This is a genomic window from Sphingobium sp. (genome assembly GCA_035196065.1).
GTDB lineage: Bacteria > Pseudomonadota > Alphaproteobacteria > Sphingomonadales > Sphingomonadaceae > Sphingorhabdus_B > Sphingorhabdus_B rara.
Map to the genome: position 1 here is coordinate 731,569 of CP136575.1, position 115,343 is coordinate 846,911.

Annotated in this window: 95 protein-coding genes and 1 pseudogene (2 of these 96 only partly in view); 40 read left to right on the forward strand and 56 right to left on the reverse strand. The window is 56.3% G+C overall.

Annotated elements, in window-relative coordinates; all coding sequences use genetic code 11:
• Window positions 1–115 (forward strand): IS3 family transposase gene (locus RSE16_03525; GenBank protein ID WRH76548.1); it begins 1,036 nt to the left of the window's first position. Within the gene, window positions 1–115 belong to an annotated coding region that runs on past the window's edge; the region does not span the whole gene.
• A gap of 125 nt (window positions 116–240) precedes the next feature.
• Here RSE16_03525 and asnB (RSE16_03530) read toward each other — a convergent pair.
• The 14 genes from asnB (RSE16_03530) to RSE16_03595 all read right to left on the reverse strand — a co-directional run bounded on the left by asnB (RSE16_03530) (window position 241) and on the right by RSE16_03595 (window position 15,522).
• Complete coding sequence (gene asnB, locus RSE16_03530; protein ID WRH76549.1) at window positions 241–2,085, reverse strand: asparagine synthase (glutamine-hydrolyzing); 1,845 nt, start codon at window positions 2,083–2,085, stop codon at window positions 241–243.
• An 85-nt stretch (window positions 2,086–2,170) separates the two neighbouring features.
• Window positions 2,171–2,962: a glycosyltransferase family 4 protein gene (locus tag RSE16_03535; protein ID WRH77290.1), complete on the reverse strand. Its 792-nt coding sequence runs from the start codon at window positions 2,960–2,962 to the stop codon at window positions 2,171–2,173.
• A 280-nt stretch (window positions 2,963–3,242) separates the two neighbouring features.
• The gene (locus RSE16_03540) at window positions 3,243–3,695 is read right to left on the reverse strand and encodes a DapH/DapD/GlmU-related protein (GenBank protein WRH76550.1); all 453 of its coding nucleotides are present in this window, start codon (window positions 3,693–3,695) and stop codon (window positions 3,243–3,245) included.
• Complete coding sequence (locus tag RSE16_03545; GenBank protein ID WRH76551.1) at window positions 3,692–4,912, reverse strand: glycosyltransferase; 1,221 nt, start codon at window positions 4,910–4,912, stop codon at window positions 3,692–3,694. Before RSE16_03545 ends, RSE16_03540 begins: the two co-directional genes overlap by 4 nt.
• Window positions 4,896–6,332 (reverse strand): O-antigen ligase family protein, encoded by a 1,437-nt coding sequence (locus RSE16_03550; protein ID WRH76552.1) that lies wholly within the window; start codon window positions 6,330–6,332, stop codon window positions 4,896–4,898. Before RSE16_03550 ends, RSE16_03545 begins: the two co-directional genes overlap by 17 nt.
• A complete protein-coding gene (locus RSE16_03555; protein ID WRH76553.1) occupies window positions 6,322–7,317 on the reverse strand; it encodes a glycosyltransferase family 4 protein in 996 nt (331 codons plus the stop codon). The genes RSE16_03550 and RSE16_03555 overlap by 11 nt, the downstream gene beginning before the upstream one ends.
• The gene (locus RSE16_03560) at window positions 7,314–7,907 is read right to left on the reverse strand and encodes an acyltransferase (GenBank protein ID WRH76554.1); all 594 of its coding nucleotides are present in this window, start codon (window positions 7,905–7,907) and stop codon (window positions 7,314–7,316) included. The genes RSE16_03555 and RSE16_03560 overlap by 4 nt, the downstream gene beginning before the upstream one ends.
• A gap of 190 nt (window positions 7,908–8,097) precedes the next feature.
• Entirely contained in the window at window positions 8,098–8,808 is a 711-nt protein-coding gene (locus tag RSE16_03565) for a hypothetical protein (GenBank protein WRH76555.1), read from the reverse strand.
• A gap of 106 nt (window positions 8,809–8,914) precedes the next feature.
• Entirely contained in the window at window positions 8,915–9,538 is a 624-nt protein-coding gene (locus tag RSE16_03570) for an oligosaccharide flippase family protein (GenBank protein ID WRH76556.1), read from the reverse strand.
• A gap of 277 nt (window positions 9,539–9,815) precedes the next feature.
• Complete coding sequence (locus RSE16_03575; protein ID WRH76557.1) at window positions 9,816–11,366, reverse strand: alginate lyase family protein; 1,551 nt, start codon at window positions 11,364–11,366, stop codon at window positions 9,816–9,818.
• Between the two features lie 74 nt (window positions 11,367–11,440).
• Window positions 11,441–12,169, reverse strand: a complete 729-nt coding sequence (locus RSE16_03580; protein ID WRH76558.1) for a class I SAM-dependent methyltransferase — start codon at window positions 12,167–12,169, stop codon at window positions 11,441–11,443.
• Between the two features lie 164 nt (window positions 12,170–12,333).
• The gene (gene wecC / locus RSE16_03585; protein WRH76559.1) at window positions 12,334–13,617 is read right to left on the reverse strand and encodes a UDP-N-acetyl-D-mannosamine dehydrogenase; all 1,284 of its coding nucleotides are present in this window, start codon (window positions 13,615–13,617) and stop codon (window positions 12,334–12,336) included.
• Window positions 13,618–14,769: a UDP-N-acetylglucosamine 2-epimerase (non-hydrolyzing) gene (gene wecB, locus RSE16_03590; protein ID WRH76560.1), complete on the reverse strand. Its 1,152-nt coding sequence runs from the start codon at window positions 14,767–14,769 to the stop codon at window positions 13,618–13,620. It lies immediately after the preceding gene.
• Window positions 14,770–15,156: 387 nt separating this feature from the next.
• Window positions 15,157–15,522: a MarR family EPS-associated transcriptional regulator gene (locus tag RSE16_03595; GenBank protein ID WRH76561.1), complete on the reverse strand. Its 366-nt coding sequence runs from the start codon at window positions 15,520–15,522 to the stop codon at window positions 15,157–15,159.
• A 324-nt stretch (window positions 15,523–15,846) separates the two neighbouring features.
• On the opposite strand from RSE16_03595, the gene RSE16_03600 reads away from it, so the two are divergent.
• Window positions 15,847–16,392, forward strand: coding sequence for a transcriptional activator RfaH (locus RSE16_03600; GenBank protein ID WRH76562.1), 546 nt, complete (start codon window positions 15,847–15,849; stop codon window positions 16,390–16,392).
• A gap of 76 nt (window positions 16,393–16,468) precedes the next feature.
• On the opposite strand, the gene RSE16_03605 is transcribed toward RSE16_03600, so the two are convergent.
• Genes RSE16_03605 through RSE16_03615 form a run of 3 tightly spaced genes read right to left on the reverse strand, consistent with a single transcriptional unit; the run spans window position 16,469 to window position 20,028 of the window.
• A complete protein-coding gene (locus tag RSE16_03605; protein WRH76563.1) occupies window positions 16,469–17,488 on the reverse strand; it encodes a GDP-mannose 4,6-dehydratase in 1,020 nt (339 codons plus the stop codon).
• Between the two features lie 19 nt (window positions 17,489–17,507).
• Window positions 17,508–18,758, reverse strand: coding sequence for a hypothetical protein (locus RSE16_03610; protein ID WRH76564.1), 1,251 nt, complete (start codon window positions 18,756–18,758; stop codon window positions 17,508–17,510).
• A 1-nt stretch (window position 18,759) separates the two neighbouring features.
• The gene (locus RSE16_03615) at window positions 18,760–20,028 is read right to left on the reverse strand and encodes an O-antigen ligase family protein (GenBank protein WRH76565.1); all 1,269 of its coding nucleotides are present in this window, start codon (window positions 20,026–20,028) and stop codon (window positions 18,760–18,762) included.
• 374 nt (window positions 20,029–20,402) lie between these two features.
• Between RSE16_03615 and RSE16_03620 the strand changes: the two genes are divergently transcribed.
• Genes RSE16_03620 through RSE16_03630 form a run of 3 tightly spaced genes read left to right on the forward strand, consistent with a single transcriptional unit; the run spans window position 20,403 to window position 23,860 of the window.
• A complete protein-coding gene (locus RSE16_03620; protein WRH76566.1) occupies window positions 20,403–22,607 on the forward strand; it encodes a polysaccharide biosynthesis tyrosine autokinase in 2,205 nt (734 codons plus the stop codon).
• Window positions 22,608–22,619: 12 nt separating this feature from the next.
• A complete protein-coding gene (locus RSE16_03625) occupies window positions 22,620–23,213 on the forward strand; it encodes a sugar transferase (protein WRH76567.1) in 594 nt (197 codons plus the stop codon).
• Window positions 23,210–23,860, forward strand: a complete 651-nt coding sequence (locus tag RSE16_03630; protein ID WRH76568.1) for an acetyltransferase — start codon at window positions 23,210–23,212, stop codon at window positions 23,858–23,860. The genes RSE16_03625 and RSE16_03630 overlap by 4 nt, the downstream gene beginning before the upstream one ends.
• A gap of 9 nt (window positions 23,861–23,869) precedes the next feature.
• Here RSE16_03630 and RSE16_03635 read toward each other — a convergent pair whose 3' ends face one another.
• The gene (locus tag RSE16_03635) at window positions 23,870–25,048 is read right to left on the reverse strand and encodes a DegT/DnrJ/EryC1/StrS aminotransferase family protein (protein WRH76569.1); all 1,179 of its coding nucleotides are present in this window, start codon (window positions 25,046–25,048) and stop codon (window positions 23,870–23,872) included.
• A 79-nt stretch (window positions 25,049–25,127) separates the two neighbouring features.
• Between RSE16_03635 and RSE16_03640 the strand changes: the two genes are divergently transcribed.
• From RSE16_03640 to asnB (RSE16_03660), 5 genes are read left to right on the forward strand one after another with little or no spacing between them, the layout of a single operon-like run.
• Window positions 25,128–26,234: a glycosyltransferase family 4 protein gene (locus RSE16_03640; GenBank protein ID WRH76570.1), complete on the forward strand. Its 1,107-nt coding sequence runs from the start codon at window positions 25,128–25,130 to the stop codon at window positions 26,232–26,234.
• 57 nt (window positions 26,235–26,291) lie between these two features.
• Window positions 26,292–27,587, forward strand: a complete 1,296-nt coding sequence (locus tag RSE16_03645) for a nucleotide sugar dehydrogenase (GenBank protein ID WRH76571.1) — start codon at window positions 26,292–26,294, stop codon at window positions 27,585–27,587.
• Between the two features lie 42 nt (window positions 27,588–27,629).
• Window positions 27,630–28,853, forward strand: a complete 1,224-nt coding sequence (locus RSE16_03650) for an O-antigen ligase family protein (protein ID WRH76572.1) — start codon at window positions 27,630–27,632, stop codon at window positions 28,851–28,853.
• Window positions 28,850–30,151, forward strand: coding sequence for an oligosaccharide flippase family protein (locus tag RSE16_03655; GenBank protein ID WRH76573.1), 1,302 nt, complete (start codon window positions 28,850–28,852; stop codon window positions 30,149–30,151). Before RSE16_03650 ends, RSE16_03655 begins: the two co-directional genes overlap by 4 nt.
• Before the next feature lie 31 nt (window positions 30,152–30,182).
• A complete protein-coding gene (gene asnB / locus RSE16_03660) occupies window positions 30,183–32,135 on the forward strand; it encodes an asparagine synthase (glutamine-hydrolyzing) (GenBank protein WRH76574.1) in 1,953 nt (650 codons plus the stop codon).
• 44 nt (window positions 32,136–32,179) lie between these two features.
• Here asnB (RSE16_03660) and RSE16_03665 read toward each other — a convergent pair whose 3' ends face one another.
• Entirely contained in the window at window positions 32,180–32,974 is a 795-nt protein-coding gene (locus RSE16_03665) for a class I SAM-dependent methyltransferase (protein WRH76575.1), read from the reverse strand.
• Between the two features lie 402 nt (window positions 32,975–33,376).
• Here RSE16_03665 and RSE16_03670 point away from each other — a divergent pair, with 402 nt between their 5' ends.
• Window positions 33,377–35,206 (forward strand): nucleoside-diphosphate sugar epimerase/dehydratase, encoded by a 1,830-nt coding sequence (locus RSE16_03670; GenBank protein WRH76576.1) that lies wholly within the window; start codon window positions 33,377–33,379, stop codon window positions 35,204–35,206.
• Window positions 35,207–35,221: 15 nt separating this feature from the next.
• Here RSE16_03670 and RSE16_03675 read toward each other — a convergent pair whose 3' ends face one another.
• The 13 genes and pseudogenes from RSE16_03675 to RSE16_03735 form a co-directional block, all read right to left on the reverse strand.
• A complete protein-coding gene (locus tag RSE16_03675) occupies window positions 35,222–36,172 on the reverse strand; it encodes an MraY family glycosyltransferase (protein ID WRH76577.1) in 951 nt (316 codons plus the stop codon).
• A gap of 417 nt (window positions 36,173–36,589) precedes the next feature.
• The gene (locus RSE16_03680; protein WRH76578.1) at window positions 36,590–37,822 is read right to left on the reverse strand and encodes a polysaccharide biosynthesis tyrosine autokinase; all 1,233 of its coding nucleotides are present in this window, start codon (window positions 37,820–37,822) and stop codon (window positions 36,590–36,592) included.
• Complete coding sequence (locus RSE16_03685) at window positions 37,729–38,271, reverse strand: hypothetical protein (protein WRH76579.1); 543 nt, start codon at window positions 38,269–38,271, stop codon at window positions 37,729–37,731. Before RSE16_03685 ends, RSE16_03680 begins: the two co-directional genes overlap by 94 nt.
• A gap of 179 nt (window positions 38,272–38,450) precedes the next feature.
• Window positions 38,451–38,804 carry a Wzz/FepE/Etk N-terminal domain-containing protein gene (locus tag RSE16_03690; GenBank protein ID WRH76580.1) on the reverse strand — a complete coding sequence of 118 codons (354 nt, stop codon included), beginning with the start codon at window positions 38,802–38,804 and terminating at the stop codon, window positions 38,451–38,453.
• Between the two features lie 318 nt (window positions 38,805–39,122).
• Window positions 39,123–39,953 (reverse strand): tyrosine-type recombinase/integrase, encoded by an 831-nt coding sequence (locus RSE16_03695; protein WRH76581.1) that lies wholly within the window; start codon window positions 39,951–39,953, stop codon window positions 39,123–39,125.
• A 58-nt stretch (window positions 39,954–40,011) separates the two neighbouring features.
• Window positions 40,012–40,614 carry an ADP-ribosylglycohydrolase family protein gene (locus RSE16_03700; protein ID WRH76582.1) on the reverse strand — a complete coding sequence of 201 codons (603 nt, stop codon included), beginning with the start codon at window positions 40,612–40,614 and terminating at the stop codon, window positions 40,012–40,014.
• Window positions 40,499–41,443, reverse strand: a complete 945-nt coding sequence (locus tag RSE16_03705; GenBank protein WRH76583.1) for an ADP-ribosylglycohydrolase family protein — start codon at window positions 41,441–41,443, stop codon at window positions 40,499–40,501. Before RSE16_03705 ends, RSE16_03700 begins: the two co-directional genes overlap by 116 nt.
• A complete protein-coding gene (locus tag RSE16_03710) occupies window positions 41,440–41,724 on the reverse strand; it encodes a hypothetical protein (protein WRH76584.1) in 285 nt (94 codons plus the stop codon). Before RSE16_03710 ends, RSE16_03705 begins: the two co-directional genes overlap by 4 nt.
• A 29-nt stretch (window positions 41,725–41,753) precedes the next feature.
• Window positions 41,754–42,047: a hypothetical protein gene (locus RSE16_03715; protein WRH76585.1), complete on the reverse strand. Its 294-nt coding sequence runs from the start codon at window positions 42,045–42,047 to the stop codon at window positions 41,754–41,756.
• Window positions 42,048–43,322: 1,275 nt separating this feature from the next.
• Window positions 43,323–43,649, reverse strand: a pseudogene (locus RSE16_03720) (transposase).
• Window positions 43,650–43,723: 74 nt separating this feature from the next.
• Complete coding sequence (locus RSE16_03725) at window positions 43,724–52,390, reverse strand: putative Ig domain-containing protein (GenBank protein ID WRH76586.1); 8,667 nt, start codon at window positions 52,388–52,390, stop codon at window positions 43,724–43,726.
• Window positions 52,391–53,176: 786 nt separating this feature from the next.
• Window positions 53,177–54,871 (reverse strand): class I adenylate-forming enzyme family protein, encoded by a 1,695-nt coding sequence (locus RSE16_03730; GenBank protein WRH76587.1) that lies wholly within the window; start codon window positions 54,869–54,871, stop codon window positions 53,177–53,179.
• Between the two features lie 88 nt (window positions 54,872–54,959).
• Window positions 54,960–55,124, reverse strand: coding sequence for a DUF1674 domain-containing protein (locus tag RSE16_03735; GenBank protein ID WRH76588.1), 165 nt, complete (start codon window positions 55,122–55,124; stop codon window positions 54,960–54,962).
• A gap of 75 nt (window positions 55,125–55,199) precedes the next feature.
• Here RSE16_03735 and htpX point away from each other — a divergent pair, with 75 nt between their 5' ends.
• The 6 genes from htpX to purH all read left to right on the forward strand — a co-directional run bounded on the left by htpX (window position 55,200) and on the right by purH (window position 62,065).
• Window positions 55,200–56,072, forward strand: coding sequence for a zinc metalloprotease HtpX (htpX, locus tag RSE16_03740; protein WRH76589.1), 873 nt, complete (start codon window positions 55,200–55,202; stop codon window positions 56,070–56,072).
• Between the two features lie 111 nt (window positions 56,073–56,183).
• Window positions 56,184–57,458 (forward strand): RsmB/NOP family class I SAM-dependent RNA methyltransferase, encoded by a 1,275-nt coding sequence (locus RSE16_03745; GenBank protein ID WRH76590.1) that lies wholly within the window; start codon window positions 56,184–56,186, stop codon window positions 57,456–57,458.
• Window positions 57,459–57,471: 13 nt separating this feature from the next.
• Window positions 57,472–58,002, forward strand: a complete 531-nt coding sequence (locus RSE16_03750) for a GNAT family N-acetyltransferase (protein ID WRH76591.1) — start codon at window positions 57,472–57,474, stop codon at window positions 58,000–58,002.
• Window positions 58,003–58,073: 71 nt separating this feature from the next.
• Window positions 58,074–58,745 carry a ribulose-phosphate 3-epimerase gene (rpe, locus tag RSE16_03755; protein ID WRH76592.1) on the forward strand — a complete coding sequence of 224 codons (672 nt, stop codon included), beginning with the start codon at window positions 58,074–58,076 and terminating at the stop codon, window positions 58,743–58,745.
• Window positions 58,745–60,469, forward strand: coding sequence for a heparinase II/III family protein (locus RSE16_03760; GenBank protein WRH76593.1), 1,725 nt, complete (start codon window positions 58,745–58,747; stop codon window positions 60,467–60,469). The genes rpe and RSE16_03760 overlap by 1 nt, the downstream gene beginning before the upstream one ends.
• 6 nt (window positions 60,470–60,475) lie before the next feature.
• Window positions 60,476–62,065, forward strand: coding sequence for a bifunctional phosphoribosylaminoimidazolecarboxamide formyltransferase/IMP cyclohydrolase (purH, locus tag RSE16_03765; protein WRH76594.1), 1,590 nt, complete (start codon window positions 60,476–60,478; stop codon window positions 62,063–62,065).
• Window positions 62,066–62,139: 74 nt separating this feature from the next.
• Here purH and RSE16_03770 read toward each other — a convergent pair whose 3' ends face one another.
• Window positions 62,140–63,633, reverse strand: a complete 1,494-nt coding sequence (locus RSE16_03770; GenBank protein ID WRH76595.1) for a DEAD/DEAH box helicase — start codon at window positions 63,631–63,633, stop codon at window positions 62,140–62,142.
• A gap of 364 nt (window positions 63,634–63,997) precedes the next feature.
• Here RSE16_03770 and RSE16_03775 point away from each other — a divergent pair, with 364 nt between their 5' ends.
• The 4 genes from RSE16_03775 to RSE16_03790 are packed head-to-tail and all read left to right on the forward strand — an operon-like array spanning window position 63,998 to window position 69,147.
• A complete protein-coding gene (locus RSE16_03775; GenBank protein ID WRH76596.1) occupies window positions 63,998–65,578 on the forward strand; it encodes an NAD(P)/FAD-dependent oxidoreductase in 1,581 nt (526 codons plus the stop codon).
• A 6-nt stretch (window positions 65,579–65,584) separates the two neighbouring features.
• Window positions 65,585–65,995 carry a GtrA family protein gene (locus RSE16_03780; GenBank protein ID WRH76597.1) on the forward strand — a complete coding sequence of 137 codons (411 nt, stop codon included), beginning with the start codon at window positions 65,585–65,587 and terminating at the stop codon, window positions 65,993–65,995.
• The gene (locus RSE16_03785) at window positions 65,992–67,374 is read left to right on the forward strand and encodes a sulfatase-like hydrolase/transferase (GenBank protein ID WRH76598.1); all 1,383 of its coding nucleotides are present in this window, start codon (window positions 65,992–65,994) and stop codon (window positions 67,372–67,374) included. The genes RSE16_03780 and RSE16_03785 overlap by 4 nt, the downstream gene beginning before the upstream one ends.
• A gap of 3 nt (window positions 67,375–67,377) precedes the next feature.
• Window positions 67,378–69,147, forward strand: coding sequence for a hypothetical protein (locus RSE16_03790; protein WRH76599.1), 1,770 nt, complete (start codon window positions 67,378–67,380; stop codon window positions 69,145–69,147).
• Window positions 69,148–69,151: 4 nt separating this feature from the next.
• Here the strand turns inward: RSE16_03790 and RSE16_03795 are convergent, their stop codons facing one another.
• Genes RSE16_03795 through thrC form a run of 4 tightly spaced genes read right to left on the reverse strand, consistent with a single transcriptional unit; the run spans window position 69,152 to window position 72,566 of the window.
• Complete coding sequence (locus tag RSE16_03795) at window positions 69,152–69,901, reverse strand: SDR family oxidoreductase (GenBank protein ID WRH76600.1); 750 nt, start codon at window positions 69,899–69,901, stop codon at window positions 69,152–69,154.
• Window positions 69,898–70,284: a dihydroneopterin aldolase gene (locus RSE16_03800; protein WRH76601.1), complete on the reverse strand. Its 387-nt coding sequence runs from the start codon at window positions 70,282–70,284 to the stop codon at window positions 69,898–69,900. The genes RSE16_03795 and RSE16_03800 overlap by 4 nt, the downstream gene beginning before the upstream one ends.
• Before the next feature lies 1 nt (window position 70,285).
• The gene (locus RSE16_03805) at window positions 70,286–71,200 is read right to left on the reverse strand and encodes a class I SAM-dependent methyltransferase (protein ID WRH76602.1); all 915 of its coding nucleotides are present in this window, start codon (window positions 71,198–71,200) and stop codon (window positions 70,286–70,288) included.
• Window positions 71,172–72,566, reverse strand: a complete 1,395-nt coding sequence (gene thrC, locus RSE16_03810) for a threonine synthase (protein ID WRH76603.1) — start codon at window positions 72,564–72,566, stop codon at window positions 71,172–71,174. The genes RSE16_03805 and thrC overlap by 29 nt, the downstream gene beginning before the upstream one ends.
• Window positions 72,567–72,653: 87 nt before the next feature.
• On the opposite strand from thrC, the gene RSE16_03815 reads away from it, so the two are divergent.
• The 6 genes from RSE16_03815 to RSE16_03840 all read left to right on the forward strand — a co-directional run bounded on the left by RSE16_03815 (window position 72,654) and on the right by RSE16_03840 (window position 82,554).
• Window positions 72,654–74,705, forward strand: coding sequence for a S9 family peptidase (locus RSE16_03815; protein ID WRH76604.1), 2,052 nt, complete (start codon window positions 72,654–72,656; stop codon window positions 74,703–74,705).
• A gap of 98 nt (window positions 74,706–74,803) precedes the next feature.
• A complete protein-coding gene (locus RSE16_03820; protein WRH76605.1) occupies window positions 74,804–77,491 on the forward strand; it encodes a valine--tRNA ligase in 2,688 nt (895 codons plus the stop codon).
• Between the two features lie 38 nt (window positions 77,492–77,529).
• Window positions 77,530–78,903, forward strand: a complete 1,374-nt coding sequence (locus RSE16_03825; protein ID WRH76606.1) for an MATE family efflux transporter — start codon at window positions 77,530–77,532, stop codon at window positions 78,901–78,903.
• Window positions 78,904–78,997: 94 nt separating this feature from the next.
• Window positions 78,998–79,912 carry a sulfite exporter TauE/SafE family protein gene (locus RSE16_03830; GenBank protein ID WRH76607.1) on the forward strand — a complete coding sequence of 305 codons (915 nt, stop codon included), beginning with the start codon at window positions 78,998–79,000 and terminating at the stop codon, window positions 79,910–79,912.
• The gene (locus RSE16_03835) at window positions 79,909–80,682 is read left to right on the forward strand and encodes a TIGR02186 family protein (GenBank protein ID WRH76608.1); all 774 of its coding nucleotides are present in this window, start codon (window positions 79,909–79,911) and stop codon (window positions 80,680–80,682) included. The genes RSE16_03830 and RSE16_03835 overlap by 4 nt, the downstream gene beginning before the upstream one ends.
• 87 nt (window positions 80,683–80,769) lie before the next feature.
• Window positions 80,770–82,554, forward strand: coding sequence for a DUF87 domain-containing protein (locus tag RSE16_03840; GenBank protein ID WRH76609.1), 1,785 nt, complete (start codon window positions 80,770–80,772; stop codon window positions 82,552–82,554).
• Between the two features lie 2 nt (window positions 82,555–82,556).
• Here the strand turns inward: RSE16_03840 and RSE16_03845 are convergent, their stop codons facing one another.
• Window positions 82,557–83,495, reverse strand: a complete 939-nt coding sequence (locus tag RSE16_03845; GenBank protein WRH76610.1) for a right-handed parallel beta-helix repeat-containing protein — start codon at window positions 83,493–83,495, stop codon at window positions 82,557–82,559.
• A 244-nt stretch (window positions 83,496–83,739) separates the two neighbouring features.
• Between RSE16_03845 and RSE16_03850 the strand changes: the two genes are divergently transcribed.
• Window positions 83,740–84,942 (forward strand): cation:proton antiporter, encoded by a 1,203-nt coding sequence (locus tag RSE16_03850; GenBank protein WRH77291.1) that lies wholly within the window; start codon window positions 83,740–83,742, stop codon window positions 84,940–84,942.
• Here the strand turns inward: RSE16_03850 and RSE16_03855 are convergent.
• Both RSE16_03855 and RSE16_03860 read right to left on the reverse strand, forming a co-directional pair.
• Window positions 84,939–85,400 carry a DUF2721 domain-containing protein gene (locus RSE16_03855; GenBank protein ID WRH76611.1) on the reverse strand — a complete coding sequence of 154 codons (462 nt, stop codon included), beginning with the start codon at window positions 85,398–85,400 and terminating at the stop codon, window positions 84,939–84,941. The genes RSE16_03850 and RSE16_03855 overlap by 4 nt on opposite strands.
• Entirely contained in the window at window positions 85,400–86,965 is a 1,566-nt protein-coding gene (locus RSE16_03860) for a class I adenylate-forming enzyme family protein (GenBank protein WRH76612.1), read from the reverse strand. Before RSE16_03860 ends, RSE16_03855 begins: the two co-directional genes overlap by 1 nt.
• A gap of 172 nt (window positions 86,966–87,137) precedes the next feature.
• Here RSE16_03860 and gyrB point away from each other — a divergent pair, with 172 nt between their 5' ends.
• Window positions 87,138–89,678, forward strand: coding sequence for a DNA topoisomerase (ATP-hydrolyzing) subunit B (gyrB, locus tag RSE16_03865; protein ID WRH76613.1), 2,541 nt, complete (start codon window positions 87,138–87,140; stop codon window positions 89,676–89,678).
• Here the strand turns inward: gyrB and RSE16_03870 are convergent.
• Together RSE16_03870 and RSE16_03875 are read right to left on the reverse strand one after the other, a co-directional pair.
• Window positions 89,675–90,106, reverse strand: a complete 432-nt coding sequence (locus RSE16_03870) for a hypothetical protein (protein ID WRH76614.1) — start codon at window positions 90,104–90,106, stop codon at window positions 89,675–89,677. The genes gyrB and RSE16_03870 overlap by 4 nt on opposite strands.
• Before the next feature lie 43 nt (window positions 90,107–90,149).
• Window positions 90,150–90,893: a folate-binding protein gene (locus RSE16_03875; GenBank protein ID WRH76615.1), complete on the reverse strand. Its 744-nt coding sequence runs from the start codon at window positions 90,891–90,893 to the stop codon at window positions 90,150–90,152.
• Between the two features lie 38 nt (window positions 90,894–90,931).
• Here RSE16_03875 and pyrC point away from each other — a divergent pair, with 38 nt between their 5' ends.
• Window positions 90,932–91,969 carry a dihydroorotase gene (pyrC, locus tag RSE16_03880; protein ID WRH76616.1) on the forward strand — a complete coding sequence of 346 codons (1,038 nt, stop codon included), beginning with the start codon at window positions 90,932–90,934 and terminating at the stop codon, window positions 91,967–91,969.
• Here pyrC and rarD read toward each other — a convergent pair.
• The 7 genes from rarD to RSE16_03915 all read right to left on the reverse strand — a co-directional run bounded on the left by rarD (window position 91,966) and on the right by RSE16_03915 (window position 99,639).
• The gene (gene rarD / locus RSE16_03885; protein ID WRH77292.1) at window positions 91,966–92,937 is read right to left on the reverse strand and encodes an EamA family transporter RarD; all 972 of its coding nucleotides are present in this window, start codon (window positions 92,935–92,937) and stop codon (window positions 91,966–91,968) included. The genes pyrC and rarD overlap by 4 nt on opposite strands.
• On the reverse strand, window positions 92,877–93,098 hold the full coding sequence (locus tag RSE16_03890; protein WRH76617.1) for a hypothetical protein: 222 nt from the start codon (window positions 93,096–93,098) through the stop codon (window positions 92,877–92,879). The genes rarD and RSE16_03890 overlap by 61 nt, the downstream gene beginning before the upstream one ends.
• Window positions 93,099–93,148: 50 nt before the next feature.
• Entirely contained in the window at window positions 93,149–94,444 is a 1,296-nt protein-coding gene (locus RSE16_03895; protein ID WRH76618.1) for a cytochrome P450, read from the reverse strand.
• A gap of 12 nt (window positions 94,445–94,456) precedes the next feature.
• Window positions 94,457–95,992 (reverse strand): acyl-CoA synthetase, encoded by a 1,536-nt coding sequence (locus RSE16_03900; GenBank protein ID WRH76619.1) that lies wholly within the window; start codon window positions 95,990–95,992, stop codon window positions 94,457–94,459.
• Window positions 95,993–95,998: 6 nt separating this feature from the next.
• On the reverse strand, window positions 95,999–96,757 hold the full coding sequence (locus RSE16_03905) for a crotonase/enoyl-CoA hydratase family protein (protein WRH76620.1): 759 nt from the start codon (window positions 96,755–96,757) through the stop codon (window positions 95,999–96,001).
• A gap of 24 nt (window positions 96,758–96,781) precedes the next feature.
• Window positions 96,782–97,993 (reverse strand): acyl-CoA dehydrogenase family protein, encoded by a 1,212-nt coding sequence (locus RSE16_03910; GenBank protein WRH76621.1) that lies wholly within the window; start codon window positions 97,991–97,993, stop codon window positions 96,782–96,784.
• Window positions 97,994–98,067: 74 nt separating this feature from the next.
• Window positions 98,068–99,639: a helicase HerA-like domain-containing protein gene (locus RSE16_03915; protein WRH76622.1), complete on the reverse strand. Its 1,572-nt coding sequence runs from the start codon at window positions 99,637–99,639 to the stop codon at window positions 98,068–98,070.
• A gap of 214 nt (window positions 99,640–99,853) precedes the next feature.
• Between RSE16_03915 and bla the strand changes: the two genes are divergently transcribed.
• Window positions 99,854–100,951, forward strand: coding sequence for a class A beta-lactamase (bla, locus tag RSE16_03920; protein WRH76623.1), 1,098 nt, complete (start codon window positions 99,854–99,856; stop codon window positions 100,949–100,951).
• Here the strand turns inward: bla and RSE16_03925 are convergent.
• Together RSE16_03925 and RSE16_03930 are read right to left on the reverse strand one after the other, a co-directional pair.
• Entirely contained in the window at window positions 100,942–101,160 is a 219-nt protein-coding gene (locus RSE16_03925) for a hypothetical protein (protein ID WRH76624.1), read from the reverse strand. The two genes, bla and RSE16_03925, sit on opposite strands and share 10 nt — an antisense overlap.
• A gap of 97 nt (window positions 101,161–101,257) precedes the next feature.
• The gene (locus tag RSE16_03930; GenBank protein ID WRH76625.1) at window positions 101,258–101,548 is read right to left on the reverse strand and encodes a hypothetical protein; all 291 of its coding nucleotides are present in this window, start codon (window positions 101,546–101,548) and stop codon (window positions 101,258–101,260) included.
• Window positions 101,549–101,781: 233 nt separating this feature from the next.
• Here RSE16_03930 and RSE16_03935 point away from each other — a divergent pair, with 233 nt between their 5' ends.
• The 4 genes from RSE16_03935 to metH all read left to right on the forward strand — a co-directional run bounded on the left by RSE16_03935 (window position 101,782) and on the right by metH (window position 107,506).
• Entirely contained in the window at window positions 101,782–102,765 is a 984-nt protein-coding gene (locus RSE16_03935; GenBank protein WRH76626.1) for a metalloregulator ArsR/SmtB family transcription factor, read from the forward strand.
• Window positions 102,762–103,703, forward strand: coding sequence for a methylenetetrahydrofolate reductase (gene metF, locus RSE16_03940; protein ID WRH76627.1), 942 nt, complete (start codon window positions 102,762–102,764; stop codon window positions 103,701–103,703). Before RSE16_03935 ends, metF begins: the two co-directional genes overlap by 4 nt.
• Window positions 103,700–104,746 (forward strand): homocysteine S-methyltransferase family protein, encoded by a 1,047-nt coding sequence (locus RSE16_03945; protein ID WRH76628.1) that lies wholly within the window; start codon window positions 103,700–103,702, stop codon window positions 104,744–104,746. Before metF ends, RSE16_03945 begins: the two co-directional genes overlap by 4 nt.
• Window positions 104,747–104,866: 120 nt before the next feature.
• Window positions 104,867–107,506, forward strand: a complete 2,640-nt coding sequence (gene metH / locus RSE16_03950) for a methionine synthase (protein ID WRH76629.1) — start codon at window positions 104,867–104,869, stop codon at window positions 107,504–107,506.
• Window positions 107,507–107,555: 49 nt separating this feature from the next.
• Here the strand turns inward: metH and coaD are convergent, their stop codons facing one another.
• Genes coaD through RSE16_03965 form a run of 3 tightly spaced genes read right to left on the reverse strand, consistent with a single transcriptional unit; the run spans window position 107,556 to window position 109,234 of the window.
• On the reverse strand, window positions 107,556–108,065 hold the full coding sequence (gene coaD / locus RSE16_03955; protein ID WRH76630.1) for a pantetheine-phosphate adenylyltransferase: 510 nt from the start codon (window positions 108,063–108,065) through the stop codon (window positions 107,556–107,558).
• Window positions 108,066–108,087: 22 nt separating this feature from the next.
• Window positions 108,088–109,005, reverse strand: a complete 918-nt coding sequence (locus tag RSE16_03960; protein ID WRH76631.1) for a polyprenyl synthetase family protein — start codon at window positions 109,003–109,005, stop codon at window positions 108,088–108,090.
• Window positions 108,995–109,234, reverse strand: coding sequence for an exodeoxyribonuclease VII small subunit (locus RSE16_03965; protein WRH76632.1), 240 nt, complete (start codon window positions 109,232–109,234; stop codon window positions 108,995–108,997). The genes RSE16_03960 and RSE16_03965 overlap by 11 nt, the downstream gene beginning before the upstream one ends.
• Before the next feature lie 110 nt (window positions 109,235–109,344).
• On the opposite strand from RSE16_03965, the gene RSE16_03970 reads away from it, so the two are divergent.
• Together RSE16_03970 and purL are read left to right on the forward strand one after the other, a co-directional pair.
• The gene (locus tag RSE16_03970; GenBank protein WRH76633.1) at window positions 109,345–109,779 is read left to right on the forward strand and encodes a hypothetical protein; all 435 of its coding nucleotides are present in this window, start codon (window positions 109,345–109,347) and stop codon (window positions 109,777–109,779) included.
• 182 nt (window positions 109,780–109,961) lie between these two features.
• The gene (gene purL, locus RSE16_03975) at window positions 109,962–112,220 is read left to right on the forward strand and encodes a phosphoribosylformylglycinamidine synthase subunit PurL (GenBank protein WRH76634.1); all 2,259 of its coding nucleotides are present in this window, start codon (window positions 109,962–109,964) and stop codon (window positions 112,218–112,220) included.
• Window positions 112,221–112,224: 4 nt separating this feature from the next.
• Here purL and RSE16_03980 read toward each other — a convergent pair whose 3' ends face one another.
• Window positions 112,225–113,010, reverse strand: a complete 786-nt coding sequence (locus RSE16_03980; GenBank protein WRH76635.1) for a Coq4 family protein — start codon at window positions 113,008–113,010, stop codon at window positions 112,225–112,227.
• Window positions 113,011–113,158: 148 nt separating this feature from the next.
• Between RSE16_03980 and RSE16_03985 the strand changes: the two genes are divergently transcribed.
• From RSE16_03985 to bfr, 3 genes are all read left to right on the forward strand, one after another.
• Entirely contained in the window at window positions 113,159–114,397 is a 1,239-nt protein-coding gene (locus RSE16_03985; GenBank protein ID WRH76636.1) for a DUF418 domain-containing protein, read from the forward strand.
• A 56-nt stretch (window positions 114,398–114,453) separates the two neighbouring features.
• Window positions 114,454–114,624, forward strand: a complete 171-nt coding sequence (locus RSE16_03990) for a (2Fe-2S)-binding protein (GenBank protein ID WRH76637.1) — start codon at window positions 114,454–114,456, stop codon at window positions 114,622–114,624.
• 112 nt (window positions 114,625–114,736) lie between these two features.
• The gene (bfr, locus tag RSE16_03995; protein WRH76638.1) at window positions 114,737–115,216 is read left to right on the forward strand and encodes a bacterioferritin; all 480 of its coding nucleotides are present in this window, start codon (window positions 114,737–114,739) and stop codon (window positions 115,214–115,216) included.
• Between the two features lie 82 nt (window positions 115,217–115,298).
• Here the strand turns inward: bfr and RSE16_04000 are convergent, their stop codons facing one another.
• Window positions 115,299–115,343, reverse strand: the final stretch of a protein-coding gene (locus RSE16_04000; GenBank protein WRH76639.1) for an Hpt domain-containing protein. 387 nt of this gene lie beyond the right edge of the window; the window shows 45 of its 432 coding nt (coding positions 388–432); its start codon lies beyond the right edge, outside the window; it ends in the stop codon at window positions 115,299–115,301.

Here is a 115,343-nt window from a genome sequence, read left to right on the forward strand (position 1 = left end):
ACTGGGCGGGAAGACTCCCGCCGAGATCGCCGGCCAACGTGTCTGGGGGCATGCCCCCAGACACGTTGGCATCACATCAAACATCCATGATGAAGGAACGGGACTCTACCTCTGACTGGTAACAAGTAGGGGAGCACGTCAGGTTGTTCAAGGATTTTGATGCGAGAAATTTCGCATTCTAACCGAACTAAAAGACGAATATGTAAATCAATCCAATTGGTAAATTAAATTTTAATGAAATTACATGCTGAAATCGCGATCGTTCATTCGATGGTCGCACCAAAAAGCAAAGTAAATAAGCTGCCAAATTCTATATGTATTATTTCTTTTGCCTTTAAAATGTTCTATAATGATGCGCTCAACTGAATTTTTTTCAATAAAATTGTAGGTATTAAGGCTATCAAATATTTCCAGTGCTTTTGCCTGACCTAAACTTTTGATCATGCCGTCCAATGGGGGATTGAAACCCCTTTTAGCTCGCCGAAAATGGTGCCCGACCCCTTCGTCATGTAAGAACTTTCTCAACGGCATTTTCCCATCTAGGCCGTGGATTAAATTTTGATCATCCAGACTGTTTGCAAAACGGCTGGCCGCCTCCGAGACGAACGGTACGCGTAGTTCGACACTTTGGGACATGCTAGCCCGATCAGCCACAGTGAGATTGTGGGCCAAATAACCTGTTTGATCCAAAAAGAGTGCTCGGCGAAGTGAGGAACACGTATCAAATTGACTTAAGTGGCTATTAACTCTTTCATAAAAAAAGCGAATATCGTCGGATGTTCCGACCATCTCCGCAACTTCTGCTTCAGAGAAGTAGCCCACCAAGCTGGTATAACCGCGTACGAAATCTCCTGAGCGAACAAACTCAAGAAAACGGTGAACTCGTTTATCTCCAGGACGGAAATATGTTGCTACTTTGGCGACCAATTCACTGATAGGTTTAGTTCGACTGATGAGCGACCACTGCCGGGCTAAAGTGTACCTAGGGTAGCCGCCAAACATCTCATCGGCTCCCATGCCACTTAGCATCACCTTAAACCCTGCCTCGCGTGCAATGCCCGCAAGGGAAGCAGTAGAAATATAAGTATAATCGGAAATAAGTTCTTCATTTCCGATGGCACATTGTTGAAATGAAGCTAAAATAGTGTCTACACTATTGCCTGAATTTGGAAATTTGTAAGACTCCAGTTGTAATTTTTTTTCACGACAAAAAGCCTCAGCAACTGCCAAGTCAGCTTCGTAACCCTTTCCGTAATCTACAAAAAAGCATTTGATTCCCTCTGCCTTTGCGGCGAGTGCAATCACGCTCGAGTCTATTCCTCCGCTGTAGAAAATGCCAACCGGAACGTCAGCATTGGCCTCCAATTTAACCTGCGCCAGCACGTCAGACCAAGTCGGCTGCTTACTTTCATTTAAATGATAACGCCTGTAGATGATTTTCCGCTCGGGAAGCCTAATCTCGATTGTCGAACCAGGCATCACCTTTGCGACGCCGAGCACACCGGTCCGAGGTTCGTAGAGAAAGCCGTTAAGAAAAAACTCGCTAAACGCACTTCGATCAGGCTGAAGCCGTCTTCCTAACGCAGCCTCGACCCCCCGAATTTCAGACGATAGGACGATTTGATCGTCATGTTCATAAATGTAAAGTGGCTTAATTCCGAATCTATCTCGCCCGGCTAGAATTTGGCCTTCTTGAACGTTAATGTAAACAAAAGCGAACATACCATTAACGCGAGATAAGAATTCTTGACCAAAGATCCTAATTCCTTCAAGCAAAACTTCTGTGTCAGAGTTTGTTTTGAATTTTGATCCATAATTAATCAAATCAATTTTTAATGATTTCCAGTTATATATTTCTCCATTGTAAATTAAAACGTGCGAACCGCATTTACTTATAAATGGCTGATTTGCGTGATGATTTAAATCTATTATACTAAGTCGCCTATGCAAAGCATCAATATACCATTCATTAATCTTGTTATGGTATACTCCTGTCGCATCTGGACCTCGATGCCAAATTTTTTTTGAAATCTGTGCGGAATGAAATTTCGGAAACTTACTGATTTGAACAACGAAACCGCACATATTTTTGTCAACTCCAGAGTAATGTTGTTAAGTGAGTAAATTCACTGTTCTATTCTGTAATATCGGTGAGAATTAGTACGGATAATCAATAGTAATTTGGCGAAGCCGAGAGGTTTCTGCAAAGGCGCAAAAATACACGAGCCCACACATGACCGTCGAACCGGTTTGCAGTCGCCACGCAATCTTTGGCCAACGCTTCAGGTTCATCAATCAAAGCCTGCCGGAGCAACCCAATTGATTCGGTTAAAGATGAAGCAGAGCCCGGGTCCGAAAGCATCCAACAGCGTACATTTAAAAGTTCCGGTATAGCTCTCCAGCGGGTTGAAATTACCGGCACTCCAACGCTGAGCGCTTCGATGATCACGCCGGGGTACCCCTCTCCACGATAGAAAGTTGGCAGAAGCAGTGCGTCAAAGTTGCTGATTGTCTTAGTTACCTGACTACTATCCAGCAACCCACTATACTTCACGTTAGGCGGCAGTTCACGAGGGAGTTCACATTCGAGCGGTCCGAATATAACAAGAGACGCTGTCTTTCCAAGAGATGCAACGGCTTCGATGGCCTGAAACACTCCTTTAGTCTCTGTTACGCGACCGATGTATACCAAATTAAGACTACATCTATTGAGGCGTGGCCTCAGGTTAGCAGCATCGCCCTCTGAGAACGCTACCCGCGTGTTGGGGTACCATACGCACCGTCTGACCCCCCTCTGCTCGAAGAACCTTTTTAGCGAGCGTGTCTCTACTAACAGTAGGGGGCAGAGACGAACTAGTTGCAAACATACACGCCCCTTTATCGCGCCGTCAGAAAACCATATATCTGAGTCCCCGCCAAATAAACGAAGCAGCCAAGGGGTTTTGTAGAATACCCCCATCATCAAAAGTAGAGGCAACAAAACAAGAGCACCACGCGGTGATAGATGTACAGTCACAACGTCGTTTCTACGAAACGCGTTAGCAATATGCACGCAGTCGCGAAATAGATTTCTAACAACTTGAAACGGCCCGCCACTACCTCCCGCTAACTCCACCCGGTCGATATTTAAACCGGGGAAGGATCTGAGAATCTCTTCCAACTGCTTCAATAAAAGCGTTGTACCGCCCTCGGGCGGCGGAAACGATCCGATGATACCTATGTGCACGTTGATGGCCTAATGTTTAATCAATATGAAGGTAATGAAAATAGTCCACTCCGGCGCGCTTGATTTTTGCCGGGGCGCCAGCGACCATCGTCCCGCTCGGAACATCATCAAGTACAACCGAGTTTGCGCCAATAACTGAATTCGACCCAATGATAATCGGACCTAGCACAACGGCACCTGCGCCGATATAGACGTTGGACCCGATCTTCGGAACACCTGTAATCGTTGCCTTGCCTCCTATAGTTACGTTTTGATCAATGTGAACGTTATCGCCGATTTCCGTGTCACCGTGAATGACTATACCCAAGCCACCATATCCCAAAACCAAACCAGTTCCATGCTTCACGCTGCTCGGAAACCAACAGCAAAAAATCAGTCGGATCGAATAATCAAAAAAAAGCGACAATTTGGTCGCCTTTCGAGCCAGAAACCATGCTCCTAAGCAATGGAGAAGCATGATTATTTTCACGATAAATCTCCCGAGTGAGGAATAACTTTCAAAGTTTTAAGTCCGAATGTTCCAATATAATCATCAACATATCGACTTCGATCAAAGTATTTTTCTGCCAATTTTCTAGCCTGAACTTTGCTATTATCCTTTTTCGCTATTCTGCAAAAACGATGCAATGCATCATAATCTCTGCCAATTTCCGTAAGAGGATAGCCGGCAAGATGGTTTTCAGAAAAAACCATGCTTAGGTCGCCAACGCAAGGACTGAATATCACGGGGAGGCCACAAGCAAGATATTCCCCAACTTTAATTGGGCTCGCTGCACGATTTAGCTCAACGTCATGGCGAAGTACTACTGAAACGTCTGCTGCCGACAAAAATGCGGGGACCTTCGCGAAATCGGCGCTAACAACCTTGACCTTAACCTCGTCGATACCTGAGTCCTTTAACTTTGACGATACAATGTCTAAGTCACGAGATATTATGAGAAATCTAAAATTTTCATCTTTTTCAGATAACTTAACGAACAGGTTGATAGTATCATCAATCCGCTGCCAATGCGCCAGTCCTCCTGAGTAACAAACTACGATATGCTCATCTCTAAATTCAAATTTCTTTCGCAAGAATGTTCTGTCGGCTACAGAAAAATGGAACATATCGAGATCAGGACATGAAGGAACAACCGCTATGTCGCTGCGCCTACTGCGTAATCTAATGAAACGTTCAAGATATAATGAAACCGTCAACAATTTATCTGTTCGTCGTAAACTGAAATCTTCAAATAAAACTAGCAACTGTGATTTAAATTTATTTCCTTTGACTTCGGCACTGACGATCGATCTTACATCGAAAACAATAGTCGCGCCTAGTGGGCGGAATATTATTATTGCAGCGAAAGCGGAGAAAACAGATCGCACATATACGTGTGTGGCGTCGATTGAGCTAATGAATTCACGAGCCCGTAGGGCGCCCCATAAGCAACGGATAACCATTCCTATCGCACCCATGTGTCGCAGTATGGGCTTCATGAGCAATATTTTATCGCCTCTAGCTTGGCAATCTTGCGCGTTGTTTAGGCCGGCGTTGGCTGAGCAACCGACGATTGCAGTTGTGGCGCCCAATGCATCAAGCGTCTCCGATAACGACACTATCTGCGATTGAACGACCGGATGCCGTAAATCTAGCCACTCCGGTATGAAAAAAGCGACGGTTGTCCTTTCAAGCGGACTGTACATGCGATCTTTCCTGTTGTTGAGATAACAATTGCGTCTGATTTGCGTGTATCAACAATAGTACTAATGCAAACCATAAGAACTTCACGTCATGTATTGTGATTGTTGCTGCAATTAGAAGCGTTGATACAAATCCCAATGATAGATCCAAGAGGAAACCTCGTTCGCTGGAAACACTCGAGCGGACAGCCACATGGAGGGCTCTTTGAATTGTGAATAAAGGCACAGCAAGCCACAGAATAAGGCCAACAATGCCAGTTTCAGCAAGAATTTGGATATATGTGTTGTGTGCAGCCCATCCAACATGAACGAAGTATGAGGTCAAACCGTTTCCAAAAAACGGGGCGTTGCTCCACTCGTCCACCGCAAGGCCCCATAAGTTATAACGCTCGCCAGTAGTGCCGGACGTGTCGTTTAGCATGCTCGCCAATCGTTCTTGAAATGGGGGATAAAGAGAATAAGTTATCAGCGCTCCAATCGCCGCCACAACGCTGAAGCCGCCAAAAACCTTGCCACCCCTAGCAGCATGGTAAAATAATAGTGCAGTTGCCGCCAACATTCCCGACCGACTATATGAGCCGGCAATTTGAACGATGATCGCTGCGGAGCAAAGGAGCCATCCTAATCTCCGTTCAGGTTGCGACCTCGCGAGTGCGAGTGCAATAGCCAACCCGATTGTCAAAAGCGCACTAGCATAATTTGGCTCGTCACCTGGCCAAATGAGACGCGGCACAAGGCTGCCCGCTGAAAAAATGGCGACCCGTTGTTCGATTGCTACATCGCTAGCAGTTACCGCGTCTGCCATCAGTCCGTACAGAAAGGTGTCAGGGCCGAGCGTGACATGTGTGAATTTAACGAAAAGGGCGCTGCCAGCAGCCATCGCCCAGACCTCCATTAATGTCTTGGCGGTGCCTGATCGCGCAACAAGCACCGTTCCCGCCAGGCAAAGCAAAACAGCCTGCCAATAAAATGTAACATATTTAAAAAAATATGTTGAATCTTCGAGCCAGAAAAAAGTTAAAAGCGCATATAATGAAAATAAAATTGCTGAAATTACGGATGGATATCGGAAGTTTTTTATGAAATTTAATTTTGTTATCTCAATAAATATTCTCGGCAATAAAGCCGCGGCCGCCCATGAAAAAGCTCCACCAGGTATGAGTAGTGATGCGCTCGGTGAATGCATTATAATTATTAAAAGAGCAATTCCTGCTTTCGCACTTAAATAATTAATATAAAAAACTATGGAAATAAATATGTATATTATTGTATTTGGTAATTGAGTTATTGAAGATATGAATATTAATATCCATGCAGAAATCAGAAAATACGTTTCTCTCCATTTCCATGGCGCACTTTTTTGACTAAAATACAAGATTTTTTCTTTATTATCAGGAGATTTTACGTACTGTTTATTGAGCATAGCAGGCCAAGATGCGTTTTGCGACCGTTTGCCATATCAAGCTCTGATTGCAGCCGTATCGTTCCATCGTACACGCTGAGATCGCATAAGCTAGAGCTCTCCAGTTGTTTGGGGGGAAGCGTCCAGCGAGACCAGCCTGACAACTTGGATGTACGGGCACTGTTTCGGACACTAGAACGGGAAGGCCCGCTGCATTGGCTTCCAGTAGGACTAATGGCATAACCTCGCGAAAACTCGGTAACAACATCAAAGATGCTGCTGCATAGGCTGAGTATAGGAGCTCGTCATCATGGCCGACGTATCCCAAGAATGTGACCCTATCACCACCTTCCGTTCTGCAGCGTTCGTAATAAGCCATGTGCTCTGGGTGCGGCCTACCAATGAGTACCAAATCCCGACCAGATTCTTTACAAGCCTGAATAGATGCAAGTTGATTTTTATTCGGCTCGATGGATCCAACCTGCAAAATGAACTTTTCTTTTTTATATCGCTCACGAAAGAAATCAGGACTCGCCTTAAGAAAATTTTCCGACACACCATTAGGGATTATAGTGGTTGAACATGGGTTTACGTCGAAAAATTCGATTAGGGAATGCTGCTCTTGCTCAGTGAGGCATATTATTTTGTCAGCTAAGGACAAGAGATATGCCGACGCAGAAATATTTTTGTAAAAACCAGGAACGAAAGAGCTAAGCTTTACCTTTGCGCCGAAGAATTTGTCGGTTTGAGAGGTTATATTGAACACTGGAGATACAATCACCTGCACTCCATTGCGAGCGTAGTGCCGTGCATATGCCAAACCGCTCGGGTCTAAGGAAAATACATGACAAGTATCCAAATTACGTGGATCATAGTAATGCCAAGGGTTATAAAAATTGACGTTCACACCAAGGGACGTGAGGGCTGAGGCAGTTTCCCGGATTTGAATATGAAGTCCACCTTCATTCAGCCCGACATGCGGATATGTTACAAAGAGAATGTTCATTTTATCGTTTGCTTATCTATATTCACGCACCGCGTGCGTACCAGCCTACCAGGGTTACCTACAAAGATCGCATTTTTTGGTACATCTTTGGTAACAACAGTACCAGCGCCAATTATCGCTCCAGTTCCTACACGCACCCCTGATAGGATTATTACTCCAGCACCAATCCAAACATTATCTTCAATGTATATTTTTTTATAATCCCCCATGCCTTGTTGGTTCATAGGTTTATTAATGTCTATGAAGATATGATCTCTACCGTAGATAATAACACGCGGTCCCATCATAACGTCGCACCCTATTTCTATTTCTGCTCTGATCCAAGCATCGACGCCGATTCCGCTCCTACTTCCAATTGAAATTCCATCGCCAAAACCGAAGTCTGCACCTTTCTCAACATTGACGTCGGCGCCACAAGAACGGAAGAGGCGCTTGGCGGCCGCGAAGCGAAGTTGGCGAGCCACGCCTCCTCCTGGATAGCCACTGATCGGTAGACGCTTAGCCAGTGAGTAATAAAATAAAAATGCAAACCACTTGGTTCCCTTTACGACCAATTTCTTCGATTTTCTTAATAAAAGTGACATGCTCATAATTGTTGAATCTTTTTAGAATTTATTGGCCAAATCCGGTATTCACTGAGGGTATGAGTTTCAGTTTTGTTGAGTTCTGATCGAGCTTGATTGGCGTTGATGTTTGATATTGGGGGTGCCTGTCTATTCGGGCGCCGCCTTTTAGGTGTTGCCACAGCTTAAAGCAGTATTCTGTCATCAAAACCATATATTATCGACGCACCAGGCTTCGTAAAGTTGTGGCGAATGCCAGTACTATACAAACGGTCAAAACGCTTAAAACTACGATCCTAAAAGACAGCGCGGGCGCCCAAATGGTCATTGCGAAACAAAGTGTGAAGAGGACGCCACACGCAGAAATGCCTAAGATCATTGGATTTTTCATGTCAACCTCCATGTAGAGCTTTAATGCCGTCCCAGAAAGGCCGGCTCCCAGAATGGCTGTCGCCAGCATTGCTGCTGCTGCGCCTTTGGCACCTAAGCAAGGAACAAGGAAATATGCTCCAGCAATCATTACAAAAATTTGCGCTGCAGCAAAATATAGCACTATCCTACCGTGCCCCCGGGCAATCAATGCGGTGGCCATAAGTAGGTTCGCTCCTGAGGGCACGAGCCATATAGACAACAGCCAGGATACATCCGTTGAACCATCTAACTTCCCAGCGTACAATAATATATTTATCTCGGGGCCAAGAATTATGAGACTGGAAGAGATCAGAAATGACATGGTTAGAAGAGAGTAATATGCAATTTTGAATGACCTAATATCGAAATCTTCTTCAACAAATTTCCTTTGCAGTATTGGCCTAATGGGATCTAATATTCTCAATGAAACGGATGGTATTTGTAACGCGAGATTAAATATAGCAAGATGAGAAACATTTCCACCAAATGAAAGAAGGGATACATCTACAATTTTCATCTGCATTAAAGATAGAAGAGAGGTTGCATAAATGCTAGCATAACGAATAAATATCCGTTTTAAATTTTTTATACCATCGATAAAGAAAAATGCAGTAATATTTATTTTATATGAAAAATAAATAATTCCAAATCCCAGTAATTCTACTTATGGGCCATGATAAACAAATAAGTTCTAGCTTATAATTACTAAAAAGTGCCAAAATTGATAAAATTAACCGTTGAATTTCGGCGTTCATTAAAATTTTTGCGGAGTCGGCAGCTTTTCCATCTGCGATTTTGATGATGGTACCATTTTGAAATAGGATATTTAAAGCTATACAAGGTATGGACAATAGGAAAGCGTTGCGCGTGGGAGTAGCCATGCTCTGCGAAAAAAATCCGATTAGCAAAACGATACCCATGATCGCTACAAGTGCCTGAGCAACTCCTTGCCCGAGATAATAGGTTTGGAGTTGCCCGCTCTCAGGCGGATACACATGCGGCGCTTCTTGGATGATAGATGAGCGAAGTCCGCAGTCTACCAAAACAGAAACTATCTGAGTTATAAGCAAAACTTGAAAGTAGGTTCCGAGCTCTTCAAGAGACAAGAACCGCGCGGCACAAAATATTATTATAGTTGATATTAAAACATTTACGACAGCAGATGTCGCATTGCTTAAATATTTATTTGCAACAATTTTTCGTAAATTTATCAAGATAGATGCAGACCATTCAATAAAAGATGGCAATAATTCGACAAAATTGAATTTTATTTGTATTAAATTTCGTTGTGTCTAGAATGTAGGGTATGAATTTTATAAAATCAAAAATTTGTTCGACTAGCGAATTGAGTTCGCGTTCAAGTGTAGTGCGAGTGAGTTACTCGTTCTTCGTGCAGCACAAAGCGAGGTTCAACTAGTTTAATTCGGTTTTCTGATTCCAAAATCATGCCGATACAGTGCTGAACAAGTTTCACAACCGCATCGCCTTTGGCGCCGTGTAGGATAAGGATCGCCATGCATGCGATTATTTACTTTCTACGCTCAGGCTAGCGCGACCGGCATGTATGGGAAGGACGAGGCAGTAATTTGGGATGCTGACGCCGAATTCTGGATGCCACGTTGAGCCTTCAAGACGAAGCGGCTCACTGCAGCTTAGCAGTCGCAGTTGCTGCCCGCCGGGTACCTCGAGCAAAACGCAATCCTCAGTTATCGAAGTAACAATGACCGAGGGGTGCAAATGGAACCGGGCCTCACACTGTGCCTTCGAACTGATAGTATCTATGATGAGCAAGCGGGACTTTTTCAGTTCGAAATGACGAGTGACAAGTGGTCGTCCCGGCAGGTGCCGGTATCCGTTATGTGCCGCTTGCGCAAACTGAGCCCCGCTCCCGTCTACACCGACGGTGACTGCTAGCGGTTTGGCGCGTCGGCCAACTCGAAACCCAGACCACACTTCAGACGAATTGTGTCCTTCTATGATTACCGTGTTATGAGCTGCTGTTCCCCGCTGTCGGAGTCGTTCTGGTCCGGTACCGTATTCGGATATACCCGAATTCACAAAGATGCGGTGTCCGGCCCAAGACAGTTCGAAACTCAGTGTATCGGCATGGGCATGACCGGGGAGATAGTCGGGTCCAATCTGCGCAAGATCGGCCAGTAGGGTAAATTTGCCGACTTCCATTCTGACGTACCCGCTGCTTTCCAGATGCGTCAGCGCGGGCACAATCTCTTTTGTCTTTATATCAAGACGGCGAGCGTAGCCTGAGAGTTCTGTATTGCTGGGGGCGATGCCGAACGCTGTATCATTGAAAAAGGCGAGGTAGCCGTCGGGATGGCTCATCACCTGCAGCCATCGCAGCATCAATGGAACGTGCGTAAGCCAACTTGTTACGAGATCTTTTCGCCCGAAAGCTTTAGCTATGTTGATGAGGTCAAGCATATCTTCGAGGGCTAAGGCGTGATACATTGGACTTAGCTCAAATTGTCCGCCATCTGGCCCTATTTGTTCGGAGATCTCGCGCTTCAGGACGTTCAGGCCGCACTCGAGCCAACTTTGCGCTTCTTTTCCTGAGAAATATAAGCCTGCGAAGATGAGTGCTTTAGCGTTGGAGAAGAGGTGATTGCCGAGAAGGTGCCATTCCAGCCTGCGAGCCAACCAGCGGGTTTGAACGGCAAGACTGGCGATTGCTTCTTCAGGCAAGGCGTTGCCGGCTAACGCCCATTTGATCCAGTTCACGATCCGCAGTGATGTCGGATATGGTTCCCATCCGGAGCCTTGGCCGGGCAAGTTCGCACTGATCCACTTGCGCATTAGCACTTTGTGCCAACCAAGTCGCTCTTCGGATGCCTCGGCATTCAAGTCGTCGAAATAGTGCTGATTGTAGCGCCATAGCTTGGCCTTTGCCGGATTGTCCCACCCCAGCTCGGCAAGACTGCCCGCTTCATTAAGGAACCAGAAACATTGCGGTGCTATAAGGCTGGGTGCGCGTCGGGCTGGAACCTGCCAACTCCCGCACTGCTTCCGCAATTTCGGCGCTGTTGAAAGGTCTGGCTGCGGTCGAGCCAGCCAGAACAACGGTCGCCCATAAATCTGCACAGGACGTAGATGCCTCACCGTGCGCCATAGACGGGCCGCGTCGCGCAGTCGTTTCATGGGGTTTCGGAAGTAGGCTTCTGAAGATCCGCAATCAGCAGGATACGGAATTGGGCCAGTCCAGAAAAGCAGTTGACTAGGCGCTCGTAAGCTATGCCGAAAAGATAGCTCATTGCGGTGATCCGCAAATACTCCGGTCGACTTTCGATTAATTCCACCCTTCGAACAACAAATCCGCTACGATTAGCCAATTCCTGCACATCGTGCGGCGTGTTTGCTCTATATACGGTCGGAAAGGTGTCGACTTCGTCCCGTCCACGTAGTCGGTTAATGAACTGGTGGAAGCGGTGAGGCGTCATCCTTGCGATCAGTGGCATATAGTGCCAGCGGTTTGGGGTTTTGAAAAGCAGACGGCCGCCGGGCTTGAGGACGCGCGCGGCTTCTTTCAAGACCAGTTCCGGCTGCTCGAGATGTTCGAACACATTGTCAGAAAAGATTAGGTCGAAGCTGTTATCAGGATAGGGAATGGAATTAGCATCGCAAACCTGTCCCTCGTCGAGATAAGGATTATCGATCACTCTAGGGTCGAGGTCGATCCCGCAGATGCGTCTGGCTTTACCGCGGAAGTTCATGACAGCAATAATGCCTGCCCCGGCGCCGAGATCGAGAACGTTGTCATTGGCCCTTAGGACGGCATGGATACGTTCCGCAAATATTTGGTCATCCCAATTACCGTTCACGGCCGGATAAAAATGGCTGTCCATTCTGGCGATCATTTTACTCATCGGACTGGGCTTCCTGCTTCGTTCGAAAGACGTTAAATCTCGAATATCTAATTCTGACTAATCTGTGGGTTAGAATTAGCGTGGCCACAAAATTCGCAAATGCTCCGAATTGTGTTCTTGCTTCGGTACGAGAGCTACCGCCCCGATATCCCAAGGAGACGCGATTATGATTCAATATTAGATGACCACACACCTCTAGCGTCCACAATTAGCCCCGCAGGTGCAGGTACGGATTTGAATGATTGATGATCTACAAGCATTACATGAATATCAGCCTTTGCAGCATCTGCAAAAGAAACCAATCGAGCTTTGCTAAGTCCGGACGGCAGCGTCTTGATATTTGGCTCGATAATTAAGATCGCGCCAGGAATGGTAGAGGTCAGATCGCGCGCGATTTCCAGAGCAGGACTTTCGCGTAAATCGTCTATGTCTGGCTTGAAGGCCAGGCCATAGATCGCTAGCGTCACATCATATGCTGAGCGTGCGGGGTTGCTCATCAAGACAGCGCCGATCGCTCTCGTGACCTTTTCAATCACCCATTTGGGCTTGGCGTCGTTCACCTCTCGTGCAGTGCGAATGAGCCGTGCGTGTTCAGGCGCCGATGACACAATGAACCAGGGATCAACTGCGATGCAGTGGCCGCCAACGCCCGGGCCGGGCTGTAGAATGTTAACACGCGGATGGCGGTTTGCCAGCGAGATAAGCTCCCAGACGTTGATATCCAATGTGTCGCAAATCAGTGACAGCTCGTTAGCGAAAGCGATATTGACGTCGCGAAAACTATTTTCCGTAAGTTTAGCCATTTCGGCGACCTGTGGATTGGCTGCAATTATGCAATCGCCGCTCACGAACATCTTGTAGAGTAAAGCAGCTTCTCGTGAACAGCGACGGGTTATGCCGCCGATTATACGGTCGTTTGTGATTAACTCCTGCATCACTTTGCCGGGCAGAACACGTTCCGGGCAATGCGCAATTCGAATGTCTGATCCCTCACCAACCTTCTGTGGGAAGGACAGATCAGGTCGAGCCTCGGCGAGCCAGTCGGCCATCGCAAGAGTTGCGCCAACCGGAGACGTTGATTCGAGAACTACCAGATCGCCTGATCTGAGAACGGGCGCGATGGCTCGCGATGCGGCTTCGATGTAGCTCAGATCTGGCTCGTGATTCTCGCCTTTGAACGGTGTTGGCACCGCAATCAGGAACGCGTCAGCCGCCTCGGGTATGGTCGTGGCGCGCAGGTAACCTTGTGAGACCGCGGATTGCACGACGATATCGAGGTCTGGTTCAATGATGTGGATCTCGCCGCGATTGATCGTTTCGACAATGCTACGGTTTACGTCGACGCCGATCACTTCGATCTTTCGGGACGCGAACATCGCCGCGGTCGGCAAACCAATATAGCCGAGCCCGATGACTGAAATCCTACGGACAGATAGTTGATTTTCCATTTAAGTTCCAGGGCAGTTGAGATTGTCTGTGTTTGCTTGAATGCTCGCTATGATACGCTTGGCGGCAAAGCCGTCACCGTAAGGATTGTGCGCAAAGCTCATCGCGTCGTAAACCGCTTGATCATCAAGCAAGCTATTTACAGAAGAGACGATCAAATCTTCATTAGTTCCAACGAGGCGCACCGTTCCTGCATCTAATGCTTCGGGGCGCTCCGTGGTGTCACGCATAACCAAAACTGGCTTTCCAAGTGTAGGCGCTTCTTCTTGGACGCCCCCGGAATCAGTTAAAATCAGAGTTGAACGGTACATGAGATATACGAACGGAAGGTAATCTTGCGGTTCGATCAAGCGCACGTTGGAAAGCCCTGAAAGTAGCGCTTCAACTGGCCCTTTCACATTTGGATTAAGATGGACAGGGTAAATGATTTCTACATCAGTCCGCTTAGCTATACGTCGCAATGCGCCACAGATCCGCTCGAAGCCACCGCCAAAGCTTTCGCGACGATGACCAGTGACAAGTATCATTCTTCGTGAAGGATCAAGTGGTAGTCTTGCATCCAGATTCTGTGCTAGGATTAAGTCGCTCTCAATTCGTGCGACGACTTCCTTAAGCGCGTCGATCACCGTGTTACCGGTGACATGGATATAATCAGAGGGGACATTTTCGGCGATTAAGTTTTGACGTGAGCGCTCTGTTGGCGCGAAATGAAGCCGCGTGATTGCACCTGCAACCTTCCGATTCACCTCCTCTGGCCAAGGAGATAGGATATTTCCGGTGCGGAGGCCGGCTTCGACGTGGCCAACTGGAATGCGTTGATAATAGGCAGCAAGTGATGCAGCTAATGCTGTTGTTGTATCCCCGTGGACTAATATGAGGTCAGGGCGATAGTCTTCAAGAACGGGCTTAAGCCCATAGAGCACATTAGCCGTAAGATCCGTCAGGTCTTGCCCCGGCTTCATGAGGTCAAGATCATAGTTCGGAATAATCTGAAAGAGTTCAAGAACCTGATCGAGCATCTCTCGATGCTGCGCTGTTACGCACACACGGGAGTCGATTTGATCGGCGGCAGCAAGCGCCTTCACTACTGGCGCCATTTTGATTGCCTCGGGTCTTGTTCCGAATACCGATAAGACACGAAATGAAGTAACCATGATTATTTATTCCAAGATATCAAAAATAAGTAAGGGTAAGACATCGGTTCAATGCAACTTAGCCGCGAGCGCCATATGCCTCAAAAACTAATTGTACGTCTGGCATATTCGTCTGGTTGGTTATGCAATTGTGAACATCATCGACGGCGATTTAGAGGGGTCTCATCAGCCTGGCGCTTTCATCCAGTGTTTTTTTGCGTTCAAGCTGGCGCAGCAGTTTTAAGGTATTCGTCTCTCTCTATCCTAATTTGCATTAGCTGTTTCTATGGATAGTTTTGGGTGCTGAAGGCCCCAAGATTTTTTTGGCCAACACATGCCCTAACGGCCGAACTCTTAAGAATGAATATTGCGGTAGGCCATTTATCTTGCCAGTTGGTTTGCAACGCTTCAGTCGCGGGGAAAGTTGCGCAAATCTACCAAAAGCTCGCTGCGCAGCTGTTCCAAGTCAGCACGGATAGCCTCGTATTGAGTTGCCTTGCGTTCAATAAAACGCGCTGCAAGTCTAGCCCGATGTGCAATGCCGTTCGGCGTCAGGACATAGACGTAGCCGAGTTTGCTTTTTGACGCTTTGAAGTTAGCGAGCTTGATGTGTCCCTTGTCTATCAGCGCTTTGACGCAAAAGTTAACTGCACCAAGGCTCACGCCCACCTCTTCGGCGATCTTGCGCTGTGATAGGTCAGGTTGACTTTCCAGGAGGCGCAGGACCTTGAAATGCAAGTCTTCGCGTTGCTGTACAATCTTGTCACTAGCCATAGGATACCACCAAGGGGTTTGGGAAAAAGCTACCGCACGGCAAGTGGCGATCCACTTGCCTTGAATTGAAAAGTCTGCGATCGAACCCAGGCTCGTCGTTCACACTTGAACGTATATTGAGTCCTTGGAGATTTGAAAAGGCCTCTCCGATCTCGGTTGAACATAATTTGCTTCGCTTCGTTTCCGTCCGGTTCCTTTGCGGCGTTTTCTATCAAAATAGATCATATTCCAAAGCTGCAGGTCATTTTCATGCTAATTTTGATATTCTTTTTTATAACTAATCTCAATTGACTCTGCCGACTTTGATAATAATGACACTTGGCAATGTACGAAAAGGTTGCCGAAGCCTCCCAAGCCGCTTTAGATTTTAAGCATCCTTGGTTTGTAGCGCAAATTAAGCCAAATTCCGAGACTATCGCCAAGCGCAATTTGCTGCAGCAAGGTATTAATATATTTATGCCTTTTGAGGAATTGACCGTCCGAAAGGCGAGCAAACTGATCAATACGGGTAAGACGTTGTTCCCGGGTTACCTCTTTGTCAGCTTTGACCCCGAAATCATTAGGTGGAGAACGGTCAACAGTACGATAGGCGTTAGTCGATTGGTCGGCTTAGCCGAGGATAAACCTGCCCAAGTTCCTCTAGATTTGATTGCCGGTTTGATGCGACGCTGCGATCCATTCGGTAAGCTGCTACCGCCACTTTATCTGCATGGGGGTGATCTTGTGCGGGTGACGAATGGCCCATTTGCAGAATTCATTGGCACTGTGGAGCATTCCGGGTCCAATGAACGGATCTGGATACTCCTTGATATACTTGGCAAAAATACCCGGGTTGCTATTAGGTCTGAAGATTTAAGTCTCGCCGGTTAGTCAATGTAAATCCTTGAGATTTTTGCATTTGATGGGCTCCAGATAAGTGGCCGTCATAAATCGGCAGGGACGCTGATCAGCAGTTATAATATTCGCGATACCATTCGACGAACTTCGCAACACCATCTCTAAATGGCGTTTGGGGTTTGTAGCCGGTAAGGTTTTGCAGCAACGATGCATCGGCCCAGGTCGCGGGGACATCGCCTTGCTGCATGGGCATATAGTTGCGGATTGCCTTGGTCCCGATCTCGTCTTCAATCGCCTCGATGAAATCGAGCAAGCGCACTTTATCGGAATTGCCTATATTCACGACGCGAAAGGGGGCTGCCGGGCTAAGGCTGTCCCCGCTGGGCAGCTCCTCGGATCTCTCCGGACGTTGCGGAACGGCATCAATCAGGCCGGCAATGCCGCGCACTAAGTCCTCTACGTATGTAAAGTCGCGCCACATATCGCCATTATTGTAGATATCGATTGGCGTGCCTTCGATAATCCCTTTGGTGAACTTGAATAGTGCCATGTCCGGCCGACCCCATGGGCCGTACACCGTGAAGAAGCGAAACATTGTCACCGGCAGAGCGTAGATGTTGGCGTAGCTGTGGCCCATTGCCTCATTTGCGAGCTTCGTCGCGGCGTAAAAGGTGAGTGGTGTGGCAACCCGCTCGGTTTCAGTGAAAGGCATCTCGGTATTGGCGCCATATACGCTTGACGTCGAAGCCATCAGCAAATGCTGGACTTTGGCCTTTCTTGCTGCCTCCATCACGTTGAAAGTACCGACAATATTCGCATCGAGATAAGCGCGAGGGTTGTCGATGCTGTAGCGCACACCGGCTTGCGCCGCGAGATGCACAATTGCATCAGGTTCAAACGCGGCGATTGCATCGCTCACCCGTTCCTCATCCTCGAGCATGGCTTCAGTTGCAGCAAAACCCTCATGCTGGTTGAGCATGGCATGCCGACGCTGCTTGAGGCGTACGTCATAATAGTCTGTCATGCCATCATAGCCGGCGACTTGATGACCCTGCGACAATAGCAGTTGGGACAGATGATATCCGATAAACCCGGCGCTGCCGGTAATGAAGATGCGTTTTTGGGTCATGTACTTCTCTTGATGGCGGTTATTGTCTGGCAGCGACTAGCGCAACCGAAGCAACGGTCGCCTCGAGGCCGGTTTGCCCATTGCCGCCCGATGCGATTAAATCGAGATACTGGACTGGGCAGGACACAGGGACTGACAATTCGCTGCTGGTTGACCGTGCGCTATTCTGGACTGACCAGATCGCGCCCAAGCTGGGGACGGATGGGCAGCGCAATTGCCATTTGATGAATCCACTTACACCTTGATTGACCATGCTCAATTGGGCCCTGAAATCATAACGTCCAGGTTTCAGATAGAGGAGCTTGCTCGCGACGGTTCGGGTCGTCGCGGAGTTTGCGAATAAGGACAGCATCACCTGTCGGTCGCCGCTTGTGCGAGAAAAGGCACCGCCAACATCGGGATCATCCGACACGGTCCAGCCCATAGCGCCCAAGCTATCGTCGATATCGCTAGCATCAAATGCTGTACTTGTCAGTCGAACCGCGCGCGCGCCGGGGAGTTGAAGGTACAGTCTGCGCGCTTGGTCAAAAAAGCCTTCATTCACGAGACGCCCCAGCAACCCCAGTTCCTGATTCTTGGCGGTTTCGGGATCTGTTAGGCCTCCCGTCTCCACGATCAAATCAACCAAGGCAGGGAGATTCTGGCTATTGGAATTGGCGAAGAACAGAAAACTTGCTCCCCAGCCATTTCCGGCCCGAATATAGGGTTTGAGGTTGGTGCGTATATCTTTGTCGTCAATCGCGGATAACAGTCTGGGATAGAGAATGGACTGTGTGTCCGGCTTGGTCCGTAATGCAATGTCATAATGAACCAAGGTTTGCGGGATATTCCCTGTGCGAGCGGCAGCTTCGATCAGCCACAATTGTGCGCCCGGCTCGCGACGCGACAGCTTGGCTGCCATCCGAACATATTTTTCAGCCATGACGCTGTCGCCTTTGGTCTCAGCGACATAGCCCAAAACACGCAAAGCCTTCGCATTGATTGCTTGATTGGCAAGGGCTTCACGGGCAAGTTTCGTCACCTCGGGCGGCGGCGCCTTAGGGCTCGCGAAGAACATTTGGTCAGCGCGCGACGCGAGCGCGACGCTGTCACTGGCAACAAAGCTGAGCGCTGCGGCTGGAGCCTTGATGCGGGTAACACCGGATATTGCAAGAGCAAGCGCAAGCCATGTGCCTACCAACCCTGCAATTACGCAGATCAGCAACCTGGCCACGCCAACGGCCTTGATGCGGCTCAGCCAGTTGGTTGTTTTCTTTTTGCTCCGTGCCATCTTAACTCTCACGTCCGCCAAAAGTCTGATCAGTAACGCTGCGCCGCGCTGGTTCGGCAAGCCACAACAAACACAACGCCAACACCGCCATCATCGTAGGCGTCCGAAGCGGATAATCAGAGAGACTGGCAATAGCTATGATGCCGATCATTACAGACGCTGCGCGCGCCAACAGCACCGAACGTCGTGAACCATCCATCTGCCTCCACACGGCATAGGCTCTCAAAGCCAAAAACAATGCGCCTGCCCCAACCATCAGGAGACCTGGCACGCCGAATGTGAGTGCAGTTTCGAGAAGGTCATTATGTGCCCTATTGGCATATACTGCGATCAAAATGCTATCCGGCTCGGCAATCTGGAAGGCCTCTACAAAGGAACCGGAGCCGGAACCCCATGGGAAATATTTCCAGAAAAGACCGAGCGATACTTTCCAATAGTCTGCCCGACTGACATCCGACGCTTCTTCAAACAGACGGTCGATCGCGACCGCACGTGAAAAGAATACGGTCAGGAAGCCAACTGACAAGACGGCGAGCGCGATCAGGATCGGCGCCGCGCCGATGCGGCGCGTCTTGTCTCCGCGCCGGACCTTGCGGCTTTCCACCGGCTTTCGATAAAGCAATGTCGCCGCGATCAAGCCAATAGCTGCTCCTACAAGTCCCGAACGTGACCCTGTAACCAATATCAGAGGCACAGCCACAATGGCGATTGCGGCTGCCATAAGTATGCGGCTCTTTATTTGGTCGTCTGTGCCGGTGGCGGTCGACGCATGGACGGCCAGCATTGGAAACAAACAGGCAAGCAGCGTTGCTGCATGGTTGCGGTTGGCAAACAGCCCCACTGCCGACCCATTATTGGTGATCCGGTAAAAATACAGCGGACCTTCGGGGTCGCTGATAACCTGCAGCAATCCGATGAAACCAGACAGGGCAGCCAATGCAATCAGCAGAGGCAACAGGCGAAGCAGATCATGCCGATTGAGTTGGATGGCCATAAGTATGACGGCCAATGGCGTGGCGAGTGAAAGGAGGGCGTGCCACCCATTGGCAGGGGCAATACTCAGGGGACGCCAAACGTCGCCAAGCCCAATTAGAGCGTCGACCTGAACCAAATCTTCACGGCCCGGTAGCGCTTGCCATATTGCTGGTGGCAATGGAATGACATGAAGCAGGGCCAATAGCGCCGCGCCTGCAAAGCCCCACAATATCCATGAGCGACCGGCAAAATGCTCGGGGCGCAACGTTACGCAGGCGACTGCGCAGGCAATCACGGACAAGGGCCGCAAAATGATCAGCGATTGGACGTCAATGCGTGACGCACCACCAGTGGCAAAGACAAGACACAGAAACGCGGCCAGTATCCAAAACTGGGGCGCTGGCCTGCCGTCCGAATGTCCTGTGTTTGACAAATTGTTACCTCAAGCGGCTATAGTATTTGTATTTTTCTTGAGCAGACGCAGTAAGTTTAACGTGACTGCTTGGCAAGCATGACTATCAGCGGCTGCCCATATAGCAGTACATCGAAAAAGGGTGGAACTGAAAGAGGCTTTCGGCTAGCCCGCAGACAAATTCGGGTGGCTTCACGGCCTGCCAAGCTATGTTGGTCGCGAACACAAGCACTTAAGTTATCGAGACAAGGACGGAAATGCTTCAAACCACGCCCCCGGCACTAGCGATAAGTCAGCCGGTGCCCGCGAAAGGCAATGTGCCAACAGACCGGCAGGCTGGCCTCGCGCCGCCGATCCTGCTGCAATATTGGCAAGTTGTCGTGCGGTGGAAATGGTTGATCGCCGGTATCGTTGCCGCTGCTTTTGCGCTTGGTCTTGTCCTGACACTTTTGGCGACGCCGCAATATACTGCGACGTCCCGGATCGAAATCAGCCGCGACCAGAAAAAGGTCACATCGATTGAAGGCTTGGAATCCCAGGATGCCGGCCGCGATCTCGAATTCTACCAGACGCAATATTCGCTGTTGCAGGCGCGTTCGCTTGCCGAGCGCGTTTCACGGCAGTTGCGACTTGCCAGCAACGATGCTTTTTTTGAAGCACATGGCGTGAGCCCTGATGACAATGCACTTTTTGGGAACCAATCCGGACAGCCCTTAAGTCAGGGTGATCGACAGAAGCGAGAAAAGCTTGCGGTGGACCTGTTGATGGAGAATGTGGCGATTGCTCCCATTCGTGGATCAGCGCTCGTAGACATCAGCTACACCAGTGCGTCGCCTGCGCTCTCGGCGCAGATTTCTAACACTTGGACTGAACAGTTTATCGTTCAAAGTATGGACCGCCGTTTTGCTTCGACAGCAGACGCGCGCAAATTCCTTGAAGGGCGCCTTGCTGACCTGCGGGCAAGGCTTGAGACGTCTGAACGCGATCTTGTGAACTATGCCGAAACAAAAGGCATTTTGGCACTGGGCAAAAGTAAGAGCATTGACGGCAGGACTGAAGTCGAACGGACTTTGGTCTCTAGCGACCTTGAAGCATTGAACAGTGCTTTGGCGGAAGCAACAGCCGCGCGCATCGCCGCTGAAAGCAAGGCAAAACAGCGTAACAGTGGGGCCAATGTCGAATCGCTCAACAATGTTGCCATCGCACAGCTTCGTCAGAAGCGTGCAGAAGTGGCTGCAGAATATGCCAAGCTGCTTGTGCAGTTTGAGCCAGATTATCCTGCAGCGAAAGCACTGGCCGAGCAGATGCGCGCTTTGGATAGCAGCATCACGCGTGAAGAGAGCCGCGTTCTTGCCAGCCGCTCATCAGAATATCGGGAAGCTCTGCAGCGCGAGGCGGATTTGCGGAGTCAGGTCAATGATCTGAAGAACCAGATGAACCGCCAGCAGCGCGACAGCATTCAGTATAACATCTATCAGCGTGAAGCTGACACCAACCGCGAACTTTATGATGGTCTGCTGCAGCGGTATAAGGAGATCGGCGTTGCGGGTGTGGGCGCCAATAATGTGGCAATTGTCGATACCGCCAAGGTACCCGATAATCCGTCCTCTCCCAATTTGCCATTGAACCTTCTGCTCTCGCTCGTTCTTGGACTTGGCATTGCAGCGGTCGCCACCTTTGCGCTGGACCAGATTGACGAAGGGCTTCGAGATCCGACGCAAATCAGCCGTGTATTGCAGGTGCCGCTGTTGGGCAGCATCCCCGATACGGAAGAAGAGAATGCACTCGATCTGCTGAGAGATCCAAAATCGATACTCTCCGAAGCCTATCTGAGTGTGCGGTCAAACCTCGCATTTTCCACCGACCACGGCGTACCCCGCTCTCTAATGGTAACGAGTACGCGTCCTGCAGAGGGCAAGAGTACATCGAGCCTTGCCATTGCGACGGTATTGGGGCGGACCGGGAAGAGAGTGCTCCTGCTCGATGCCGATATGCGTTCGCCTTCGATGCACCAGTTTACTGGGCAGGCGAACACTATGGGGCTGAGCAATTTCCTCGCCGGAGAGAATGATTGGCGCCAATTGATTTTGGACACCGGCGTTAAGGGTCTTAGCCTGATGCCTGCAGGGCCGACGCCTCCCAGTGCCGCCGAATTGCTTAGCAGCGACCGCATGTTGATGTTGGTTAGGCAACTGATGGAAAACTTTGACCATATCGTGATCGACTCGCCGCCCATTTTGGGCCTTGCCGATGCGCCGCTTCTGGCTCGGGCTGTCGAAGGTTGCATCTTTGTAGCTGAGGCCGAGGGTGTTGCCGTACGCGGCATCAAGGCGTCCTTGGGTCGCCTCCAGTCCGTCCATGCCCATATTTTTGGCCTCGTGCTCACGAAGCTCCGGCAGCGCCAGGCCGGCTATGGTTATGGCTATGGCTATGGCTATGGCTATGGCGCAGACAAGGGCTGAGCTGGTAAGTATATGAAACGACTGGTCGACGTGCTGGTAAGCGGAGCGCTGCTTATCGGATGCGCGCCATTTCTGGTTGTTCTTGCGCTGCTTGTCCGGTCACGGCTCGGATCGCCGGTGCTCTTCATTCAGGAACGGCCCGGCAAAGCGGGCCAACCGTTCCGGATGATGAAATTTCGGACAATGACCGACGCTCGCGACCCGTCTGGGGCCCTACTGTCAGATGCCGAGCGTCTGACGCCATTTGGCCGCTGGCTGCGATCGAGCAGCCTCGATGAGTTGCCCGAATTGTGGAATGTGCTTCGAGGTGACATGAGCCTTGTGGGTCCGCGCCCCCTGCTTATGTCCTATCTTCCGCTCTATAATGACCATCAGCGACGCCGGCACGAGGTGCGGCCCGGAATTACCGGGTGGGCCCAAGTGAATGGGCGCAACAGCCTGTCATGGGAACAGAAATTTGACCTCGACGTCTGGTACGTAGATCATGCCAGTCTTCGCCTGGACTTTCACATTTTATTCAAGACAATCACGCAGGTTCTGAAACGGGATGGCGTAAATGCGGCCGAAGATGTCACAATGCCGCCTTTCGAAGGGAACACGCAATGAAAGAGCTCGTTGGAATTTACGGTGCAAGCGGCTTTGGCAGGGAGGTTCTGCCTACCATTCGCTCATGTATGGATACCAGTCTTGTCGACATAGTTTTCATCGATGATGCCAGCGATACCAATCAAAACTATGGCACCTACGACATCTTGTCTTGGGACGATTTCCTCGCCAGACCAGCAAAACGGCGATCCGTCTCGATAGCGATCGCGAACTCGGCGGTCAGGCAGGCGCTCACGGAGCGCTGCCAACAAGCCGGCGTGTCTCTTTTGACGGTTTCCGCCGATAATGTCGTCATGGGTGACAACGTGAATTTAGGTGAAGGTGCAATCTTGCAGCCATTTGTCATGCTCACTGCTGACGTTCAGATAGGCGCGAGTTTCCACGCAAATATTTACAGTTATGTGGCTCATGACTGCGTTATCGGCGACTTTGTTACTTTCGCTCCAAGCGTAAAGTGCAACGGCAACGTCCGAATTGAGGACCACGCATATATCGGAACCGGGGCGATTTTGAAGCAAGGCACACCAGAAAAGCCTCTGATAATCGGCGCAGGGGCGGTAATTGGCATGGGGGCGGTGGTCACCAAGGACGTCCCGCCCGGCGCGACAGTTGTCGGCAACCCTGCCAAGCCTTTGCTCAAAGGCTGAGCAGCGGTCTTAGCGGCAAGCCTCGCTCACCACCGCCGAAAGCACGCTGCACACCCGATTGATGTCCTCATCGCTTTGGTTTGGGTGGGTAAGAAACATAAGGCTTGTTTCGCCCAATTCCCGGGCAACGGGAAGCCGCTCGGTCGGGCGCCAAGGCGTTCCATCAAATGCCTTTTCAAGATAGACTTCCGAACAGCTGCCATGAAAGACCGGAATATCACGTGCCGTGCATTCGGCAACGATACGGTCTCTGCTCCATCCATCCTTGAGGCCATCCGTGCGGACATAGCCATATTGCCGGTAATAGGCATGTTTGAAGCGCGCTTCGGGCTCCGGGACGCGCACCGCATGGGCAAAAGGTGCCAGCGCTGCGGCTATGCGTTTTGCAATAAATGTTCGACGTTCGGTCCACTCAGTCATGCGGCGCAGTTGAATGCGTCCGATGGCAGCCTGAAATTCCAATATGCGCCAGTTGGTACCGAAACTCTCATGAACCCAGCGGAAGCCGGGCGCATGCTGCCGATTGTAAACGGCATCCCAATCTTTCCCATGATCTTTGAATGACCACATTTTTGACCAAGCATCAGCGTCCGAAGTGGTGACCATGCCGCCCTCGCCGCCAGTGGACATGATCTTGTCCTGGCAGAATGACCAGGCGCCCACATCGCCTATCGTGCCGACGCTTCGCCCGTTGATTTGTGCGCCATGTGCCTGCGCACAATCTTCGATGATCTTGATGTCTTTGCCGGCGGTCAGCGCCAATATCTCATCAAGATCTGCCGGCCAGCCGGCCAAATGCACTGGGACAATGCATCGCGTTCGGTCTGTAAGCACAGCAGATATTGTGTCGGCGGAAATGTTGCCGCTTTCATAGTCTACATCGGCGAAGACGGGTGTCGCCCCTGCATTCACAACCGCGGATACCGACGCAATAAATGTTCGGGGCGTAACAATAACCTCGTCGCCCGGCCCGATACCGCAGGCTTTCAATGCGAGATCCAGCGCCACTGTCCCGTTGGCAAGCGCAATAGCATGGGGCACCCCAGTCCAGGCGGCGAATTCCTTTTCGAATTCCCGGCCTTCCTGCCCCGTCCAATAATTGACGCGATTGGAAAGCAGAACATCGCGGATGTATTCGGCCTCTTCATTCGAGTAGCAGGGCCAGGGCGCTAAAGATGTATTGAGCATGGTCGGGGATATAGACCAATTATAGACCGCGCCAAGAGACATTGCTACGGGGCCAAGCGAACACGCAAAAGGACCTCTTGTGCCAAAAATCCTGATCAACGCCTCACTGGCCTTGTCTTTGCACAACTTCAGAGGGCCTTTGATCCGCGATCTTTTGGCCGATGGGTTCGAAGTACATGTTTCCGCCCCGGCGTTCCGGCCCCTCGACCGCAGTCTCGTGGAGGCGCTTGGTGCCCAGGTTCATGAATTGCCCTTATCGAGATCGGGCCTCGGGATATTCGGCGACCTCAAATATCTGCTGTCCATGGTTCGACTGGTGTCCAAACTTCAGCCAGATCACATCTTGAATTATACCATCAAGCCAAACATCTGGGGCAGCCTTGCGGCACGTTTGGCAGGGGTTCCCGCAGCGTCAATGATCACGGGCCTGGGCTTTGCATTCGCGCGCCCCAAGGGGCATTTGCAGGCGTTGGTTCAGTTCATTGCCCGCTCGCTTTATCGCTTGGCGCTGGTTCGGAACAGGGTGGTCTTTTTTCAGAACCCGGATGATTTGGCCGATTTTCGCAAAGCCGGAATTTTGCCTGCTTCAGCCCGGATATGCATGATCAACGGGTCCGGTGTTGACCTTGATCATTATGGCCCACAGCCATTACCGGACACGCCCATATTCCTTATGATTGCGCGCCTACTTGGCGCCAAGGGGATCAGGGAATTTGCCTCTGCCTGCGCAAAGGTGCGTTCCGCATATCCGGAGGCGCGTTTCATCCTCGTCGGTCCAAGTGATGAAGGACCTGATGGCATTTCGGTCGAGGACGTCAAATCTCTATGTTCAGGTACGATCGATTATTGGGGTTCCCTCGAAGATGTGCGGCCCGCAATCGCGGAGGCGAGCGTCTATGTGCTGCCCAGTTATCGTGAGGGGACGCCTCGTTCGTCTCTCGAAGCGATGGCAATGGGGAGGCCCGTGATCACAACCGACGCGCCGGGCTGCCGCGCGACCGTGGTCGACGGCGAGAATGGATTTCTGGTACCCGTTGCTGACGCAGGCGCATTAGCACTGGCAATGGAAAAGCTGGCCGTCGATGCAGAACTGCGCCGCAGCATGGGGGCTAAATCACTGGAAATTGCTCAGACCCGTTTCAATGTAAAAATTGTCAATGATGCGATAATCAGCGAATTAAGATAACCATTTCTCCTTCCAATCGTTTAGAGCAGCCCTCTCTTCCATAGAAAGCCATTGTTGATGTCTGTTACGCCCCAACAGGAAAAAATTGTCGTAGTAGGTTTGGGTTATGTCGGATTGCCGGTGGCAGTCGCTTTGGCGCGCGTATATGACAATGTCATCGGCTTCGATATTTCCGCGTCGCGCGTGGCAGCCCTAGCGGATGGGCATGATTGGACCGGTGAAGTTGCTGATGCCGACCTGCAGCGTTCGACCATCCGGTTTAGCGACAGTCCGGAAATCCTTTCCGGTGCGAGTTTCATCATTGTTACCGTGCCGACGCCTATCGATGGGATGCGTAAACCTGACCTCGGCCCTGTCGAAGGGGCGTGCAATATGATCGCGCCTCATCTGCAAAAAAATGCCGTGGTTGTGTTTGAATCAACCGTTTACCCCGGCGTTACCGAAGACATTTGCGGCCCTCTGCTCGAAGCGGGTTCGGGGCTGAAAGCCGGAACGGATTTCTTCCTGGGCTACAGTCCGGAACGTATCAATCCGGGCGACAAGGTGCGTCGTCTGGAAACCATCGTGAAAATTGTAGCGGCTGACACGCCGTCAACCATGGATCGGGTGCGCTCGGTATATGGTTCGATTGTCGAAGCTGGACTTCATGAAGCACCCAGCATCAAAGTTGCCGAAGCGGCCAAAGTCATCGAAAATGCCCAGCGCGACATCAACATCGCCTTCATGAACGAAGTCGCCCGCATATTCTCGCTAGAAGGCATTTCGGTTTGGGACGTACTCGAGGCAGCGGGGACCAAATGGAACTTCCTGCCTTTCGCTCCGGGGCTGGTTGGGGGGCACTGCATCGGTGTCGATCCCTATTATTTGTCGTATCGTGCCGAGATGCTCGGCCATGATCCGCAGGTCATTCTGGCAGGCCGCAAGATTAATGACGAGATGGGGCAATGGATTGCGGACAGTATGCATGATCAATTGGGCGGCCGCTCGAGCAGCGTGCTGGTGCTGGGACTGACCTTCAAGGAGGATGTCCCCGATCTTCGCAATAGCAAAGTATATGATGTCATTCAGCGTCTGCAGTGGCTCGGGCACAAGGTAACCGTCCACGATCCCATGGCTGACGCTGCAGAAGCGATGCACGAATATGGCGTGGTTCTGGAAAAAGACGCGCTGAAGGGTACGTATGACGTGGTGTTCGCTGCGGTACCTCATCAGTCATATCGGGACATGGCCGCTGCTGAGGTAGAAGCGTTGCTGCAGCCCGAAGGCCTTTTGTTCGACCTTAAGCGGGCGTGGCCAGCATTCGCCCGATCGGAAGTTGCCTTGTCCGAGCGCCGGCGATACCGCACATTGTGACCGGCGCTGATGCTTTGACCGCGATGATGAAAGTGTAAGGCAGTGATACTTGCTTTTTTGCTCGGTGCCTTCTTAGTTTTGGCGCAGATGACGCAATTGCGGGGTGACGAGCCAATTGGTATCCTCGACCTTTTGCTCGTTGCTGGCGCACTTGCTGCCGCGGGTTCGAACTTCATCAAGCCCAAGTCACTGGCTGACGAACCTTTGGGTGGAGGCGAAGATTCTTCACTAAAAATCTATTTTCGTAGTCCCGTCTTCATCTACGCGATCTGGTCAATCTTGGCGATTGGGGCGTCAACCGTCATCAACAGTCAAAGCGGGCTGTATCCGTTAGCATCGTTTTTCGTTCCGGCCGCTCCCTTTATAGCCACGTCCTTGGTAACAATCTGTCTGGTCATTGTAGTGGAGGGAGATGAGGGGGACTCGTTGCTGGCGGGCTTTGCCTTTGCGTCGCTCTTTCTAGGAATTATCTACACCTTCGGCGCGCTCACATCTAACGCTGCGATGATGTATGAAGACCGCTTCAGCGGCTTATCTGCCAACCCGAACCAGGTGGCGTTGCAGGCTCTGGCGACTTTGGTCGCGCTGGCAATGGTCATCATGCACACGCGCTCCAATATCACTTTCTATATCGCGGCAGCGGCCACTCCATTCACCCTCGCTTATGGTTTGGCCTCAAAGAGCGATGCCTTCATGATATGCTTGCCAGTTGCGACCGCGGTTTTTGGTCTCATCGTGCTCAAGCGTTACCAGATCAAATTATGGCTTGTTATCGTTGCTGGGACGTTTTTGTCGCTGGCCTTCCTCTTAAGTCTGGCCGCCGCCTTTCCGCATATCTTCGGAGGCGTGGGTGGGCTCATCGAAAGCCAGTTGCAGCAAGGCGGGCAGGATACGGACCGAACACTTTTGTGGCGCCATGGCTGGATGGCGTGGCAGCACAGTCCGCTATTTGGCAACGGGCCGGGGGCGTGGTCGGGGCTGGGTGCGCCCTTCCAAGGCTTCGAAGCCCACAACTCATTGATTGATTGGCTCAGCATTTCCGGCCTTTTTGGTTTTGTCCCAATCGCTCTGATCATCGTCCAACTATTTAGGAAATATGATGATGTGCGATTGATCCGGGCCTTAGGTATCGTAGCCCTGGCGATATTCACGGCATTCCACTTCGTATTTCGCCTCCCCATTTTCTGGTTCACGGTTTTGTTGCTTCTCATGCCCTATTATGTGCAATGGCAGCGGGTCGTTGAGAATGATGCGCCCCAGCAATGACGCTTTTGGGCAGGTTTAGCAGCAGTATTTTAGAGCCTCTGCGGCGATTTGGCGGACTTTACTCGTCGCTGATTTTTTGCGTTGGCCTCTTCGCGACTTTTGCTGGGCAGTTGATTCTGGGCAAAGTCCTCAGCCCTCAAGATTTCGGGACTTATATCCTGATTTACTCGGTAGCCGCCATTTTGTCTGCCGTGGGCGCTGCGGGGCTTGATGTATCTGCCGTTCGCTTTGTGTCGGTCGCGCACGCCAAAAATGACGACACCAAGCTGCGCAGTTTCATCCTTTACGCCATTCGATTGACTGCCTTGCCCAGCATTGCCGCGGCTCTGGGTGGGGCATTATATCTTTATTTCGTCGATGCCGTCTCCGGCACCATCCTGCTTCTGTCGATCGGCATCATTCTGACCTGGGGTGCAACACGGAGCCTGTCGGGGATATTGCGCGGAATGGGCGGGCTCTCGCTGGCAATTGGCCTTGATCGTGTGGCGCGCGATCTTGCCGTTTTTCTGGCGGCGCTGGCCATGCTTTTCTTGGCGTGGTCGGCAACATTGATCGAAGCCCTCACGGCGCTGTTCATTGGTGGGCTGGCAGGGTTCCTTGTCGGCGGCACAGTGCTGTTGCGGAAATTCAGTGCCCTGCGCAGCGAGCCGTCGACGGGAACGACGCCCGCGCAAGCGAAGGAGTGGCGAAACGCTTCCCTTGGCTTGATGACCTATAACCTTACCGAGCTGCTTTCCTCCCGGTTCGACATCATTTTCTTGTCGATTTTCCTTCCCAAGGATGAAATCGGTGCGCTTGGAATATTGCTCATTCTGATGAACATATGCGCCATCCCGTCCGTGTTCATCGGCATCTTCATCATGCCCAAGCTTGCCGTATTGGCGAGCGCGAAGGATCATCGCGGCCTGCGGCAGATATGTCTGTTTTCAACGGCGGCATCTGTTGGTTTTGGTGCGCTGATCTCGCTTGTGCTGATCGCCCTCAAGGATCCCATGCTCGACTTTATCGGTGTGGGGCTGACGCGCTATGTTTCGATGGACATCCTCGTAGCGGCGCTCGTCATCCGATGCCTGTCAATGGTTGGTACATTCCCGGCTGCCTATCTCACAATGACGGGAGGGCATCGAAAACTCCTGATTGTGAATTTTTCTAGCGTGGCCATGCGAACCATATTCTATCTGCTGCTTTTCACCCAAATGAGTGCAGCAATGGGCATATTGGCTTTTGTAGGCGCGGCGCTTCTTGTGTCGTTGGTCAATTTTGCGCTGATACGGCGCGAAGTGTTGAGTGCGACTTGAAACAGTTCTGATCAATAGGTTCTGAAAAACTATGTGCGGTATTGCTGGATTTTGGCGGCCATCAGGGCTTGGTCCCTCCGACAAAGACATTCTGACGTCGATGACGGATCGCATCATTCGCCGTGGGCCCGATGCGTCGGGAGCCTGGTTCGACCAGGAAAAAGGGGTCGCCTTTGGCCATCGCCGCCTTTCAATCATCGACCTTTCTGAAGCCGGTGCGCAGCCAATGGCCTCTGCCAATGGGCGTTTCATCATCACCTATAATGGCGAGATTTATAATTTTGAGGATATCCGGCAGCAACTGAGAGTGGAGGGTCATCACTTCGAATGGCGCGGCCATTCGGATACGGAGGTCATCCTTGCCGGGATTATGAGTTGGGGTGTTGAGCGCACATTGAAGGCGCTCAATGGAATGTTTGCGTTCGCACTTTGGGATCGACAGACCGGGCAGCTGACCATCGCCCGTGACCGGATGGGAGAAAAGCCGCTCTATTATGGTTGGACCGGTCACGGACCGCATCGCGCGCTCTTGTTTGCCTCAGATCTCGCGGCACTGCGGGCCTATCCCGAATTTGAACCGGAGACCGCACCGGAAAGCGTCGGCTTGTTGCTGCGCTATGGGCATATTCCGGACCCGCATTGCATCTACCGAAATATCAGCAAGTTGCGGCCCGGGGCGGCCATGACCTTTGATGCGGAGGGACGCGAACAGTTTAGCGCCTATTGGGATACGATTGACGAATATGTTTCCGCACAGGCCAATCCTTTCGCGGGTTCGCCGGAGGATGCGGTTGACGAACTTGAGCGACTGCTGACGCAGGCAGTCCAGCGCCAATCCGTGGCGGATGTGCCTTTGGGCACCTTTTTGTCAGGTGGGGTCGATTCATCGGCCGTCACAGCCCTGCTGCAGGCGTCCTCAAGCAGTCCGATCAAAACCTTCTCAATCGGCTTCACCGTTAAGGAATATGACGAGTCCCCGCATGCGAGAGCTGTGGCTGAGCATTTAGGGACAGATCATCATGAGATGATTGTTTCACCGTCCGAAGCGCAAGCCGTTATCCCGTCACTGCCCTCCTATTATAGCGAACCCTTTGCCGATTCCTCTCAGGTTCCCACTTATCTTGTGTCGAAAATGGCACGGGAAGTGGTGACGGTTGCCCTTTCGGGAGATGCCGGTGACGAAATGTTCGCAGGCTATAATCGCCACATTCATGCCCACAAAACATGGCCAGCGATTTCCCGGATTCCGCGTCCAGTCAGGCTGGCATCTAAATATATGATCGAGGCCATATCGCCTAATGGATGGGATCAGGTTGATCGCAGATTGCTCGGCGGCAAAATGTCGGGGCTGGGCGAAAAACTCCATAAAACCGCGAACATTCTGGCCTCGCGCGATGGGGATTCCGTGTATCAAGGATTGCTCAGCATCAACCAGAATGTGGCCGAGCTTGCAGTGGGCTCAGTCGAATATGACGGCTTTGAGGGCCGCGATATTGCGCGTCTTGCGAAGCTATCTTTGACGGACCAGATGATGGCCAAGGACTGCATTCATTATCTGCCGGGTGACATCCTAACCAAAGTCGACCGAGCCGCGATGGCCGTTTCGCTCGAAACGCGGGTGCCGATGCTCGATGTCGACGTCATGCGATTTGCATGGAGCCTGCCCGTCGACATTAAGCTGGCTCACGGCGTTACAAAATGGCCATTGCGGGAAGTCTTGTACCGGCATGTACCTAGAAAGCTGATTGAGCGGCCCAAACATGGTTTTGGCATCCCGATCCATGTGTGGCTGCGCGGCCCCCTACGTGAATGGGCCGAAGACCTGTTAAGCTTCCCTGAAAACGGGCAGTATTTCAATATGAAGCAAGTCAACAAGATCTGGAATGACCATTTGTCGGGAAGAAGAAACTTCCAACATAAAATTTGGCCAATTTTGATGTTTGCCGCTTGGGAAAAATCAAACTTAAGCAATGCAAATCAATAAGTTGATTTTTGTGGTCTTCTGACCTCTGCCGCAGTTTGGGATCGTCAGCGCGTTTTCTTGAGTATGAATGCCCGCGTTGATGCAATCTTATGGTGGCCCGATGTCCAGATTGCTGGCGATATCAATTGCGCTGCCAGCAGACTTGCATGCACGCCGTCGGCCACACGAGCCGACAAACGATTTTGTTCAGCTGGAGCCATGCGCACAAGCGGAACGCCGAAGTGAAATATTTTCTGAGTTTCAAAACCGCTGGCGATCGCGGCCCGATCTAGCGCCTCATCCGAGTGAAAAATATGCGCAGAAAAATTGCCCGGCGCATGGAGCTTCCATAACCGCGCTCCAGCGGCAGCCATGTTAGGCATGCTGTAAACCAGATGTCCTCCGGGTTTTAACAGACGTGCCGAGATATCGAAAATTAAACCTGGATCCTCAAAATGCTCCATGAGGCCCCAGTGAGTTACAATATCGAACGTTTCATCCAATTCTTCTAAATCAAACATATCTCCGAAAATCGTATTTATTTCTACATTTTCTCGAGAAAACAATTGCTTGGATATTTCTATCCCCACCTCGCTGTTGTCGACAATGGTGACGTCGCATTGAGCAAATTTAGCTAAATCGATCGCAAAACGAGAGCTGGCTCCACCTAACTCTACCAACCGCGCAGTGGCAAATAGGCCAGGAGCATGCCGGTTCAAGACGCGCAGGAAGGCGCCTTTCTCACCAAAATCCGCCGATCGTAGTTTGCTCGCAATTCCGCCATATGCAGACCGCTGGTTCCATTGCGCATCCCAAAATTCTACGTTTGTGTGGGCACCATTATCCTTTTGAATGCTCAATTTGCATCTCCAAATATTTGGATTACCTATTGATATTAGGGGGACCTGCCTTCGCAGTTAACTTCAATAAAGGGGTAATCATCAATTTTCATGAGAACTTTGGAAAATGTAATTTGGAGTTCTTCTAAATAAAAATGAATCTCTATGCAAACTTTACAGTTAAGTTTGTATTAAAGGTCTTCAATTGAGAAATTTTACATTAATTTGAATATATTTACATTTATCATAATTTAATTTGTATTTAGTGATTTTCTTTTTTACAAATCCGCTTGTAAAACGCGAAGCGTCGATAGGTTGTACTAATCGGAGCGCTCGGCTACATGCCGTGCCGTTATGCTGACAGATGTCGCCTTCGGAGATCGATTGATCGCCCTTCCGCGCCCGGCCAAGCGTGCGCTAGCCATGAGCGTTGATATCCTGCTCTGCATCGCCACCGTTGCGCTGGCGTACCGATTACGGCTTGATGACTGGGTTTTTCCTCAAGGAAACCAATGGCTATCCTATGCAGTGGCAATCCTGCTGGCTTTGCCTATTTTCGTACGCTTTGGCCTTTACCGGGCTATATTCCGATACGTGGGCTGGCATGCGCTGAGCAGTGTCGCTTGGGCGTGCATCCTATATGGGGTCGGATATGCCCTGATCTTCAGTGTTTTAGGACTTTTCCTCGTTCCTCGCACGACTGGGGTCTTGCAGCCGATCTTGTTGTTTTTGGCGATTGGGGCGTCACGCGCCTTTGCCCGCCTTTGGCTTGGCGACGGTTATCACACAATATTGAAAGGCGGGAATCGCCGGCGGGTTCTGGTTTATGGAGCTGGCTCTGCAGGGCGGCAGTTGGAGGCAGGTCTATCCAGCAGTGCCGAACTGGGCGTGGTTGGATTTCTTGACGACGACAGGAGCATGTGGGGCAGCAATCTGAATGGCAAAACCATTTACCCACCTGAAGAACTGCCCGACCTAATCGAGAGCCTCGAGGTAAGTGACGTTCTCTTGGCGATCCCTTCGGCGACGCGGCAACATAGGCAGGAGATTGTTGACCGCTTGCGTGGTCAAAAGGTCACTGTCCGAACTCTGCCCGGCATAGCTGAACTGGCTGATGGGAAGGTCACGATTAGCGACCTTCGTCCCCTGCAGATTGAAGATCTATTGGGCCGTGATCCGGTGCCGCCCGATCCAGCGCTGATCAGCAAATCGATCACAGGCCAAAGAATCCTTGTAACTGGCGCAGGTGGGTCGATTGGCAGCGAACTTTGCCGCCAGATTGTTCGGCAAAAACCCGCACAGCTCATATTGTTCGAGCATGGCGAGTATAATCTTTACGCGATCGAACAGGAATTGACTGCGCTCGCTCGCTCTCACGAAATTGACGTTGATATCATACCCTGGCTGGCATCGGTCGCCGATGCTGTCCGCGTGGCGGATGCATTCGCACGCTATAAGCCAGACACGGTCTTTCATGCCGCAGCCTATAAGCATGTCCCCTTGGTGGAGGCCAATCCGACCGAGGGCGCGCGCAACAATGTCTTTGGAACAAGAACCGTTGCGCAGCAGGCAATTAAACATGGCACCACCAATTTTGTTCTTGTGAGCACGGATAAGGCAGTGCGCCCAACCAATGTAATGGGTGCCACCAAACGCCTCGCTGAAATGGTTTTGCAGTCGTTGGCGAAGTCCAACCCTTCCACCTGTTTCTCGATGGTGCGGTTCGGAAATGTGTTGGGCTCAAGTGGATCGGTTGTGCCCTTGTTCCGGCGACAGATAGCAGCGGGTGGGCCTATTACCCTGACCCATAAGGACGTCACGCGTTACTTTATGACGATCCCAGAGGCTGCACAGCTTGTCATTCAGGCCGGTGCAATGGCGGAAGGCGGCGATGTATTTGTGCTCGACATGGGCGAGCCTATTCGCATTTATGATCTCGCGGTTCGCATGATTGAGCTTAGCGGGCTGAGTGTAAAATCTCAGGATGGCCACGCCGGTGATGTCGCGATCAGGGTGACAGGATTGCGGCCCGGCGAAAAGCTCTATGAAGAATTGTTGATAGGCAATTCGCCTTCAACAACGTCGCACCCATTGATCATGAAAGCGCATGAGCCAACGCCGCCATGTGCAGAGTTGGAGCTTGCCTTGCAGCAATTAGATGAGGCGATTGAGGGCAATTCGGCGGCGCGTGCTATTGAGATACTCTCTGGAATTATTCCCGAATTCCAGCATGCACCTCACGCCCAAGCGTGAGCCTGCCGATCAAATTTATAGGAAGTTGAGATATACAGTTGCAGGCGCGAGCGCCACGAACCAGTAAACAAATAGTCCTCTCGGCCAGCCAAATCGATCCTGAAGATGGTGATGGAGATGGTCGCGATCCGCCGCCATGGGAGATTGGCCTCGACGCATACGCTTCCATGACAATCGGAAGGCATCCAAAACCGGAACGGCGAACAATATCATGATTTCATCGGCAGATATTGCACGCGTGCTATGCTCGCCAGGTCTGTTGTAAATTGCGATGGTGAGAAGCGCCAAGGCGGTTGCAAGGCCATAGGCGCCGCCATCCCCTAAAAAGAGTTTGCCATCCTTATTGAAAGCCAGAAGCACGGCCAAAGTGGCAACGAGCAGGCCTATATAGGGAATGAGCGTGATTGGCGCGCGCGGCGTTATGAGGAACAGCCAGCCCAGACAGAGACCGATAACGAGCGCGTTTTTGCCGTCCGCCATATTCACTGCATTAACGAGGCCAACACAGCACAGTACAGTGAACAAGATTGCGACCGTTTTGGGACCTAAGCCGATCATCAAATTTGGATATTCGAAATCCAGCACACGGACATTGAATGCCGGATCGGCATAGGCGGCCAGCGCAAATATCGACGCTGAAGCAAATAGTCTTGTCCGCGGCGATATTGAGTGCCGGTCGTCCAATATACCAACCAAGGCCATGCCTGCCACGCTTAACGTCCAGATGATCCCAGGCCTTGAGAAGACGCCGCCATTAACCTGGCTGGCAAGGGCTAAGGAAATAGGCAGAAAGACAATGAGTAGAGCGAGGCCGCCTAATAAGGGCGTCGCGCGTTGATGCAATTTGCGAGCATTGGGCATGTCCATGAGGCGCAGCGCATGCCCGATCCGCTCACCATTTACGGAAAGTCCATAAGTGAGACCTGCAGTGAGCAATATATATAAAATATAGACCTGAATTTGCATGCGACCAACTGCAGGAGACGTTTTTTCATATGTGCAATGGTTTATAAAAATCAACTATGATTATCATGATATAGCCATAAATTTTAAGCAAAGTCGCTACTCGTAATTGGCCGGCTATATTTGGGACTGGATCTCACTTTATTCAGCGATTATCCATTTCCTCTTCTTTATTCGGGTCATTGATATGCCGCAATTGCGACACTGGCTATGCCAATGGCCATCGACCCAGAAACTGCTTCGCTTTAGTGGCTGATGTTCGCCTCTGCGGCAGAAGAATGTTCTGCCATAATATTTAGCTATTCCCTTCACCATCGACCGGAAGAGGCGATGGATGATGCCCTTTTTATGCCTGCTGGCCATTGCGGCTCTCCCTAGCTTCGCCGAGGGGTATTAGCCTTTAGGCCGAGAAAGCGCAATTCAAGCTGCGTCTCGCTCATCGCTATTGTCTTTGCGATTGGAGCCATAGCTGTATCCATCGCCATAACCATAACCATAGCCATAACCGTAACCATAGCCATAGGAATAGCCATAATGCTGACGCGTCAGGTCGATCTTGGTGACAATTACCCCGAAGAGGACGCCTCCAAGCATTTGGATCCGCTGTATCGCTGAGCGGATGCCGCGTACGGGTGCACGACCAGGCTCGATGACGTAAATTGAGCCTTCGACCGCCCGGCCAATCAATGGGGCGTCGGCAAGGCCAAGCACCGGCGGCGCGTCAAAGATCACATGATCAAATTCTGTGCACAGCATTGCAATCACTTCTGCCAAACGATCACTGCTCAGCAATTCAGAGGGGCTTGGCGGCAATGGACCGGTCGGCATCACGCTCAGTCCCTTGAGCGATGTCTTGGTCAGGCAGGCCTGCACATCATCATCACCAGTCAGCAAATTGCTGAAGCCCCGCACATTGGGTACTTCCATGAGATGGTGCACCGACGGAGAGCGAAGATCTGCGTCGACCAACAGCACAGATTTGCCGGTTCGCCCAATGATGGTCGCCAAGGCGGCCGCAGTTGTTGATTTACCCTCACTTGGCTGCGTTGAAACCACGGCCAGCGAGCTTGGCAATCCATGTGTCGTAGAAAATGCCAAGGCCGATCGTATGGAAAAATAGGATTCTGATATTCGCGATTTTACGTCCGCAAGTTCGTCCATCGGATCGCCACCCGTCAGAGGAACATTGCCCAAGAGCGGCAGTTTCAGAAGGTGCCAAACATCAGCAGGGCTGCGAATGCCTTCGTCGATTTGTTCCAAGGCCAACACGGCTGCCAAAGCTAGGCCAATGCCGATAAGTAAGGCAATGCCAAGGTTCACCGACAATTTGGGGGCAGAAGGCGATGTTGAGGGTTCTGCTTGATCAACAACGGCAATGTTGCTTGCACCTACGGATCCTGCAACACCAATTTCCTTATAGCGCTGCAACAGTGCATCATAAAGCTCGCGGTTGGTGTCCGCCTCGCGCTGATAAATGTTAAACTGAATGGTATCGCGCCGTTGACGGTCGAGATCCTGCTTCATCGCATTAAATTGTGCGGCCACCTGGCGTTCACGGCTCAACGCTTCCTGATAGGCCTGAGACTGATTGGCGCGAAGACGTCGTTCCTCGCGTGTGATCGCGCGGCCCAAAGCATTGTATTGGTCCTGCAATGCTTTGCTGCCGGATATTCGGGTTCAAAATATGCGAGCGTTTTGGCAAGCTCGGCTTCAACTTCGCCCTGACGCTGGCGCAGGCTCGAAATTGTCGGGCTGTCGATCACTTCGCTAGAATTGTTGCTGCCCGATCCTGTGCGGCTTTCAACAGCGATGCGTTGATTGGTCGCCTCGATCAGCGCCTGATTGAGCGCTTCCACCTTAGCCGACGCCAAGGTGCGCTGTGTCTGGGTTTTCCCGTCGGCGTCGCGGGTTATGTCAAGCGCGACGATATCTTTGTTGGATGCATAAAGCGTCGCATTCCGTTCCGACTCTTCAAGCCTTACGCGCAAGAATTCCAAACGGCGTTCCAGAAATTGCCGCGCATCGGCAGTGGATGCGAACTCGCGGTCCATATTGGAAGCAATAAATTCGCGTACCCAAGCATTGGCAATTTTTGCGCTCATCGCCGGCGAACGGCTTGTGTAAACCACATCCACCAAGCGAGAATTTCGAATTGGCGCGATCTCGATATTTGTCCGAAGAAGTCCAACTGCTTGGCGCTTTCGATCGGCCGCCTTTTCCGATGGCTTCACGCCATGGTTTTCAAAAAAACTATCATCATTCGCAAGCTTAAGCGATTTCTCTACGCGCTGCGCCAGAGAAACGCTTCCAATAATTTATACTGGGTTGCGTAAAATTCGAGGTCGCGCCCAGCCTCTGCAGCCTCCACGCCCTCGACTTTTGTGACATTTTTTTGCTGCCGGCTAATTTCGACCTGCGCGCGCGATGTGTAAAGCGGCGCTGAAATCAAAGTGACGACTAAGCCTATAACCAAGCTTGCCAAAATGATGGAAAACAGCACCCACCGCCATCTGCGGGCGGTTTGCCAATATTGTAAAAGGATGGGCGGAAGCAGCCGCTCATTATCTTCTTCAAGATTATTCTTGTTAAAAAATAATTCTACATCATTCTGATTATCAATAGAATTATTCGACACAATATTTCCGTTTCCTATCGAATTTGGATGCAAGCTGCGTTGCGATCGCCGATCTTCGGCTTTTCCAGATTTCGAATATAGATTTAAGACATCCTACCTATTTAGAATAGCTGGAGGCGCTACCGCAAGAGCCTTTGTAGGTTAATTTAACTCAATGACGAATTTACATTTTCCTTGTTTTTATCAGCAGCATTGAAAGATCATGGGTTCGTGTCCCCTTCAGGTAGGCACTTCCCACACTTATGCTCCGCAAATTCGAGATAGCGGGCCAGCACTTCCAATGACTTCCAGCCGCCTGCGCGCATGATCGCCGCGGTATCATGGCCGTTGCGTAAGAGATCCTGAGCCCGCGCCGACGCGCAGCGAGTGGGCGCTGAATGCTTCTGCTTCGACTGCCTCCAGCCCGCATTCGCGTGCACTATGCTTGATGATGAGCTTGACGCTGTCTGCGCTCAAGGCCCGGTTAATGGCTCTATTCTGGTAGATCCCACAAAAGAGCGGTTCGATATAGGGCCCGCGCCAGTCGAGCCATTCAGCGACCAGATCGCGGCTGCGTTTCGAAGTGAATGCGAGGCGCCCCATACCAAAGGGGTCATTCTTGCTCCGGCGAATGATCAGGCGCAATGTGCCGTCATGACGTTCCTCAATATCATCGGTCATCAGCGCCACCAGCTCTGAGCGGCGCGCCAATATGTCATAGCCCAGGGAGATGAGCGCCCGATTGCGCAACCCCCATGGCGTATCGGGCTGCACCTCCAGAAATTTTGTAAGATATTCCTGGGTCAGCCCCTTGGCCTGTTGGGGCCGGCAATGTTTGGCGCGCATGATCCGCCGTATCGACAGGTGCACATCTTCATCGCGGCTTGGATCAGGAAGGCGCAGCAGCTGATGGCAGCGGCTGATTGCATAAAGCCGCCGCCTTACCGACGCCACCGCCAGATAGGGGGCGATGTCTTCCAGATAGGCGCAGACGGTAGACGGTGATGCGGGCAACATGGCCACATTTTTAGCGGCGCACCATTTTTCAAAATCGCCGACATCGATATAATAGGCCTTGATCGTTGAAGGCGCATAAGCGCCTTCAAGACGCTTAAACTCAGCCCGCCAATCCGGGGTTGTTGTATATTCCTGTAAAACTTGAACTATCATGTGACTGAGAAAGCTATCTCGCCTTAGCTTACCGCAAATAGCCGGTCTGCCGCAGCGGTCAGCCGTTCGCGCCAGGCAAGTTTCTGGAGCAAGCCGCCGGTATTGCGTCTGCGCCTTCAATCGCGCCCGCCAATTGGCCGGCAATTGCAGCCGTCGTGTCAGCATCATCGCCAAGATTGGCAGCGCTCAATATGGCCTGGCGATAATTGCCGCTGCGCCCAACAGACCATAATGCCGCTTCCAGGCTGTGCGCCACATAGCCCGATGCAGCGATTTCGCTCCGCGCCTTGCCGCGCCAAGCGCCGCCAAGGATTTTGGTAATCACCGCATCGCCCTTGATCTTGCGGCCGCCCAACAGCTCATGACGCGGCACGCCCGCAATCGCATCGCTGAGCAATTCGGCATATTCGACACAAGCCTCGATCGCCTGAGGTGCGCCATGGGTTGTTCGGCTTTGCTGTGCCGCTGCATGCCGCAAGGATGGCCGGTCACGCCAATAGCGGATCGCAATGGGCGCCAGCCGCATCAGACTGCCATTGCCGGCGCTATCCGGAGCCGTTGATCCGGCCAATGGGTTGCCGCTCGCCTTCCAACGGCTCAACGCTGCGCGCGTTGTAATCCCAATATCGAAGCAGCGCCCCCGTGCAGCTATAGCTTCCATTTTCATGCCAATCGACAAAGCGCGCCATGAGATCGGCCTCATCTAGGCCGCCCTGCTCATGGAGGCTGTCAGCAAGCGCGAGCGCCATCGCGCTATCATCCGTCCATTGTCCAGCCTCAAGCCTGAACGGACCGCCGCCGACCATATCGCTTAAAAAGGGTGCGCTATCCCGACGTGAAAATTCAAGCGTGGTGCCAAGGGCATCACCCACAGCTAGACCTAAGAGCGCACCGCGCGCCCGGTCGGCACAGGCCGCTTCGCTTTGATCGGGGCTGGAAAAGCCTAATGCGCTAAGGCCAGTAACATATGCCTCTTGAGCACGGGTTTCGATGGCGCCGGGCCGCGCCTGCCTAACGCGGGCAATGGCGCTCGGCGCAGGCTCACCCAGTTCGACCAGCAATGCTGCCGCGATCATTCCGGCACGGCCAAGCCCGCCCTTGCAATGGACCAGCACAGAAAAGCCTGCATGCAGCATGTGTCTTAGCTCTGCACTGGCGCGCTGCCATTGCGCCTCAAATTGCGCATCGGGCACCGAGACATCGGTGATGGGCAGATGATACCAATGCATATTGCGCTGGGTAACCGCCTCGCCCAGATGCGGCACGTGAAGGGCCTGCATTTCATGAGGCTCGATAAGGCTCACCACGGCGCTCGCGCCCCAATGTTGGATGGCTGCTAAATCACTGTCGAGATCACGCGCCCAGCCGCCGGTCATGGCGGCTGGCTGATATTTGCCAGGGCAGAAGGTGATACCGATCCGGCCAAGCCCATCGGGCAGCTGGATATTGGCGATTTGTAATGGATGGCTTTGACTGGTGCGCAAATTCATGGAGCTTCATTGCCTTGCGCATCGCGGCGCAGTTCAAAAAGTTCAGCAGGCCTGTGCTGGCGGCCGGTCGTGACGATCCCCGTTGCAAAAAGAGAGCTGCCATCAGCCCATTTTTGCGCAAGCATCTTCTTGCGGAAGAAAGCCTTGTTGAGCTTGCGGCCAAGGATCACCTCATGCACGCATTGGAGCTCATATAGAGTGAAGCGTTTGGGCAGCAGACCGAAAGCGAGCGTTGACCAATCGAGCTTGCCGCGCAAGCGATCGACCGCGAGCCGGATCATCTGCTCATGATCAAAGCCGATCCGCCCCTTTATATTGCCATGATAGAGGGTGCAGGAGCCGGCATCTTTATGATCAGCCTCACCATCATCAGCCCCACCATCATAAGCAACACGTAAGAGCGCGAGCCCTTCATCGCTGCCGGCGCTTCCTCAAGTTTGGCAAAAGGCACCAGCGCAAAATAGGCAACGCTAACCACCCAACCGCGCGGATCGCGCTTTGGATCGCTGAAGCTATAAAGCTGCTCGACCGGCAAATTCACAAGATGCGCTTTGTCCTGCAGCACCCGCTTGGCGGTATCATCGAGCGTTTCTGCCGGATGCACAAAGCCACCAGCAAGGTCAGATGCCCCTTAAAGGGTTCGCTGCCGCGCTCGAGCATCAAAATCTGCAAGGCATCCTCTTCGATCGTCATGAGGATGAGGTCGACCGTGAGATTGGGGCGCGGAAAATCAGATAAATCGCTGTGCAAAGGGGACGAGTCTTGGAACATTTGCATTTGATATATTCTAAAAGGATATATGTCAAAGCATTATAACTAAGCCTGCATATATGCCTGTCTGCGCACATCTTCTCAAAAAGTGCGGAAGACGCATGGTCAAACAGGTACAAAGGTCCATTTTGGAGGGGTATTTTGGGCGATTTTACCCCCTTTTTTCCTCCAAAATGGGACCATTTGAGGCCAAAATAGCCCCTTCAGACCCCCAAAATCGGGTCAAATGGGTGCAATTGGGGGTAAAGCGTGTGCGCAATGCCCTTTTCTCCCCTCACTACGGCCATAAAGGCGGGCACGGATTGGCTGCCGTAAAAACCTGTTCCTAGCCATGTTCAAGGGCCAGAAAATTCATATATTTCCGATACCTAATGGTTCTGTATGGATAGCAGGGGGGCAGGGCTTTTCACCGCTATGCCAATTAGGTGCCCGCTCTTCGATCACGTGAGGGGGCTGAGTCCCTTTTTAATAGACGGGAAGCTATCTCATGCGCGAACCGCAAAGCCGCTTGGAACATGTGCTGCGGCGCTACCTTGCGCTGCCGTAGGCAGGACAAAACCAACGCAAAACTGCCGAAATCCTAAAGCCTGGCGCGATTCTGGTCTATGGCGTGCAGGACAATAGCCTTCTAGCTACAAGGCAGCTTCAACGCTGCCCCCTCTTATAGTCGCTTAGTACTACCCCACGCCCCGAGGGGAAAGGGCTGCAGCCCTATCCAACAATAGGGCAGGCTTTGTCTGCCGTTGCGCTTATCCTTGCTAGCGCTGGCTCTGTGGCCTTCGATCTTCATGATGGCGTGCAGCCGGCTCGATCCCCCTAGCGCCGCCATGCTACCAACCAGGCAGCGCCGATGGCGCGCCCGCTTGCCAAGAGCGCAAAAATCTCGCTGCGACACACAAGAAAACTCCCTGCAAAGCGCGCAAAAAATTCCCTGCAATTCCCTGCAATCGCAGCAGGGAATTTAGGCACGGTTAGTGGGCCAGGGAGAGCGCAAAATCGGCGGAAATGCGTGCAAATTCCCGATAATATGGGCGGTTCTACGCGACGCAAACGACGGATAAGTCGGGCCGTCCTACGCGACGCAAACGACGGATAAGTCGGGTGAGTCCTTTTTTAGCAGGCTTGCTGCCGTCCGGCGCGCCGTTAGATGGGTGGCGTCGATCATCAGCCTGTCTGGCTTGCTACCCTTGGCTGCTAGCTCGGCAAAGATCCGGTTGAACACGCCCAGACGGCTCCAGCGGATGAACCGGCTTTAGATCGTCTTGTGAGGTCCATAGGCGGATGGCGCATCTCGCCAGCGCAGTCCGTTCCTAATCACAAAGATCATGTCGCTCATGATCCCGCGGTCATCAACCTGCGGAATGCCCTGCAACAACAGGAAATACGGTTCAATCCGGCGCATTTGCGCAGGGTTCCGCATTAATGGAACATCCATCGGCAGCGCCTCTCTGGCGCTGCTGATGGATCAACGCATCGTTACTCTCGCAAGCAATTCAATAGGGCCTGAGCCTAGATTAAGGGTATGGCGAAATCCGATTGCGGAATATTGCCCCAGCCAAATGGAGCGTCAATATAACCATATGAGACGCCGATTTTTTCATCATCATTGTCTGGTTCAGCAACGGATACACCCTCTTTCATATCACCGCCACCTTTCATATCACCGCCACTGGTGTCGGCGCTGTTTACGATAGGTAATACTTCGTTCAACAAGCTACTTATATCATTCTCCGCTCCGAATATAAAATCATCGACATCAATAGAATTGGAGCCAAAAATTTTCATAGTAGCTTCGCCCACAAGCAATTTTATTGCTCCTCCCTCGTTCACAATTTTAGCTTTTTCGTTGAAGTTCGCAGCAGTGACTCCAAAGCCTTGTAGGTCAATCAGATCTGTCCCGGACTGGAAATCCAATACACTATCCCCAGCACCAAATTTGAAGGTATCCTTCCCCTTGCCACCGGTTAGGGTGTCTGCGCCGGCGCCACCATCAAGATAGTCATTGCCGTTTCCGCCAAGCAATGTGTCATTGCCCTGACCACCCCATAGTTTATCATGACCCTTTCCGCCGTCGAGTTTGTCGTTTCCAAGCATACCGAAAAGACTGTCGTTGCCCTTTTTGCCAAATAATTGGTCATCAGTGGAAGTGCCTGTAAGCGTGTCAGCACGTTTCGTTCCGGCCGTATTAACTTTAGGGTCAATGGAAACTTCTGATGAGGTCGGTGGCAGCGTCGGTTGAGTAGGCGGCACTGGCACGTCAACAACGGGCGGCGGCGTCGGTTGAGTAGGCGGCACTGGCACGTCAACAACGGGCGGCGGCGTCGGTTGAGTAGGCGGCACTGGCACGTTAACAACGGGCGGCGGCGTCGGTTGAGCAGGCGGTACTGGCACGTCAACAACAGGCGGCGGCGGTTCAGCAGGCGGCACTGGCACGTCAACTACCGGTGCGTTGTTGACCGCATTGACGGTGAGAACGAAACTATCCGATACGCTTGTGCTCCCATCTGAGGCTGTGACGGCCAGACTATAATCGGCGGTAAAGTTGAACGGCGGCATGCCCGAGAAGGTGCGGGTTGCTGCATTAAAGTTCAGCCATGTCGGCAGCGGGTCACCATTGGCCAGCGTTGCTGTGTAGGTAAGCGTATCGCCATCGACATCCGTGAACGTGCCTGCCGGAACCGTATAGCTCCAGGCTGTGTTCTCAGCACTGACCTGATCGGCAATCACGGCAGAGACGATGGGCGCGTCATTGACGTTGGCGATCGCCGCAGTCGGCTCGCTGGTGAACACGGTCGTTCCGTTCAGCGCATCGGTGGTTGTTGCCACCACACGCAGGGACTGGCCGACCTGGCTCTGATCCGATGCAATCTGATAGGTTGCAGCCGTCGCGCCCGAGAGGTCGGTCCAGTTGCTGCCGTCAGATGAGATCTGCCACTGATAGCTGGTCGTAACCGCGCCATCCGCATCGGTTGCCACAAGGTCCGCACTGACGGTGCCGCCTTCTTCAGCCGTGCCGGTGACGGCAAGCGTGCCGGTTGCTTCGTCTTCGACGTTGGCGATCGCCGCAGTCGGCTCGCTGGTGAACACGGTCGTTCCGTTCAGCGCATCGGTGGTTGTTGCCACCACACGCAGGGACTGGCCGACCTGGCTCTGATCCGATGCAATCTGATAGGTTGCAGCCGTCGCGCCCGAGAGGTCGGTCCAGTTGCTGCCGTCAGATGAGATCTGCCACTGATAGCTGGTCGTAACCGCGCCATCCGCATCGGTTGCCACAAGGTCCGCACTGACGGTGCCGCCTTCTTCAGCCGTGCCGGTGACGGCAAGCGTGCCGGTTGCTTCGTCTTCGACGTTGGCGATCGCCGCAGTCGGCTCGCTGGTGAACACGGTCGTTCCGTTCAGCGCATCGGTGGTTGTTGCCACCACACGCAGGGACTGGCCGACCTGGCTCTGATCCGATGCAATCTGATAGGTTGCAGCCGTCGCGCCCGAGAGGTCGGTCCAGTTGCTGCCGTCAGATGAGATCTGCCACTGATAGCTGGTCGTAACCGCGCCATCCGCATCGGTTGCCACAAGGTCCGCACTGACGGTGCCGCCTTCTTCAGCCGTGCCGGTGACGGCAAGCGTGCCGGTTGCTTCGTCTTCGACGTTGGCGATCGCCGCAGTCGGCTCGCTGGTGAACACGGTCGTTCCGTTCAGCGCATCGGTGGTTGTTGCCACCACACGCAGGGACTGGCCGACCTGGCTCTGATCCGATGCAATCTGATAGGTTGCAGCCGTCGCGCCCGAGAGGTCGGTCCAGTTGCTGCCGTCAGATGAGATCTGCCACTGATAGCTGGTCGTAACCGCGCCATCCGCATCGGTTGCCACAAGGTCCGCACTGACGGTGCCGCCTTCTTCAGCCGTGCCGGTGACGGCAAGCGTGCCGGTTGCTTCGTCTTCGACGTTGGCGATCGCCGCAGTCGGCTCGCTGGTGAACACGGTCGTTCCGTTCAGCGCATCGGTGGTTGTTGCCACCACACGCAGGGACTGGCCGACCTGGCTCTGATCCGATGCAATCTGATAGGTTGCAGCCGTCGCGCCCGAGAGGTCGGTCCAGTTGCTGCCGTCAGATGAGATCTGCCACTGATAGCTGGTCGTAACCGCGCCATCCGCATCGGTTGCCACAAGGTCCGCACTGACGGTGCCGCCTTCTTCAGCCGTGCCGGTGACGGCAAGCGTGCCGGTTGCTTCGTCTTCGACGTTGGCGATCGCCGCAGTCGGCTCGCTGGTGAACACGGTCGTTCCGTTCAGCGCATCGGTGGTTGTTGCCACCACACGCAGGGACTGGCCGACCTGGCTCTGATCCGATGCAATCTGATAGGTTGCAGCCGTCGCGCCCGAGAGGTCGGTCCAGTTGCTGCCGTCAGATGAGATCTGCCACTGATAGCTGGTCGTAACCGCGCCATCCGCATCGGTTGCCACAAGGTCCGCACTGACGGTGCCGCCTTCTTCAGCCGTGCCGGTGACGGCAAGCGTGCCGGTTGCTTCGTCTTCGACGTTGGCGATCGCCGCAGTCGGCTCGCTGGTGAACACGGTCGTTCCGTTCAGCGCATCGGTGGTTGTTGCCACCACACGCAGGGACTGGCCGACCTGGCTCTGATCCGATGCAATCTGATAGGTTGCAGCCGTCGCGCCCGAGAGGTCGGTCCAGTTGCTGCCGTCAGATGAGATCTGCCACTGATAGCTGGTCGTAACCGCGCCATCCGCATCGGTTGCCACAAGGTCCGCACTGACGGTGCCGCCTTCTTCAGCCGTGCCGGTGACGGCAAGCGTGCCGGTTGCTTCGTCTTCGACGTTGGCGATCGCCGCAGTCGGCTCGCTGGTGAACACGGTCGTTCCGTTCAGCGCATCGGTGGTTGTTGCCACCACACGCAGGGACTGGCCGACCTGGCTCTGATCCGATGCAATCTGATAGGTTGCAGCCGTCGCGCCCGAGAGGTCGGTCCAGTTGCTGCCGTCAGATGAGATCTGCCACTGATAGCTGGTCGTAACCGCGCCATCCGCATCGGTTGCCACAAGGTCCGCACTGACGGTGCCGCCTTCTTCAGCCGTGCCGGTGACGGCAAGCGTGCCGGTTGCTTCGTCTTCGACGTTGGCGATCGCCGCAGTCGGCTCGCTGGTGAACACGGTCGTTCCGTTCAGCGCATCGGTGGTTGTTGCCACCACACGCAGGGACTGGCCGACCTGGCTCTGATCCGATGCAATCTGATAGGTTGCAGCCGTCGCGCCCGAGAGGTCGGTCCAGTTGCTGCCGTCAGATGAGATCTGCCACTGATAGCTGGTCGTAACCGCGCCATCCGCATCGGTTGCCACAAGGTCCGCACTGACGGTGCCGCCTTCTTCAGCCGTGCCGGTGACGGCAAGCGTGCCGGTTGCTTCGTCTTCGACGTTGGCGATCGCCGCAGTCGGCTCGCTGGTGAACACGGTCGTTCCGTTCAGCGCATCGGTGGTTGTTGCCACCACACGCAGGGACTGGCCGACCTGGCTCTGATCCGATGCAATCTGATAGGTTGCAGCCGTCGCGCCCGAGAGGTCGGTCCAGTTGCTGCCGTCAGATGAGATCTGCCACTGATAGCTGGTCGTAACCGCGCCATCCGCATCGGTTGCCACAAGGTCCGCACTGACGGTGCCGCCTTCTTCAGCCGTGCCGGTGACGGCAAGCGTGCCGGTTGCTTCGTCTTCGACGTTGGCGATCGCCGCAGTCGGCTCGCTGGTGAACACGGTCGTTCCGTTCAGCGCATCGGTGGTTGTTGCCACCACACGCAGGGACTGGCCGACCTGGCTCTGATCCGATGCAATCTGATAGGTTGCAGCCGTCGCGCCCGAGAGGTCGGTCCAGTTGCTGCCGTCAGATGAGATCTGCCACTGATAGCTGGTCGTAACCGCGCCATCCGCATCGGTTGCCACAAGGTCCGCACTGACGGTGCCGCCTTCTTCAGCCGTGCCGGTGACGGCAAGCGTGCCGGTTGCTTCGTCTTCGACGTTGGCGATCGCCGCAGTCGGCTCGCTGGTGAACACGGTCGTTCCGTTCAGCGCATCGGTGGTTGTTGCCACCACACGCAGGGACTGGCCGACCTGGCTCTGATCCGATGCAATCTGATAGGTTGCAGCCGTCGCGCCCGAGAGGTCGGTCCAGTTGCTGCCGTCAGATGAGATCTGCCACTGATAGCTGGTCGTAACCGCGCCATCCGCATCGGTTGCCACAAGGTCCGCACTGACGGTGCCGCCTTCTTCAGCCGTGCCGGTGACGGCAAGCGTGCCGGTTGCTTCGTCTTCGACGTTGGCGATCGCCGCAGTCGGCTCGCTGGTGAACACGGTCGTTCCGTTCAGCGCATCGGTGGTTGTTGCCACCACACGCAGGGACTGGCCGACCTGGCTCTGATCCGATGCAATCTGATAGGTTGCAGCCGTCGCGCCCGAGAGGTCGGTCCAGTTGCTGCCGTCAGATGAGATCTGCCACTGATAGCTGGTCGTAACCGCGCCATCCGCATCGGTTGCCACAAGGTCCGCACTGACGGTGCCGCCTTCTTCAGCCGTGCCGGTGACGGCAAGCGTGCCGGTTGCTTCGTCTTCGACGTTGGCGATCGCCGCAGTCGGCTCGCTGGTGAACACGGTCGTTCCGTTCAGCGCATCGGTGGTTGTTGCCACCACACGCAGGGACTGGCCGACCTGGCTCTGATCCGATGCAATCTGATAGGTTGCAGCCGTCGCGCCCGAGAGGTCGGTCCAGTTGCTGCCGTCAGATGAGATCTGCCACTGATAGCTGGTCGTAACCGCGCCATCCGCATCGGTTGCCACAAGGTCCGCACTGACGGTGCCGCCTTCTTCAGCCGTGCCGGTGACGGCAAGCGTGCCGGTTGCTTCGTCTTCGACGTTGGCGATCGCCGCAGTCGGCTCGCTGGTGAACACGGTCGTTCCGTTCAGCGCATCGGTGGTTGTTGCCACCACACGCAGGGACTGGCCGACCTGGCTCTGATCCGATGCAATCTGATAGGTTGCAGCCGTCGCGCCCGAGAGGTCGGTCCAGTTGCTGCCGTCAGATGAGATCTGCCACTGATAGCTGGTCGTAACCGCGCCATCCGCATCGGTTGCCACAAGGTCCGCACTGACGGTGCCGCCTTCTTCAGCCGTGCCGGTGACGGCAAGCGTGCCGGTTGCTTCGTCTTCGACGTTGGCGATCGCCGCAGTCGGCTCGCTGGTGAACACGGTCGTTCCGTTCAGCGCATCGGTGGTTGTTGCCACCACACGCAGGGACTGGCCGACCTGGCTCTGATCCGATGCAATCTGATAGGTTGCAGCCGTCGCGCCCGAGAGGTCGGTCCAGTTGCTGCCGTCAGATGAGATCTGCCACTGATAGCTGGTCGTAACCGCGCCATCCGCATCGGTTGCCACAAGGTCCGCACTGACGGTGCCGCCTTCTTCAGCCGTGCCGGTGACGGCAAGCGTGCCGGTTGCTTCGTCTTCGACGTTGGCGATCGCCGCAGTCGGCTCGCTGGTGAACACGGTCGTTCCGTTCAGCGCATCGGTGGTTGTTGCCACCACACGCAGGGACTGGCCGACCTGGCTCTGATCCGATGCAATCTGATAGGTTGCAGCCGTCGCGCCCGAGAGGTCGGTCCAGTTGCTGCCGTCAGATGAGATCTGCCACTGATAGCTGGTCGTAACCGCGCCATCCGCATCGGTTGCCACAAGGTCCGCACTGACGGTGCCGCCTTCTTCAGCCGTGCCGGTGACGGCAAGCGTGCCGGTTGCTTCGTCTTCGACGTTGGCGATCGCCGCAGTCGGCTCGCTGGTGAACACGGTCGTTCCGTTCAGCGCATCGGTGGTTGTTGCCACCACACGCAGGGACTGGCCGACCTGGCTCTGATCCGATGCAATCTGATAGGTTGCAGCCGTCGCGCCCGAGAGGTCGGTCCAGTTGCTGCCGTCAGATGAGATCTGCCACTGATAGCTGGTCGTAACCGCGCCATCCGCATCGGTTGCCACAAGGTCCGCACTGACGGTGCCGCCTTCTTCAGCCGTGCCGGTGACGGCAAGCGTGCCGGTTGCTTCGTCTTCGACGTTGGCGATCGCCGCAGTCGGCTCGCTGGTGAACACGGTCGTTCCGTTCAGCGCATCGGTGGTTGTTGCCACCACACGCAGGGACTGGCCGACCTGGCTCTGATCCGATGCAATCTGATAGGTTGCAGCCGTCGCGCCCGAGAGGTCGGTCCAGTTGCTGCCGTCAGATGAGATCTGCCACTGATAGCTGGTCGTAACCGCGCCATCCGCATCGGTTGCCACAAGGTCCGCACTGACGGTGCCGCCTTCTTCAGCCGTGCCGGTGACGGCAAGCGTGCCGGTTGCTTCGTCTTCGACCGGGTTCACGGTGAGAACGAATGTATCCGATACACTTGTGCTGCCATCTGAGGCTGTGACGGTGAGGCTGATATTACCGTTGAAATCCTGAGACGGTGTTCCGCTAAAGGTACGGGTTGCCGCAACAAAGCTGAGCCAAGCCGGCAGCGGGTCGCCATTGGCGAGCGTTGCCGTGTAGGTAAATGTGTCGGCATCGACATCGCTGAAGGCATCGGCAGCAACCTTATAGATCCAGGCTGTATCTTCATTGACGCTTGGTTGAAGAACGAAGCTTGCCAAGGTAAGCGCGGAACTATCAGTGTTGGCAAGCATCATCGATTCAGTACCGATAGTGATCCGTGCGCCGCCATTAACTGCAGTAATCGAAACTGATGTAGCAAAATTCTCGGCCGTTACGCCCAGAAGACTGAGGTCAATCAGGTCTTCTCCGATGCTGAAGTCGGTAATCGTGTCGCCATGGCCAAAGGCAAATATGTCGTTCCCAGAACCACCGGTAAGGCTATCGTTTCCTAAATTACCATCGAGATAGTCATTGTCAGAACCGCCTGAAAGCGTGTCGTTGCCCTCGCCGCCCTCTAACAGATCACTACCCGATCCACCAAAAAGTCGATCGTCACCCTGCAGACCTGCGAGGTAATCATCACCAGATCCGCCGGCTATGGTGTCATCACCTGCGCCACCAAGGAGATCGTCAAGAGCACCGCTTCCCCGGATGGCCTGGTCCACGATCTCATTTGCAACCGGAGACGTTGGCGGGCCTCCAATTGGAGCGTTTGCATCGATCTGCAGGCCGAAACTGGCCGCGGTCAAAGCCGAACCATCGATGTTTAAAAGAATCATCGATTCATCACCGATGGTGATGCGTGCGCCACCGCTAACTGTAGTGATCGAAACTAATGCAGCAAAATTCTCGGCCGTTACGCCCAGAAGACTGATGTCAATCAGGTCTTCCCCGATGTTGAAGTCGGTAACGGTGTCACCATGGCCAAAGACAAATATGTCGTTGCCAGAGCCGCCGGTCAGGCTATCGTTTCCGACATCCCCCAAGAGAAGATCGTTACCAGAGCCGCCTGAAAGTGCGTCGTCCCCATCGCCGCCCTCCAAAACGTCGTTGCCAGATTCACCAAAAAGTTGATCGTTACCCTGCAGACCTGCGATGTAATCATCGCCAGATCCGCCAGCTACGGTGTCATCACCTTCGCCACCAAAGATTTCGTCAAAGGAACTGGTTCCCTGGATAGATTGGTCAACTATCTCATCTGCAACCGGGGGCGCAGGCACGTCAACTATTGGAGCGTTTGCATCGATCTGGAGGCCGAAATTTGCCACAGACAAAGCCGAATGATCGATGTTTAAAAGAATCATCGATTCACCATTGATGGTGATGCGTGCGCCACCGTTAACTGCAGTGATCGAAACTGATGCAGTAAAAGTGTCGGCCGTTACGCCCAAAAGACTGATGTCAATCAGGTCTTCTCCGATGTTGAAGTCGGTAACGGTGTCGCCATTGCCAAAGACAAATATGTCGTTGCCAGAGCCGCCGGTCAGGCTATCGTTTCCGCCATTCCCCAAGAGCACATCATTACCAGAGCCGCCTGAAAGCACGTCGTCCCCATCGGCGCCCTCCAAAACGTCGTTGCCCGCTTCACCAAAAAGTCGATCGTCCCCCTGCAGGCCGGTGATGTAATCATCTCCAGATCCGCCAGCTAGGCTGTCGTCGCCTTCACCTCCTGACAACTCGTCGGCGGCGGCGCCACCATTGAGAACTTCATCGGTCAATACGGTCGGATTTTGACTTTTTAGCCTAAGGTTAATCATGGTGCCGGAGTCCTTTAACTGAACGCAAACGCGAAGCTGCGTTTAAATTCCGGTTAACAATGCTCGCGAGTTGGTTAATTTTTCCTTTCCCAAAAAATCCATTACAGCCAATCTGAATATTAAAACTCCAAACCCAATGCTGATCAGGAAAAAACTCCAAAATGCCTTGGGTATTACGGTCATATTCGTAGTATTTTTTGCTCACTCGCTTTCGGAGGTACGGTGAACACAATCAATAATGCGGATTAACAAAGCCGGGTAAATACATGTGCCAAAATTTCAGAGCGTCGGCCTGATCCGATTTGATAAGGGCGCGCGCTACACAACGGCCCCAAGATGCAGGGACATTTCTTATCTAAAAGGAATGATCAGTTTGGTCCCAAGCCTATGAGGCTTTGAGCGCAGTACTCCGCTTGCAACTGATCCATAAGCAAAATAGCGGTTTGTGATACCATGCCGCATCGCGCTGCGGTGTGGACAGGCACTTTCTACCCTCTTCCCCTAACCTGCCGCCAGCAGCATGGATGATCTGTTGGCGGGGCAACGAACGGATGTGCAATTGGCAAAGCGCCAAAAAACGCGCAAGGTACAGCCTTGAAGCTTGCCGCCGGAGACTAACATGTCGCAGATTGCGGTGCTACAGCCTCGCGGTTGGAAATTGGATTAGAGCTGGCGCAGTCGCTCCAGCACCTCTCCTGATGCACAAGCGTGCTGTCATACAATCCTGAACCGCCCAGACAATAGGGGCTACCCCGCCGACCCCACATCCAGCCTATCGCGCAGTTCTCGCTTCAAAAACTTGCCGCTCGCATTGCGCGGCAAAGGTTCTTCGAGGATCCACATATAGCGCGGTAGCTTATGCCGGGCCGTGTGCTTGGCCATCTCGGCGCGGATCTCATCGGGCAGTGCGGTCTCGCCAGGCTTCAGATAGACCGCAGCCGCCACCTCCTCGCCCAGCCGTTCGTCGGGCACGCCAAACACGCTGCATTCGGCAACCGCAGGATGGCGGTAGAGGACCGCCTCAACTTCGGCGCAATAAACATTCTCGCCACCGCGCAACACCATGTCCTTCTTGCGGTCGACAATATAGATGAAGCCATCCTCATCCATCCGCGCAATGTCGCCTGTATGCAGCCAGCCATCAGTGATCGTCTCAGCTGTCGCATCTGCCCGGTTGATATAGCCCTTGATCACCTGCGCGCCGCGTACCCATAATTCACCAAGCTCACCCAAAGGTACCTCATCGCCGGCATCATCAACGCATTTTGCTTCAAAGACCGGCATGGCCGGGCCAGCACTGTCGGGCCGGTCGACAAAAAAGTCGCCGCCCAGCGCGGTGATGATCCCGCAAGTCTCGGTCATGCCATAGCCTGTGGTTGGCCGCGCGCTCGGGATTGCATGGTCGATCTTCGCCACCTGGTCGGGTGGCACCTGCGCGCCGCCGCCCGATATCGCCAGCAAAGTCGATGTGTCATATTTGTCAAAATCAGGATGGGTAATGAGCTCGCGCGCCATCACTGGCACGCCGCTCAAACCTGTCACCCGCTCCCGCTCAATCACCTTCAACGCCTCGCCCGGCTCCCAGCGGTACATAAGTACAATCGCCCCACCCGGTGCCGTTGCGCCATAGGCCGCACAATTATTGGCGGTCACATGGAATAGCGGCGTCGTAATCAGCGTGATCGGGATCGGCGGAACCGCAGGCGGTGCCTCGCCGGTCGCCGCCTGTAACGACAGTGCCGAAGAAGCCGTCGAATACATCATGCTGAACAGGTTGGCGACGCAGCCGCGATGAGTGAGCTGTGCGCCCTTGGGAAAGCCGGTCGTCCCCGAGGTGTAGAAGATGCAGGCATCACTATCGGGATCGACCGTAACGGCCGGCATATCCCCGCCCTGCGCGATTACATCAGCCCAAGACGTAACATCCGCACCCGCATCGCCGGTGCGCACACCCACCAGCTTGATGCCGTCTGCCATGGCCGGTTTCTCGCGCAAACGGGCCAAGCGCTCGCTATCAAGGAAGAGCGCCTTGGGCTCTGCATCCTTCAAGGCATAGGCCATTTCTTCTGGCGTCCACCAGGCGTTCATGCCCACAGCAGCAATGCCGGTCGACACACAGGCCCAATAGATCAGCATCCATTCGGGATAGTTGCGCATCGCAATGGCGACGCGGTCGCCGGGTTGCACGCCCTGCGCCGCAAGCCAGGCGGCGACTGCGTTTACTTGGAGATGCGATTGCGCATAGCTCAGCCGCTCATCTTCATAGATGATGTAAGGGCGGTCGGCATAAGCCGCAGTCGAGAGCCACAATTCGCGAATGCTGGGCGGCTGGTTTTTATAGGTCCGGATCGGAACGCCGCGCACTTGGGTCTCGACAATCTCGAACGGACCGCCCGGACCAATCAATTCTTCGCGCACCGCGCGCAGCTCGGCATAATACATTGTCTCTCCTCTTCGAAAAGGAGCAATAATGGGCGCTATTAGAAGCGCAAGCGCTGTTTAACCGCTCGATTGAATTTGGCGGCGCAGTTTAGAAATCGACCGCAATGCCCTTCAACTCCCAGTCGCCATAGCGCACAGGATCCGGGCGCTCCGCATCTGGGAGAGGTACGTGCGCAACCTCTTTGGGCTCTGGCACGGGCGGGCTTTCCGACAAATAAGCGGGCGGTTTCACATGTAGCGGGCGCTGGCCCATGGCTTTGTTCCTTACGCTATTCTTGAAAGCGTCATTGCTGGAGGCCACATTGGGGCTCGAACGAAGGATATCAAGATGAATATGCTCAAGACGACAATGTTGCTGGCAGCGCTCACCGCCCTGTTTATGGCTTTGGGCTATACGCTGGGTGGATCTGGCGGCGCGATAATGTCGCTGCTGGTTGCGGCGGGCATGAACCTGTTCACTTATTGGAACGCCGACAAAATCGTCCTCAAAATGCACAATGCGCGTCAGGTTGATGCGAGCAGTGAACCGAATTTCTACGGCATGGTCGCCAATCTTGCACGCCGTGCGAACATGCCTGTGCCGCGCGTTTACATCATCGACAGCCCGCATCCCAATGCCTTTGCCACTGGGCGCAATCCGGAAAATGCAGCCGTCGCCGCAACCACGGGCCTGTTGTCGATGCTCGGCCGCGAAGAGGTGGAAGGCGTGATGGCGCACGAACTGGCGCATGTGAAAAACCGCGACACGCTGATCATGACGATGGTGGCAACGATTGCCGGTGCGCTCTCCATGCTCGCCAATTTCGGGCTATTCTTCCGGGGCAATGACCGCAATGGGCTCGCCGCGCTACTTGCCGTTTTCATCGCGCCCTTTGCAGCGATGATCGTCCAACTCGCGATCAGCCGCACCCGCGAATATGGTGCGGATCGCACAGGCGCAGAAATCAGCGGCAACCCGCTGGCGCTGGCATCTGCGCTGTCCAAGATTTCGCGGGCAGCGCAGACCATCCCCAATCCGGTAAGCGCGCGCAACCCTTCGGCAGCACAGCTTTACATCGTGCCGACCCATGTCTCGGAAATGTTCTCGACCCATCCGGCGACCGAAAACCGTATCGCTGAACTGCAACTGCTTGCCGAGCAGATGGGTGCCAGCCAGGTTGCAAAGACGCCGCGGCGCAGCGCGCTCGATCCGCTTGGGTGAAGGCCAAGCGAAAGCTGCTTCCCATGCCGTTCCCGCAAAAGCGGGGGGCCATGGCTTTGACGGCCCACAGCAGCGGGTGACTTTGCCTGCCAGTCGGCCTAAGGCGCGGCAATGAACACCCGTCCGACGACCGCTACCGGCCTTGCCGCCCGCCGCACTGCATTGCGCATGCTCGATGCCGCATTGCGTACCGGCCAGCCACTGGATCAGGCGGCGAGTGGATTTGCCAAGGGCCTGCTGCCCGCCGACCGGGCGCTGGCGATCGCGATCGCGCAGGAGGTGCTGCGCTGGCTTCCCGATCTTGATCTTTTGATCGACAGCCAGACAAGGCTGCCGCTTGCCGATGATGCCAAGGCGCGAATGGTATTGCGTATGGCGGTCGTGCAGATCTTGCGTCTGGGCACCCCGCCGCACGCCGCGATTGCAACCGCGCTGCCGCTATTGGAAGGTGGGCCGCGGCGACTGGTCCATGGCGTACTTGGATCGCTCTGGCGGCTGCAGCCCAGCCTGCCAGACATGCCGACGCTGCTGCCGCTTGTGGCTGCACGGTGGGACAAGGCGTGGGGCAAGCCGGTTGTTGCCGCGGCGCGCCATGCGCTTGCCGAACCGCCGGCGCTCGATCTTGTGATTTCTGATCCGGCGATGACGGCTGAATGGGCCGAAAAGCTGGAGGGACAAAGCCTTGCGCCGGGCCATGTCCGGCTTGCACGCGGGGTTGCGGTGGAGAGCCTGCCGGGATTTGCCGAAGGGGCCTGGTGGGTGCAGGATCTGGCGGCCAGCCTGCCGGTACGGCTCTTGGGGCAGGGCAATCATCGCGAAGCACTTGACCTATGTGCAGCACCCGGGGGCAAGACAATGCAGCTTGCAAGCCAGGGCTGGGATGTAACCGCGCTCGACAAATCGGCCAAACGGATGGAGCGGCTTTCCGCCAATCTGGAACGCACCGGGTTCAGCGCCAAATCCAACATTGGTGATCTGCTTTCATGGGAACCGGGCAAGCAATTTGATGCCGTGCTGCTTGATGCCCCCTGTACCGCGACCGGCACCTTCCGCCGCCATCCCGATGTGCTGCACCGCATCGGGCCGCGCCAGATCGCCGAACTCGCTGAACTGCAAGCCGCAATGCTCGACCGCGCAGCTTCATGGGTAAAGCCGGGCGGGACGCTGGTCTATGCGACCTGTTCGCTAGAACCTGAAGAGGGTGAGGCGCAGGCCGATGGCTTCCTTGCGCGGCATGGTGATTTTACCAAGGCCCCTATTGACCCTGCCTTGCTACCCAGCGGCATTGATCCTGCCGACGGCTATGTGCGGACATTGCCGGGCATGCTTGCCGAACAGGGCGGACTTGATGGATTTTTCATCGCCTGCCTGCAGCGCAAAGGTTAAGGCCACACGCGTTATGCAGACAGTTGCGCCCACCCTTACCACCGAAAGGCTGATCATCGAGCCGCTGTCGATGCGCCACTGGGAGGGCTATGCGGCTGCCTGGGGCGATCCGCGCATGACCCAGTTTATCAGCCCGGAACCGCGCAGCCGGCAGGAAAGCTGGATCAAATTTGTGCAAGGCGCAGGGTTTTGGTCGCTATTCGGCTATGGCTATTGGGCCTTTTGCGACCGTGCGACTGGTGCTTTTCTGGGCAATGGCGGGCTGGCACAGATGGAGCGCGGCATTGCCGGTCTGACAGGCTTTCCCGAAGCCGGCTGGGCCTTCAGCCATCAAGCATGGGGCAAGGGCTATGCAACCGAGGCGATGGCCGCGGTGCTGCAATGGGCCGATGCGACACTGCCCGACCGTGAAATCCGCTGCATCATCGATATCGAAAATCATGCCTCGGTGCGCGTCGGCGAGAAGCTGGGGTTCGGTCAGATCGAAGCCCTTAACGGCACGACCGGCATGCTTGGGCTGTTTTCCCGACAAGCTGGTGGATAAATCAGTGGATTAGCTGTGCGTAACCGGGTGCTCGCCTTGCCCCTGCAGGCCAGTGCCGCTAAGCGGCAGGCATGAGCTCTCCCGTCCGTATCGCCCCCTCGATCCTCTCCGCCGATTTTGCCCGTCTTGGCGAAGAAGTACGCGCCATTGATGAGGCCGGCTGTGACTGGATCCATGTTGATGTGATGGATGGGCATTTCGTTCCCAACATCACCATCGGCCCGGCAGTGGTAAAGGCGCTTCGTCCGCACAGCGCGAAACCCTTTGACGTCCATCTGATGATCTCGCCGGTTGACCAATATGTGAAGGATTTTGCTGACGCTGGCGCCGACATCATCTCCTTCCATCCGGAGGCCGGCCCCCATCCGCACCGCACGGTGCAACTGATCAAGTCACTCGGCAAGCAAGCAGGCATCGTCCTTAACCCGCACACGCCGGCGAAAATGCTCGATTATCTGATCGAGGATATCGACCTTGTACTGGTGATGAGCGTGAACCCCGGTTTTGGCGGACAGAGCTTCATTTACAGCCAGCTGCGCAAGATCGAGGCGATCCGCAAAATGATCGACAAGACCGGCAAGGATATCCGGCTTGAGGTGGATGGCGGGATCACGACCGAAACCGCGCCACTCGCCATAGCAGCAGGGGCCGATACTCTGGTTGCGGGCACCGCGACCTTTAAGGGCGGTCCTTCTGCCTATGCCGCCAACATCGCTGCCCTGAGGGCCGGGCCCACTAACTGATGGCAGACGCCGACCGCCCTGACGATATCGCAGGCGGCAAAGGTCTCGTGCTGCGCCCCGTCGGGCGTGCGCAAAATCTCGCCGCCAGGGTGTCGCTGATGCTCTATCAGCTGAGTTGGCGCACGCCGCTTCACAAGATGCGGATCACCGGCAAGCTGCCGATGAAATTGCTGGCGGTGCCCGACGATCCGCTTGCTGGGGACCATGCCCGTGGCACCGCAATTCGCATCGGCAAATTTCTGTTTCAGGATATGGAGCAGGCGGTTGCGACGATCGACTATGACAATCTGTCACTGCCGCCGGCCTTTGCCGACTATATCCACCGCTTTGATTGGCTGCGGGATCTGGCCTGTGCAGCCAATCGCGGTGAAGGTGCGCCCATTGCTGCCGAGATTGCCGAGCGCTGGCTGACGGCCAATGGCGAAAAGCCGCGCATGCCTGCCTGGCGGATCGATAATTGCGCCTGGCGCTTTCTGAATATGGCGAGCCATGCGCCGCTTTTGCTTTCGAACAGCGAAATCATCTACCGTTCGAAGATCCTCAGCCATTTTGCCCGCAGTGCGCGCCATCTGGATCAGTCGGCGATCCGGGCAACCAGCCCTTTTGATCGTGTCTGCGGCTGGGTCGGCGTGCTTGCCGCCTCGCTCCTGCTGCCAGAGGGCAAGGCGCGTCGTGCCATGGGCGAACATGGCCTTGAAGCCGCTCTGGCCGATCTGGTTTTCCCCGATGGCGGGGTGCTGTCGCGTTCGCCGCAGCAGTTGATGGAATTGATCGCACTGCTGTCGATGCTGCGCCAATGCTATGCCGCACGGCAGGAACAAGCCCCCGCCTGCATCAGCGAAACATTGGCGCGCAATATTCCGGCACTGCTTGGCCTGACCCATTCCGACGGCGGTTTGGGTGCATGGCAGGGCACGGGCCATATCGATGCCGAACGGATCGAGGCGCTGGTCGCGGCGAGCGGCGTGCGCGCCCGTCCGCTGCGCCAAGCGCTTGACTGGGGCTATCAACGGGTCAGCGCGGGGCAGGCTGTGCTGCTTGTTGATGCAGGCCCGCCGCCACATGCGAAACAGGCGCTGGTCGGCTGCGCCTCGACGCTGGCTTTCGAGTTCAGCTTTGCCAAGCAGCGGATCATCATCAATTGCGGCGGGGCTGGCCTTGTTGGCGCGAACATTCCGGCGGCCCTAGCACGCGGCTTGCGAACCACTGCTGCCCATTCGACACTCTGTGTGGACGACAGCAACTCGACCGCGCTTCTTGCCAAGGGGCAATTGGGTGCAGGCGTGGTTGAGGTTGGCCTTGAACGGCGCGATATTGACCGGGCGACCCGGATTGAGGCCAATCATGATGGCTATGCCCGCGTCTATGGCTTCGTTCATAACCGCGTGCTGATCCAGCGTTCGGATGGCATGGAATTGCGCGGCGAAGACACGCTGCTGCCGCATGCCAAATATAAGTCGCGCGAAGAAGTTGACGCGCATTTGCGCTTCCATCTCGGCCCCGATATCGAATTGCTGCTGGCCGACGACCGGCGCAGCGTGGTGATGCGGCTGATCGATGGCAGCAGTTGGAGTTTCATCACGACCCTCGGTACGATCGAGGTCGACGACAGCATATGGGTGGATGAACTGGGCCGGCCACACCCGACCCGCCAGCTTGTGATCGGTGTGACCGCGCCCAAGGGCGGCATGACCATCGGCTGGGCATTGCGTTTCATAGGATAAGGTAAAATGAGCGAAGTGAAGATCAAACGGGCACTGTTGTCAGTGTCGGACAAGGCCGGATTGGTCGAACTGGGCCATGCGCTGGCCAAGCGGAATGTCGAACTGGTGTCGACCGGCGGTACGGCCAAGACGCTGCGTGAAGCGGGGCTGAAGGTCATGGATATCAGCGACCTTACCGGCTTTCCCGAAATGATGGACGGCCGCGTCAAGACCCTGCACCCCAAGGTGCATGGCGGCTTGCTGGCAGTGCGCGACAATGCGGAACATGCCGCCGCGATGAAGGACCATGGTATTGGCGCGATCGACCTGGTCGTCGTCAACCTCTATCCCTTCGCGCAGACGGTCGCCAAGGGTTCAAGCCGTGACGAGATCATCGAGAATATCGACATTGGCGGGCCGTCAATGGTGCGCAGCGCGGCCAAGAACCATGCCTTTGTGACCATCCTGACCGATCCAGCCGATTATGACGAACTGATCGCCGAGATGGAGGAATCGGGCGGGGCCACCAGCTATGATTTCCGCCGCAAATGTGCCGCCAAGGCCTATGCCGCGACGGCAGCCTATGACGGCATGATCAGCCAATGGTTCGCCTTTGCTGACCAAGGGCAGACCTTCCCAGACATGCTGGCGGTGAATGGCTATCGCTCCTCCGAACTGCGCTATGGCGAAAACCCGCATCAGAAAGCGGCGCTCTATCTTCCCGTCGGCCCGCATGGCTCGGGGATCGCCCAGGCCGAACAGGTGCAGGGCAAGGAACTGAGCTACAACAATTATAATGATGCCGATGCCGCGCTCGAACTGGTCAGCGAATTCCGTGATGGGCCGCCGACGGTAGTGATCGTCAAACATGCCAATCCCTGCGGTGTTGCCAGTGCCGACACGTTGATCGACGCCTATCGCATGGCGCTGGAATGCGACAGCGTGTCCGCCTTTGGCGGCATCGTTGCGGTCAACCGGCCACTGGATGGCGCCACCGCCGAAGCGATCACCGAAATTTTCACCGAAGTCGTTGCCGCACCCGCAGCCGACGATGCAGCGAAAGCCGTGTTTGCAAAGAAGAAGAATTTGCGCCTGCTGCTGACCGGAGACCTGCCCGATCCAAAGCGCGGCGGATTGGCGATCAAGCCGATTACCGGTGGGCTTCTGGTCCAGTCACGCGACAATGGCTTTGTGCCTGACAGCGATTTCAAAGTGGTAACGAAGCGCGCGCCAAGTGCGCAGGAACTGGCCGATTGCCGCTTTGCTTGGACGGTTGCCAAGCATGTGAAATCAAATGCGATCGTTTATGCAAAGGATGGCGCAACGGCAGGGATTGGCGCTGGCCAGATGAACCGCCGCGACAGTGCACGCATCGCCGCAATCAAGGCGCGCGAGGCGGCTGAAACCTATGGCTGGGATGCGCCGCGCACGCTGGGCTCGGCGGTTGCGTCCGACGCCTTCTTCCCCTTTGCCGATGGCTTGTTGGCTGCGGTTGAGGCTGGGGCGACGGCGGTCATCCAGCCGGGTGGATCGATGCGCGACGATGAAGTCATCGCTGCCGCTGACGAGGCAGGGTTGGCGATGGTCTTCACCGGGATGCGCCATTTCCGGCATTGAGGTAAATGAATATCATAGTGCCGAGCCCGTCGAAACGGCCCGGCACTGTGGTCTTCTAATATGCGATGCGCGTTTTACCGCGCGCGTTTTACCGCAGTTTTGAACTTGCCGAGACCCGCTGGCTTGGGGCCATAGTTGCGCGGGCGTTCGCCATCACGGCCTTGTCCACCGCCGCTGATCGGCGGACCGCCGCGCTTGTGGCCCGGGCGGTTGTCGGCGCGCGGGGCACGGTTGTCGTCGCGCGGTGCAGAGACCGTGAGTTCGTCGCGGCCATAGCCGTCGCGGCTCATCAACTGGCTTTCGCGCTGCGGACGGGGTTTGCGCGCACCGGGGCGGCCTTGGCCCTGGCGCTCACCGCCGGGACGCCCGCCATGGCGGCGCGGTTCTTCCTCGCGCTTGGCGACTACCGGCTTGGGCATTTCGGCAACCATCTGGCGGAAACCTTCAGGCAGACCGATCTGCGTCAAACGGATTTTGGTCAGCCGTTCAATATCCTTCAGATAGCCACGTTCGTCATCGGAGACAAAGCTAACTGCGATGCCATCTGCACCTGCACGCGCGGTGCGGCCGATGCGATGGACATATTGGTCGGGCACATTGGGCAGTTCATAATTGAAGACATGGCTGACGCCGGGCACATCAATACCGCGTGCGGCGATATCGGTCGCGACCAGCACTTTCAGATGCCCGCTGCGGAAACCCTGCATTGCGGCGGTGCGCTGACCCTGGCTTTTATTGCCATGGATCGCGGCGGCCTTGATGCCGGCCCCTGCCAGATGGCGGACGACACGGTCCGCGCCATGCTTGGTGCGGGTGAAAACCAGCGCGCGGTCGATGCTCTCATCCTTGAGACGATGGTTCAAAAGCGCCTGCTTTTCGCCCTGATTGACGAACACGACATGCTGATCGACGCGCTCCGCCGTCGTCGCGGCAGGCGTTACCGAAACACGTACAGGGTTGTTCAGGAAACGGTTGCCCAGTTCGGCAATCGCCTTGGGCATGGTGGCTGAAAAGAACAGGCTCTGCCGCTTTTTGGGGAGCAGCAGATCAATCCGCTTCAGCGCGTGGATGAAGCCCAGATCCATCATCTGGTCGGCCTCATCAAGAACGAAGATCTCGACATCTTTCAGGCTGAGCGCGCGCTGTTCGATCAGGTCAAGCAGGCGGCCGGGCGTTGCGACCAGAATGTCGGTGCCGGCCTGCAGCTTCTTCTTTTGCGTGAAGATCGGCATGCCGCCGAAAACGCACTGGACGGTCAGGCCCAGATATTTGCCATAATCGCGGAACTTTTCCGCAATCTGTGCGGCCAATTCGCGGGTCGGCGACAAGACCAGCATCCGGCAGCCATAAGGCACGCGCGGTTTGATGTTGGTTGCAAAATGGTGGAGCGAGGGCAGCGCAAAGGCTGCGGTCTTGCCGGTACCGGTCTGCGCGATACCGCACAGGTCGCGGCCTTCCATCAGCGGCGGGATCGCCTGCATCTGGATCGGCGTCGGGGTATCATAACCCGAAGCATGAAGCGCTTTCAGGATAGGCTGGGCAAGGCCCAGTTCGTCAAAATAGGACATTATATTCTCTCAATACAGGCCAGATACGCGCACGCGGATGATCCGCGCACGGCGCAAAGGCGGGTGTAAGGGAAGGCGAAATGCCAACCCCTTGGAAACAACCCCGCGTGAAAAAGGTGGCCTCTAGGATGCGCTCGGCGGGTGCACGGCGGAAGGTCGTCATCAACCTCTCACGCTGCCGTTGCTTGGGCGGTATGCACCGCTTTTGCCTGCGCTTGGTTTGCCCTTTGGACGAACTTGCGGAAAAAAGCAAGATAATTGCGCGGACCGGTCGCTGTCGGGCGTCTGAAGCCCGGGGTAACCGGCTGTTAACCAATTTCCTTCACAGCTTGCTGCAACACAATTCGCTGGAGGAAATGAAGCGATGCACAGGGGCCAGAACGATATCGCCGATGTGGCCATCATTGGCGCAGGGCCTGCAGGGCTGACCGCAGCCTATCTGCTTTCCAAAAAGGGTTATAATGTCACGGTCATCGAAAAAGATGAACGTTATGTCGGCGGGATCAGCCGCACCGTAGAGGTTGACGGTTATCGCTTCGACATTGGCGGGCACCGCTTCTTTTCAAAGTCGAAAGAAGTGGTCGATCTGTGGAACGAGATCCTGCCTGACGATTTCATCCAGCGTCCGCGGATGAGCCGCATCTATTATGAAGGCAAATTTTACAGCTATCCGCTGCGTGCCTTTGAAGCGCTTTTCAATCTGGGCATCGTCCGTTCGACCTTGTGCATGGCAAGCTATGTCAAGGCGAAGGCATTTCCCAACAAACAGGTGCGCAGTTTCGAAGATTGGACGACCAATCAGTTTGGCTGGAAACTCTATTCGATCTTTTTCAAGACCTACACCGAAAAGGTGTGGGGCATGCCCTGCAATGAAATGTCGTCCGACTGGGCAGCGCAGCGCATCAAGGGGCTCTCGCTCGGGGCTGCGGTACTGGACGGGCTGAAACGCAGTCTGGGCCTCAATAAAAAACCCAATGACGGTATGGAAACGAAGACCTTGCTCGAAACCTTCCGCTATCCGCGGCTTGGCCCGGGAATGATGTGGGATGCAGCCCGCGATTTCGTGGTCGCCAAAGGCAATCAGGTTTTGATGGGGCATAGCTTCAAACAACTCGCCCAGGATGGTGACGGCAATTGGCGCATGACCGCGACAAAGGCCGATGGCGGTGAAGCGGTGATCCGTGCGCGCCATGTGATCAGTTCGGCGCCGATGCGCGAACTCGCCGCCCGTATCCATCCGCTTCCGGCCTGCTCGCTCCAGGCAGACAATCTGCGCTATCGCGATTTCCTGACCGTTGCGGTGATGATCAAGTCGGATGATTTGTTCCCCGACAACTGGATCTATATCCATGACAGCAAGGTCAAGGTTGGCCGCATCCAGAATTTCCGCAGCTGGTCGCCCGAAATGGTTCCTGATCCGTCGGTTGCCTGTGTCGGTCTAGAATATTTCTGCTTTGAAGGTGACGGCCTCTGGTCGTCAAGCGACGCCGATCTGGTCGAGCTTGCCAAAAAGGAACTGGCAATCCTGGGTCTTGTCGACCCCAAGGATGTGATCGGCGGTGCCGTAGTGCGACAGGAAAAGGCCTATCCGGTCTATGACGATGCCTATGCCGCCAATGTCGAAGCGATGCGCCATGAGCTGGAAAGCCGTTACCCGACGCTGCACATGGTCGGCCGCAATGGCATGCACCGCTATAACAACCAGGATCATGCGATGATGACCGCGATGCTGACCGTCGAGAATATCGAGGCCAATGCGCGCATCTACAATATCTGGAACGTCAACGAAGACGCCGAATATCATGAGGCCGGCGACGAGGGCGAACAGCAAGCGATTGCTGCAGCCGCCAAGGTCGCGCTGACCGAGGACCAGGCCGTCGCACTGGCATCTGAACGCGATGTTCCGGTGCGGGTTGCGCCTGAATGTCCGCGCAAGGTGGCCTAAGCCGCGATGCAAGTCGCGATCAACAGCTTTGCGCGGCTCTGGCAGCGTTTTACGCTGACCCGCTATTTTGCGGCCAGTGTGATCGCGCTTGGCGTTGATACGCTCTTTTATCTGATGCTCCATGCGGCCGGCCTTCATGCCGCCACCGCATCGATGCTGGGTTATGCAACAGGGATTGCAGTGCATTGGGCGATCAGCGCCCATATCGTCTTTCCCGACAAGGTGCGGGCAGGCTCTGCGCTGCTGCGGCAGCGCGTGTTTTTTGCGATCAGTGCACTGATCGGGCTTGCGCTGACCGGCGGGGTCGTTGCGTTGGCAACGCAGCTTGGCGCGTCGCCGCTCCTTGCCAAGATTTTTGCCGTGGGGACCAGTTTCACGGCTGTTTACGCCATCAGGAAGTGGGGCATTTTCCGATGACCAATATTGCTTTGCGTGCACCGTTCAGCTTTTCGCCAAATGAGGAACAGAAAAGGTTCCTGCATTGGGCGCTGTGCTGGTTGATCCTGCCGAATATCGGCTTCATGCTGCTCTGGTATATCGGCGCACCGCCGCGCCAGATCGACATTGTTGCAATCGGGCTACTGGGCTTGATCGTGAAGCGTTTCCCCTTCTGGCTCCGCTATGGCACCTATGTGGCAACGGTCGTGATGACGACGCTGTCCTTCGTCAGCGGGCTGTTCAATCTCAGCATCAAATCACTGCTCTATTCGCTGCAATTCTTTGCCGAGATCAAGCCGAGCAACAGTTTGGAATATATATTGGTCGGCGCCGCGCTGGTCGCGATGCTCGTCTATGCCTATTTTGCCTTTCGCAAAGACCAGAATTTCGAAACACCCTGGCTGATCCTTGCCGGTGCGGGCGGTATCGTGGCGTTGGCCGCGACCGACTATGCCATGGGCCAGGGCATGCGCGGTCATTATAAGCGGATCGCACCCGAAGGGGCCTATTTCTCGTCCGGTGCGGTGCAGAGCGGGATTGAGGCGCGCGCTGATGGAACGCGGCACATCATTGTCGTGATGGTCGAATCGCTCGGCCTTCCGCGCGGCAATGCCGAAATGCAGCGGCTGCTTTTTGCCGAATATAAGAATAATCCGGCAATCCGTGCGCGTTACGATCTCTCGCAAGGTCGTAACCCTTATTATGTCAGCACGACCGCAGGCGAAGTGCGCGAATTGTGCGGGCGCTGGGGGGATTATTACGATCTTGTCGATCGAAAGGATTCCAACTGCATGCCTGCGCGGCTCGCCAACAAGGGCTATGCCACCCATGCCATGCACAGTTTCATCGGCAGCTTTTTTGAACGCGATCAATGGTATCCTAATATCGGCTTTCAAAAGACCGAGTTCGGCCCGCTGCTGATCGAGCGCGGTGCGCGCAACTGTGGCGGCGTCTTTGCCGGCGCGTGCGACCGGGATGTGCCCAAACAGATGGCCGACATGCTGAAAAAGGCGACAAAGCCGACCTTCCTCTATTTCCTGACGGTAAACACCCATTTGCCGGTGCCACCGGGGATGAACCTGAATAATGAGGATTGTGAACGCCTCTCGCCGAAACTGGAAAAGGCCTTCCCGCAAATCTGCCGCCAATTTGTGATGTGGCATGATTTCAACAATGCGATGGTGCAGGAAATTGTGGCAAAGGACTTTCCCGCTGCGGACATATTGATCGTCGGCGATCATATGCCGCCCTATTTTGACCGCTATCATCGCTCGCAGTTCGATCCGGCGCATGTCCCCTGGCTCTATCTGCGCCACAAGGATGCAACTGACGCCAAGGCCGGCGACCGGGAAGGCTGATCCATGTCCCTGATTGCAGGCCGCAAGCCGGGCCTTGCCTATGCCATCATCTGGCTGCTGCTCGCCGGCCTGCTTCTTTTCCTCAGCCGCGATAATGTCGCGACGCTATCGGGATGGGATCCGGACGACCAGTTGCGGCTGGTGCAGCTGCGCGATTTTCTGGGCGGGCAAAGCTGGTGGGATAGCAGCCAATATCGGCTGAACGCGCCCGATGGCGCGCCGATGCACTGGTCGCGGCTGATCGAACTTCCGCTAGCGGCGATCATCCTCGCGCTCCGTCCGCTGCTTGGCACATATGGCGCCGAAATGGCCGCCGGCATCATCGTGCCTTTGGGCTGTTATGCCCTCATTGCGGCAATTCTCGCCAGTATCGCGGCGCGGATAGCCGGGCATATTGCCGGCGTCAGCGCGCTGATGATGGCGATGGTTGCACCTGCCTTGTCGATGCAATTGCGCCCGATGCGGATTGACCATCATGGCTGGCAACTGGTGTGCGCCGCAATTGCCCTTTGGACTTTATTCTGGCCAAAACCACGCCGCGCCGGTCTGTTGCTCGGGCTGGCTCTCGCGGTCTGGATGCACATATCGCTCGAAGGCGCGCCGGCAGCGGTCATGTTCTTCGCGTTGCTCGCTTTTGGCTGGGTGCGCGATGCCGGCGAACGGCCCCGATTGCAGGCAGCGATCACGGCCTTTGCCTTGACCAGCCTTGCCCTCTTTTTCGCGACCCAGCGACAGGGGCTTTCGGGCGCGCAATATTGCGACGCGATTTCGCCCGCGCATATTTGGGCGATTATCGCTGCGGCGCTTTCGGCGCTTGCCGTGACGGCTTTGCCGCTTGCCCGCTGGCCGTTCCGGCTCGCCGCGCTCGCGCTTCCTGCAGGGCTTGCAGGGGGCCTGTTTGTCTATCTCGCGCCCGATTGCCTGTCCGGGGCGTTCGCCCAAATGGACCCTGTGGTGCGCAAATATTGGTATGCGCAGGTCAATGAAGGCCTGCCCGTCTGGCGGCAGGATGCTGCTACGGCGTTGCTGTTCCTCGGCGTCGCTATCGCCTCGCTTGCCAGCCTGCCCTGGCTGCGGCGGCAGCTTGCCCCTGAAAAATGGGCGCTGCTGGTGCGCATCGTGCCGCTTCAGATTTACGCGATTATGCTGTCGATGCTTGTCTTTCGCACAATTTCGGTCGCCACCCTGTTGGCGATCCCGGCATTGGCCTGCGCTGCGACCCTGCTGATCGCGCGCTATCGCGAAGAGCCGGTTTTGGCGCGACGGCTGCGCTATGTTGCCCTGTTCATATTGCTGCTAATGCCCGGCGCATTGTTGCAGCAGGCTTATCTGTTTTTTGCTGGCAACGCCGCGGAAACTGCGACGGCGCCGATCGCTGGCGCGCAGACCTATAGCTGCGATTCAGCGCAATCGATCACCACGCTCGCCAGCCTGCCGTCCTCCCGGATGGTGGCCCCGTTCGATATTGGGCCGATGATCTTGCTAACCAGCGCGCATAAGGTGCTCGCCAGCAGCCATCATCGCAACCAGCAGGGGATGCGTGACCAGATCGATATTTTTCGCCTGCCTCCGGCGCAGTCAAAAGCGATCATCGATCGGCGCGGCATCGCCTATATTGTAGCCTGCCCGGATGAAAGCGAGCTTGGCAATTACAGCAAGGCGGACCCTGATGGTTTGTGGGCCGTGCTTGCCAAGGGCCGCGTTCCGGCATGGCTCGAACGGCTTCCCGACAGGGGAAGCGGCATTCAGGTCTGGCGGGTGCGCAAGTCCTGAAAGCTTAAAGGTGCATGAAGTCGCGGGTGTAGCTGTTCAGATGCGCGCCGCCATCTGCGAAGATGATTTGTCCCGTCACGTCGCGCGCCTGGGCCAGGTAAAGCACGGCATCGGCCACGCTTTCGGGTGCGGGCAATGCGTGCAGCGGCATCGCGCCGGCAAGCTGCTGCATCATGGCATCCGAATATTCATCGGTCGGAATGACGAGCCCCGGGGCCACGCCATTGACCCGTGCATGCGGGGCAAGCGCGGCCGCCATCGACCGCACCGAAGCAGCCAGCGCTTGCTTTGACAGCGTATAGCTCAACTGATCGCCATTGGGATTACGCACCCGCTGGTCGACAATATGGACGATGGCTGGCCGGTTGCCGTGCGCCTTGACCAGCGCTGTCGACAAAAGCAGCGGCGCAAACAGATTCAGCCGGAAATGCGCGTCAAGGCTGGCGGCGTCCATTGCTTCCCAGCCATCCTGTCCGAACATGGCGGCATTGTTGACCAGCAGATCGGGTGCGCGGCCAAAATGCTCTGCCACATCGCCGACCAATGCGCTTGCCGCCGCACTGTCTGAAAGATCGGCAGTAAAATGCTGCCAGTCGCAGCCGTTACGCGCAATCGCCTCTGCCAATACGGGGTCTGGATTGCCCGCGCCATGGCTCGATAGCGCCAGGTCATAGCCCGCATCGGAAAGCCGCGCCGCGATGATCGCGCCGAGACGGCGGACTCCGCCGGTCACCAGCGCGAGCGGGCGCTTCATGCGGCAACCCCTGACGGCTTCCGGTGCCGCGTCATGGTAAGCCCGATCGATTCGCCATCTTCGGATATGGCGAGCTTGATGATCTTGACCGTGATCGAGGTGAAACGGTCATCCTCGGAAAACAGCCGGCCGATGATATGGTCTGCCAGCGCCTCGATCAGCGTGAAGTGCACGCCTTCGGGAAATTCGGTCGCCGCCGCCTTGATCGCCATATAGTTTTTCGACGCCGAAAGCGGCGTATCGGGCGTGTAGTGTGGCGCGATTTCCAAATCGGCGCTGACTGAAATGTGCAGCGGTTGCGGCAGGTGCGTTTCTTGGCTGTAAATGCCGGTGAGGACATTGACGTGCAGGTCATGCACTTCGAGGGTGAGCAAGTCAGTCATATCAATCCTGTTGAAGTTCGGGCTGCGACCAGCGTGCGAAAATGGCGGTGGGTAGCAACAACCCCCGCGCCTCTTCGCGAACGGCCAGTTCGCCAAATTCGACTTTTCCGGGCAGGTCGGCAAAATGCATCTGTACCAGATTTCCCAGCGCCAGCGCCGACATGCGCACGGCATAGACGGTGAGGAAAAGAAAGCGCGAGTTTGCGTCAAGCAATTGCCGGCAATTGGCAATCATTTCGGGCAGGTCTTCCTCCAGCCGCCAGACCTCGCCATCGGGGCCGCGGCCATATTTGGGCGGATCGAGCAATATGCCGTCATAACGCCGTTCGCGCCGCACTTCGCGGGCCACAAATTTCGCGGCATCGTCAACGATCCAGCGGATCGGCCGGTCTGCCATGTCGGACAAGGCGGCATTGTCGCGCGCCTGCGCTACCGATTTTTTCGAGGCATCGACATGCACCATCTGCGCGCCCGCCGAAGACAGCGCCAGCGTGCCGACACCGGTATAGCCGAACAGGTTCATCACCTGCGGATCGGACGCCCCCTCGATCTGCCCGCGCATCCAGCGCCAGACCGGGTCCATATCCGGAAAAAAGCCCAGATGGCGAAAGGGCGTGCAGCTGGCGGAAAAGCGCACTTCGCCATTCCAGTTTAGCGGCCAGCCCTGCTGCACTGCCTTGGTTTCATAATACCAGCGGCCGCCACCCTCTTCGTCTGATCCGGGGATGAATTCGGCATCGGCGGGCCATTCGTCAATCGCCGGTTCCCACATTGCCTGCGGCTCGGGGCGGATGAAGCGATATGGGCCGTAACGTTCCCATTTACGACCATTACCGCTGTCGAGCAGCGTGTAATCCTCGCGCGGTTCGCCAACCAGTGTGACGAAATCAGCCACGGGCGGCGTGGGTAAGGACATGGTCGCGCACTGCGGCATAATCGCCGGGCAGCGAAATGAAGCGTTCCTCACGGTCAAACAGATTGCCGACGCGTGCGGGAAGCGATGGTCGGATGCCGGTTGCCCGTTCAACCGCCTCACGGAACTTTGCCGGATGCGCTGTCGCCAGAGTGACGACGGGTATATCGGCAGCGATGCCCCCCTCACGCGCGGCGTGAAGCGCGATTGCAGTGTGCGGATCGATGATCTGCCCGCAATGGTCCCAGGCCCAACGCATGGCACCCGACATTTCGGCAGAATCAGCGCGCGCGCTGGCAAGCAGCGCCGCCTTACGGCGCATATCCGACGAAAGCACCATCTTGCCCATCTGTTCGAACCATTTCATCCGCGCGGCGGTGGTCGATCCGTCCCGGCCTTCAAGATCATAGAGCAGCCGTTCGAAATTGCTCGAGACCTGAATGTCCATCGAGGGTGCGGCGGTGGGCGTGACTTCGCCGATCGAATAGTCGCCCTTGGCCAATGCACGGTGAAGAATGTCGTTCACATTGGTCGCGACAATCAACCGTTCGACCGGCAGACCCATTTGCGCCGCGACATAGCCTGCAAAGACATCGCCGAAATTGCCTGTCGGTACCGAAAAGGCCACAGGCCGTTCGGGCGCACCAAGCCGCAGCGCGGCCCAGAAATAATAGACAACCTGCGCCATCAGCCGTGCCCAGTTGATCGAATTGACCGCAGACAATGTCAGCTGCGAGGTCACTTCGCTGTCGCCGAACATGCGCTTTACCATCGCTTGCGCATCATCGAAGCTGCCGGCAATTGCGATATTGTGCACATTGGGGGCGAGCACCGTGGTCATCTGCCGGCGCTGCACATCTGACACCCGGCCTTCGGGGTGGAGCATGAAGATTTCGATCTGCTCGCGCCCGGCCACCGCATGGATTGCTGCCGAACCGGTGTCGCCGCTGGTCGCGCCGACAATGGTCAGCTTGGTGTCCGTGCCGGTCAGAAAGCGTTCGAACAACTGACCGAGCAGTTGCAGCGCGACATCTTTGAACGCCAGCGTTGGGCCATGGAACAATTCGAGCAGCCAATGCTGCCCGTCAAGCTGAACCAGCGGCGTCACCGCATCATGCGAAAAACTGCCATAGGCGGCGGCGCACAGATCGCGCAATTCTGCCTCGGTTAGCGAACCGGCGGTAAAGGGCGCCATCACCTTTGCGGCTAGGTCCACATAAGGCAGCCCGCGCATCGCCGCGATCTCGTCTGCGGTAAAACGCGGCCAAACCTGCGGCACATACAGGCCGCCGTCGCTGGCAAGCCCCGCCAGCGTCACCCCACGAAAGTCGAGGTTGGACGCATTTCCCCTGGTGCTGATATAGTGCATGGCGGAGGCGGCGTTAGCGGTTGCAGCAATTTGGCGCAAGTGCGTGCGCCGCTTGCACAGCAGCAAATCGCCCTATAGTCCTGCACCATGAAACATTATTTCGCCGCTTCGCTCGCCGCGCTCGCCTTTTCGACAGCGCTCGCCTCCCCCGTCGCCGCCCGCCCGATGACGGAAACCGATCTGATCACCATGAAGAGGCTGGCTGCACCCGCAGTCTCGCCCGACGGGAAGCTTGCTGTTTACCAGCTTCAGGAAACCGATCTGACTGCGAACCGCCGCCGCAGCGATCTCTATCTGGTGGCGACTGACAACCCTGCCGCGATCCCGCAGAAAGTCGCGTCACAGCCGGATTGGAATGAGCACAGTCCCGCCTTTGCCCCCGATGGCAAGGCGATCTGGTATATCAGCAATGAAAGCGGATCTGACCAGCTTTGGCGGCATGATCTTGCCAGCGGTGAAAGCGAGCAGGTCAGCGCCTTCAAGACTGACGTTGCCGGCTTCAAACTGTCGCCCGATGGCAAGCGTGTTGCAGTTTGGGGCGATATCGCCCGCGATTGCAACGATTTCGGCTGCGATGCCGATGGTGACCGGTCAAAGCCCGGGCCCGGCACCGGGCGCGTCTATGACGAATTGTTCGTGCGCCATTGGGATTCATGGGAAACGCCCGGCAATTACAGCCGTGTCTTTGCCTTTGATATTGCCGCCGACGGCAGCCTGTCAGGCGGCAAGCCAATGGATGGCGGCATTACCGGCGATTCGCCCTCAAAACCGATGGGCGGGGGTGAGGAGATTGCGTGGAGCGCAGACAGCCAGTCGCTCTATTTCGCGCTGCGCATTGCGGATCGGAACGAAGCGCGCTCGACCAACCTTGATCTCTACCAGACGCCTGCGACCGGCGGCGCTGCAACCAACCTGACCGACAGCAATGACGCTACCGATACATTGCCCGCGCCCTCGCCCGACGGCAAATGGCTCGCCTGGGCGGCGATGGCACGCCCGGGCTATGAAGCCGACCGGCAGGTGGTGATGCTCAAGGATCTCGTCAGCGGCAAGACCAGCGCGTTGACCGCAAATTGGGATCGTTCGGTTGGGGCGCTTGCCTGGGCAAAGGACAGCAAGAGCCTGCTCGCCGTTGCGCAGGACGGGTTGGAAAATCCCCTGTTTCGCATCGACCTGAAGGGAAAGGTCACACGGTTGACCGAACGCGGCACCATCGCCGATTTCGCTGCCCTGCCGAAAGGCGGGGTGCTCTATGCAATCAATAGCCTGTCCGGGCCCAATGATCTGGTGGTGATGGACGGCAAAGGGCAGACCCGCCGGCTGACCAATGTCAACGCCGATGCGCAAAAGGAACTCGATCCCGTCCAGTACAGCCAGTTCACCTTCAAGGGTGCAGGCGGGGCGCTGGTGCATGGGCAGATTGTGAAGCCCATGGCCACAACCGGAAAGCTGCCACTTCTCCTCCTCGTCCATGGTGGACCGCAAGGTTCGTTCAACAACAGCTGGTCGTTCCGCTGGAACCCTGCAGTGATGGCGAGCCAAGGCTATGCCGCAGTGACCATCGATTTCCATGGCAGCACCGGCTACGGTCAGGCCTTTACCGACAGCATCAACAAGGATTGGGGCGGAAAGCCGCTGGAAGATCTGAAACTGGGGATGGCGGCATTACCCGGAATCGACGCGCAGATCGATACGGCCAATGCCTGCGCGCTCGGCGGCAGCTATGGCGGCTATATGATGAACTGGATTGCGGGCAACTGGCCCGACGGGTTCAAATGCCTTGTCAACCATGCCGGCATTTTCGACCTGCGTGCAATGGCGTTTGAGACCGAGGAGTTGTGGTTCGACGAATGGGATCATGGCGGCCCCTGGTGGCAGCGCAATGATGCCGAAAAATGGAACCCGGTGAACCATGTGACCAAGTGGAAAACGCCAATGCTGGTGATCCATGGCGAAAAGGATTTCCGCATTCCCTATTCCCAAGGTCTTGCCACTTTCACCGCGCTGCAGCGGCAGGAAATCGATTCGCAATTGCTGATCTTTCCCGATGAAAACCACTGGATATTGAAGCCGAAAAACTCCCTCCAATGGCACCGCACGGTGTTTGACTGGGTCGGCCGTCATCTGAAGGCGAAGTGACTGCGCTGACCCGTTCGGTCCGGATGCTTCGAATTGAAGCCGCACCGGGCGGGTCAAAGCCTTGCTGAATCGGGCATAGGCTGGCATGGGCGCAGGCCATGACTATCGACAAGACATTCGACTTCGCGGGTATCGAGGCTAAATGGGCCAAGCATTGGGAAGAAAGCGGCGCCTATCGCCCGCATCGGCCCGAGGCGGAACCTTATACGATCGTCAACCCGCCGCCCAATGTCACCGGCAGCCTGCACATCGGCCATGCGCTCGACAATACGCTGCAGGACATATTGATCCGCCGTGCCCGGCTGAAGGGTAAGGATGCGCTGTGGGTGGTCGGCACAGACCATGCCGGCATCGCGACGCAGATGGTTGTCGAGCGCCAGCTTGAGGCGAAACAGGACAAGCGCACCAATTACAGCCGAGAGGCCTTTGTCGACAAGGTTTGGGAGTGGAAGGCCGAAAGCGGCGGAACCATTACCAACCAGTTGCGCCGTTTAGGCTGTTCAATGGATTGGTCCAATGAACGCTTCACCATGGATGAAGGGTTCAACAAGGCGGTCACCAAGGTCTTTATCGACCTTTATAATCAGGGCCTGATCTATCGCGACAAGCGGCTTGTGAATTGGGACCCGAAACTGAAGACCGCGATTTCGGATCTGGAAGTTGAAACCCGCGAGGTGAAGGGTGGCTTCTGGCGTTTCCGCTATCCCTTTGCGGACGGGTCAGGCCATGTCGAGGTTGCGACGACGCGCCCCGAAACGATGCTGGCCGATATGGCGGTCGCGGTGCACCCCGATGACGAACGCTACAAAGCGGCCATCGGCAAGGAAATCTTGCAGCCAATCACTGGCCGCCGGTTCAAGGTGGTGGCGGACGAACATGCTGATCCGGAACTCGGATCGGGCGTGGTCAAGATCACCCCGGGCCATGACTTCAACGATTTCGAGGTCGGCAAGCGGGCAGGTATCAAGCCAGCCGACATGTATAACATGTTCGATGCCGAGGCGCGCGTCGTGCAGACCGCCGACGGGTTGGTTCCAGAAAAATATCTGGGGCTCGACCGTTTCGTAGCGCGCGATAAGATCGTCGCCGACATGAAGGCTGAAGGCTTTCTGATCCCGCACATCACCAAGGATGCTGAGGGTGAAGCGACCGAAAATGATTTCGAGCCGCGCACGATCCAAACGCCTTTTGGCGATCGCGGCGGCGTGGTGATCGAACCCTGGCTGACCGACCAATGGTATGTCGACGCCGAAACGCTTGCGCAGCCGCCCCTACAGGCGGTTCGCGACGGCCGGATCGATATCGTCCCCAAGACATGGGAAAAGACCTTCTTTAACTGGATGGAGAATATCCAGCCCTGGTGCGTGTCGCGCCAGCTTTGGTGGGGGCACCGGATCCCGGCTTGGTATGACGCCGATGGCAAGGTTTATGTCGCCGAAGACGAAGCTGCCGCGCAGGCGCAGGCGGGCGAAGGCGCTGCGCTGACCCGCGACGAAGACGTGCTTGATACATGGTTCTCCTCCGCACTCTGGCCTTTTGGGACGCTGGGCTGGCCCGACCAGACCGAAGATCTGAAGCGCCACTACCCCAACGACGTTCTCATCTCCGGCTTTGACATCCTGTTTTTCTGGGATGCGCGCATGGCGATGCAGGGAATGCACTTCATGCAGGAAGTGCCTTGGAAGACGCTCTATCTCCACGGCCTTGTCCGCGCGGCCGACGGGCAGAAAATGTCCAAGTCCAAGGGTAATGTCGTCGATCCGCTGATCCTGATGGATCAATATGGAACCGACGCCCTGCGTTTCTTCATGGCGGCCATGGAAAGCCAGGGCCGGGATGTGAAGATGGATGAACGCCGCGTTGAAGGCTATCGCAATTTTGCGACAAAGCTTTGGAATGCAGCGCGTTTCTGCCAGTCCAACGGCATCGGCGCCAGCGGCACCTTGCATGCGCCGCAAGCAAGCCTTGCGGTTAACAAATGGATCATCGGCGAAGTCAGCGCGACGCTGGCGAAACTCGACAAAGCGTTTGAGGAATATCGCTTCGACGCCATGGCCGATGCGATCTACCAGTTCAGCTGGGGCACATTCTGCGACTGGTATCTCGAACTGATCAAGCCGGTGTCGGCCGGAGAAGAACGGGGCGAAATCGACGCGGAAACCAAGGCTGTGGCCGGCTGGGTGCTCGACCAGATACTTGTGATGCTCCACCCCTTCATGCCGTTCGTGACCGAGGAATTGTGGCATGCTCTTGGCGAACGCTCCTATGACCTGATCCTTGCCAAATGGCCCGAGCCCAAGGCCGATCTTGATCTGGCAGCTGGCGCTGAAATCAACTGGTTGATCGCACTGGTGACCGAAGTACGCAGCGCCAAGAACGAACTGGGCATTGCGCCGGGTGCGCGGTTGCATGCCTTTGTTCGCGATGCTTCGCCCGAAACACTGGCGCGGATCGAGCGGCAGCAGGCGGCGATTGCACGCCAAGCGCGGCTTGACAGCATCAGCCCCGCCGAAGCGCCGGCAGGCGGCGCAGTGCAGATCGTTGTCGATGAGGCAACCTATGTGATCCCGCTGGAAGGCATAGTCGATCTCGACGCCGAACGCGCCCGCATCACCAAGGCGATCGAAGCGGTGGCCAAGGAAGCAAAGGCACTTGAAGGGCGGCTGTCCAACCCCGCCTTTGTCGAAAAGGCAAAGCCGGAAGCCGTCGAAAAGGCGCGCGCCGACCATGCGGAAAAAAGCGCGGAGGTCGAACGGCTCGGCTCGGCGCTAGCGCGGCTGGGGTGACGCAGGGCCGGGCCATCAACGGGCATTGCAGCTGACTCATGGCCAGCCGATCCCCCCAACGCGACCTGACCATAGGCCCTGTCGGCAAGACGCTGTTCCTGTTCGCGCTGCCTTCGCTTGGCGTCAACATCCTGCAATCGGTGAACCATTCGGTGAATTCGGTGTGGATCGGGCAGTTTCTCGGCGAAACTGCGCTGGCCGCTTCGGCCAATGCCGGAATGATCATCTTTCTGATGTTTTCCACGCTGTTCGGCTTCTCAATGGCAACGACAATCCTGATCGGGCAGAATGTCGGACGCGGGCAGATTGAATCTGTGCGCCGGATCATGGGGACGGCGACCGGCCTGTTCCTCGCTGCAGGTATCGCCGTCGCCTTGCTTGGCTGGTTGTTCGCGCCCGCCTTGTTGCGGCTGATGGCAACGCCCGAGGCGGCCTATCCGCTCGCGCTCGCTTATTTGCGGGTGATGTTCCTCAGCATGCCAACCAGCTTTGTGATGATCCTAATCTCCTCCTCGCTCCGCGGTGTGGGGGATTCGGTCACGCCCTTTCGCAATACGCTGGTCAATGTAGGGCTCGACATTGTGCTCAACCCGGTCTTCATCCTCGGGCTGGGGCCCATCCCCGCGCTGGGTATAGCGGGATCGGCGCTGGCTACGGTGATAGCAGGGCTTATCAGCCTGTCGCTTTTGATCCGGCAGGTTTACGCCAAGGACCTTGTTATCCGCCTGCGCGGAGAGGAACTGGGCTGGCTGCGCCCCGATGCGGCATGGGTAAAGCCGATTGCCAAAATGGGGCTACCCATGGGGCTGTCGATGATCATCATGTCGGGCTCGGCGCTGGTGATGATCGGCCTCGTCAATCGTGAAGGCGTGGATACCACGGCGGCGTTCGGGGTGATGAACCAGCTTTGGAGTTATGTGCAGATGCCAGCCGTCGCGGTCGGCGGCGCAGTGAGCGCGATGGTCGCGCAGAATATCGGCGCGAACAAATGGGATCGTGTCGGAAGGATTGCTTGGGCCGGGGCCGGGATCAATGTGTTGATGACCGCAGTGCTGATCGCCGCGATTACGATTTTCGCAACCCCGATATTGCGCCTGTTCATTCCCGCCGGCAGTGCGGCGATCCCGATTGCGATCCACATCAACCTCGTCATCGGATGGAGTTTCTTGTTGATGGGGATATCGGTCGTCGTGACCTTTGCGGTGCGTGCCAATGGCGCGGTGATCGCGCCGCTCCTTATCCTTATCTTTGCGACCATTATCGTCCGCTTCAGCATCGGCTTTGGTTTCCATGACCGTTATGGGGCCGATGCGATCTGGTGGGCGTTCAATCTCGCCGCCATCTCCTCTTTCCTGCTGTCGATTGGCTATTATTTCCACGGTGGCTGGCGAAAGCTGAAACCGCTTGCCTGACCGGCCGGGCTTTATTGCGCCGCGATTAGGCGTTAGGATATCAAACAGGCCGTCATTACAGCGGCATTCAGGGGAAGGGCGCTAGCGGAAACGCATGGATATCTACCTGCCTATAGCCGGGCTGTCGGTAAACATCCTTGTGATCATCCTCCTCGGCGGCGCGGTGGGCATGCTGTCGGGGATGTTCGGCGTCGGCGGCGGTTTTCTGACCACGCCTTTGCTGATCTTCTACGGCATTCCGCCAATGGTCGCCGCTGCCTCGGCTTCGACACAGGTGACAGGGGCCAGCGTATCGGGCGTCTTTGCCCATATGCGGCGTGGCGGCGTAGATTTTCACATGGGGGCGGTGCTCGTCGCTGGTGGCTTTCTGGGTACGATATTCGGCGCGGCATTGTTCGAACTGCTCGAGGCATGGGGCCAGATCGATACGGTGATCAACATCCTCTACACGATCCTGCTGGGCAGCATCGGCACCATGATGGCGCGCGAGGCATGGGCCAGCGTGAGCGCGACGCGCAGCGGCCAGCCATTGCCCGCCCGCAAAAGGCGACACCATCCGCTGGTCGCCAACCTGCCCTGGCGCTGGCGCTTCTATCGTTCGGGGCTTTACATATCGCCGCTCGCGCCGCTGATCCTCGGCTTTGTCACCGGCATATTGACGATGCTGCTGGGTGTTGGCGGCGGCTTCATCATGGTGCCGGCGATGCTCTATATTCTGGGGATGAGCGCCAATGTCGTGGTTGGCACCTCGCTCTTCCAGATCCTGTTCGTGACGATGAGTTCGACGATGGTGCACAGCCTGACGACCAAGGCGGTTGATATCGTTCTCGCCGTCTTTCTGTTGATTGGCAGCGTTACCGGGGCGCAGATCGGCGCGCGGCTGGCGCAGCGGATGCGCCCAGATTATCTGCGGCTGTTCCTTGCTGCGATTGTCCTGATCGTCGCGCTACGCATGGCGCTCGGCCTCGGCTGGCGGCCCGATGAAATCTATACGGTGGCGGGGCTGTGATCGTCAGGCTGCTCATCCTGCTCGTGCTGCTTCTGCCCATCCCGGCAGCGGTGCAGGCGCAGGTCGAACCTAAGCTGGTGCCCGATGTCTCGCAGCGCAACATCAACATCCAGTCGCGCTTTACCGGTGCCGAACTGCTGCTGTTCGGGGCGATCATCTATCCGCGCGGCGTCGCCCCGGAAGGGAAGGTCGATGTCGCAGTCGTGCTGCGTGGGCCGACCGAACCCATCATCGTGCGCGAAAAACAGCGGGTAGCGGGTATCTGGGTTAATGCCGAAAGCATCGATTTTCGTTCTGCCCCCGGCTATTATGCCATCGCCTCTTCGCGTCCGATCGAACAGATTGTCGATGCCCGGACAGCGGCAATTTATGAACTGGGGCTGGGCAAGCTGCAGCTTTCCCCCACCGGTGAAATCCGCAGCGAGGAGGTCCGCCGGTTCACAAATGGGCTGGTCGATCTCAACCAGCGCGGGGGGCTATATGCCGAAAAATCGGGGGCGGTCGATATCACCGATCAGGTGCTTTATCGGGCGCGCCTTGCCATCCCCTCCAGCGTGCCCGAAGGCCGCTATACTGCCGAAACATTGCTGATCCGGAACGGCCGGGTAATCGTCGCCGATGACAGCGTCACCGTGACCATAAGCAAGACGGGGTTCGAACGTTTCGTAACGATCATGGCGCAGGATTATGGCCTGATTTACGGCGCGTTTGCCGTGTTGATCTCGCTGTTTCTCGGTTGGTTCGCGGGCTTCGTATTTCGCCGGCTCTGACGCCTTAACGGTCGCTTCTTGAGCGCCATTTAGGCGAAAATTAACTTTACCACCCTAGCGTTGCGGCACGAACAACGGGGTACCAGCATGAGCGACAGTTTTTCCGGCCGCGGCTTTTCAGGGATGCAGCCTATTCCGACTGTGCCGGGTTCGTCCGAAGCTGCTGCAACCGGACCGGTCGGCTTCACGCCGTCGCAACCCGCCCCGGTGGCTGCACCTGCCAGTCCGGTTGGTGTCCAGCCGGTTCAGCGCAGCCATCAGGCCACCGAAGGCGCGCTTCACAAGATCGGCGCCGTTGTTGAAATTGCGGGTTCAGGCTCACAGATCAGCCTGAGCGCGTCGAGCATCAACAATCTGCTGAGCCATCATGACCCTGCCATTTCCAATGCTGGCCAGGTCGGCAGCCAGGTGAAGATCCGGGTCGGCAATGTCTGGTTGCTGGCCAACATCCGCACGCAGCGGCTCGATCTTGCATCAACCGACACGATCATGGCGCAGGTCGATTTCCTTGGTGAAGGCGATGAAGAACGGCTGACAGGCAAGATCTACCATTTCCGGCGCGGTGTTACCCGCTATCCGGTGCCCGGTTCCGAAGTCTATGCGGTATCCAGCAGCGACCTTAAACAGGTCTATGCGGCCGATAGCCGCGCTCATGTGAATATCGGTACGGTCTTTCCGACCCGTGATATTCGCGCCGCACTTTATGTCGATGCCATGCTTGGAAAGCATTTCGCGCTGTTGGGTTCAACCGGTACCGGTAAATCAACCAGCGCCGCGCTGATCCTGCACCGGATTTGCGACATGGCGCCCGAAGGCCATATCGTGATGGTCGATCCGCACGGTGAATATTCTGCAGCCTTCAAGGGCAATGGCGCCCTTTACGATGTCAACAATCTTGCCTTGCCCTATTGGATGATGAACTTTGCCGAGCATTGTGAGGTGTTCGTCACATCGTCTGGCGATGAGCGGCAGATGGACTGCGACATTCTGGCAAAATGCCTGTTGCAGGCCCGTTCAAAAAACCGCCTCGCTGCAACGATCGGCAAATTGACGGTCGACGCGCCGATTCCCTATCTGCTTTCCGATCTGACTACGATCATCCAGAATGAGATGGGCAAGTTGGACAAAGCCACCAGCACCGCGCCATTCATGCGGCTGCGCGGCAAGATTGAGGAACTGAAGGCCGATCCGCGCTATAATTTCATGTTCTCGGGCATGCTTGTTGGCGACACCATGGCGGAATTCCTTTCGAAGATCTTTCGCCTGCCCAGCCATGGCAAGCCGATCTCGATCATCGACGTGTCCTCCATGCCTTCGGACATTACCTCGACCGTGGTTGCCGTATTGTCGCGCTTGGTGTTCGATTATGCCATCTGGTCGCGCAATGAACCGCACCGCCCAATCCTGTTCGTCTGCGAAGAGGCGCACCGATATATTCCGTCGGATCGCGTTGCCGGGGACAGTGCAGTGCGCACGATTCTGGAACGGATAGCCAAGGAAGGCCGTAAATATGGCGTCTCGCTGGGCCTGATCACGCAGCGTCCGTCCGACCTTGCAGAAGGTGTGCTGTCGCAATGCGGCACGATCATCTCGATGCGACTGAACAATGATCGCGACCAGGCCTATGTCCGGGCGGCCATGCCCGAAGGCGCGCGGGGCTTCCTCGATTCGATTCCGGCGCTACGCAACCGTGAATGCATTATCTGCGGTGAAGGTGTTGCCATCCCTATACGCGTCGCGCTCGATACGCTTGAGGAAGACAAGCGCCCTGCTTCCGAAGATCCTCTATTCTCGGTGCTCTGGCAGGAAACCGGCGGTGAAGAGGCAATCCTTGAGCGTGTTGTCCGCCGCTGGCGAGCGCAGGGGCGGTAAGGCTAGCGCTTTTCGAACGGCTTCAACCCGCGTCCCAGGCGGTTCGCGCCCAGCACAATCGCATCGCCTGACCAATCGGCCAAGAATACCGTGTTCCGGTCGACACCGGTGCCAAGGCTGGCATCATTGCCGCTGACGGCGAGCCCCGCGCTGCTGCGCACTTTGCCTTCGGCTGCGATAGCGATGAAGGCGCTGTAATTTTCCTTATCCTGTCCCTGCACGAAGACATTTCCGCTGATCATGCCCGATGCGCCGGCAGGAAGATCGATCATATAATTGGTCGCCTGCCCCCGCGTATCGTCAAAGGCATTGTTCTGGATTATCGCACGGGCGGCGCGGCTCTTCACATAATGGCCGCCATTGCCGCGTTCGAAACGGCTGCGGGTCACGGTTAGCGAACCGAAATCGCCGATATAGATGCTATGCGCGCATGAAAGGCCGCGGTCGCACCGCCCCAGTTCGCTGAAGGTGGTCTGGTCGATCACGATTTCACCGGTGGGATCCTGCGCGGTCAATATGCCCTGTTCGCTGTTGCGGAACACCGAACGGGTAATGGCAAGATTGCCTTTTTCCAGACGAATGCCGGCGCCATTGCCATCGGGCACGCGCATATTCTGGAAAATGATGCCGTCGACAGCCGCCGACCGCCCACGCAACACTAGCGCTGCCTTGCCTTCACAGATTCCACCGTCGAAAATCGTGCGTCCCGGGACCTCGGCTTTAAACGAAATATAGCCGGCCTGCTGAACCGCGCATTCGCGGTAAGTGCCCGGCGCAATCAACACCGTTCCCTGCCGGTCGCCAATGGCGTCGATCGCATCGGAAAGCCGGGCAAATTCCTGTCCGGTTTCTGCGACCGTGAACGACGCGCCCGATTGCGCTGTGGCGGCAACCGCAATTGCGGCGGTCAAAGGGAAAAGAGCAAGTATGGCGCGGTGCATGGATGTAACTCCGAGGCGACTGGTGAGGCCATCTATAGAATAGCGCCCAGCATCGACGCCAGCGGGTTAACCACGCCTGAAAAGCCCTGTCCATGATGGGGACAATCGCGGCCCGATCTCTGAACGGGCTTGCTCCTGCAATCGAATGCGCCTTGCCGGTTGCATGATGGCAGGATAACGGCTGGTACCGCGATTGACGAAGGGGTCAATCGACTGCCGAACGGGGACGCAGCGCTTGCCAGCCATTACCACGACCGAACTTTTCCTGATCGCGATGCTTATCGTCTTCGCGCTGCCATGGCTGTTCTGGCGGCTGTTCAAGACCGACTATTATGCACCGCTGGTCGTGGTGCAGATTGTCGCCGGCGTGTTGCTCGGCCCTGGAATATTGGGCGCTGTCTTTCCCGAATATTATGCAGGGATTTTCCGGCCTGAAGTCATAACCGCTTTGAATGGCGTCGCCTGGTGGGCGGTGATGATGTTCGTCTTTGCCGCCGGGCTTGAACTTGACCTGCAAGAGGCATGGGCGCAGCGAGGTGAAAGCGGCGTGACAGCGGGCTTTGCGCTTGTCGTTCCGATGCTCTTCGGCTGTGCTGCCGCTTTGCTTTTACTCGCAACGGGCCCCGGCTGGGCAGGAGAAAAGGCGCAGACATGGCAGATTGTGCTCGGCATCGGCATGGCCTGTGCGGTCACTGCACTGCCGATTCTGGTGCTGCTGCTCGAAAAACTCGACATTTTGCGCCTGCCGATCGGCCAGCGCATCCTGCGCTATGCAAGCCTTGACGATATCGCGATCTGGAGTGTTTTGGCGTTGATCCTTCTCGATTGGGCGCGGATCGAACGCCAACTCGCCTTTCTGATCCTGTTCGGATTGACGGCAGGCGGCATGCGCTGGCTGATGGTGCGCATCACTGAAAGTGACCGCTGGTATGTCGGCCTGATTTGGCTCATTGCGGTCGGCCTCGTCGCTGATTGGGCCGGGCTGCATTATATGGTCGGCGCCTTCCTTGCTGGTGTGGTGTTGGATGCCAAATGGTTTGGCCATCAGGCGATGGACAATTTTCGCAAAATTGTGCTGTTGACGGTTATGCCGGTCTTTTTCCTGTCGACCGGACTGCGCACCCAATGGGATGTCGGCGGGCTTGCCGTATTTGGTGCGGCGACCTTGCTGCTTGCGGCTTCGGTCAGCGGCAAGATCATCGGTATTCACCTTGCCGGGCGAATCCTCAAATGGGAAAAAGGAGAGGCGTCGGTGATCGGCTGGCTGTTGCAGACCAAGGCCCTGATCGAGATCATTTTTGCAAGCGTTCTGCTTGACAAGGGCATCATTTCCGGCGCGACCTTTACCGCCCTGTTGCTGATGGCCGTGGCTTCAACGATGCTGACGGTTCCGGTCGTCACGCCCAAGCTGAAATCGCTGGCGGCGATGGTCCGTAAGCGGGGCTAGATATCACTGCCTTCGTCGATGTCGAGATCGGCTTCATGCGATGCAATGCCCGTTTCGGCGAGCAGCGCTGCCAGCGAAATCGCCAGTAACGCCATCGAAAGCGCAAACATGGCGATTACAATTTCTGCGCGCGAAAAGCTGGTCAGACCCATGATGAACAATATGCCGACCATCAGGCAGACGACGACGGCCGCCCCGATCGTTAAGAGCAGTGATAGCCTTACCAATTTCTTGCGTCGGCGGATCTGGCGCATTTCCGCAAGGATTGGCGCGCGTGCGTCCAAATCAGCATCGCCAAGGTCGCGGCGCAGCTGACGACCGCGATCGACGATACGGGAGAGCCGCCCGGTATAGACATTCAGCAGGCTGGCAATGGCTGCCAGAAGGAAGGCTGGTGCGAGCGACACCTGCAGCACGCTGATCACAGTTTCCAGATCGGAACCCCATTGCTCCTGCATCAGGCTGCCTCCATCTGCTCCGCAATGGTGCGCAAATCGGTCTTGAGCAGTTTGCCGATATGGCTGCGCGGCATTTCATCAATCTGGTGAAGTGCAGACAGGCGCTGGGTCTTGCCGAGTTGCGCATTGGCTGCGGCAAGCAGGTCGGCTGTGTCAAGCTGAACGCCTTTCGCGCCCGACACGAAACCGACCGGTGTTTCACCCCAGCGCTCGCTCGCCATTCCGATGACGGCGGCCTCCTCGACGCCGGGCAATCCAAGCAAAACGCCTTCGAGGTCCACGGGGTAGATGTTGAAACCGCCGGATATGATCATGTCCTTTGACCGGCCAAGCAGTTCGACAAAGCCGTCGGCATCGACGCGGCCAATATCGCCCATGCGTTGCCAGATGCTGCCATCACTATCGATCCAATAGCCTTCCCGGGTTTTTTCCGGCTGGTTTTGATAGCCTGACATCATCGTGGCTGAACGGCCGACCAACTCGCCAGTCTCGCCCGGCGGCAAACGGTTGCCGGCCTCGTCGATGGTAAAGACCTCGCTGCCCTTCCAGGGGATGCCGACAGTGTGCAGCTTGTCCGGATGTTCATGGGCAAGAAGCAGACAGACGACCCCGCCCTCGGTCATCGAATAGATTTCGACCAGCCCGCCCGGCCAGCGTTTCAGCACATCCGCCTTGAGTGCAGGGGCAAAGGGCGCGCTGGTGCAATATTTGAGGCGATAGCTGCTCAGATCGTAATCGTTGAAACCTTCATATTCCATCAGCCGCTTATACTGCACCGGCACCAGCATGGTGTGGGTGATGCGGTGCGCCTGCGCCCGCTCCAAATAACCCGTAACGTCGAATTTCGGCATGATGTGCAGCGTGCCGCCATAGGCCAATGTGGGAATGACAATCGCCAGCGTCGTGTTGGAATAAAGCGGGGTCGCGGCAAAGGAAGCGGCATCGGCTTCGCCATAGCCGGTATTGGTGCCGACGGTTGCATGCAGCCAGCGCATCTGCCGCGAATGGACGATGCCTTTTGGCGTTCCGGTGGTGCCGCTGGAATAGATGATGTTAAAAGGGTCTTTGGGCCCGCAGCCATGTGGCGCAGCTTTGATGCCTTTGGCTGCCATCCATTCGAAGATATCCGGCCGGCCACCCAACGGGGCATCAAGCATCACGATCTTGCCCGCCGGAAGGTCGCGATCTGCCAGATCGGAAAGCTTGGGTGCATCGATGAAGAGGTGCATCGCCCCCGAATCCTTCAGCATCGCTTCCAACTGGGCAGGTGTTGCCGATGTCGTCAGCGGTGCCGCACAACCGCCAGCGCGGATCGCACCTAGATAGGCCAGCGCATAGCGCAGCGTGCTTGTCCCAAGGATTGCGACTGCCTGCCCTTTTTGCAGTCCATCCGCCTGCAATTGCGCGGCAATACGTTCGACCAGTGCCGCGGTTTCCGCCCAGGTCAGCCTTTCGTTGCCATCGTCAAGAGCCAACCGATCCGGCCGCTCTTGGCCCCAAGCACTGATCAGTGCCGTATAGTCACCAAACGGCTTTTCCAGTTCGGCCATAGGGTCGAATGTCATGCTCTCTCTCCACATTCTTTGCCCGCAGCTAGTGCCATATTCCGTCCGGCTTCATAACCAAAAATTTCGCTTCTTGGGTTTTGCGGCAAAACGCTGATCCTGCGGCCTAATTTTATGTGGAAAAGCTGCGGTGCAGCTTGGGTTTTGCGGGGGGCTGGCCTATAGTCCCGCCATGAGTGAAAACACCCCCAGCGGCGATAGCGCGGCCAATCCCAATCAGAACAGTTATGGCGCAGACAGCATCAAGGTGCTGAAGGGCCTTGATGCCGTGCGCAAGCGGCCAGGCATGTATATCGGCGATACCGATGACGGCTCGGGCCTGCATCATATGGTGTTCGAAGTGTCGGATAACGCTATTGACGAAGCGCTGGCCGGGCATTGTGATCTGGTGCTGATCGAACTGAATCCTGATGGCTCGGTTTCGGTCGAGGATAATGGTCGCGGCATCCCCACCGACATGCACAAGGAAGAGGGTGTTTCTGCTGCTGAAGTGATCATGACGCAGCTTCATGCTGGCGGTAAGTTCGAAAACACTTCTGACGATAATGCCTATAAGGTTTCAGGTGGGCTCCATGGCGTCGGCGTTTCCGTTGTGAACGCCCTGTCTGAATGGCTTGAGCTTACCGTCTGGCGCGAAGGCAAAGAGCATTGGATGCGTTTCCGCCACGGCGATGCGGAAGCGCCGCTCAAGGTTGTCGGCGATGCGCCGGTTGTAGACGGCAAGCCGAAAAAGGGCACGCGCGTCACCTTCCTTGCATCCACCGACACGTTCAAAAATGTTACCGAGTTTGATTTCGAGAAGTTGGAGCATCGCTATCGCGAACTCGCTTTCCTCAATTCGGGTGTGCGTCTCTTGCTGCGCGACAAGCGCCATGCCGACATTGCCGAGCATGATCTTTATTATGAAGGCGGGATCGCCGCCTTTGTGAAATATCTTGATCGTAACCGGTCGCCGATCATTCCCGAACCGATTGCAATATCGTCAGAACGTGACGGTGTTGGCATCGACGTCGCGCTCGAATGGAATGACAGCTATTACGAAAACGTCCTCTGCTTCACCAATAACATCCCGCAGCGCGATGGCGGCACCCATCTTGCCGCTTTTCGTGCGGCGCTGACCCGCACCATCAACAATTATGGCGAAAAGTCGGGCATCCTCAAAAAGGAGAAGGTGAACCTTACCGGTGAGGATATGCGCGAGGGGTTGACCGCAATCGTTTCGGTCAAATTGCCTGATCCCAAATTCTCGTCCCAGACCAAGGACAAACTGGTCAGTTCCGAAGTGCGCCAGCCGCTGGAAAGCCTGATGGCGGACAAGATGGTTGAATGGCTGGAGGAAAATCCCGGCCATGCCAAGACGCTGATCCAGAAGATCATCGACGCTGCCGCTGCGCGCGAAGCGGCCCGCAAGGCCCGTGAAGCAAGCCGAAAGAGCGTGATGGGCGTTGCCTCTTTGCCGGGCAAGCTTGCTGATTGTCAGGAAAAAGACCCTGCCAAATCCGAACTGTTCCTGGTCGAGGGTGATTCGGCAGGTGGCTCCGCCAAGCAGGGGCGTGACCGCCATTATCAGGCAATCCTGCCGCTGAAGGGTAAAATCCTGAATGTCGAGCGAGCACGGTTTGACCGCGTGATTTCATCGAAGGAGGTCGGCACGCTGATCCAGGCGATGGGCACCGGTATTCGCGACGATTTCAACCTCGACAAGCTGCGCTATCACAAGATTGTGATCATGACCGACGCAGATGTCGACGGTTCGCACATCCGCACTCTGCTGCTCACCTTCTTCTACCGGCAGATGAAGCCGATTATCGAGGCGGGCCATCTCTACATCGCACAGCCGCCGCTCTACAAAGTGGCCAAAGGACGGAACGAACTTTACCTCAAGGATGATACTGCGCTCGACAATTATCTGGTCGAAACAGGGCTTGGCGGGCTGACTCTGGAAGGCTCGGTCGGCAGCATCAGTGGGCAGCCGCTTGCGTCCTTGGTCGACCATGCCCGGCGGATGCGCAGCCTCATGGCCTATGTGCCTAGGCGATTTGATCCTGCCATCATCGAGGCGCTGGCTTTGAACGGTGCGTTGGCGCCCGAACTGGAAGGCGCGGCACGTGAAGCAGCTGTGGCTGCGGCGGCACGCTGGCTCGATGCCATCGACACCGAAAATAAATGGACGGGCCGGGTCGCTGAAGAGGGCGGTTATCATTTCGAGCGCACTTGGCGCGGGGTGACCGACCATCACATCATCGAACGCAGTTTCCTGGTCAGCGCGGAAGCGCGCAAGCTGCACAAGCTGGCGGACGAAGAAGCGGCGCGTTATGCCGCGCCTGCAAAGCTGGTGAAATCAGCGGCACAAGCCGCAGAGCCCGAGGTGGAGGTTGCCGAAACCGACGAGGCCGAAGCCGCAACGACGACAACGGCGCGCAAGGCCCCTGTCGAAACGCTGGTCACCCGTCCGTCGGAACTGCTCGACGCGGTTCTTGCCGCCGGACGCAAGGGGCTGTCGATCCAGCGCTACAAAGGCTTGGGCGAAATGAACGCCGAACAGCTTTGGGAAACCACGCTTGATCCCAATGTCCGCTCGCTGCTTCAAGTGACCATTGAGGATAGCCAGGAAGAAGGCGAAATCTTCGAAAAACTGATGGGTGATGTGGTCGAACCGCGGCGCGATTTCATTCAGGAAAACGCACTGAACGTCGCCAATCTCGACGTTTAACGTTCGCCTTCGATCAGGGGCGGCTCTTCGGGACGCGCCTTTCGAACTAACCGGTCTTTCACCAAATGCAATTCGGTGCAGGATCGTTCGAGTGCGGTCCATTGCTCGGCCATGGCACGGGTTTCGCTGGCATCCAGTTGTGCCTGAAAAATCTGGAGCAAATTGCCCAGATCGCGATTGACCGTGGCGGCTTTGCCGTCGGGGGCAAAGCCGGTTGCGGCCCGGGCATAATCCTGCGCCGCGGCCTTTTGCGAGGCGCGCGCCAGTTCATCGCCACGTGCAGCTTCGATTGTGTGAAAGGCCGCGCAAGACAGCAGGCTGCCATAAATCTCCTGCCGCTCATCGATATTCACTGTGGCGGGGGCTGCATCAGCGGGCGAGACTGCCGGCGTTGACAGCAGCAGTAACAATATTGGAAGCATGATCATGCTTCGTTCCAGCATAAGGCGGATGGACGGTCGATGAACAGCCTCATTCCGCCAAAGCCGATGCCAGCCAATAGGGGAGCGTGGCAGTGTCGAGATCCTCGACCCGCATATGCACAACTGCATAGCCAAGTTCGGGATAATCGATCCGCAACCGCTTCGGATCGGCATCGGCAGAGCGCACCACGATCAGCCGCCGGTTCACTTTTTGGCGCCAATTCATTCGCGCGGTGTTTTCCTGCCCCACATAACAGCCCTTGGTGAAGGAAACGCCGTTCAGTTCCGCCGCATTGGTTTCAAGCCACAAGGTCGCATCGCTGCCCAGTTCGGCAACGCCCTCCGTCACGCCAAGCGACAGGCGATTGGCGCGATAAAATGCGCTGATATCGACATCGTCATCATTCACCGGTGCGATCCAGCGGACGCCAAGCTCCGATAGCCGTGGATCTACCGGCCTCCCTTCGGCGGCTACAGCCCAAAAGACACCGAGTGCGGGATCGACGCTGATCGCAATCTTGCGCCGCAGACGGTAGATTGAAAGCCGTTTGGCCAGCGCCTCTGCCTGCGCGGTTTCGCAATCGATCAGCACATCATCGGGCGCATCGGGATCGGCCCAAAGGATGAAATCGAAAAGCGCCTTGCCCTGCGGGGTCAGAAGGCCCGCCCAGCGGGGAAATTCCGGTTTAACATCCTGTGTGATCAGGCCCTGCAGAAACGCGCGGACATCTTCCCCCGCCTCCTGCGGAGACATACGGATTACGCTACGATCGAACAAACGGGGTGCAGACATGGCTTACAAATAGGCAGCGCTTTGACTAAAGGGAAGCCATGACCGATAGCCTCACGATCCGCCGCCCCGACGACTGGCATGTTCACTTGCGCGATGGCGCCATGCTGAAAGGCGTTGCCCATCATACCGCCCGGCAATTTGCCCGTGCGATCGTTATGCCCAACCTCTCGCCGCCGGTGACCACCAGCGCTGCAGGTGCGGCCTATCGCGAGCGCATTCTTGCGGCTCTGCCGGAAGGCATGGCCTTCGAACCGCTGATCACCTGCTATCTCACCGATAATCTTGATCCTGAAGAAATTGCGCGTGGCCATGGCGAAGGTGTGTTCACGGCAGCCAAGCTATATCCGGCGCACGCCACAACCGGCAGCGCGCATGGCGTAACCGACATTGCCAACATTTATTCCGTGCTTGAACGGATGCAGGCGATCGACATGCCGCTTCTGATCCATGGCGAAGTAACCGACCATGAGGTTGATATTTTTGACCGGGAAGCAGTGTTCATCGAACGTATCCTGACCAAGGTGGTGCGCGATTTCCCGCAATTGCGCATTGTTTTCGAACATATCACAACCAAGGATGCGGTTGATTTCGTGCGCGATAGCGGGCCCAATATCGCAGCAACGATCACGCCGCAGCATCTACACATCAATCGCAACGCCATGTTTGCCGGCGGCATCCGTCCGCATGCTTATTGCCTGCCGGTTGCAAAGCGTGAATTTCACCGGCTGGCGCTGCGCGAAGCGGCGGTATCGGGCAATCCGAAATATTTTCTAGGCACGGACAGCGCGCCGCATTCCCTGTCGGCCAAGGAATCCGCCTGCGGATGTGCAGGCATTTTCAATGCGCCGTTCGCGCTTGAGAGCTATGCGCTGGTATTTGAAGAGGAAGGTGCGCTTAACCGGCTCGAAGGTTTTGCCTCGATCCACGGTCCCAATTTCTACAAGCTGCCGCTCAACGAAGGCACGGTGACGCTGCGCAAAATGGCAACGCCGGTTCCCCAAAGCCTGGATTGCGAAGGCACGCCGGTATCGCCCTTTCATGCGGGCGAAGAGATTGGCTGGCGCTTTGAAGGTTAGGTCTGACGGCCGGCGTGCATGCGGCGCAGCGCATCCCAACTGAAAATTGCCAGTGCAAACCAGATCAGGCCAAAGCTGATCGCGCGCGTTGTGGTCAGCGGCTCATCATATAAAATGACGCCGCAGAAAAATTGGATCGTCGGTCCTACATATTGGATGAAACCCAGCGCGCTATAATCCATGCGTCGGGCCGCCGTTGCAAAAAGCAGAAGCGGAATGGCGGTGATGGCACCGCCTGCAATCAGCAACCAATTCGTGCTACTGTCACTGCCCCAGCCCGGGTGCGGACCGCTGGATGCGAACCAGAATGCGGCGGCCATCGCAACCGGCAGCAACACTGTGGTTTCGATTGCCAGCCCGGGGACCGATCCCACAGGTGCCATTTTGCGGACAAGACCATAGATACCGAAACTGGTCGCAAGGCTCAGGCTGATCCACAGCGTATCCAATGCGTCCGCGCCCATTACTGCGACGCCGACCATTGCAACGGCAACCGCGATGGCCTGCGTCTGGTTGAGCTTTTCTTTCAGGAACAGCGTACCGATCAAAATGTTGAGCAGCGGGTTCAGATAATAGCCAAAGCTCGCTGCCAGAATTTGCCCATTATTGACGGCCCAGACATAGACCAGCCAGTTGATCGAAATCAGTATTGAACTCGCCAGCATCCAGCGCAGCAGCGGCCATTGCGATAGCACCGCGCGATATTCGCCCAGCTGACGGCGCACGGCCATGATCCCAAGCAGCAACGGCACTGCCCAGATGACCCGATGCGCAATAATCTCCAGCGCGGGGACTGTGGACATCTGGCGGAAAAAGACGGGCATGAAGCCCCATATCGTATAGGCGCCAAGGGCTGCGGCGAGCCCGCCTCTATCGATTGGCGATGGGCTTGGGGTTTCGGGCTTGCTCAGAACAGTCCGCCGCCGAGCCAGAGCCGGATCGCGCAGATCGCAGCAACGACGAGGCAGAAATTGCGGCCGCCATTCTTTTCCGATGCAAAACCGAAAGCCACGCCAATGCCGGCGATCGGCAGGATAATCCAGTTCAGCCAGCCCAGAAGCGGGATGAAGGCGGGAATCGCAAAGAGAAGTGCGACCAGTCCAAACAGATATGCAATGATATTGGCCATGGAGCCAAGTCTAGGCCTTCGCTGCGGCGATGGCAAGCCGGTGCTCCTTACTATCCAGTCGTGGTCTGGAACCGGACTGGCAGAGTTTTAAGGCCCCCGACGAAGGTCGAATTCGCACGCTTCGGTTCCCCCGCCAGTTCAATCGCGTCGATCCGGTCGAGCAGTTCTTCGAACAGAATGCGCATTTCCAGCCGAGCCAGATGCAGCCCAAGGCATTGGTGCGCGCCTGCGCCAAAGGCAAGATGCCGGTTGGGCGATCGCGCCGCGTCGAAGCGGCGCGGATCGGCAAAGACACTGTCGTCATGATTGGCGGCGACATAGCTGAGCATCAGCCAATCACCCTTGGCGATTTTCTGTCCGGCGATTTCGACATCCTCTGCGGCTGTCCGCATGAAATGCTGCACGGGCGTGGACCAGCGAATAGCCTCTTCGACGACACCTGCCAGCAGCGAACGGTCGGCTTTCAACCGCGCGAATTGTTCCGGATCCTGCGCCAGTGCATGCATGGCACCGGCGGTTGAGGCTGATGTGGTATCGTGCCCTGCGCTCGCGACAATGATGTAATAGCCTGCCATGTCACGATCATTGAGCGGCGCGCCATCAACCGTTGCATTGGCAATCACGCTGGCGACATCCTGTGTCGGCCGCGCGCGTTTTTCTGCAGCGAGTGCCGCAAAATATTCTTCGAAGCTTTTGACTGCGCCGGCGACAAGCTGGGTAATTTGGTCGGCGGTCATTTCTGCCCGGCCCGATTTGTTCAGATCCTCATCCTGCCCGCCGAACATTTGCTGCGTCAGGAACAGCATGCGCGCCTCGTCCGCTTCGGGCACGCCCAATATCTGCATCACCACATGCAGCGGATAGGGTGCGGCAACTGTCTGTACGAAATCAGCTTCGGGACCTGCTTCGATCAAGCGGTCGACGGTTTTCTTCGCCAGCGCTTTGATCTCCGCCTCGATCAGCTTGAGGTTTTTCGGCATGAACCATTCTTGGGTCAGCCGGCGATATTTCATGTGGATCGGCGCGTCGAAGACAACGAGCGAGTCGACCAGCATGTTGCTGCCCGTCACCGCCTTTGCAAATTCGATCGCGCTGCGAAAACTGAAGACGACCGGGCGAGGGTTGTTGAGGAAGGTCGCATTGTCCTTGGAAATGCGCATCACATCTTCATGGCGAGTGATCAGCCAGAAGGGATCATGAAATTCGTCATTTTCGACGCGCACCACCGGACTTTCACGGCGGAGCTGATCGAACATGTCGAGCGCCGCCGTCCAGTTGCCATAGACTTTCGGGTCGATGACGCGATGTGCATCTGCGCCGCGCAATACCGGTATTGTCTCGCTCATCGCTGCTCTCCCTCAGACGATCTTGCTGTCCGTTTTTCCCCAATATTCGTCACGCAGAAGCCGCTTGTAGAGCTTGCCGGTGGCGTGGCGCGGCAGTTCTTCCCGGAAGTCGATCTGCTTGGGCATTTTGACGCCCGACAGCGATTGCCGCAGGAATTCCCGCAGTTCGTCGGCCAGCGCATCACCCGCCTGCGTCATGTCGAGCGGCTGCACAACTGCGACCACTTTTTCACCCAGGTCTTCATCGGGTGCTCCGATGACCGCAGCGTCGGCGACCTTCGGATGGCTGACGAGCAAATTCTCGATTTCCTGCGGATAGATGTTTACCCCGCCGGAAATGATCATGAAGCTCTTGCGGTCTGTAAGGTAGAGAAAGCCTTCTTCATCCACCCAGCCCACATCGCCCAGCGTCGTCCAGCCATGCTTGTTGGTGGCGTCGCGGGTCTTGTCCGGGTCGTTATGATAGCTGAAACGGTTTTCGCTTTCGAAAAAGACCGCACCCTCGGTGCGCGGTGGCACTTCGTCGCCATTTTCGTCGCAAATATGGACAATGCCGAGCAGCGGCCGGCCGACCGTGCCTTTATGTGCCATCCAGTCGTCGCTGCCGACCACCGTCATGCCATTACCTTCGGTGCCGGCATAATATTCAATGATGACCGGGCCCCACCAGTTGATCATCGCTTCCTTGATCGGAACCGGGCAGGGGGCAGCGGCGTGTACCGCGACCCGCAGGCTGGATAGATCATATCGGGTGCGCACCTCTTCGGGTAGCTTGAGCATGCGAACAAAATGGGTTGGCACCCACTGGCTGTTCGTGATCTTGTACTGTTCGATGTAGCGCAGCGCCGCTTCAGGGTCGAATTTCTCCATCACCACCACGGTCGCGCCCAGCCGCTGCATTGCCATGCACCAGCGCAACGGCGCGGCATGGTAGAGTGGGGCAGGCGAGAGATAGACGCTGTCCTGCGTCGATTTGAATGCCATCGCAGTCAACATGGTCAGCGGATTGACGCCGGCGATATTGGGATCTTGGGGCAGCGGGATGCGCACGCCCTTAGGGCGGCCCGTAGTACCCGAACTGTAGAGCATGTCCGTGCCTGCACGCTCGTCTGCAATCGGCGTTTCGGGTTTGCCTTCCAATGCCGCCTGCAGCGATTGCCAAGCGCCGACAGGCGCATCTACGGTGAAGCGCGCAACTCCGGTGTCCAGCTTTTCTAAAGTCTCGCCCAGATAGTCCGATCCGAAGATTGCCTTCGCGCCGCTATCGGCAAGGATATAGTCGATTTCCGGCGCAGTCAGCCGGCTGGAGATCGCGACATAATGCAGGCCGGAACGCTGCGCGCCCCAGACCAGGTCGAAAAATTCCGTCCGGTTCTCCATGCAGATTGCGATCGTGTCGCCGATCGCAAGGCCGCGCGACCGCAGCAGATGGGCGACCCGGTTGGACCGCGCTTCAAGCGCGGCATAGCTGACCGTCTCGCCAGACCCGGCCATGATCAGCGCGGGCTTGTCGGGATGCGACTGTGCGAAAACGCTGATATGTGCCATGGCTGATCAGCTCCCGGTCCAGTTGGGTTTGCGCTTTTCGGCAAAAGCCGCTGCGCCTTCGCGGGCATCGTTGGTCGCGAAAAGATTGCCCAGCGTTTCGGTCTGTTTCTGCCACATTTCCGCTTCGTTCCATTCGCCAGATTCGACGACCACCTGCTTGGATTTCTTGACGGCCAGCGGGCCGTTATCTGCGATGGTGCGCGCCAGTTCGATGGCCGCATCCAGCGCTGTGCCGCTGGTCAAGCGGTTGACAAGGCCAAGATCATAGGCGCGTTTGGCGTCGATGAAGTCGCCTGTCAGCGCCAATTCCATTGCAATATGCGGCGGGATTTTCTTGGGCAGGCGCATCAGCCCGCCGGCGGCGGCGGCAAGGCCGCGCTTCACTTCTGGAATGCCGAATTTCGCATTTTCGTTGGCGACGATCATGTCGCAGGCGATGGCAACTTCAAGCCCGCCGGCCAAGGCATAGCCATCGACTGCCGCGATCAGGGGCTTCGCAGGCGATTTCTGGGTGATCCCGCCAAAGCCGCGTCCCGCGACAAAGGGGGTTTCGCCGCGCAAAAAGCCCTTAAGGTCCATGCCCGAGCAGAATGTCCCGCCCGCACCCGTGACGATGCCGACGCGCAAATCATTGTCGGCGTCCAACTGGTCGAGCGCGGCGGCGATTGCCTCCGATGCAGCCTTGTTCATCGCGTTTTTGGCGTCGGGCCGGTTGATGGTGATGATCAATATGCCATCGCGGACTTCGGTCAGTGCGTCGCTCATGGGGTCCTCTCCTTGGATTTTGGTTTATTTGGTTTTGGGTAGGCCGAGCACATGCTCGCCGATGATGTTCTTCTGTATTTCGCTGGTGCCTCCGCCGATCGTGGCGGAAAAACTGTTCAAATAAGCGCGATGCCAATAGCCGTCGTCAATTGCTTCCTGCTCGCCGACATAATAGCCTGCTTTTGTGCCTTGGAACTGCAGCGCAAACTCGGTGAGCTCGCGAACCAGTTCGGTGCGCGCCAGCTTGTTCATCAAGGCAAGGCCCAAAGGACGGTCGCGATTCAGGGGTGCCATACGACGGCGGCTATTGTTGAGGTTCAACGCCTGGATGTCGATCAGATAGTCGACCAGCTGGTCGCGGATCACCGGATCGTCGAGCACTGGCTTTCCGCCGCGCTTTGCCTCACGCGCCAGATCGACGATTGCCATCACGTCCATTTCCTTGACGAAGGAACCGCCCGCCAGATTGACCTTTGCGCCGCGTTCATATTCCAGCGTCTTCATCGCGACGAGCCAGCCTTGGCCCTCTTCACCCATTAGGCCATCGGCCGGAATGCGCGCATTATCGAAGAAGCATTGGACAAAGCCATATTCGCCGGTGAGTTTTTTGATCCGCCGCGTTTCCACGCCCGGGATCTTCATCGGGGCAAGGAAGAAGCTCAAACCGGCATATTTGTTCGGTGCATCAGGATTGGTGCGGGCAAGCAGGATCATCTGGTGCGCGCGGTCGCCCAGCGACGTCCAGATTTTCGAACCATTGATCACATAATCATCGCCGTCGCGCACGGCGCGGGTCTGCGCATTGCCAAGATCGCTGCCATGTTCGGGTTCTGAAAAGCCTTGGCACCAGATTTCTTCGGCGGCGAGCATCGGCTTGATGTAGCGTTTCTTCTGTTCTTCGGTGCCGATGTCGAGGATCAGCGGGCCGGCCCAGCCATTGCCAATGGCGTTAAGCATGATCGGCGCGTCATAATTTTTCATGATACGCGTGGCGATCCGCTGAAATTCCGGGTGCATGCCACGGCCGCCATATTCGGCAGGCCAACTCATCCCTAGATAGCCGGCCTCATAGACCTGATTCTGCCATTTTTGCAGGAAATCAAACTGCTGATCAGTCGACACTTCCATGAAGGTCAGCGGCAGCATGAACCCCGGATCGGCGACGGTGTTTTCCCGAAACCAAGCGTCGCACTGGGCTTCGAAGTCGGCAAGTTCATTTGCGGCAGGCTTGGTCATGCGCGATTCCTCTCCAGCCGTTTAATTGGGCAATTAAATCGGGGATTGCAATAAGCGAGCGCGCAAAAAAATCGCTATTTGAACAGGCTACCCAATATACCCCGGACCAGCGATTTGCCGAGGCTTCCCGCCAACTGCCGGCCGACAGATGTTGCAGCGGATCGCGCAGCCGATTGCACCATCTTTTCGGTCATGCTGGGCTTTGCATCCTCCCGTGCCTGCCGTGCCGCTTCGCGCGCCGCCTCCTTTGCCGCTGCCGCTTCTGCCTTGGCGCGTTCCTTGGCGGCGATGGCATCTGCCTTCACCTGTGCCTCAGCGGCTTTTGCAGCCTCGGCTGCGGCTGCAGCCTGTGCGCCCTTGGCCAGGATGATTTCCTCCGCCGATTCGCGGTCGATCAGCGCATCATATTTATCGCCAATGGCGTCAGTCGCGATCATCACGCCCCGTTCCTGCGGGGTCAGCGGGCCGGTACGGGATGCGGGCGGACGGATGAGGGTGCGCTCGACCGGCGTCGGGGCGCCATCAGCCTGCAAGACAGACACCAGCGCCTCGCCGACCTTCAACTCCGTGATCACCGTTGCCACGTCGATTTTCGGATTGGCACGAAAGGTTTCTGCTGCCGATTTCACCGCTTGCTGGTCGCGCGGGGTGAAGGCGTTCAGTTTATGCTGCACGCGGTTGTTGAGCTGGCCCGCGACGGTATCGGGTATGTCGATCGGATTTTGCGTCACGAAATAGACGCCGACGCCTTTCGAACGGATCAGGCGCACCACCTGTTCGATCTTCTCGACCAGTGCCTTGGGCGCGTCATTGAACAGCAGATGCGCCTCATCAAAGAAGAAGACGAGCTTGGGCTTGTCCGGGTCTCCGATTTCGGGGAGCTGTTCGAACAGTTCGGACAGCAACCAAAGCAGGAAGGTCGAATAAAGCTTCGGACTCTGCATCAGCTTTTCCGCGGCAAGGATGTTGATCACGCCGCGGCCCTTGTCGTCGGTGGCGATGAAATCATCGAGGTCGAGCGATGGTTCGCCAAAGAAATGGTCGCCGCCTTGCGAACGCAGCTGCAGCAACGAACGCTGGATGGTGCCGACGCTCTGTTTCGACACATTGCCGTAGATGGTCGTCAATTCATCGGCGCGATCCGCAATATTGACGAGCATCGCCTGCAAATCGTCAAGGTCGAGTAGCAGCAGACCCTCTTTGTCGGCGACATGGAAGGCGATGGTCAAGACGCCTTCCTGCACTTCGTTGAGGTCCATCAACCGTGACAGGAGCAAGGGGCCCATTTCCGAAATGGTCGTGCGCACCGGATGTCCGTTTTCACCGAACAAATCCCAGAACTGCACCGGATTTTCGGAATATACCCAGGCGTCATCGCCAATTTCTCTGGCGCGGTTGGCAAAGATTTCATGATTTTTCTGCGTCGCCGCACCGGCCATCGCCATGCCTGCAAGATCGCCCTTCACGTCGGACACAAATACCGGCACGCCATTTTTTGAAAAACCCTCGGCCATGACCTGCAGCGTGATCGTCTTGCCGGTGCCGGTCGCGCCTGCAATCAACCCATGGCGGTTGGCGCGTCTCCAGTTGATCGACTGGCGCGCACCTTCGGCGGTTGAACCGATGAAAAGGCCTTCATCACTCATTGGATTTGCTCCCGCTTTGGAACTTTCTTGCCAGTGTAAGGACAACAACGGCTGTCTGTTAAGGTCAAGCAATATCCGATCTCTCATCCTTGGCATTGCAGTGCGAGTGGCCCGGCTCTCGCCTGTATCGCTTGGCCGCAAAGGCCGAATTCGGTGCTGGCGATGGGAGAATGCTGCCGCTATGCACATATTGTAAAATCTTGGAGGTCAAGGCGTGCCGAGCGCAAAGAAACTGGGTCTGACCACAATTTTGCTGCTTTTCCTGCACGGCTGCGTTTCGGCTCCGCCGGTGCCGTCTGCTCGACCGGTTATCAAGCCTGCGCCTGCGATCACCACGCCGCCGCAAACCAAGCCCCAGCCCGAAACAGTGCGCCCCGATAGCCGCGAGGCACCTGTGCAGCTGGTTTCCGAGCTTCATGACATCTGGCGCAGCTTTCCTGGCAAGACCGGCATTGCGGTGCAGCGGATCGATGGCGGCTGGACGACAGGCAAAAGGTTGGGCGAATGGTTTCCTCAGCAAAGCGTTTCGAAATTGTGGGTCGCGCTGACGGTCCTCGATCAGGTCGATAGCGGGCGGTTGCGGCTTGACCAGAAGGTCCGCATCACGATGGACGATCTTGCGGTCTTTCATCAACCGATCCGTGAACGCGTGGTTGCTAATGGAACGATCGAGGTTCCGGTTTCGGAACTGCTGGAACAGTCAATCACGGCAAGCGATAATACGGCAAATGACAGCCTGCTGCGTGCAGTGGGTGGGCCGCAGTCGGTTCGCGGCTTTATCGAGCGCAAGCAATTGGGACGCATCCGGTTCGGCCCCGGGGAACGCTTGCTGCAAAGCCAGATTGCCGGCGTTGCCTGGCAGCAGGATTATGCGCTAGGTCGGCGCTTCTATGCTGCGCGCGAAGCTGTGCCCGTCGAAAGGCGCAAGGCCGCGCTCGACGCCTATCTCGCCGATCCCATTGATGGCGCATCGCCTGATGCCATTGCTGCCGCATTGGCGAAACTGGCGCGGGGCGACTTGTTGTCACCTGCCTCTACGCGGCTGTTAATGGCGATGATGGAGCGCACATCGAGCGGCCCCAATCGGCTGAAGGCGGGCGTGCCGGCTGACTGGCGCTTTGGCCACAAGACCGGAACCGGCCAGATTTTAAGCCCAGTGTCCACCGGCTATAACGATATCGGAATTATGACCGCGCCGGATGGAACGCGTTACGCCGTGGTGGTTATGATCGCGAGCACGACGGCATCAGTGCCGGATCGTATGGCGATGATGCAGGCCGTGTCACGCAGCGTGGCGCGTCATCATCGTTGAGCGTCTTCGGCGGCTTCGTCCTTTTCAGGGAATAGGGGCGGGTTTGCCTGCTGCGCATCCAGTTTTTCAGCGGCGCGATCCAGTTCGCGCGCATCTTCTACGCTGACGCCGCCGGGGCCAGGGTCGGTGGGTGCCGGGCCGCAGCCTGACAGTGCAGGCAGCGGTAACAGGGCGAGGGCCAAAATGAGGGACTGTGTGCGCCGCATCATGTCACCCTAGGCAGGACGCCAATATCAGGCAAAGAAAAAGGCTGCCCTGCATCAGCAGGACAGCCTTTTCGATTTCTAGCTTGCGCTAAGAAAGCTATTACTTGGTAGCTTCCTTGGCAGCGTCGCCAGCAGCCTTGGCAGCGTCGCCAGCAGCAGCAGCGGCATCGCCAGCAGCAGCAGCAGCGGCATCACCAGCAGCAGCAGCGTCGGTAGCAGCAGCGTCGGTTGCAGCAGCAGCGTCGGTTGCAGCGGCTTCAGCGCCAGCAGCAGCGTCGGTAGCAGCTTCTTCGGTTGCAGCAGCTTCTTCAGTGGTAGCTTCTTCAGCGCCCGAGCAAGCGGCAAGAGCCATTGCAGAAGCGAGAACGAGCGAAACAGCAATTTTTTTCATGTGGGAAATCCCCCTAACAAAGAACTTCAGAAAACCTGACAAGCGGCCAGCTTTTGGCATGGCTTGACTTGCGGAAAGTTGCACTAGCGGCTTCAAACAATCAACGCAATCGGGATTTTCTACAAAATGCGTAGAGTGCGCCGGTCTGACCGCAAATATCGGTCGGCGGATCAGAAATCTGTCACAAATGCGCCAATTGACAGCATATAAAGAATTCTTTATATCGTTTCGCTATGGCCCCTTTGCTCAACATAATGCGCGCGCTTGCCGATCCCACCCGGTTGCGAATCACGCTTTTGATCCGTCAGCTTGAACTGTCGGTAAGCGAGGTCGTCCAGATTCTAGGGCAAAGTCAACCGCGTGTCTCGCGTCACATCAAGATCCTCGATGAGGCAGGCATTGCCGAGCGTCGGCGCGAGGGTGCATGGGTGTTCTTGCGCCCCGGCCCGATGCTGTCCGATCCGGCTATTGAGGCGCTGTTCACCCTGCCGGGCACCGAAGATTCGCGGCCCGTGCTGCGTGATCTTGAGCGGCTACAGGAAGTGCGCTCAGCGCGCACCCAAATGGCTGCGGCCTATTTCGACGCCCATGCCGAACAATGGGATCAGATCCGTTCGCTGCATATTGCAGAAGCCGAGGTCGAGGCGGCGATGCAGGCAATCCTTGCGGAACAGTCTATTGGCCGCGCACTCGATATCGGCACCGGCACCGGGCGTATGATCGAATTGTTTGCGGCCGCGGCATCGCGCTTCGTCGCGCTCGACAACAGCGTCGAAATGTTACGGCTCGCCCGGGCAAAGCTCGGCAGCCTGCCAGAAGCAGCGGCGGTGCAAGGCCATTGCGAGGTTGTATTGGGCGATTTCAACGCGCTGCCTTTTGATGACGGCAGTTTTGATACGGTCTTGTTCCACCAGGTGTTGCATTATGCGCAGCATCCCGAACGGGCGATTGCCGAGGCGGCACGTGTGCTGGCTCCGCAGGGCCGGTTGATGGTGGTCGATTTTGCCTCGCACGACCTTGAAGAATTGCGCAGTGTCCATGCCCATGCCCGCCTTGGCTTTTCCGATGAAAGCATGGCGCGCGCATTTACCGCAGCGGGGCTTTCCCCTGTGCGGACAGAGACGCTTGCCGGTGGGCGGCTGGCCGTCAAGATCTGGCTTGCTCGGCGCGATACGATGGGCGCTGAAGAAAACCCCAAACTCAGGATTGTTGCATGATATTATCGCTCGACCAGATGGCAGAATCGCGCCGTGCGCTGGCCGGCCCGCTTTTTGCGGGGCTTCCCGGCGATGCCGAGATCAGCTTTGAATTTTTTCCGCCCAAGACGGAAAAGATGGAAGAGCAATTGTGGGATGCAATCGTTACCCTGGAGCCTTTGGGGCCGCGCTTTGTATCGGTAACTTATGGCGCGGGCGGCACGACGCGGGAACGCACGCACAATACCGTTTCCCGGATTGCGCGCGAAACCGGTATTGCGGCGGCTGCCCACCTGACCTGTGTCGATGCAAGCTGTGCCGAGATTGACGAGATCGCTGACGCCTATTGGCAGGCCGGCGTGCGGCACATTGTCGCACTGCGCGGCGATCCACCCAATGCCGGCGGCCAATTCACCCCGCACCCGCAAGGCTATGCAAGCGCCGCCGAACTGGTGGAAGGGCTGCGTAAGCGCCATCCGTTCGAGATTTCGGTGAGTGCCTATCCAGAGACGCATCCCGAGGCCGCAAGCGCACAAGCCGATATCGACTTCCTGAAACGGAAGCTTGATGCAGGAGCAAGCCGAGCGATCACCCAATTCTTTTTCGAACCCGACACCTTCTTCCGCTTTCGCGATGCTGTCGCAGCGTCAGGCGTCGAACCGGAAATCGTGCCTGGCATCATGCCCGTAACCAATTTTGCCGCGATCCAGCGCATGTCGAAAATGACTGGCACGGCGGTTCCAGAATGGCTGGCCCATTTGTTCGAAGGGCTGGACGATCGCCCGGCCGCCCGTCAGCTGGTCGCCGCAACCATTGCCGCCGAAATGTGCCGCCGCCTTTATGCAGGCGGTGTGCGCCAGTTCCACTTCTACACATTGAACCGAGCTGAACTGAGCTATGCTATCTGCCACCTGCTTGGCAAACGCCCGACCGAAGCCGTCAAGGAGGCTGCAGCATGACCCCGCGTGAGGATTTCACCGCTCGCGCGCAACAGCGCATATTGGTCTTTGATGGCGGCTATGGCACGGCGATCCAGCGGCACCGCCTTGGCGAGGCCGATTATCGCGGTAGTCTGGATCTTGCGAAGGACCAGAAGGGCAATAACGATCTGCTGTCAATCACCCGCCCCGACATTATCGGCGGCATTCACGATGCCTATTTGGCCGCTGGTGCCGACATGATCGAGACCAACACCTTTTCGTCGACGCGCGTGGCGATGGCGGACTATGGTTGCGAACATCTGGTGCGTGACATCAACCTGCAAAGCGCAAGACTTGCGCGCGCCTGCGCCGACCGTGCAGAGGCACAGGATGGCGTCCGCCGGTTTGTCGCCGGGTCGGTCGGCCCGACCAATAAGACGCTTTCGCTGTCGCCTGATGTCAACGATCCCGGCTATCGCGAGGTTGATTTCGATACGCTCAAGGCCGATTATCGCGAACAGTGCGACGCGCTGATCGAAGGCGGAGTTGATTTCCTGCTGATCGAAACGATCTTCGATACGCTGAATGCCAAATGCGCCGCAATGGCCGCGCAAGAGGCCGCCGAAGCATCGGGCCGCGATGTCCCGCTGATGATTTCGATGACGATCACCGACATGGCCGGGCGAAATCTTTCGGGCCATACAGTGCAAGGTTTCTGGAACAGCATCAGGCATGTGAAGCCGCTGACCATAGGACTTAACTGTTCCTTCGGTGCCGACCTGTTGCGCCCCTATCTGGTGGAATTGGCAAAAAGCGCCGATGCACTGGTTATGGCATATCCCAATGCCGGTCTTCCCAATGAGCTTGGCCAATATGACGAGCTACCCGAACAAACCGCGAAGCTGATTGAGGTTTGGCTTGATGAAGGGCTGGTCAACATCGTCGGCGGATGCTGCGGCACCACGCCCGATCATATCGCCGCAATCGCCAAAGCAGTTGCCGACCGCGCGCCGAGGATGGTGCCTACGGCGCCTGTGGTAACCCGGCTTGCGGGTCTGGAACCCTTTGTAATGGCGGCTTGAGGCAGATCCCCTTCCGCCTGCGGGAGGGGCTAGGGGAGGGCCTGTCAGGGCCAGCTCTTCCCTGTAAATTCCGGCCCTCCCCCGACCCCTCCCACAAGCGGGAGGGGGGAAGAAGAACAAATGAAAACCATTTCCGATACCTCTCGCCCAACCGGTTCCTCGTTCGTCAACATTGGCGAACGTACCAACGTCACCGGAAGCGCCAAGTTCAAGAAACTGATCCTTGCCGGCGATTATGATGCGGCGGTTGAGGTGGCGCGTGACCAGGTGGAAAATGGTGCGCAAATCATCGATGTGAACATGGATGAAGGCCTGCTTGACGCAGAGCTCGCGATGACCACCTTCCTGAAACGCATCGCAGCTGAACCTGATATCGCGCGCGTGCCGGTGATGATCGACTCATCCAAATGGAGCGTGATCGAGGCCGGGCTGAAATGTGTCTCGGGTAAGCCCGTCGTTAATTCGATCAGCATGAAGGAAGGTGAGGCGGAGTTTCTCAAACATGCGCGCGCCTGCATGGCATATGGTGCCGCAGTCGTCGTGATGGCGTTTGACGAGACAGGCCAGGCTGATAGCAAGGACCGTAAGGTCCAGATCTGCAAGCGTGCCTATGATCTGCTCGTTGGCATCGGTTTTCCGCCCGAGGATATCATCTTCGACCCCAACATCTTCGCGGTGGCGACGGGGATTGAGGAGCATAACAATTACGGCGTCGATTTCATTGAGGCGGTGCGTGAGCTGCGCGAGCTTTGCCCGCATGCCCATTATTCGGGCGGGCTTTCCAATCTCAGCTTTTCATTCCGCGGCAACGAACCGGTGCGCCGCGCGATGCATAGCGTCTTTCTCTATCATGCGATTCCGGTGGGCCTCGACATGGCAATCGTCAACGCTGGCCAGTTGGACGTTTACGACACGATCGACGCCGAGCTGCGCGACGCCTGTGAGGATGTGATCCTCAACCGGCGGGACGATTCAACCGAAAGGCTGATTGCGCTGGCCGAACGGTTTAAGGGTACGGACGCCGCCGCTGAAAAGGCCGCGGCTGAATGGCGCGGCTGGCCCGTTGAAAAACGCATCGAACATGGCCTGGTCAAGGGCATCGACGCACATATCGTAGAGGACACCGAAGAAGCACGGTTGGCGATCAAGGCACGCAGTGGCCGCCCCATTGAAGTGATCGAAGGCCCGCTGATGGACGGCATGAACGTCGTCGGCGACCTGTTCGGATCAGGCAAGATGTTCCTGCCGCAGGTGGTGAAATCGGCGCGCGTGATGAAAAAGGCTGTCGCGCATCTCTTTCCTTATATTGAGGCGGAGAAGGAAGAGAATGCCAAGGGCAAGGGCCGGATCATCATGGCGACGGTCAAGGGTGACGTCCATGATATTGGCAAAAACATCGTCGGCGTGGTGCTTCAGTGCAACGGCTTTGAGGTAATTGACCTTGGCGTGATGGTGCCCTGGCATGAGATATTGAAAGCCGCTGTTGAAAATGATGCGGACATGATCGGCCTATCCGGTTTGATTACGCCGAGCCTTGATGAAATGGTAACGGTCGCGGAAGAGATGGAAAAGGCGGGCATGACAATGCCGCTGCTGATCGGCGGGGCGACGACCAGCAAGACGCACACTGCGCTGCGGATCGAACCGGCCTATTCCGGCCCGACGGTGCATGTGCTTGATGCCTCAAGGGCGGTGGGCGTTGCCTCAACTTTGGTCAGCGACACGCTTGCGGAAAAGTTCGTCGCCGATACCCGCAGCGAATATGCCCATATCCGCGATGCGCGTGCTGGGAAAACGGCAAAGCCGCTTGCCAGCCTTGAAGATGCGCGTGCGAATGGTTTCGACATTGATCCCGCACTGAAGCCCGCCAAGCCGCAGCAGCCCGGGGTTCATGCCTTCGATGATTGGCCACTCGAAGATTTGCGCGATTATATCGACTGGACGCCTTTCTTCCGCGCATGGGAATTGCACGGAACCTATCCTGCGATCCTGACCGACGAGGTTGTGGGCGAAAGTGCGACCAACCTGTTTCGGGACGCGCAGGCTATGCTCGACCGGATCATTTCGGAAAAATGGCTGCGCGCGCGCGGCGTTGCGGGGCTTTGGCCATGCTGGCGTGAAGGCGATGATGTCGTCGTCTATCTTGAGGAAAGCGAAGAGCATGTCCGGCTGCCCTTCCTGCGCCAGCAAATCGCCAAGCGTGAGGGCAAGGCGAATATGTGTCTTGCCGATTTCGTCAGCCCTGACGGCGATTGGATCGGCGGCTTTGCCGTAACAACCGGCCATGGCATTGGTGTGAAGCTGGCCGAGTTCAAGGCGCATATCGACGATTATTCGGATATCATGCTGAAGGCGCTCGCCGACCGGCTGGCAGAGGCATTTGCCGAACGGATGCACCTGCATGTCCGTAAGGAGCTATGGGGCTATGCCCCGGACGAGCAATTGACCAACGAGGCGCTGATTCGCGAACAATATCGCGGTATCCGGCCCGCCCCCGGTTATCCCGCCTGCCCCGATCACAGTCTGAAACCGGCGCTGTTTGATCTGCTTGATGCGACGCATCAGACAGGGATCACGCTGACCGAAAGCTTTGCTATGCTGCCGACCGCAGCGGTCAGCGGCTTTTACTTCGGCCATCCGCAGGCCGAATATTTCGGTGTTGCTCGCATTGGGGAAGATCAGGTGGCCGATTACGCCACACGTCGCGGGATCGACGTTGATTTGGCCCGGCAATATCTGCGACCCAATTTGAACGAGTGAAACAAGCGAGTCGGCAAAGGGAGGGCTCAGCGGCTGTCAGTTGCCGGCGTCAGTCGCGCCTCAGGCCCTGTTCGGTGACGCGGGCGACCACTTCGTCGCGCACCATCGGGGTGACAAATTTGGAAATGTCGCCGCCGTAAATCGCGATTTCCTTGACCAGACGGCTCGCAATCGGCTGCAGTGACACATCTGCCATCAGGAAAACCGTTTCGATCCGGTCGTTCAACTGTCGGTTCATGCCCGTGAGCTGATATTCATATTCGAAATCGGTAACGCCGCGAATGCCGCGGATGACGACCGACGCACCCTGGCTTTCCGCAAAGTCCATCAACAGTGAGTTGAAGCCAACGACGCGGATATTGTCGATGCCCATCGCCCGCGCTTCACGCTCGACGATGGCTATGCGTTCGTCGTCAGCGAACATGGGCGATTTGGAGGCGTTTGTGGTAACGCCGATGATCAGTTCATCGACCAGCTTCGCCCCGCGCACGATAATGTCCATGTGGCCAAGGGTGATGGGGTCGAAAGTCCCCGGATAGACGCCGATCCGTTGTGCCACCTTGGTACCTCCCCTGATTGTCCTAACGGTCGCGCTCGAGCACATAGCGGGCAATTGCCCGCAACAGATCCGCCTCACATCCATGGCTGGCCAGATGCGCGATCGCTTGATCGACCAGCATCGCTGCTTGCTGCTTGGCGCGCTCAAGCCCCATCAGCGAAACGAAAGTCGCCTTGCCCGCTGCGGCATCTTTGCCCAGCGCCTTGCCCGCCAGCGCTTCATCGCCTTCGATATCCATGATATCGTCGACAATCTGGAAGGCGAGGCCGATATCGCGGGCGTAACCGCGCAAATGGGTGCGGCCCTCGACCGGGATATGGCCCAATATAGCGCCCATCTCGACGCTTGCTGCAATCAGCGCGCCCGTTTTCAAAGCCTGCAACCGCGTTACGGTGGGAAGGTCGAATTGCGCCTTCTCGGCTTCCAGATCCATCATCTGCCCGCCCGCCATACCATGGGGGCCGCTAGCCGTGGCGAGCGTAGCCATCAATTCGCCGCGAATGAAGGGATCATGGTGCGTTGCCGGATCGGCGAGAATTTCAAACGCCAGTGCATGGAGCGAATCGCCGGCGAGGACCGCTGTGGCTTCGTCAAATGCCTTGTGCACTGTCGGCTTGCCCCGGCGCATGTCATCATCATCCATGCAGGGCAGGTCGTCATGCACCAGTGAATAGACATGGATTGCCTCAACCGCGGTGCCTGCGCGCACCGCATGGCTGCGGCCGACATTGAACAGCGACGCGGTTGCCGTGAGCAGCAGCGGCCTGAGCCGCTTTCCGCCGCCGATCGACGCATGGCGCATCGCATGGAATAGCGGCGCCCTTGCATCGTCAGGCACCGCAAGCAGGCTGTCGAAAAGCGCATCAACCTCTTCAGCGACGCGGCCGATCGCGGCATCAAGCGACAGGGCCGTCGTCCCGGTCAAACTGTCAGCCTGCATCGAAGGGGCGGGTCGTAGACGGGGTGCCGTCGGCGCCCATCACGATCTGCTCGATCCGGGCCTGCGCCGCATCGAGCCGCGACTGGCAAAGCGCGCGCAGCTTGTGGCCCTGTTCGTAAAGCGCGATCGACTCATCAAGCGGAGCCTCGCCGCTCTCAAGTTTGCGGACAATTTCTTCGAGCGCTTTCAGCGCCTCTTCAAAACTGGGTTCTCTGGCCTCGGTCGACATGGCTTTCGCTTTGGCCTGCGACCGCCTGCCGGTCAAGTATTTCGCTTCGTCTTGCAGTTGGTCGATTTTTACTTTGCAGCCCAAATAAGCTGCGGCAATGGCGCGCGTCTATGAACAAGAAACTTCTCCTGATCGCCCCCTTGTCCATGCTCGCGCTTGCGGCATGCAGCAAATCCGAAACCCCTGCAGCAGATGCAGACGCAACCAAGACGGCCGATGCGTCGGCAGCGCCGGTAAAAATGCCGCCGCCGATCACCGCGCAGGAAACCTATCGCTGTGCCGACAACACCATTGTCCATATTGATTTCCTTGGTGCGAATGAAGCGGCTGACATCCGCGTCGGCGACAAGACCGCTGCCGCAATCCGCGTTAGCCCCGAAGTCGAGGCTGCTGCTGCCCCTGCTGACGCTACCGCGCCTGCAGCCGATGCTGCAAAGCCTGCCGGCCCGCTGAAATCGGTCGATGGCGAAACCGTGCTGACCGGCAGCGGCCAGCAGATCAACCTCAAGCTCGCCGGAAAGGGTGCGCAGAACTGCAAGGGCTGATCCGCTTTTTGTGTCACCGGAAAAGGGGCCGCGCTGACGGCCCCTTTTTCTTGCCTTTTTTTGCATCGTCCCAATTGCGCCCTGCTTCGCTAGAGGGTGGTGGCTGCAATTGTCTCGCCTAGAGGCGGTGGTAGGTGCAAACAGGCTGGCTAAAGCCGGCGCGCAACGCTAAAGCGCCGCGCATGACCGATATCACCCCGCAAATCGTCGCCGACCATGGCCTTTCCGAGGAAGAATATGCGCGTATCTTGAACGCGCTCGGGCGGACGCCCAACCTTGTCGAGCTCGGCATCTTTTCAGTGATGTGGTCAGAGCATTGCAGCTATAAAAGCTCGCGCATCCATTTGAAAAAACTGCCGACTGAGGCGCCTTGGGTGATTTGTGGCCCTGGCGAAAATGCTGGCGTTATCGACATTGGCGACGGGCAGGCGGCGATCTTCAAGATGGAGAGCCACAACCACCCCAGCTATATTGAGCCTTATCAGGGCGCGGCAACGGGCGTTGGCGGCATCCTGCGCGACGTATTCACCATGGGCGCGCGCCCGGTGGCGAATATGAATGCGCTGCGTTTCGGCCGGCCTGACCATCCCAAAATGAAGCATCTGGTGCAGGGCGTTGTCGCGGGAATCGGCGGTTATGGCAATTGTGTCGGCGTCCCTACCGTGGGCGGCGAAACCAATTTCCATCCCGCCTATGACGGCAATATTCTTGTGAATGCGATGACCGTTGGCGTCGCCGATACCGACAAGATTTTCTATTCGGCGGCGACCGGCGTCGGCAATCCGATTGTCTATGTCGGCAGCAAGACCGGGCGCGACGGCATCCATGGGGCGACGATGGCAAGCGCCGATTTCGGCGAGGATGCAGAGGAAAAGCGCCCGACAGTGCAGGTCGGCGATCCCTTTACCGAAAAACTGCTGATCGAGGCATGCCTCGAACTGATGGCAACCGACGCCATTGTCGCGATCCAGGACATGGGCGCAGCGGGGCTGACCAGCTCCAGCGTTGAAATGGCGTCAAAGGGTGGCTGCGGCATCCGGCTAGACATGAACAAGGTGCCCCAGCGCGAAACCGGCATGACTCCCTATGAAATGATGCTGTCCGAATCGCAGGAACGGATGCTGATGGTGCTGCAACCGGGCAAGGAAGCCATGGCAGAGGCGATCTTCCGCAAATGGGAGCTTGATTTCGCGGTCATCGGCGAAGTGACCGAGACGGGCCATATGGTGCTCGAATGGAATGGCGAGGTCGTCTGCGACATCCCGCTCGGTCCGCTGGCCGATGATGCCCCGCAATATGATCGCCCGGCGCTGAGCCGCGAGGAGTATAAGGCGTGGGCAAAGGTGAAGCCGCTCGACAAGCTGCCCGAAAGCAGTGATCCCGCGGCCGATCTATTGAAGATGATGGCGAGCCCGGATTTTGCCAGCCGCGCCTGGATCTGGCAGCAATATGACAGCCAGGTCGGTGGTGATACAGCGCAGAAATCGGGCGGTGACGCCGGGGTTGTGCGCGTCCACGGCCACAAAAAGGCGCTGGCGATCACGACGGACTGTACGCCGCGCTATTGCTTTGCCAATCCCTATGAGGGCGGCAAGCAGGCGATTGCCGAGGCCTATCGCAATCTGAGCGCGGTCGGTGCCCGTCCCTTGGCGGTGACCAACTGCCTCAATTTCGCAAACCCCCAGCGCCCCGAAATCATGGCGCAGCTGGTCGGCTGTCTCGACGGTATGGGCGATGCCTGCCGTGCCCTCGACTTCCCGATCGTGTCGGGCAATGTCTCGCTCTACAACGAATCAAAGGCGACCGGTGGCGGCAGCGCGATCCTGCCTACGCCCGCAATTGGCGGTGTCGGCTTGCTCGGCGATGTCGCGAAAATGGCGACTATCGGTTTCAAAGGCGAAGGCCAGAAAATCATGCTTATCGGCGCCGATCCCCGCGCCGAACCCGAACTGGGTCAGTCCAAATGGCTCGACATCTGCCATGGCCGTCAGGATGGCCAGCCGCCGAAGGTCGATCTGGCCGCCGAACGCAAGCATGGTGAATTTGTGCGCATGCTGATCGACAAAGGTCTGGTTACCGCCGTTCACGATGTCTCTGACGGGGGCATTCTGGTTGCCGTGGCGGAGATGGCACTCGCCGGTAATGTCGGTGCCAGGGTCGAGGTTTCGGTTTCCGAAAACAATGCCGACCGTGGCAAAAAACACCATGGCTGGTCGTTGTTCGCCGAAAATCAGGGCCGCTACATTGTCACCGAGACATTCGATTCCGATGAGATTGAAGCGCTGGCGGCAGATGCCGGGGTGCGCTGCTGCTTCATCGGCTGGACCGGTGATGAAAGCATCGCGCTATGTCGCGGTGAGGAGCTGGTCTATCCGGAAATCCGGCTGACCGAGCTGCGCACCGCGCATGAAAGCTTCTTCAAGGACTGGATGGAAAGCTGACCGCTTAGGCGGCGGCTTTTTTCTGCCCCATTAGATCATAGGGATCGACGCCGCCCGAGCGCATAATTTCATGAGCGCGATTGTAGAGCGTCGGTTCGCCAATGCCGATGCGCTTGCGGGCTGCAGCAAGGGGTTCTGCGAGGAGTGCGCGGATATCCTGATGCGCGATTTTCAGCGCAGCCTTGCCGTTGTTCTGCGCTTCGCGGATCGCGGAATATATCGGTACATCCTTCATGCCTCGCTTGATCTCGCGGCCGCCGGCATATGCGATAAATAGAACACCCGGATTGGGGTTCTGGCTATAAGTAAAGGCGAGCACGCACTGCTCACCCAGTGCATCGCGACCATAGCCGGTCAGCACGTGGAAAAGATCATGTGTGTCGCGTTGGCGATTACCGTAAAGTTCAAGCAGATCGTTGAAGCGTTCGCCCTTGTCCGCGAATTTTTCATACTCGTCGACCAGCCCTTGGGCAGTCAGACCTTCCTGCTCCATGAAATCGCAATAGGCTTGGCCCACCGTTCCCATCGGCAATTTGCGCAATGTTGCATGATCATCAAGGATTTCGACCAGATTCTGCGGTTCAGCGAGGAGCGTCGCTCCCATGTCGCTCGCCCAGAATTGCTGCGCCCGCTTGACGAAGGTCTTTCCGGAAAGCGCGCGGATGATGTGGAACACCTGTTCGGTATCTTCCTTGTCCGCGACCAGTTTGCGGAAATGGTGCAGCGCTTTCATCGGACGGAAAGCGGTTTGCGTGCGGTTCGGATCGGAAAAAGGAATTGCGCTGTTCATGACTGCCTGTCTGCCTCGCAAAGCTTGTGATTCTATTATCAACAGCGATGTTAATAATATCGTTGCGCGCCGGTTTCAATAGGGCATGATTCTGCTCGACCGGCTTTGGCGACTGCTGTTATATCCTGATAATACAGATGAGGGGGAAATGATGTCGCAATCTGTCAGTCAGGATCGCCATATCACGCTCGATGCGATGCGCGGTTTCGCGGTGATGGGGATATTGGCGATGAACATTATCGCCTTTGCGATGCCTGAATGGGCCTATGTCACGCCGCTGGCCTATGGCGGAGAAAGCCTGTCAGACCGGATTGCCTGGTTCCTCTCGGCGGTTTTTGTCGACGGCAAGATGCGTGGGCTTTTCTCGCTGCTTTTTGGTGCAAGCCTGATGCTGATAACCGAACGTGCCGAGGCAAAGGGGGCTAGCGCCGCGCGTACCCATTATGCGCGGATGGCCTGGCTCGCTCTGTTCGGCCTCGCGCATTTCTACTTCATCTGGTTTGGCGACATATTGTTTCTATATGCGATGCTCGGATGCGTTGCGTTCCTGTTTCGCCATTGGGAACCCGCGCGGTTGATAAAATGGGCGATCATCATTTTCCTGATCGGCTGGCTTTTCTGGGGCCTTCAATTTGTAGGGCTACAGATATTGCAGTTCTTTGCGACCCGTCCGGATGCGGACGCCTCGCTGGTCGCGCAATATCGCGAAATACTGAACAGTCCCGCTTTCGCAATGAATGTCGAGGCGGACCTCGCGCTGCATCGCGGCGGCTATGCAGAAATTGTCGCTTCCAAGCTGCGCGACTGGAGTGATCCGTTGTTCGCCATCCTGCAAGGCGGGCATGAGACGCTTGCCTTGATGATGGTTGGCATGGCCCTGCTGAAAAACGGTTTTTTGACGGGGCAGCTTGAGCCTGATGAATATCGGCGTTGGGTGCGACGCCTGTTGTTGCCGGGGCTGATTTTGAGCGCGCTGGTTGCAGGCTGGGTCGCGATGATGGGGTTCGATCTTGTCACCTCGCTGGCGGCTTTCCTGACATGGTCGGCCATTCCCCGAATGATGCTGACGATTGCATATGCCGCACTTTTGCTCCTGCTCATCCGCCGCATGGCAGGCGGAGCGTTGCTTGGCCGGGTTGCGGCTGCCGGCCGCGTTGCCTTCACCAATTATCTTGGCACCAGCATCGTGATGACGACGATATTCTACGGCTATGGCTTCGGCCTGTACGGCGATTTTGGCCGGGCTGCACTTTGGCTTTTCGTGATCACGGCATGGGCGGTTATGCTCCTTTGGTCGAAGCCGTGGCTTGACCGGTTTCATTATGGCCCATTCGAATGGTTATGGCGCAGTTTGGCGCGCGCAGAGGTGCAGAGGTTGCGTCGGTAAGCTGCGGGTGTATTATTGCTATTGCAATCAATTCTCATTAACGATACATCCGAATCATGATCGTATGCGTGTGCAATGCCATTCGGGAAAAAGATCTGCGTGACGCGGTGCGTTGCGCTGGCGAACGCCCCAGCGAAGTCTATGCCCGCCTCGGTAGGAAGCCGAAATGCGGCCAATGCCTTTCGTTCGCGCGAGACATTATCAATGTGAAAGCTGCAAGCGCTTAGCAATAGCAGTGCATTAGTCTTTTGAAAAAACGTTCTTTTTCGGGCTTTCGTACTTTGCGAAATGCTCGATCATGCCTATATTGATGCAACTCACGCGATCAGGAGCGAAACCATGAAGGGCGATGCAAAAGTCATCGAATTTTTGAACGAGGCGCTTAAGAATGAGCTGACCGCGATCAATCAATATTGGCTGCATTACCGGCTGCTGGATAATCTGGGCGTGAAGAAGCTGGCGGAAATGGAACGCCATGAATCGATCGACGAGATGAAGCATGCCGACAAGTTGGCCGAGCGTATCCTGTTCCTCGATGGACTGCCCAATTTCCAGATGCTTGGGCGTCTGCGTATCGGTGAATCGGTTGAAGAAATCCTTCAGGCCGACCTTGATCTTGAATATGAAGTGCTGCCGATGCTGCGGGATGCCATCGCCCATTGTGAAAATGTGCGTGATTTTGTCAGCCGTGATCTCTTCGCCAATATTCTAGCCAGCGAGGAAGAGCATGTCGACTTTCTGGAAACGCAGTTTGGCCTCATCCGTCAGATGGGCATCCACAATTATATCCAGCTACAGACCGAACCAGCTGGTGAGTGACGGCTGGCAAGGCCTTCATGGCCATGCCCCTGTCCATTCAGCATTGTGCCCTTGATCGACGCCGTTTGCGTGTGAGCCTAGTTTAGAGGCGGCCAAAATGCGTCTGGCTGAACGTGCGCGATCCATG

Excerpts from the sequence above, each read along its gene's own strand:
- asnB (WRH76549.1), bottom strand. The coding sequence starts at position 2,085 with ATGTGCGGTTTCGTTGTTCAAATCAGTAAGTTTCCGAAATTTCATTCC.
- RSE16_03630 (WRH76568.1), top strand. The coding sequence starts at position 23,210 with ATGAAAGAGCTCGTTGGAATTTACGGTGCAAGCGGCTTTGGCAGGGAG.
- RSE16_03565 (WRH76555.1), bottom strand. The coding sequence starts at position 8,808 with ATGAAAATTGTAGATGTATCCCTTCTTTCATTTGGTGGAAATGTTTCT.
- RSE16_03635 (WRH76569.1), bottom strand. The coding sequence starts at position 25,048 with ATGCTCAATACATCTTTAGCGCCCTGGCCCTGCTACTCGAATGAAGAG.
- RSE16_03845 (WRH76610.1), bottom strand. The coding sequence starts at position 83,495 with ATGCACCGCGCCATACTTGCTCTTTTCCCTTTGACCGCCGCAATTGCG.
- RSE16_03595 (WRH76561.1), bottom strand. The coding sequence starts at position 15,522 with ATGGCTAGTGACAAGATTGTACAGCAACGCGAAGACTTGCATTTCAAG.
- RSE16_03550 (WRH76552.1), bottom strand. The coding sequence starts at position 6,332 with ATGCTCAATAAACAGTACGTAAAATCTCCTGATAATAAAGAAAAAATC.
- RSE16_03760 (WRH76593.1), top strand. The coding sequence starts at position 58,745 with ATGGCAGACGCCGACCGCCCTGACGATATCGCAGGCGGCAAAGGTCTC.
- RSE16_03625 (WRH76567.1), top strand. The coding sequence starts at position 22,620 with ATGAAACGACTGGTCGACGTGCTGGTAAGCGGAGCGCTGCTTATCGGA.
- purL (WRH76634.1), top strand. The coding sequence starts at position 109,962 with ATGACCGATATCACCCCGCAAATCGTCGCCGACCATGGCCTTTCCGAG.
- RSE16_03915 (WRH76622.1), bottom strand. The coding sequence starts at position 99,639 with ATGAGTGATGAAGGCCTTTTCATCGGTTCAACCGCCGAAGGTGCGCGC.
- RSE16_03745 (WRH76590.1), top strand. The coding sequence starts at position 56,184 with ATGAACACCCGTCCGACGACCGCTACCGGCCTTGCCGCCCGCCGCACT.
- RSE16_03800 (WRH76601.1), bottom strand. The coding sequence starts at position 70,284 with ATGACTGACTTGCTCACCCTCGAAGTGCATGACCTGCACGTCAATGTC.
- rpe (WRH76592.1), top strand. The coding sequence starts at position 58,074 with ATGAGCTCTCCCGTCCGTATCGCCCCCTCGATCCTCTCCGCCGATTTT.
- metF (WRH76627.1), top strand. The coding sequence starts at position 102,762 with ATGATATTATCGCTCGACCAGATGGCAGAATCGCGCCGTGCGCTGGCC.
- RSE16_03970 (WRH76633.1), top strand. The coding sequence starts at position 109,345 with ATGAACAAGAAACTTCTCCTGATCGCCCCCTTGTCCATGCTCGCGCTT.
- asnB (WRH76574.1), top strand. The coding sequence starts at position 30,183 with ATGTGCGGTATTGCTGGATTTTGGCGGCCATCAGGGCTTGGTCCCTCC.
- RSE16_03770 (WRH76595.1), bottom strand. The coding sequence starts at position 63,633 with ATGTCCTATTTTGACGAACTGGGCCTTGCCCAGCCTATCCTGAAAGCG.
- gyrB (WRH76613.1), top strand. The coding sequence starts at position 87,138 with ATGAGTGAAAACACCCCCAGCGGCGATAGCGCGGCCAATCCCAATCAG.
- RSE16_03730 (WRH76587.1), bottom strand. The coding sequence starts at position 54,871 with ATGTATTATGCCGAGCTGCGCGCGGTGCGCGAAGAATTGATTGGTCCG.
- RSE16_03900 (WRH76619.1), bottom strand. The coding sequence starts at position 95,992 with ATGGCACATATCAGCGTTTTCGCACAGTCGCATCCCGACAAGCCCGCG.
- RSE16_03780 (WRH76597.1), top strand. The coding sequence starts at position 65,585 with ATGCAAGTCGCGATCAACAGCTTTGCGCGGCTCTGGCAGCGTTTTACG.
- RSE16_03815 (WRH76604.1), top strand. The coding sequence starts at position 72,654 with ATGAAACATTATTTCGCCGCTTCGCTCGCCGCGCTCGCCTTTTCGACA.
- RSE16_03695 (WRH76581.1), bottom strand. The coding sequence starts at position 39,953 with ATGATAGTTCAAGTTTTACAGGAATATACAACAACCCCGGATTGGCGG.
- RSE16_03925 (WRH76624.1), bottom strand. The coding sequence starts at position 101,160 with ATGATGCGGCGCACACAGTCCCTCATTTTGGCCCTCGCCCTGTTACCG.
- RSE16_03960 (WRH76631.1), bottom strand. The coding sequence starts at position 109,005 with ATGCAGGCTGACAGTTTGACCGGGACGACGGCCCTGTCGCTTGATGCC.
- RSE16_03785 (WRH76598.1), top strand. The coding sequence starts at position 65,992 with ATGACCAATATTGCTTTGCGTGCACCGTTCAGCTTTTCGCCAAATGAG.
- RSE16_03645 (WRH76571.1), top strand. The coding sequence starts at position 26,292 with ATGTCTGTTACGCCCCAACAGGAAAAAATTGTCGTAGTAGGTTTGGGT.
- RSE16_03560 (WRH76554.1), bottom strand. The coding sequence starts at position 7,907 with ATGAGCATGTCACTTTTATTAAGAAAATCGAAGAAATTGGTCGTAAAG.
- RSE16_03805 (WRH76602.1), bottom strand. The coding sequence starts at position 71,200 with ATGTCCTTACCCACGCCGCCCGTGGCTGATTTCGTCACACTGGTTGGC.
- RSE16_03910 (WRH76621.1), bottom strand. The coding sequence starts at position 97,993 with ATGACCAAGCCTGCCGCAAATGAACTTGCCGACTTCGAAGCCCAGTGC.
- RSE16_03705 (WRH76583.1), bottom strand. The coding sequence starts at position 41,443 with ATGAATTTGCGCACCAGTCAAAGCCATCCATTACAAATCGCCAATATC.
- RSE16_03890 (WRH76617.1), bottom strand. The coding sequence starts at position 93,098 with ATGGCCAATATCATTGCATATCTGTTTGGACTGGTCGCACTTCTCTTT.
- RSE16_03735 (WRH76588.1), bottom strand. The coding sequence starts at position 55,124 with ATGGGCCAGCGCCCGCTACATGTGAAACCGCCCGCTTATTTGTCGGAA.
- RSE16_03685 (WRH76579.1), bottom strand. The coding sequence starts at position 38,271 with ATGAGCGCAAAAATTGCCAATGCTTGGGTACGCGAATTTATTGCTTCC.
- RSE16_03545 (WRH76551.1), bottom strand. The coding sequence starts at position 4,912 with ATGTACAGTCCGCTTGAAAGGACAACCGTCGCTTTTTTCATACCGGAG.
- RSE16_03860 (WRH76612.1), bottom strand. The coding sequence starts at position 86,965 with ATGACATTCGACCCTATGGCCGAACTGGAAAAGCCGTTTGGTGACTAT.
- RSE16_03980 (WRH76635.1), bottom strand. The coding sequence starts at position 113,010 with ATGAACAGCGCAATTCCTTTTTCCGATCCGAACCGCACGCAAACCGCT.
- wecB (WRH76560.1), bottom strand. The coding sequence starts at position 14,769 with ATGGTTACTTCATTTCGTGTCTTATCGGTATTCGGAACAAGACCCGAG.
- RSE16_03935 (WRH76626.1), top strand. The coding sequence starts at position 101,782 with ATGGCCCCTTTGCTCAACATAATGCGCGCGCTTGCCGATCCCACCCGG.
- RSE16_03905 (WRH76620.1), bottom strand. The coding sequence starts at position 96,757 with ATGAGCGACGCACTGACCGAAGTCCGCGATGGCATATTGATCATCACC.
- bfr (WRH76638.1), top strand. The coding sequence starts at position 114,737 with ATGAAGGGCGATGCAAAAGTCATCGAATTTTTGAACGAGGCGCTTAAG.
- RSE16_03840 (WRH76609.1), top strand. The coding sequence starts at position 80,770 with ATGAGCGACAGTTTTTCCGGCCGCGGCTTTTCAGGGATGCAGCCTATT.
- RSE16_03825 (WRH76606.1), top strand. The coding sequence starts at position 77,530 with ATGGCCAGCCGATCCCCCCAACGCGACCTGACCATAGGCCCTGTCGGC.
- metH (WRH76629.1), top strand. The coding sequence starts at position 104,867 with ATGAAAACCATTTCCGATACCTCTCGCCCAACCGGTTCCTCGTTCGTC.
- RSE16_03830 (WRH76607.1), top strand. The coding sequence starts at position 78,998 with ATGGATATCTACCTGCCTATAGCCGGGCTGTCGGTAAACATCCTTGTG.
- RSE16_03990 (WRH76637.1), top strand. The coding sequence starts at position 114,454 with ATGATCGTATGCGTGTGCAATGCCATTCGGGAAAAAGATCTGCGTGAC.
- RSE16_03555 (WRH76553.1), bottom strand. The coding sequence starts at position 7,317 with ATGAACATTCTCTTTGTAACATATCCGCATGTCGGGCTGAATGAAGGT.
- RSE16_03775 (WRH76596.1), top strand. The coding sequence starts at position 63,998 with ATGCACAGGGGCCAGAACGATATCGCCGATGTGGCCATCATTGGCGCA.
- RSE16_03750 (WRH76591.1), top strand. The coding sequence starts at position 57,472 with ATGCAGACAGTTGCGCCCACCCTTACCACCGAAAGGCTGATCATCGAG.
- RSE16_03945 (WRH76628.1), top strand. The coding sequence starts at position 103,700 with ATGACCCCGCGTGAGGATTTCACCGCTCGCGCGCAACAGCGCATATTG.
- RSE16_03930 (WRH76625.1), bottom strand. The coding sequence starts at position 101,548 with ATGAAAAAAATTGCTGTTTCGCTCGTTCTCGCTTCTGCAATGGCTCTT.
- RSE16_03875 (WRH76615.1), bottom strand. The coding sequence starts at position 90,893 with ATGTCTGCACCCCGTTTGTTCGATCGTAGCGTAATCCGTATGTCTCCG.
- RSE16_03610 (WRH76564.1), bottom strand. The coding sequence starts at position 18,758 with ATGGCACGGAGCAAAAAGAAAACAACCAACTGGCTGAGCCGCATCAAG.
- thrC (WRH76603.1), bottom strand. The coding sequence starts at position 72,566 with ATGCACTATATCAGCACCAGGGGAAATGCGTCCAACCTCGACTTTCGT.
- RSE16_03675 (WRH76577.1), bottom strand. The coding sequence starts at position 36,172 with ATGCAAATTCAGGTCTATATTTTATATATATTGCTCACTGCAGGTCTC.
- htpX (WRH76589.1), top strand. The coding sequence starts at position 55,200 with ATGAATATGCTCAAGACGACAATGTTGCTGGCAGCGCTCACCGCCCTG.
- RSE16_03820 (WRH76605.1), top strand. The coding sequence starts at position 74,804 with ATGACTATCGACAAGACATTCGACTTCGCGGGTATCGAGGCTAAATGG.
- RSE16_03710 (WRH76584.1), bottom strand. The coding sequence starts at position 41,724 with ATGATCCGGCTCGCGGTCGATCGCTTGCGCGGCAAGCTCGATTGGTCA.
- wecC (WRH76559.1), bottom strand. The coding sequence starts at position 13,617 with ATGGAAAATCAACTATCTGTCCGTAGGATTTCAGTCATCGGGCTCGGC.
- RSE16_03620 (WRH76566.1), top strand. The coding sequence starts at position 20,403 with ATGCTTCAAACCACGCCCCCGGCACTAGCGATAAGTCAGCCGGTGCCC.
- RSE16_03655 (WRH76573.1), top strand. The coding sequence starts at position 28,850 with ATGACGCTTTTGGGCAGGTTTAGCAGCAGTATTTTAGAGCCTCTGCGG.
- RSE16_03600 (WRH76562.1), top strand. The coding sequence starts at position 15,847 with ATGTACGAAAAGGTTGCCGAAGCCTCCCAAGCCGCTTTAGATTTTAAG.
- RSE16_03985 (WRH76636.1), top strand. The coding sequence starts at position 113,159 with ATGATGTCGCAATCTGTCAGTCAGGATCGCCATATCACGCTCGATGCG.
- RSE16_03700 (WRH76582.1), bottom strand. The coding sequence starts at position 40,614 with ATGGAAGCTATAGCTGCACGGGGGCGCTGCTTCGATATTGGGATTACA.
- RSE16_03855 (WRH76611.1), bottom strand. The coding sequence starts at position 85,400 with ATGCAGGAGCAATGGGGTTCCGATCTGGAAACTGTGATCAGCGTGCTG.
- RSE16_03605 (WRH76563.1), bottom strand. The coding sequence starts at position 17,488 with ATGACCCAAAAACGCATCTTCATTACCGGCAGCGCCGGGTTTATCGGA.
- pyrC (WRH76616.1), top strand. The coding sequence starts at position 90,932 with ATGACCGATAGCCTCACGATCCGCCGCCCCGACGACTGGCATGTTCAC.
- RSE16_03790 (WRH76599.1), top strand. The coding sequence starts at position 67,378 with ATGTCCCTGATTGCAGGCCGCAAGCCGGGCCTTGCCTATGCCATCATC.
- RSE16_03670 (WRH76576.1), top strand. The coding sequence starts at position 33,377 with ATGAGCGTTGATATCCTGCTCTGCATCGCCACCGTTGCGCTGGCGTAC.
- RSE16_03870 (WRH76614.1), bottom strand. The coding sequence starts at position 90,106 with ATGATCATGCTTCCAATATTGTTACTGCTGCTGTCAACGCCGGCAGTC.
- RSE16_03580 (WRH76558.1), bottom strand. The coding sequence starts at position 12,169 with ATGAGTAAAATGATCGCCAGAATGGACAGCCATTTTTATCCGGCCGTG.
- purH (WRH76594.1), top strand. The coding sequence starts at position 60,476 with ATGAGCGAAGTGAAGATCAAACGGGCACTGTTGTCAGTGTCGGACAAG.
- RSE16_03965 (WRH76632.1), bottom strand. The coding sequence starts at position 109,234 with ATGTCGACCGAGGCCAGAGAACCCAGTTTTGAAGAGGCGCTGAAAGCG.
- RSE16_03535 (WRH77290.1), bottom strand. The coding sequence starts at position 2,962 with ATGATGGGGGTATTCTACAAAACCCCTTGGCTGCTTCGTTTATTTGGC.
- RSE16_03795 (WRH76600.1), bottom strand. The coding sequence starts at position 69,901 with ATGAAGCGCCCGCTCGCGCTGGTGACCGGCGGAGTCCGCCGTCTCGGC.
- RSE16_03895 (WRH76618.1), bottom strand. The coding sequence starts at position 94,444 with ATGAGCGAGACAATACCGGTATTGCGCGGCGCAGATGCACATCGCGTC.